This window comes from Pseudoduganella plicata, assembly GCF_004421005.1.
GTDB classification, from domain to species: Bacteria; Pseudomonadota; Gammaproteobacteria; order Burkholderiales; family Burkholderiaceae_D; genus Rugamonas; species Rugamonas plicata.
The window spans coordinates 1,495,309-1,609,792 of record NZ_CP038026.1; the positions used below are offsets into that span (position 1 = coordinate 1,495,309).

Here is a 114,484-nt window from a genome sequence, read left to right on the forward strand (position 1 = left end):
TGTCCTTCGGCGTATCCAGCACCGGGTCGCGCTTCTCCTCCAGCCACTCCAGCAATTGCCCCCAGCTGCCCACGCGCGGGCCCGCCAGCCGGTCGCGCGCCGCCGCGACCTGGCGTGCGAACGCGGCGTCCCCCAGGATGCGGGCCGCCTGCGCCGTGTTGTCGAACACGTCCCACACCAGCTGCTGGTCGTACCCGACGCCATCCTCGACGGGGCCATGTTCGGGCGACCAGCCGTTCGGCGCGACCAGCCGGCCGTCCGGCAGCCGTTTCAGGTAGTCCAGCCAGAACTGACTGACCTCCTTCATCAGCGGGTATGCCGTCGCTGCCAGGTACGCCCGGTCCTGCGTGAACGCGTAATGCTCCCAGAAGTGCAGCGCGTACCAGGCGTTGGCCGTCTTGTTCCAGCGAAAGCCCGTGTAGCCGAACGGGTTCGATTCCGTGCGCACCGTCCAGCCGCGCACCGGTTTGCCGTCCGCACGGCGGAACGTTTCGACCGGCTCCGCTTCCGCCTTCTGGCTGGCGTCGCCCGCGTTGGACGGCGGCGGCCCGTGCTGCGCGCTGTGCGCCACGAGGCGGCGGTAAGCCGGCACCATCGCCTGCACGAAGCCCAGCAGCGGCTCGGCCAGTTCCGACAGGTTGGCCGTCTCGGCCGGCCAGTAGTTCATCTGGATATTGATGTTGGTGTGATAGTCCGCGTTCCACGGCGGCGTCAGGCTGTTGTTCCACAGGCCCTGCAGATTGGCCGGCAACGGCCCGCGCGAGCTGGCGATCAGCAGGTAGCGGCCGAACTGGAAGAACTGTGCTTCCAGTTCCGGGTCCTGCCCCTCTCGCGTGTACGCTTCCAGACGGCGGTCCGTCGTCAGCGCCCGGCGCTCCGGCGCGGCCGTGCCCACGTCCAGGACCACGCGCCCGAACAGTGCGGCGTAGTCGCGTTCATGGTCGGCCTGCAGCGCGGACCATGAACGCGCCGCGGCCGCCGTCACCTGGGCCGTCACGCGCGCCAGCGGATGGGCGCCCTGGAACGCGGCTTTCGGATCGCGGACATAGCTGGTGCCGGCGCCCAGCACCAGGGTGACGCTGTCGCAGTCCTGGAACCGCACGGTGTCGCCTGCCATCGTCACGCTGCCGCCTTCGTGCAGCACCTGCACCTGACTGGCGTACGTCATGGTGTTGGCCGATGGCGGCAGGTTTGCCGGCGTCCACTGGTTGCCCCGCTCGGGGGTAAGGACAAAGCCGGCCAGCGAGCCGGTGGCGTAGATGCGGTTGCCGTTGGCGGCGATGTGCGCGCCATGCATGTCGGTCAGGCGCACGGTGCCGCTGTGCGCACCCGCCCTGTCGGCGCTCAGGCGCACGACGATGACGTCGGACGGATGGCTGGCCAGCACTTCGCGGGTGTAGCGCACGCCGGCATGGGTGTAGCTGACGGTGTGCAGCGCCCGCGCCAGATCCAGCGTGCGGCGGTAGTCCGTCGCCTTGTCATGGCCCGGCAGGTCGACGGTCAGGTCGCCGAACGGCTGGAAGGCGCCCATGGTTTTTTCGTCGCCCGTCCACAGCGTGATGTCGTTGAAGGACAGATGTTCGCGGCCCGGCTGGCCGAACACCATGGCGCCGATGCGGCCGTTCCCGACCGGCAGCGCCTCGCGCTCCCAGCCCTCGGCCGTTTCGGCGGCGGGCCGGTCGTAGCGCAACGTCAGGTCGGGCGCCGCCCACGCCTGTCCCGCCGCCAGCACGGCGGCAAACACCAGCCGGCGCGCCGTCACGGCGCGCCCACCGGTTCGCCGTAGACGATGCCGCGGCCAGCGGTACTCATGTAGACGCGGCCGAAGACATTCAGGTCGCCGACGACGAAGCCGCCGTCGCCCGGCCCGCCGTACTGGTGCGCGTCGTCGTTGATCCTGGCCCAGGTGGCGCCGGCATCGAGCGAGCGGTAGACGCCGCGCTGGCCTTTCACGGTGCCCCAGAGGTAGACGGCGGGGTCCGGCGCGCCCGGCGCGGCCTTGCCGAAGCCGACGGCGCCGCCATAGCTCACGCCCGGCAGCAGGCGGAACGTCGCGCCACCGTCGACCGAACGAGCCAGACCGCTGTCCTTCAGCGGCACCCAGACGTCGCCGGTGCGGCCCGGCATGGCGACGACGACGTTCGAGCCGCCGGCCGGCAAGCGCGCGGTGGCCGCGAAGGTCTTGCCTCCATCGGCGCTGGCGACGAATGCCCCGTCCTGGTAGGCATAGAAACGCAGCGGATCGGCCGGATCGGCGACGGGGCGCGCCTTGGCGCGCAGCCCCGCTACTTCCGTCCAGCGTTTGCCGGCATCGGTCGTGCGCCACGTAACGGCGGACCCCGCGGGGCTGTGCAGCAGCACCGCGCCATCGGCCGACAGCGCCAGCTGCCCGTTCTTGCCCTTGACGACGGGTGCGGCCTGCCAGCTCGCGCCGCCATCGGTACTCATATACACCTGGGCGCCCGCGCGTGCCAGCACGGCTGGCCGGCTGCCCGCAACCGCCAGGCCGAACGTGGTGCCCATGCGCGGCTGGTGCGTGGGGCTGTACTGCTTCGGGTCGCGGTGGACGAAGCCGTCCACGTCGCCGACCACCGAGATCATCGGGCCGCCAGGCACGCTCACCATATTCAGCGGCACCGTCTCCTCCATGCCCTGCACGGCAAAACGCCACGTCGTCGGCGTGGCGTTCAAGTCGGCGGTATGAAACACGCCATTGCCGGACGTGACCCATGCCGCTCGCCCGTCGAACGGATCGAAGGCGATCGAGCCGGTCCAGTGGATGCCGTGGCCGCGGATCCAGTCGATGCCGGCCGTGTCTTTCGCAAAGCCGCGTGCAATGACGTCAGTCCAGCTGGCGCCACCGTCCTGCGACAGGTAGATGCGGTCGCCTTTCGTGCGCTCGGCCGGATCGGCGGCGTTGGACTGGGGCACGAACGTGTTGATCGTCGATACCAGCACGCGGCGCGGATCGTTGCGGTCCACGGAAACACCGGAAAAAGCCGTGCGCAGGCCGCTTGGCGTAACGTCCGCCCACGCGCGCGCCGCGATGGCGTATTTCCACACGCCGCCCCGATTGACCGGCTCCTTGCCGGCCTGGTCGGGATGAGGACCGGCGCCGTTGGCGAACGTGACATACAGGTTGCCCTGCCCGTCCAGCGCCGCGCGGTGCGGCATTAGGTCGCGCGGCGCGCCGGCGACCGGCGCGAAGGAGGCGCCGCCATCGTCGCTGCGGTACAGGTTCGGCCCCACGCTGCCGTAGCGCGAGACGCCGACGTAAAGCCGGCGCTGCGCGTCCGGCACCACGAAGACGATGCCCGCGCCGTTCGGCGTCGTCGTCACGTCCAGGCCCGTCATGCGCTGCCACGTGGCGCCGGCGTCGCGGCTCTGAAACAGGCCGTTGGCGCGCGTACCGACGTACAGCACATTGGGGTCGGTCGGATCGACCGCGAGGCGCTCGCCGTTCTGGCGGCCCATGCCGTTGCCGTGCGTCCTGAACTGGGCCGTCACGTCGGTCACCGCAAAGGTCCTGCCATAGTCGTTCGAGCGCAGGATGGCCGTACGCCCGCCGTTCAGGTATTCGATGCCGGCCAGCAGATAGACCTTGCCGGCGTTGTTCGGATCCACGGCCAGCGAGTCCACACCCAGCAATCCCGTCCGTTCCTCGCCGACCCAGTCCTGCAGCGCGTGCCAGTGCGCCGTCTTGCCGTCCCACCGGTAGGCGCCGCCCACGTCCGTGCGGGCGTACGCGACGCCCCGTTCGGACGGACTGGGAATCACCGCCGTGACGAAGCCGCCGCCGCCGATGGCGACGCTGTTCCACTCGTACCCGGTCAGGAGCTTTTGCAGCACGGGCTCCATCGCTTCAGCCCACAGCGCGTAGCCGCGCGCGTTCGGGTGCAGCAGGTCCGGCATCACGTCCGTCGGCAGGCCGCCGTTCGCATCGAGGAAGGCGTTCGAGATGTCGTGATAGAACACCTTGTCGTTGTCGGCAAACGTCGCCAGGATGGCGTTGACGCCATCATTGATCCGGCGCTGCTTCGAATCCGGCATGGCGTCGCGCGGGAAGATGCCCAGCACGAGGATCTTCGCACGCGGCAGGCGCCCGCGCAGTTCGTCGACGATCAGTTTCATCGCCGCCGCCGTCGTGCGCGGGTCTTCCTGGCGGTGGCCCGTGTTGTTCGTTCCCGCCATCAGCACGACGACCTTCGGATCGAGGCCGTCCACTTCGCCATGCCGCAGGCGCCACAGGATGTTTTCCGTGCGGTCGCCGCTGTAGCCCAGGTTCAGCGCGTTGTAGCGCGCGTAGCGCCGGGCCCACTCGTCCTTGCCCTCCTTCTCCCACCCTTGCGTGATCGAGTCGCCGATGAACACGACTTCGGGGAGCGCGCCGGCCGCCTTGCGCTCGGCGATTTCCTTCAGTTTCTGCTCGTGGCGCGGCATCCACCAGTCCAGCGACCATGGCTCGTTCAGCGGTGCCGGGGTGACGGACACGCTGCGATAGTCCGGGCACTGCGCGTTGGGCTTGCCGTGCGCCTTGAAGCGCACGTTCGCCACCGCCACCTCGCCCGAGCCGTTGGCTTCGATGGAGAACGGCCTGGCGATGGCGGAAAAATCGTCGCCTTCGCGCAGGAAGCAGCGCATGGAAAATTCCAGGTGACGCCAGCCCTTGCCGGCGGCCGCGCGCGATTGCACCACGTACGGCACCTTGCGCTCGCAGTCCTTGCCGCAGCCCAGCTGGAAGTAGATGCCGCCCTTGCTCATCTCGCGCACGTCCAGGTCGAACGCCAGCACGCCGTCCGGCGCATACGGACCGAGGTCGCGCCTGCCGGCTTCCGCTCCCTCATCGCCTTCGATGCGAAGGCTGGCGTACCAGGTATCTTTGAACTTCAGGACGAGTGCGTCGCGCTTGCCCGCCTTGACGGCATCGGCGCGCACGACGGCTTCCGGCTGCTTTGCGTTGGTCGGCACGGTGGCGGAACGGCCCGCCAGCCTGGCCTGGCCTTCCGAGTGGGCGACGGTGACGTGCCAGCCCGGGGCGGGACGGGCATCGTAGACCTTGAGGTCAGGCGTGGCGGCCTGGGTGTACAGGGTCGTCGCGGCTGCGACGACGCCTGCCAGCGCGCGCAGGAGCGGCACGGCGATTGATTTCTGCATCGTTGTCTCGGTTGTGTCAGGGGACGGCGGTGGCGGACCCGCGGAGTGCGCCACCTCCCTTGCGAACAGGGGTTCAGTGCGTGTCCGAATGCCGGACCGGTCCCGCAGTCTATTTGCCTGCCAGCTGGGCGTTCGTGTAGAAGCCATCCTTGACCAGCACGTCGATATTGTCCCTGGTCAGCGGCGTGGGTTTCAGCAGCAGCGTACTGACCTTCTTGAAACCGTTGTCATATTGCGAGTTAAAAGAGGGCTTCTCGTTGCGCACCAGCTGCACCGACAGCTTCGCCGCTTCGCTGGCAATAGCCTTCAGCGGTTTGTACACAGTCATCGCCTGCGTGCCGGCGACCACGCGGCGCACGGCCGCCAGGTCGGCATCCTGGCCCGACACCGGCACCTTGCCGGCCAGCTTCTGCGCACCCAGCGCCTGGATGGCGCCGCCCGCGGTGGCATCGTTTGACGCGACCACCGCGTCGATCTTGTTGTTGTTCGCCGTCAGCGCGTTTTCCACGATCGCCAGCGCCTCGCTCGGGCTCCAGTCCTTGACCCATTGCTTGCCGACGATCTTGATGGCGCCCTTGTCCACCAGCGGCTGCAGCACGGCCATCTGTCCCTCGCGCAGGATCTTCGCGTTGTTGTCGGTTGGCGCGCCGCCCAGCAGGTAGTAATTACCCTTCGGAACCCGATCGACGAGCGCCTTGGCCTGCATCTCGCCCACGGCCTTGTTATCGAACGAGATGTAGGCATCGAGGTCGGCGTTCAGCGTCAGGCGGTCGTACGAGATCACCTTGATGCCGGCCTTCTTCGCTTCCTTGATCGCATTGCCCAGCACCGTGGCGTTGTACGGCACGACGACGATGGCGTCCACGCCGCGCGCGATCAGGTTCTCGATTTGCGAGATCTGTTTCTGCTCGTTGCCGTCCGCGGACTGCACGAACACCTTGGCGCCCAGCTGCGTGGCCGCGGCGACGAAGTAGTCGCGGTCGCGCGCCCAGCGCTCGAGCCGCAGGTCGTCGATCGAGAAGCCGATCTTCGGATTTTTCGCGTCGGCGCTGGCCTGGCCGGCGGTCAGCAACAGCAGCGATGCGGCGATGGCCGCGCTCAGAACCTTCTTCATGTTGGTCTCCTTGTGAGTTGTAATCAGCACTGCAATGACAGCCGGTACACCGTGGTTTGCCGGTACACCTGGCCGGGACGCAGGATCACGGCCGCCGCGTGCTGGCCATTGAGCTGGTCGGGAAAGGCGCCCGCCTCCAGACAGAATCCGTCGTGCCGGGAATACGGCTGGCGGCTGCGGCCCTGCACGCCCTCCAGGCAGTTCCCGCTGTAGAACTGCAGCCCCGCTTCCGTGGTCGCCACCTGCAACTGGCGGCCCGACCCCGGGTCGTACACCCGCGCGACGGTACGCAGGGCGCTGGCGTTGCCCATCGCGTCGTCGGACAGGCAGTAGCAGTGATCGAAGCCGCCGGCCAGACGGATCTGCGCGTCGGGCCAGCGCAGGCGCGGACCGATGGCGGCCGGCTGGCGGAAGTCGAACGGCGTGCCGCCCACGCCGGCGCGCCCGACGGGAATGCCGGCCGGGTCGATCTGCAGGTAGTAATCGGCATCGATCTGCAGCATATGGTCGCCCACGTCGCCCGCGCCGCCGTTCAGGTTGAAGTACGGGTGCGACGTCAGGTTGATCGGGGTAGGCGCGTCCGACGTGGCCTGGTATTCGATCGACAGGCAGCCGTCGTCGTCGAGCTGGTAGAACACCTGTACTTCGACGTTGCCGGGGAAGCCGCCCTCGCCGTCCGGCGACACATGGCGCAAGGTCAGGCCGCCGTGTGCCATCACGCCGCGCCAGTGGGCGCAGTGGAAGCCATCGGCACCGCCGTGCAGGTGGTTGCCGCGGTCGTTGACGTCCGCCTGCACCGGGCGCCCGTCGAGCATGAAGCGGCCGGCGGCGATGCGGTTGGCCCAGCGCCCGATGATGGCGCCGAAATATGAGGGATTGCCGCGGTACTGCGCATCGCTCGGGTAGCCGAGCAGGACGTCGGCCATGCGGCCGTAACGGTCCGGGGCCCACCACGACACGAGCGCGGCACCCCGTTCGCTGACGGTGACCCGCATGCCATAGGCGTTGCGCAGCGTGAACAGCTGGGCATCAACGCATGCCACGGGAAGAGTCGGTGCTGATTTGAAGTTCATGACCTGGGCTTTCAGGCGTGTAGATCGGGGATGCCCAGCGTGGGCATCCCCAGAGCGGGCGCACTGCTGCGCGCGCGTTCCTGGTAGGCGCGCGGCGTACAGCCAAGTTCGCGCTTGAAGACGGAATGCATGTACTGGCTGGACGTGAAGCCGCACTTGATGGCGACGTCCGTCAGGTTGCAGTCGCCCCGGTCCAGATAGGCGATGGCCGCGTCCAGACGCAGGCGCAGGATCTCGTCATGCACGCTGCAGCCCAGCTCCTGGCGGAAGTAGCACTCCAGCGTGGAACGCGAGATGCCGACGTAATCGGCCACCTGGTCCGTCTTGATGCCCTGGCACGCGTACTGGCGGATGAAATGGCGCGCCCGCATGACATGCGGATGCTTGGCGCGTTCGTGCTTGCTCGACGCCAGCACGTTGATGCCGGCCGGCGGCACGAGAATGCGCGTGTCGGCCAGCCGCACGCCGTGCAGCATCTGGTCCAGCAAGTGGGCCGCCGTGCGGCCCATCTCCTCGGCGCCCTGGATCACGGAACTCATCGGGATGCGCGTCAGCATGCGTGCCAGCGGATCGTTGTCGATGCCGATCAGCGCCACCTGTTCCGGCACCTCGATGCCGGCCAGCGCGCAGGCCTGCAGCAGCTGGCGCGCGCGCGCATCCGTCACGGCGATGATGCCGACCGGCTTCGGCAGGCTGTGCAGCCAGGCGATCTGCTGCTCCACCGCCTCGTTCCACAGCGGCGCGCTGGTGCACTGGCCGCGGTAGATTTCCGGCTCCAGCTTGTCGCGGCGCATCAGGCTGCAGAACGCCTTCTCGCGCTCCTGCGCCCAGCGATTTTCCTGCGCTTCGGGAAGGCTGAACAGGGCCAGGTTACGCAGCCCCGCCTCGATCAGATGTTCATAAGCCAGTTTGATCAGCTTGAAGTTATCCGTCGCCACGTAAGGCACCGCGGCCGGATAGTCGGCCGGGCTTTCGTACGAGCCGCCGACGGCGACCACAGGCACGCGGCACGATGCCAGCGCGCCGGCGACCGCCGGATTGTCGAAGTCGGCGATGATGCCGTCGCCCTGCCACTGGTCGATGCCGGACAGGCGGGCGCGGAAATCCTCTTCGAGGAACAGGTCCCAGGCCGTACGCGTGCTGGCGAGGTAGCCGGCGATTCCCGTGATGACCTCACGATCGAATATTTTATTGGCGTTGAAAAGCAGCGCAATGCGGTGCGTTCTCAGCATAGTTGTCTCCCCTCACTCCGAGTTGCACCATTGTAAAGTTATGTAAGTTTATATTTCGGTGTCGAGCGAGCTGTGTTGCATTTTGCTTACACCAATGCAGCGATTCAATTGCGAAATCCAACGATGGCGATTGCGATTCTTGCCACCAGGTTACTGTCCAGAATGCGTAAATTCCATTCTGCAAGTCAGTCGGGGTGGCCGCTTGGCCGCGGCCCGCAGCGATGCTACCCTTGAGCCGCAGAACATTCATATAAATAAGCAGGAGACACCATGCAGTCCCAACTCAGTTACGTTCACGGCGCGCACGACGTGCCATTGATCGGCCAGACCATCGGCAAGCACCTGGCGGCCATTGCCGCAGCCCACGGCGACAACGAAGCCCTCGTCGTGCCCCACCAGGGTGTGCGCCTGACCTATCGTGAATTCGACGCCCGCGTCACCGCGCTGGCCGCGGGCCTGCTGGGCCTCGGCCTGCAGCCGGGCGAGCGCATCGGCATCTGGTCGCAGAACTGCGCGGAATGGGTGCTGACGCAGTTCGCCACGGCGCGCGCCGGCCTGGTCCTCGTCAACATCAACCCGGCCTATCGCCGCTCCGAGCTGGAATACGTGCTTGAAAAAGTCGGGTGCAGCGCACTGATCCTGGCACCCAGCTTCAAGTCGAGCGACTACCTGGCCATCGTGCGCGACGTGGTCCCGGAACTGGCCACAAGCCGCGACGACCTCGTACGCTCGGCGCGCCTGCCGGCGCTGCGGCACGTGATCCGGCTGGGCGGCGGGCGCACGGCCGGCATGCGCAACTTCGACAGCCTGCTTGCGCCGCCCGACACGGCGCAGCTGGAGCGCCTGCGCGCACTGGAAGACGAGCTGCAGTTCGACGACGCCGTCAATATCCAGTTCACGTCCGGCACGACCGGGGCGCCGAAAGGCGCCACGCTGACGCACCACAATATCCTCAACAACGGGTTTTTCGTCGGCGAGGCGATGCGCCTCACCAGCGCCGACCGGCTGTGCATTCCCGTGCCGCTGTATCACTGCTTCGGCATGGTGCTGGGGAACCTGGCGTGCGTGACGCACGGCGCGACGATGGTCTTCCCGGGCGAAGGGTTCGACCCGAAAGCCGTGCTGGAGACGGTGCAGGCCGAGCGCTGCACGGGCCTGCACGGCGTGCCGACGATGTTCATTGCGCTGCTCGACCATCCCGACTTCGCCGGATACGACCTGTCCACGCTGCGCACGGGGATCATGGCGGGCTCGCCCTGCCCGGCCGAAGTGATGAGCCGCGTGATCGAACGCATGCACATGGGCGAGATCACGATCGCGTATGGCATGACGGAGACGTCGCCGGTCAGCTTCCAGAGTTCCGTGGACGACCCGGTGCCGCTGCGCGTGACCACGATCGGGCGCGTCCATCCGCATCTGGAAGTGAAGATCGTCGATGCGTCCGGCCGCATCGTCCCGCGCGGCCAGACGGGCGAGCTGCTGACGCGCGGCTACTCCGTCATGCTGGGCTATTGGGGCGACGAGGAAAAGACCCGCGAAGCCATCGATGCCGCCGGCTGGATGCACACGGGCGACCTGGCCGTCATCGACAACGACGGCTTCGCCACCATCGTCGGCCGCTCGAAAGACATGGTGATCCGCGGCGGCGAAAACATCTACCCGCGCGAGGTGGAGGAATACCTGTACCGCCACCCGAAGGTGCTGGACGTGCAGTGCGTGGGCGTGCCGGACGAGCGCTATGGCGAGGAGCTGTGCGCCTGCATCGTCGTGCGCCCCGGCGAGACGGTCGACGAAGCGGACATCCGCGCGTTCTGCAGCGGCCAGATCGCCCACTACAAGATCCCGCGCTACATCCGCTTTGTCGAGGCGTTCCCGATGACCGTCACCGGCAAGATCCAGAAGTATCTGCTGCGCCAGCAGATCGCGGCGGAGCTGGGGCTGGGCCGGCGCCAGGGCTGACGGCGTCGGGTAAGCTGCCGGCTGCACCAGGCGGCCCGTGACTTCCGGCACACGCGCCCGGCGCGCCATCCGTCATACAATGCGCGTCCCGCCACTGTCCCTGTACGCCATGACGCCAGCCCTGCCCGCCCGCCGGCCGCTCCAGATCACGCCGTGCTCCATCGCTGTCGGCACATGCGCGCTGTTCGCGTTCCTGCACGTCGCCGCGATCCTGGCGGCCGGACCAGGCGAAACGCCGCTGCATAATCCGGTTGGCCTGGCCGTGCTGGCGGTCTTCATGCCATTGACGACCGGCGCGACGGAGGCGGCGCGCATGCTGCCGCTATTCCAGGCCTATGCCGCTGCGAAGCTGCTGGTCGTGCTGGCGATGACGGCTGCCGTGGCGGGCACATGCCGGCCGCCGGCCCGGCACCGGCCGCCGCTGCTGGCCGCGCAACTGCTGTGCGTGACGATCCTGGACGCGCTGCCGTTCCACCTGCTGCTGGCCGTGCAGCTGGCGATGCTGCTGCCCTGGCGGCGTGGCCTGGCATGGCTGGCGGCGCAGTATCTGCTGGGTATCGCGATGGACGTGTATCTCGTGCTGGATCTGGCGCAGCGCATGGCGCAGCCGCCGCAGTGGCCGCTGCTGGCCTATCTGTCGGCAGAACGGCTCGTGCTGGCGGCGGGATTCCTGTTCGGGCACCTGGTGCAGCGCGAGCACCGCATGCGCCATGCCCTCGCCAGCGCGCATGGACAGCTGCTGGCCACGCAGTCGCTGCTGACGGAAACGGTGCGCGGAGCCGAACGCCTGCGCATCGCGCGCGACCTGCACGACGTGCTGGGCCATCACCTGACGGCGCTGAACCTGCACCTGGACCTGGCCGCACGCCAGGCCGGTGCTGCGGCGCCGGCGGCGCTGCAGACGGCGCGCGACGTCAGCGTCGATCTGCTGGCACAGGTGCGCGGCGTCGTCACGCACCACCGCCATGACCAGACGATCGACGTGGCCGAAGCGCTGCGCGTGCTGTGCGCAGGCGTGCCGTCGCCTCACCCGGAGCTGCACATCGACGCGGACGCCGCCCGCCTGCCGGCGCCGGTCGCCCACGCCCTGTTTTGCAGCATCCAGGAAGCCATCACCAACGCGTTGCGCCACGCGCGGGCCAGCCGCCTGACGGTGCACCTGTCCGTCCGCGGCGGCATGACGGTGGCCCGCGTCGCCGACGACGGCGTCGGCATGGGCGATGCGGCCGAAGGCAACGGCCTGCGCGGCATGCGCGAACGGCTCACGGACTTGCAAGGAGACGTACGCCTCGAACGCGGCATACGCGGCACAGTGGTGGAGCTGTCGGTGCCCGGGAGCCCGGCATGATCCGGGTCGCGCTGGTGGACGACCAGACGCTGGTGCGCAGCGGCATCCGCGGCCTGCTGGACCTGACGGAAGATATCCGCGTCGTGGCCGAAGGCGCGGACGGTCACGAGGCCGGGCGCCTGCTGGCGACGCACGCCGTGGACGTGCTGCTGCTGGATGCGCGCATGCCGGGATGCGGCGGCATCGAGCTGTTGCGTAACCCGCCGGCGCTGCTGCCGCCGACGATCGTCCTGACCACGTTCGACGACGACGACGCGCTGTTCGACGCCATGCACGCCGGCGCACGGGGCTTCCTGCTGAAGGACATTTCGCTGGAGCGGCTGGCCGACGGCATCCGCTCCGTCGCGGCAGGCGGCACGCTGTTCCGCCCTGCGCTGACGGAACGCACCCGCGCCTCGTTCCGCCGCAACGTCGCCTGCGACAATGCGGGCTATGCCACGCTGACGCCGCGCGAGACGGAGATCCTCGCCCTGATGGCCGGCGGCCTGTCGAACGGCGAGATCGCCGCGCACCTGGGATCGAGCGAAGGCACCGTCAAGAACCACGTGTCGAGCATCCTCGCGAAGCTGGGCGTACGCGACCGCGTACGCGCCGTGCTGCGCGGGATCGAGCTCGAACTGATCTAGTTGATCAAAAGTCGAAGCGCAGGCCGAGCTGCACCGTCGTGTGCGTGACCTGCGCGTTGCGCGTCTTCACCCTGCCGTAGCCGACGACTTCGGCGGTGGCAGCTACGTTGGGCGTGAAGCGGTAGTCCATGCCCAGTGCGGCCATCGGCCGCACCTTGTGCGCCTTCTCGACGCTGCCGCCCGGCTGTTCGATGCGCAACGTGTTGCGCGCCACGCCCGCCTTGACGTACCAGCCCAGCGTATCGGTAATGGCCCAGCGCTGGCGCGCGGCCACATAGGCGGCGCTCGACTCGGCAAACGTGGTGCCGGCGGCGGTGGCGTATTCGCTGTCCGTCAGGCGCGCATAGCCCGCCTCCACTGCCCACCTGTCATCGATGCGGTAACCGCCGTAGCCGACGATCGGCCACTCGCGCTCCGCCGGCGACAGGTCGAGGCCCGTCGCCGGGTCGCGCCAGTGCTGCGTGCCGCGGCTGCCGATGGCGATGCCGCCGTAAGCCTGGGCAAAGGCTGAAGACACGTGCAGTGCCGCTGCGAGAATGACGAGATGGGAGTATTTCATGGATGTCCTTTCATGGCGCCCGCAGCCGGACCATCCGGGCCGCCAGGCTGCGCCAGTGTAGGGACGCGGCAGGCGCTGCACATGTGCCATTCGTCATGGATACCGCCCTGGACCGGCGCAATATCCCGGCCGTCAACCGTGCGCCCCGCGCCGGGCGACCGCGGGCACACTGCCATTTCAGACCACGTACGAGAAAGGATTCACGGTGAACCAGCGCTATCAACCGATCACGCGCCTGGGCCTGGGCGGCACCGGGCTGGGCGACATGTACCACACGACGCGGGACGAAGCCGCCAGGGCGACTGTCGATGCGGCGTGGGAGGCGGGCATCCGCTATTTCGATACGGCGCCTCACTACGGCGCCGGCCTGTCCGAGCACCGCTTCGGCCAGGCCCTGCGCAACCGGCCGCGCGACGAATACACGCTGTCGACCAAGGTCGGGCGGCTGCTGGCGCCGGCGTGGCCCGGCGAGATCGCCAGCCCGTTCGTCAATGCGCTGCCGTTCCGGCGTGTGATCGACTACACGGCCGACGGTGTGCGCCGTTCGGTCGAGGACAGCCTGCAGCGCCTCGCACTCGGCCACATCGACATCGCCTATGTACACGACCTGTCACCCGACCAGTTCGGCAACGAGTTCGAGCATTACTACCGCATCGCGGCCGGCCCCGGTGGCGCGTTCGAAGGCATGGTGCGGCTGCGCAAGGAAGGAATCATCAAGGCCTGGGGCCTGGGCGTGAATACCGTCGAGCCGTGCCTGCGGGCGCTGCGCCACTCCGACCCGGACATTTTCCTGCTGGCCGGACGCTACACGCTGATGGAAACCACCCCACTGGCCGAGCTGTTCCCGCTGTGCGCCGAGCGGGGCGCGCACGTGGTCATCGGCGGCCCGTTCAATTCAGGCTTCCTGGCCGGTGGCGATCACTATGACTACGCGCCGGCGAAGCCCGGGCAGCACCAGCACCGCGAGCGCCTGCGCCAGGTGTCGGCGCGCCATGGAGTCGACCTGGCGGCGGCAGCGCTGCAGTTCGGCGCGGCCCATCCCGTGGTGGCAGCAACGATACCCGGGGCCAGCAGCCCGAGCACCTGCGCCGCAACGCCACCCTCATGGCTGTCGCCATCCCGCCGCAGTTCTGGCAGGCGCTGCGTGACGAAGGGCTTGTGCCGCCGGAGGCGCCGCTGCCGGGCGAGGCGACAGTCCCGGCATGAACGCCCGGATGCGCGGCGGCGTTATTGCACGTTCAGCGGCACGGGCAGCCGCACGAGAATGAACTCGCCGTCGTCCGGCCGCTTGGGCGAACGGGAACCCGCGCCACCCGGGTAGTTGCTGTCGTTCACCAGCATCAAGGTGGAACGGTCGACGATGCGTACCGCCTCCACGCACTCCATCGGGAAGGTGAAGATGCCGTCGATCGTGGCGGCGCCGCCCAGCTTGCGCGGGTCCGCGATCTTCATCAGGTCGACGACTTCTTCCTTGACCAGGTAGCCGTTCGCATCGACCTTGTTCAGGTCGATCCTGTAGACCTTTTTTACCCGCGCGGCCACGCGGTCCGCGCCTGTCGCCGGGAAGCCGGCACGGGCATCGCCCGCGCCGCGGTCCTTTTCCACCACGAGGAATTCGTGGTCGTTAATGGCCGTCATGTCATTGACGCTGAAGATTTCGGGCACGGTGGCGCCGGCCGCGTTGACATAGCTGCCGCTGCCCACGCGGTACGAATAGGCCGTCGGCAGATAGGCGCCCGTCCTGATGTCGAAGACGTTCAGGATGCGGCGCTGCGGGTCGGTGTCCGTCGTTAGGTCCTTCTCCATCAGCGTGTAGATGCGCGTGCGGGACGGGTTGATCGTCATGCTTTCGAAACCGCCGGAATTGGGCAGGTTGGCCGTGGCCGTGCCCAGGTTCGGATTGCTGGGCGACTGGACCAGCGGATTGCTGCCCAGCTTCAAGGTATTCGGCAGCGGGATTTCCCTGGCCAGCACCTTGCCGGTGCGGTCCGTCTTGACCAGGAACGGGCCGAACTCGTCGCCGAACCAGAGATTGCCGTCGGCATCGACGACCATCGATTCCAGATCCAGGTCGCCGCCCGTCAGCAGGCGTCCCGATTTGATCAGCGGATCGACGGGCTGGGTCGCGCCGGACTGCGTGGTGCCGGGATAGTTGGTGCCGTCGGCAACGATGGCATACGACAGCTTGCGGTCCGGATCGCGCAGGCGCATGTAGCTGTTGGCGTCAAAACCGGACAGCGTGTCGCAGGTGGCGAAGTTGGCGGGCGTGACCTTGCCTGACACCCAGTCCGGCTTCATCGCATACACGTGCAGCAGCGCGCTCGGCGACGTGGCCTTGCTGCCGAATCCATTGTCCTGCATGACGTAGAAGCAGCCGGCCGCCGGACCGTTGGCCAGCGCCGAGAAGCCCTGCATCGGCTGCTTGTTCACGAACGGCAGCTGGTAGCCGTAGTTGGCGGTGGCGCTGGTGTAGTCGGCGCCGCTGATGAACTGCCCCGTCGTGGGACCGGCCACGTAGGTGTCGGCCGGCAGACTGGCGAAGCCGATCAGCGTCGGAACGGAGACGGCTTCGGAGCCTGCGGGGCCATCGCCGCCGCAGCCGGCAAGCGTCATGGCGAAAACGGCGGCAAGGAGGGTCGACTGTGTGCGGAGGGTAAGCTGTTGCATGGTCGCTGTGGGTTGTTCACGGACCGTGCAGTCTAGGGCGCAGGCATGACGGCGTGATGACAGCACGAGGTTGCGACCCGTGCCGGGCGCCGGTCTTGCCTCGCAACTCAGGATGGCGTCAGAACACCACGCCGGCAAACAGGATGATGTTCGCATATGGCGTGCATTCGCCCGTGCGCACCACGGCGCGTGCCCCGCGGTCAGGCGCTTGAAATCGGCGTGGGGCACGCTGCCGCGACCGGGCAGGTCCAGCGCGGCGATGGCGGCGGCGATGGGCAGGTTGCGGTCGGCCAGCTCGTCGGCCAGCACGTGGCGCTCGACCTGCATTTCCTCCAGCACGGTGGTCAGCGTCTGCATGAAGCGCGGCACGCCGTGCGTCAGCGCCAGGTCGATCACGGGCACGCCGGGCGGCACGGGCAGGCCGGCGTCGCCGATGACGACCATGTCGCCATGGCCCAGCGATGCGATCAGCTGCGACAGCGCGATATTGAGGACGGGGCCTTTTTTCATGAGGGTTCCAGTTCGTTCAGGTAGGGGATGGAAGTCTGGGCGCCGTGGCGCGTGACGCCGATGGCGGCGGCGCGCTGGCCCAGGTCGATGGCGCCGGCCGGATCCGCGCCGGCCGCCAACGCGGCGACAAGGCCGCCGATGAAGGTGTCGCCCGCAGCCGTCGTGTCGACCGCCTTGACGGCTCGCGCCGGGAAGTCGCGGCTGCCGTCCGCCAGCGCCGCGTGCACGCCCTTCGCGCCCAGCGTGACCAGTACATTGCGGCAGCCCTTGGCCTGCAGCGCGGCGGCGCTGCCCGCATAATCGTCCGCGTCGGCGTGGGCGCCCAGCAGCATGGCCGCCTCGATCTCGTTCGGTACCAGATAGTCCACCTGGGCCAGCACGCTTGCCGGCAGGGCGGCCGCGGGCGCGGGATTGAGCACCACCGTTTTGCCCATGCCGTGCGCCATGGCGATGGCATGGCGCACCGTGTCGGGCGGCGTTTCCAGTTGCACCACGACGATGGTGGCGCGCGCCATCAGCGGCAGCGCGGCGTCGATATGGGCCGGGGTGAGCTCGTCGTTGGCGCCGCCGGCGATGACGATGCTGTTCTGGCCGTCCTCGTCGACGAGGATCGACGCGATGCCGGTGGCCACGCCGGGCAACGCGGTGACGTGGCTGACGTCGATGCCGTCGGCCACGAGGGCCGCGCGCAAGGTCGTGCCGAAGGCGTCGTCGCCGACGCAGCCGACCATCGCCACCGGCGTGTGGCCAAGGCGGGCGCAGGCGACTGCCTGGTTGGCGCCCTTGCCGCCGGGGATGGTGCGGAACGCGCCGCCGGTCAGCGTTTCGCCGCGCAATGGCATGCGCGGCACGCGCAGCACGAGGTCCATATTGATGCTGCCGATGACGACGATCATGTGATGATTCCTGGTGAAATGTTGGATGGTGCGTGCCGAGCGACGCTGGAGCCGCGCACATTGAGGACGGGAGCAATGCGGCGCCGCTGCGGCGGACGGTCCGGCGCGGCGATGCGCTCGAGCAGGCAGGCCGCCGTGATATTGCCCAGCGCGCGCGTGCCCTGCGACACGCTGGTCAAAGGCGGGTGGACGAACTGGGCCAGGTCGATATCGTCGAAGCCGACCACTGCCAGCTCGCCCGGCACCCCGATACCCAGTTCGGCGGCGGCACGCAGCGCGCCGATCGCCATCATGTCGTTGCAGCAGAACAGCGCGTCGGGACGCTGCGACGCCGGCCGTGCCAGCAGGCGCAGCGCGGCCGCATAGCCGCCGGCGCTGCTGAAGTCGCCCGTTTCGAACAGCTTCTGGTCGAGTGCCCCGCCCAGCGCCCGGCGCATGCCGGCGATACGCTGCTCGGACACCTCCAGTTCGCGCGGACCGCCGATGCAGCCGATGCGGCGGCGTCCCAGCGCCAGCAGGTGCTGTCCGGCCAGCTCGCCGCCGGCCAGGTTGTCGATGCCGACGACATCGTACTCCAGCCCCTCCGGCGCGCGGTCGATAAAGACGGCCGGCACCTGCCGCCGGCGCAGCAGTTCGCCGTCGGTCTCGGCCAGTGCCGCCATGATGAGGCCGTCGCAACGCTTGGTCAGCAGGACGTTCAGGTAATCGCGCTGCTTGGCCGGATCGTCGTCGGAATTGCACAGGATGACGCTGTAGCCCGCCGCGTAGCACGTGTCCTCGATGCCGCGCGCGACTTCGGAAAAATACGGGTTGGTGTTGTTGGGGATGATCATGCCGATCGTGCCCGTGGTCTGGCTGCGCAGCGAGCGCGCCAGCGCACTGGGCACGTAATGCAGCGCGGCTGCCGCGGCCAGCACGCGCTCGCGCGCGGCCGGGCTGACGGGGCGCGTATCGTTGAGCACGTGCGAGACCGTGGTGTAGGACACCCCGGCCGCCTGCGCCACTTCCTTGATTGTTGCCATGCTGTTAACCGTGCGCGGTCAGGCGCGCTCGCCGCGGCGGCGGTAGGTGTCGAGCACCACGGCGGCCACGATCACAAGGCCCGTGACGATGCGCTTCATCGGCTCGCTGACGCCGATCTGCGCCAGCCCGGCCTCCAGCACGGAAATGATCAGCACGCCGATAAATGTGGCGTAGACGGAGCCGCGCCCGCCCATCAGGCTGGTGCCGCCGATGACGACGGCGGCGATCACCTGCAACTCCATGCCGACGCCGCCATTCGGATCGGCCGCTTCCAGGCGCGACACCTGGAACAGCGCGCCCAGGCCGGACAGCAGCCCCATCAGCACGAACACGAGCACCTTGGCCGGACGTGGATTGATGCCGGACAGGCGTACCGCCTCTTCGTTGGTGCCGATGCCGATCCACTGGCGGCCCAGCACCGTCTTGGTCAGTACCAGCTGGCCGATGACCGTCACGGCAATGGCCGTCAGGAAGGCCGGCGACATGCCGAGGAAGATCGGCGCGCTGATGCCATCGACGGCGCTGCCGATGTATTCGGTGCGTGAATCGGTGACCTGGTAGGCGGCACCGCGCGCCATTTCCAGCACGCCCAGCGAGACGATAAACGACGGAATGCGCCAGCCGACCGAGATCATGCCGGTGATCATCCCGCACAGCGCGCCCACCAGCAGGCCCAGCAGGCTGCCCAGGTAGACGGGCCAGCCCCAGCGCACCGTCGCCATCGACAGGAACGACGCCGCCAGCGCCATCACGGAGCCGACCGACAGGTCGATGCCGCCGACGATCAGGATGAACGTCATGCCGACCGCCATCACGACCAGCGTCGGGATGTCGTTGGCCAGCGTGCTGAGCGTGGAGAGCGTGAAGAAGTTTTCGCTCAGGTACGAGAACAGGCAGCACATCAGCACCAGCGCGCCGATCAGACCGGCATAATTCTTCAGGTCGGCCATGCCGCGTTTCAGATAGGTAGTAGGCATAAATATTTCCCCTCGGCGTATCAGGCCGCGGCTGTGGAGTGATCGGAAGAGGCGATGTCCTGCGTCAGGTAGCCGCTGAAGGCGGCTTCCAGCAACGCGTCCTGGCTCCAGGCGCCGCGCTCGAAGGTGTTGGCGATGCGGCCGGCGCTCATCACGGCGATGCGGTCGCAGATCAGCATCAGTTCGCGCAGGTCGCTCGAGACGATGATCAGTCCCTTGCCCTGGCGCGCCAGGTCGGCCAGCACGGTGTAGATATCGAACTTGGCGCCGATGTCGATGCCGCGGGTGGGCTCGTCGAACAGCATCACGGGGCAATCGCGGTGCAGCCAGCGGGCGATGACCACTTTCTGCTGGTTGCCGCCGGACAGTTCGCCAACGGGCTGCTGGCCGTCGCGCGAGCGCACGCCCAGTTTGCGGATGTAGTCGCCGGCCAGCGCATGTTCGGCGCCATGGTCGATCCAGCCGGCGGTGCTGACGGCGCCCAGCCTGGCCAGCGAGGTATTCACGGCGATCGACTGCCGCAGCAGCAGCCCCTGCCCCTTGCGGTCTTCCGTCACCATGGCGATGCCGGCCTTGACGGCGGCCTTGGGAGAATCGATGGCGGCCGCGTCGCGCCCCTCGCCGATGAACACATGGCCGGCATCGGCCCGGTCGGCGCCGAAGATCAGGCGCAGCAGCTCGGTGCGGCCCGACCCGATCAGCCCGGCAATGCCGAGGATCTCGCCGGCACGCAGGTCGAACGACGTCGGCTGCACGGCACCGGTACGGCCCAGCCCGCGCACGCGCAGCAGCGGCGCACCCAGCGTGCGCCCCGACAGGTCGATCTCCGCATCGGCGGCGCGGCCCACCATCAGCCGCACCAGGTCGGTGCTGCTGTAGCCGTCGATCGCGTCATCGCAGACCAGGTCGCCATCGCGCAGCACGGCGATGCGGTCGGCGACGCGCTTCAATTCCTCCAGACGGTGCGAGATGTAGACGATCGCCACGCCGTTCGCCTTCAGGCGCGCCACCTGTTCGAACAGCAGCTCGACTTCGCGATGGGTCAGCATCGCGGTCGGCTCGTCGAGAATCAGCAGACGGCATTCGCCGATCAGGTTACGGGCGATCTCGATCATCTGCTGGTGCCCGATGCCCAGTTCGCCGACGGGCTTCCACGGGTCGATGTCGGTCAGGCCGACCCTGGCCATCTGGGCACGCGCATCGCGCTCCAGCCGGCCTCGGTCGATCCAGCCGAAGCGGTGCGGCAACTGGTTCAGATACAGGTTTTCCGCGACGGACAGGGTCGGAATCAGGTTCAGCTCCTGCATCACCATCCGGATGCCAAGCGTTTCCGCTTCGGTTCGCGACGCCGGCCGGTACGGCTGGCCGTCCAGCAGCATGGCGCCGTCCGTGGCCGGCTCCAGGCCGCAGATGATCTTCGACAGCGTGCTCTTGCCGGCGCCGTTCTCGCCGGTCAGCGCCAGCACTTCGCCGCCGCGCACGGCCAGCGACACGTTGCGCAGCACCGGCTCGACATAGGTCTTGCCGATGCCGGACAGCGTCAGCAGCGCGGCGCTCGCATTGGGCTCATGGGTCATACGGAACTTTCGCAATGGGGCTGGAAGGTATGGGGACGCACCGGCGCAGGGTGGACGGCGCGGCGGCCGTCCACCCTGCCCGGGCGGGCTGCGTATGGACCGCTTTATTTGCTGTCTTTGGTGACCAGCGCAACCTTGGTTTCCACCATGCCGCCCAGCGTGGCCTGGGTCTTCTTCTCGGCCAGCGCCTTCAGCACGGCTTCGATGCCGAACACGGCCTGCTGCGAGCCGAACTGGTCGACGGTCGCCAGCACGCGGCCGTCGGCCAGCATCGGCTTGATGGCATTGATGTTGTCGTAGCCGATCACTTTCACCTTGCCCAGCTTGCCGGCCGCCTTGATGGCGGAGACGGCGCCGATGGCCATATTGTCGTTACCGCACAGGAATGCGGTGATATTCGGGTTGGCGTTCAGCATCGCGGCAGCGACGGTGTTGCCCGGCGCAATTTCCCACTGGCCGGACTGCACGCCGACCACCTTGGCGCCGGCCGCCTTCATGGCGTCCTGGAAGCCCAGGGTGCGCTGCTGCGCGTTGTACGTCGTCGAGACGCCCTCGATGATGCCGACCTGGTCGCCCGCCTTGATCTGCTTGGCCAGGAAATCGCCGGCAAGCTTGGCGCCCTTGCGGTTGTCGGGACCGACGAACGGCACCGTGATGCCCTTTTCCTTCAGCGCCGCATCGTCCAGCTTGTTGTCGATGTTGACGACGATGATGCCGGCGTTGACCGCCTTCTTGAGTACCGGCACCAGTGCCTTCGAATCGGCCGGCGCGATCACCAGCGCATTCACCTTCGAGACGATCATCTGTTCGACCAGCTTGATCTGGGCCGACGTATCGGTCTCGTCCTTGATGCCGTTGGCCAGCAGGTCGTACTTGGCGGCGTTGGCTTTCTGGTGGGCCTTTGCGCCGTTTTCCATGGTCAGGAAGAACTCGTTGGCCAACGACTTCATCACCAGCGCGACCTTCGGCTTGGCGGCGGTCTGCGCCATGGCCGGCACGGCGGGCAGCGCGCACACGAGGGCGGCGGCGGCGATCAGTTTCAGGCGGGTACGGGCGGTGTTCAAGGTCGGTCTCCTTCAAGTGCAAGCACGTCTATGGGGTGCTTATCGGGAATTTATCGGAAAAACAGGCGCGCAAACGTTTGCGGATTGAATAATAGATCACGCCTGGACAATTGAAAAGGGATTTTCGGTGGAAAACCGCAGGCGCTGCCATACGCGCGGAGAGGCGTCAGGCGGCGTCGAAGATGGACCGCCGCAGGGTAGACAGAGGCGGCGGATCAATCAGCGTCGATCGTTTGGCAGGCGGCAGACGCTGCGGTCCGCACCGGATTGCCGGCATCCGCACTCCACTCGAACCACCCCCCGTCGTAGACGCCGATCCGTGGCCAGCCCAGCAGCCAGGCGTAGTAAAAGGCCAGCGACGCGCGCCAGCCTGTGCCGCAATAGAACGCCGTCTCCAGGCCGGCATGAATGCCCTGCTCGCGCCACATGGCTTCGATGACGGCGGCCGGCAACATGCAACCGGCGGCGTCGTGGTAGTCGCTCATGCTGTTGACGTCGCCGTCGCGCCCCGCCCTGCCCCAGCGTGCGCCCGGGATGTCGCCGCGTGCGCTGATGTAGCTGTAGCCGGACGTGGCGCCCGTGTGCTCGCTCCACGTGCGGACGCTGGCAAGCACGGCGTCATCGCGCGCCAGCAGTCGCCTGGCCTGTGCCATGTCGATCAGGAAGTCCGGGCGGCCAGGGAATGGCGCGCCGAATGCGCTTACAGGGACCGGCGCCTCGCCGGGACCGGCGGTCACCGGATGACCGTCGGCACACCAGCGCGCAAAGCCGCCGTCGAGCAGGCGCACGTCGGTCACGCCCGCGTACAGCATCAGGTGGGCCGCGCGGGCCGCGGCCAGCGTGTTGCGGCCGTACAGGATGACGGTGGTGTCGTGCCGGATGCCGAGGCGCAGCAGCACCGCCAGCAGGGCCTCGTCGGATACCTTGTTGAACAGTGGCGGCGCTTCGAGCTCGCGCGTGTCGAGGTGGATCGCTGTTGGAATATGGGCGGCGAGGTATTGTGCGCGACCGTCGCATCCTACTTCGATGATGCGCGCGTCCGCCCCCTGCCGCGCCAGACACGCAGGCGCCACCAGCTGGTGCGGCCGGGTCAGGCGCGAAGGCGGGGATGCGGGCATGCGGCGCTTTCGATAAGGAATCAAAATGCAAAAAGGGCAGCCACATCGGCTGCCCTTTTTCAATACTGGAGCGGGAGAAGAGTCTCGAACTCTCGACCTCAACCTTGGCAAGGTTGCGCTCTACCAACTGAGCTACTCCCGCATGGAGCTTTTACTGCTGCTTTTACTGCGATAACCTTGGAGGCGAGGACGGGAGTCGAACCCGTCTAGACGGCTTTGCAGGCCGCTGCATAACCGCTTTGCTACCTCGCCTGAGGAAACTTTTACTACGCAAGCCCCAGCGCGGTTAACCGCTGCGACCTTCTCAATTCTGGAGCGGGAGAAGAGTCTCGAACTCTCGACCTCAACCTTGGCAAGGTTGCGCTCTACCAACTGAGCTACTCCCGCTTGGAGTGGTATTACTTTTTTGCTGCCCCGGTCTTTCGACTGGAGCGGGAGAAGAGTCTCGAACTCTCGACCTCAACCTTGGCAAGGTTGCGCTCTACCAACTGAGCTACTCCCGCATTTCAGGAACCGCATTATCGCAGAATCATCATCAGATGCCCAGCGAATTGTTGACACTTTGCTCGCAAAAACTGGAGCGGGAGAAGAGTCTCGAACTCTCGACCTCAACCTTGGCAAGGTTGCGCTCTACCAACTGAGCTACTCCCGCATTACTTTCGACTACCGTTTTTTGCTGCGTTGTCATCAACAACAGGCCAGCATTATAGAGCATGGAATCGCACTGTCAAGGGCAACATTGCATTCAGTTCAGCTCAGTTCAGCGTCCCCGCCTTTTCCTTGATCAGCGGCCACGCCTTCTTCAGGTAGTACAGCATCGACCAGACCGTCAGCACGCTTGCCAGCCACAGCAGCTTCTCGCCCCAGTAGCGCGTGTCGATCGCGCCCAGCACGACGTCGTAATACAGCAGCGCGGGAATGGCCGTCATCTGCGCTGCCGTCTTGATCTTGCCGATGGAGTTGACGGCCACGGACTTCGACGCGCCCAGCTGCGCCATCCATTCGCGCAGCGCGGAAATCGTGATCTCGCGGCCGATGATGATAAAGGCGAGGATGGCATTGCAGCGGTCCAGCTGCACCAGCACGAGCAGCGCACCGGCTACCATCAGCTTGTCCGCGACGGGATCGAGGAAGGCGCCGAACGCCGACGTCTGGTTCCAGCGGCGGGCCAGGAAGCCGTCGAACCAGTCCGTTATGGCGGCAACAATGAACACGAGGGTGGCCGCCAGGTTGCGGTCCTCCAGCGGGAGCCAGCCGGGCGGGAGATAGAACACACCCACGACCAGGGGAATGAGCGCGACGCGCAACCAGGTCAGCAGGATCGGGATATTGAAGGGCATAGAGGCGGCGGGCTTGTGAAATTTTAATAATGCGCCGCTAGTCTACCCTGTGGCTGCCCCTAATGCCAGCAAGCACGATTCGTTAGAGCTATTAAAATGCTCAGTGCAGCCGCCGGTAGATCTCTTCGGCCAGCTTGCCGGAGATGCCCTCCACCGACATCAGGTCCTCGACGCTGGCATTGACAACGCCACGCAGCCCGCCAAAACGCGCCAGCAGGCGCTGGCGGCGCTTGGCGCCGATGCCTTCGATCTCTTCCAGCTGTGACGTCTGGCGCGCCTTGGCCCGCTTGGCGCGCATGCCCGTGATGGCGAAGCGGTGCGCCTCGTCGCGGATCATCGCCACCAGCATCAGCGCGGCCGATTCCTTGCCCAGCTCCTGCGGCGCGCGGCCATCCACGAAGATCAGCGTCTCCAGGCCCACGCGGCGGCCCTCGCCCTTCGCCACGCCGACGATCAGGCCGATGTCCAGCCCGAGCTCGACGAACACCTGGCGCGCCATCTCGACCTGCCCCTTGCCGCCGTCGATCAGCACGATGTCCGGCATGACGCCGTCGCCGTTCGCCACCTTTTCGTAGCGGCGCATCAGCACCTGGCGCATGGCGGCGTAATCGTCGCCAGGCGTGATGTCGTTGATGTTGTAGCGGCGGTACTCGCCGTTCTGCATCGCGTGGTGGTGGAACACGACGCAGGATGCCTGGGTCGCCTCGCCCATTGTGTGGCTGATGTCGAAGCACTCGACCCGCAACGCGTCCATGTCCTCGCACTCGATGCCCAGCGCATCGACCAGCGCGCGCGTGCGCGACTGCTGCGAGCCCTGCTCCGACAGCAGGCGGGCCAGCGAGATCTCCGCGCCCTTCTGCGCCAGCTCCAGCCACTGGCGGCGCTGCCCCTGCGGCTGGAACAGCAGGTTGATGCGGTGGCCGCACTGCTCCTGCAGCGCGATCATCAGCTCCGGCTGGTCGAATTCGATGTTCAGGATCAGCACGCCGGGGATCGTCTTCTCCGTGTAATGCTGGACGAGGAAGGCGGCCAGCACTTCGACCTCGATGGCCCGCTCGGCCACGCTCTCCGCATCGGTCACATGGGTCGGGAAGTAGGCGCGGTCGCCCAGGTGGCGGCCACCCCGTACCATTGCCAGGTTGACGCACGCGCGCCCGCCCTGCACCACCACGGCGATGATGTCGACGTCGGCGTCGCCCGTGGTTTCCATGCTTTGCTGGTGCAGCACCTTCGACAGCGCCTGGATCTGGTTGCGCACGCCGGCGGCCTGCTCGAACTTCAGGTCCATCGCGAAGCCGTGCATCTTCTGCTCCAGCTCCTCCATGACCTCGTTGGTGCGGCCGCGCAGAAAGCGCGCGGCGTTGTTCACGTCCGTGCGGTACTCGTCGACGCCGATGGCATCCACGCACGGGGCGCTGCAGCGGCCGATCTGGTTCAGGAGGCACGGACGCGTGCGGTTCTGATAGACGCTATCCTCGCACGTGCGCAGGCGGAAGACGCGCTGCAGGATCTGCATCGATTCCTTGACGGCCCACGCCGACGGGAACGGACCGAAATACTGGTTCTTCTTGTCCACCGCGCCGCGGTAGTACGCCATGCGCGGAAACTCGTCGCCCGTCAACTTCAGGTACGGATACGATTTATCGTCGCGGAACAGGATATTGAAGCGCGGCTGCAGCGACTTGATCAGGTTGTTTTCCAGGATCAGCGCTTCGGCCTCGCTGTGCGTGACCGTCGTCTCCAGGCGGGCGATGCGCTCCACCATCATGGCGATGCGCGGGCTGGAATGGTTCTTCTGGAAGTAGCTGGAGACCCGCTTTTTGAGGTCGCGCGCCTTGCCGACGTAGAGGACCTTGTCCTCGGCGTCGAAGTAGCGGTACACGCCCGGCAGGTTCGGGAGCTTCGCCACGGTGGCGAGCACCTGCTCGCGTGCCGTGACGGTCGGTTGCATCGGTTCTGTCATTCGCTTTGCCGTTCCACGATCGCGAACGCGACCGCGTAATCCTCTTCATCGCTGACGGAGACCTGGGCCGTCAGCCGGTTCGCTTCCATATAATCCCTCAACGCCCCGTCCCAGACAAACGCGGGCTTGCCATTGTCGGCATTGAGCAGCTGGGCCGCCGGCCATGTCATCGGCGCGCGCAGGCCGATGCCCAGGGCTTTCGACAGCGCCTCCTTGGCCGCGAAGCGCGTCGCCACGTAGCGCACCCCGCGCTGCGGATGCCCCTCGCAACGGGCGCGATACACCTCCATCTCGCGCGGCCCCAGGATCTTCTGCGCGAAGCGTTCGCCGTGCCGCCCCAGCGCCTGCGCGATGCGGCCGATCTTGCAGATGTCCGTGCCGACGCCGTGGATCATCGCGCTCCGAGCCGCGTCGCCACCATGATGGCCTTCATTTCACGCACGGCATTCTCCCAGCCGACGAACACGGCATGGCCGACGATGGCGTGGCCGATGTTGAGCTCCGCGATGTCGGGAATCGCCGCGATGGCCTGCACGTTCGTGTAGTGCAGGCCGTGGCCGGCGTTCACCTTCAGCCCGTGCTGCACGCCCCAGCGCACGCCGCGTTTGACGCGCTCCAGTTCTTCCAGCTGCACGTCGCCTGCGGCATCGGCATAGGCGCCCGTGTGCAGTTCGATGACGGGCGCGCCCACGTCGGCCGCGGCGGCGATCTGCGCCTCGTCGGCATCGATGAACAGGCTGACGCGAATGCCTTCGCCCTGCAACTGCTTCACCGCCTTCGAGACCTCGGCATGGAAGCGCACGACGTCGAGCCCCCCTTCCGTCGTGATCTCCGTGCGCTTCTCCGGCACCAGGCAGACATCGGCCGGGCGGATGCGGCAGGCGAAATCGATCATCTCCTGCGTCACGGCCGCTTCCAGGTTCATGCGCGTCATCAGCTGGGGCGCGAGCGCAATCACGTCGGCATCCTTGATGTGGCGGCGGTCTTCGCGCAGGTGCAGCGTGATGCAGTCCGCGCCGGCCTGCTCGGCCAGCAGCGCGGCGCGGATCGGGTCGGGATAGGCCGTGCCGCGCGCATTGCGCAAGGTGGCGACGTGGTCGATGTTGACGCCCAGGTCGATGACGGGGCCGGCGGGATGGAGGAAGCTCATATTGTTGTTTTCTACAGTTGCATGAGGTCGATGAGAATCTGGCGGGTGTTCAGCGGCGCACCGTTCAGGTGGTGCGCCAGCAGGTAGCGCATCAGCTGCTTGCTCTGGGCCTGCGTGGCGGGGTCCTGGTAATCCTCGCGCTCCATGTCGAGCAGCGTCTTGCCGGACACGCGTGGCGCCGTGTCGTCCGCCAGCACGGGGCGCGGCCCCCGCTCGGGCTCCACCACGTACTGTACATCGGCCAGCACTTTCGCGCGCGTCGTCGTGCACCGCGTCAGGTCGGCAGCGACGCCTGTCTCCCTAAGTAAGGCCGTTTCGAATTTGCGCAAGACGATGGGGGGCGATTCGTTGTGCGCCAGCTGGTTCAGCGTTGCCACGTAATGGTTGAACAGCGCGGGATGGGCATCGTCGCGCGCCAGCAGTTTGACGAGCAGCTCGTTCAGGTAGAAGCCGCACAGCAGCGCCGTCTTCTCCAGCGGCAGCATGCCGCCGACCCAGTCGGCATCGGTCAGTGTGCGCAGCTCGTTCTTGCCGGTCCATCCGGCGGACAGCGGCTGGAACGTCTGCAGCACGCCGCGCAACTGCGAGTGCGGCCGCTTGGCGCCCTTGGCGATCAGCGCCACGCGGCCGAAGTCGCGCGTCATCAGTTCGACGATGAGGCTGGTTTCCTTGTACGGGTAGCTGTGCAGCACGAAGGCCGGCTGGCCATGCACGCGGGTGCCAACGGTGCGGGGTGGCGGGCGCTTGCGAATGGCCGGTGGCGGCGCTACGGCCGGGGCCGTGACAACCTCGGGGGCGACTTCGGGGTTTCGGGGAGCATCGCTCCTCGCCAAGGTCGCGGGCAATGGCATGAATGCCATGCCCTGCCCAGGCACGAAAACTGTCACGGGCTGGGCCGTGACAGCGTAAGGTACCGACTGCTCGCGCACCCCGAGTGCTGAGCTCGTGCTTACAACAGGGTCAGACCCCGACACGGACACAAGCTCAGTAACGGCCGTTCCTTCTTTAGTCGAGCCCGTGACAGTTTTCGTGCCTGACCCCGATGTTGTCACGGACTCGGCAGTGGCGGCCGGTGGGCGGCGTTTCGCCATGGGTTTATTCGTAGCCGTATGCGCGCAGGCCGGCTTCGTTGTCGGCCCAGCCGGATTTGACCTTGACCCAGATCTCCAGGTAGACGGGACCGCCGAACAGGCGCTCCATGTCGAGGCGGGACTGGCTGGAGATTTCCTTCAGGCGGGCGCCCTTGTTGCCGATGATCATGGCCTTATGGCCGTCGCGTTCGACCAGGATCGCCGCAAACACGCGGCGCAGGTTGCCCTCCTGCTCGAACTGTTCGATCAGTACCGTGCTGCTGTATGGCAGCTCGTCGCCGACGAAGCGGAACAGCTTTTCGCGCACGATCTCGGAAGCGAGGAATTTCTCGCTGCGATCCGTGATGTCGTCCTCGCCGAAGATCGGATCGTTTTCCGGCAGTAGGCGCTTGATTTCGTTCTGCAGCCCGTCCAGCTGGAAGCGCAGCTTGGCTGAGACAGGCACGACGGCGGCGAAGTCGAACCTGGCTGCCACCTGCTGCGCGAACGGCAGCAGCACGGCCTTGTCCTTCATGCGGTCCGACTTGTTAATGACGAGAATGACGGGCACGTTTTTCGGCAGCAGATCGACGACTTGCTGGTCGGCCGGGCCGAACGTGCCCGCTTCCACCAGGTACAGGATGACGTCGGACGAATCCAGCGTGTTGGTAACGGTCTTGTTCAGCGTCTTGTTCAACGCATTCGAATGACGCGTCTGGAAGCCGGGCGTGTCGACGTAGATGAACTGGGCGTCGGCAACCGTCTGGATGCCGGTAATGCGGTGGCGCGTTGTCTGCGCCTTGCGCGACGTGATGCTGACCTTGGCGCCGATGAGCGTGTTCATCAATGTCGACTTGCCCACGTTGGGGCGGCCGACGATGGCGATATAGCCGCAACGGAATGCGGTGGCGGGTGCGTCTGTCATGATTGAATCTCGGTTATTTGTTGGCGAGCTTGGTTTCCGCCGGGTCGTTCTGGACCGTGGCGATGCCCGCCAGCTTCAACTGGGCGGCGCGGGGCTTGGTCTTGCGTGGCGTGGCGGCGGGCGCTCGCAGCAGCGCCTGCTCGGCCACTTCCAGCGCCAGCTTGGCTGCGGCCTGTTCGCCGGCACGGCGGCTGCCGCCCCGGCCGTAGACCTGGATGCCCAGCTTGGGCACCAGGCATTCGATTTCGAACTCCTGGCTGTGCGCCGCGCCATGGGTGGCAACGACGTTGTACAGCGGGAGGGAAATTTTTTTGCTTTGCAGGAATTCCTGCAACAAGGTCTTGGCATCCTTGCCCAACGTCCGCGGATCGACCGAGTCCAGGATGGGGATGTAGAACGAGCGCACCACCTTGGCCGCCGCATCGAAGCCGGCATCGAGGAAGATCGCGCCCAGCAGTGCTTCCAGCGTATCGGCCAGGATCGACGGCCGGCGGAACCCCCCGACTTCAGCTCGCCCTCGCCCAGCCGCAGGAACTGCGACAGCTCGAGCTTCTGGGCGATCTCGAACAGCGACTGTTGCTTGACGAGGTTGGCGCGCAGGCGCGACAAATCGCCTTCGTCGATGGTGTTGTACCGTTCGTACAGGATCGATGCCACGGCGCAGTTCAGGATCGAGTCGCCGAGGAATTCCAGGCGTTCGTTATGCAGACTGCTGTGGCTGCGATGCGTCAAGGCCTGCTGGAGCAATCCCGCATCCTGGAACGAGTGGCCTAGCCGAGTCTGCAATAACTGTAAATTCATCGTTGAGTTGTTTCCTGTCATTCCGCCCGCGCCGCGGGTACGTTCCTGGCGGTCGAGCCGCTGTATTCCAGCAGCAGGCTGGCCGGGCCGACCAGGTGGATCTTGCGGTCATACGCAAACGATACCTGCTGTTCGCCGTCAATGCGCTCGACCGTCAGGTCGCGGCCCGCGATGGACGTGATGTAGTTGGCCTCCGCGCTGCGATCGAACGACGCGCGGACTTCCTGTGGCGTGCTGCCCGCCGCTTTCGCCTTGACGATGGCGCTGGAGACGGCCCGATACTCCGCATATGCCGGCAGGATACGCATCGCCAGCAGGCCGGCGATGCCAAGGACCACCAGCGCCGCGATCAGTCCCGTCAGCGAGATGCCACGCTGCCTGTTGCGAAGGATCGGCATCGCCACTCCTTATTGAATGCCGCCGATGCGGCGCGGGTTCGACAGGTTCATCCACACTGCGACCGCCTTGCCGACGATATTCTTGTCGGGCACGAAACCCCAGTAGCGGCTGTCCGCGCTGTTGTCGCGGTTGTCGCCCATCATGAAATAATTGCCGGCCGGAACCGTGCAGGTAAAGCCTTCGTTCGTGTACGTGCAGGCTTCCTTGTTCGGGAACTCGCGCACGTCGCCCAGGTTCAGCGTGGGCGCGCGGTCGTCGTTCAGGATGCGGTGCTCGACACCCGTCAGGTTTTCCTTGAACTGCTTCTTGTAGACGAGGCTCTCGTCGTCCAGGTAATCGTCCTGCTGGGCGTAGCTGACAGGCTTGCCGTTCACGGTCAGTTTCTTGCCTTCGTAGGTGATCTTATCACCAGGCACGCCGACGACGCGCTTGATGTAGTCCTGGCTGGTGTCCATCGGGTACTTGAACACCATCACGTCGCCCCGTTGCGGGTCGTTGAGCTGGACGATCTTCTGGTTGATGATGGGCAGGCGGATACCGTACGTGAACTTGTTCACGAGGATCAGGTCGCCCACCAGCAACGTCGGCACCATCGACGACGACGGAATCTTGAACGGCTCGAACAGGAACGAGCGCAGCACGAAGACCAGGGCGATGACGGGGAAGAAGCTGCCCGAGTATTCGATCCAGGTCGGCTGGCGCAGGTGTTCCGCTTCCAGCTTCTCGCGCGCGTTCTGCTGCGTGTCCAGGCGGATGCCGTCGGCCGTCAGCTTGGCCGTGCGGGCGTCATACTCGGCCAGCGCACGGTCGGCAGCCGCCCGGCGCTGTTTCGACAGCACGAACACGTCCAGGACCCAGATGATCCCCGTGACGACCATCAGCACGAACAGGATCAGCGCGAAATTGCCCAGGATACTTTGCATCGTCATTTTTCGTCCACCGTAAGGATTGCCAGGAATGCCTCTTGCGGGATCTCGACGGAGCCCACCTGCTTCATGCGCTTCTTGCCGGCCTTCTGCTTCTCCAGCAGCTTCTTCTTACGGGAGATGTCGCCGCCATAGCACTTGGCCAGCACGTTCTTGCGCAGCGCCTTGACGTTCTCGCGCGAGATGATATTCGAACCGATCGCGGCCTGGATCGCCACGTCAAACATCTGGCGCGGGATCAGTTCGCGCATTTTCGCGGCCACGGCACGGCCGCGGTACGGCGCATTGGCGCGGTGCACGATGATGGCCAGCGCGTCGACCTTTTCGCTGTTGATCAGCATGTCGACCTTGACGACGTCGGCCGCCCGGTATTCCTTGAACTCGTAGTCCATCGACGCATAGCCGCGCGACGTGGATTTGAGCTTGTCGAAGAAGTCCAGCACGATCTCGGCCATCGGCATTTCATAGATCAGCTTGACCTGGCGGCCGTGGTAGGCCATGTCCATCTGGATGCCGCGCTTGGCGATACACAGCGTGATGACGGAACCCACGTACTCCTGCGGCATGTACAGGTTGACGGTGACGATCGGCTCGCGCACTTCCGTGATGTGCGACGGGTCCGGCATGCGCGACGGGTTGTCGACGTTCATGACGGTGCCGTCGCGGCGCTCGACTTCGTACACGACGGTCGGCGCCGTCGTGATCAGGTCCATGTCGAACTCGCGCTCGAGACGCTCCTGCACGATTTCCATGTGCAACAGGCCCAGGAAGCCGCAGCGGAAGCCGAAGCCCAGCGCCTGCGACACCTCCGGCTCGTACATCAGCGCGGCGTCGTTCAGTTTCAGTTTTTCCAGCGAGTCGCGCAGCGCGTCGTACTGGTTCGCCTCCACCGGGAACAGACCGGCGAACACCTGCGGCTGGACTTCCTTGAAGCCTGGCAGCGGCGCGTCGGCCGGCTTGACGGCGGACGTGATCGTGTCGCCCACGCGGGCCACTTTCAGTTCCTTGATGCCGGCGATGACGAAGCCCACCTGGCCTGCCGACAGCGCCGGCAGCGACACGGAACGGGGCGAGAAGATGCCGATGTCCTCGACCAGCTGCACGGAGTCGGTCGCCATCAGGCGGATCTTTTCCTTCGGCTTCATGGTGCCGTTCACAACGCGCACCAGCATGACGACGCCCACGTACGGGTCGTACCACGAGTCGATGATCAGCGCCTGCAGCGGCGCTTCCGGATCGCCCTTCGGCGGTGGCACCTTGGCGATGATCGATTCCAGCACGTCCTCGACGCCGAAGCCGGTCTTGGCCGAGCAATGCACGGCGTCGCCGGCCTCGATGCCGATGACGTCCTCGATTTCCGAAATCGCGTTCGGCGGATCGGCGTTCGGCAGGTCGATCTTGTTCAGTACGGGCACGACTTCGACGCCCAGGTCCAGCGCCGTGTAGCAGTTCGCCACGGTCTGCGCTTCCACCCCCTGGGAGGCGTCGACGACCAGCAGGGCGCCCTCGCAGGCGGACAGCGAGCGGCTCACTTCATACGAGAAGTCGACGTGGCCCGGCGTATCGATCAGGTTCAGGTTGTAGATCTGGCCGTCGCGCGCCTTGTATTTCAGCGCCGCCGTCTGGGCCTTGATGGTGATGCCGCGCTCGCGTTCCAGATCCATCGAATCGAGCACCTGCGATTCCATCTCGCGGTCCGACAGGCCGCCACAAAGCTGGATGATGCGGTCCGCCAGCGTGGACTTGCCGTGGTCGATGTGGGCGATGATGGAAAAATTGCGAATGTTGTTCATTAAATTAAAAACGTATCAGACGACAGCAATACAAAAAGCGCTCTGGGGCCGGGGGCCCTGGCGAGCGCTTTGAGAAACCTCGAACACCGGTGCGGCGGCTGTGCCGCGCACGCATGGAAACGAAAGCTAGGAGAACCCTCCGCATTTTACCGGATTTCAGAGGGGAAAGCCCGATTTCTGACGTGCCGGGCACGAAAAAGATGCAACTCTGCAAATAGTCAGCCCTGCAGGACTGCCCTCACCTTCTCTTCGTCGAGGAAGTAATGGCACAGCTCGGGGCCGTCCAGGTCGGCATACAGCACCGGCACCAGCTCGTCGAAGCGCTCGACCAGCCGGTCGTCGGCGTCCACGTCGATGACGTCGACCGTGAACGGATGCTCCGGCGTTTGCAGCGCATTGAGGGCATCCAGCATGTCCTGGCAGAGGTGGCAGTAGGTGCGGGAATACAGCGTGAATCGAAGCGTGGTTCGGTGCATCGGTTGAAAGGCGGGCAGGCCGCGGCAACGGCGCCGCGCCCTGCCCTGCCTGCCTCAGCGTGCGCTCGGACGCAGCGCCACGAACTGCGACACGTCGCCGCGGCGCACCAGCACGACCGAAGGCTTCTTCGGATCGAGCTTGGCCACCAGCGCGGCAAACTGCTTCGCATCGACGATGGCCACGTTGTTCAGCTGCAGCAGCACATCGCCCTGGCGCAGGCCGGCACCGGCCGCCACGCCTTCGGTGGCATCGACCTTGACGCCGCCGGCAACGCCCAGCTCCTTCTTCTCCGCGGCCGACAGGTCGCTCACCTTGAAGCCCAGCGCGTTGGCGGCGCCTTCCGCTTTCGGCTTGCTGCGCTCGCCGCCCTTGCCGCCCACGGTGGGCTGGTCGGATTCGCGCTCGGCCACGACGATCGGCAGGTCCACCAGCGAGCCGGTACGCCAGACGGTGATCGTTGCCTTCGTGTTCGGCGCCGTATTGCCCACCAGGCGGGGCAGGTCGGATGACTTGGCGATTTCGGTGCCGTTGAACTTGACGATGATGTCGCCCGGCTTCAGCCCTGCCTTCGCGGCCGGCGCGCCCGGCTCGACCTGCGACACCTCGGCGCCGCGCGCACCTTTCAGGCCCAGCGATTCCGCCACTTCACGGCTGACTTCGCCCACGGAGACGCCGATACGGCCGCGCGTCACCTTGCCGGATTTCTTCAGCTGGTCGGCCACGCGCATGGCCTCGTCGATCGGCACGGCAAACGAGATGCCGTTATAGCCGCCCGACAAGGTGGCGATCTGCGAGTTGATGCCGATGACTTCGCCACGCATATTGATCAGCGGGCCGCCCGAGTTGCCCGGGTTGACGGCCACGTCGCTCTGGATCAGCGGCAGGTATTCGCCCGTGTCGCGCGACTTGGCGGAAATGATGCCGGCCGTAACGGTGTTCTCCAGGTTGAACGGCGAGCCGATCGCGATGACCCATTCGCCCACGCGGATCTTGCCCGGGTCGCCCATCGTCAGCGCGGGCAGCTTGCCGCCGTCGATTTTCAGCAGCGCCACGTCCGTGCTCACGTCCGAACCCAGCACCTTGGCCTTGAATTCGCGCTTGTCCGTCAGCGTTACATAGACTTCGTCCGCGCCGGCCACCACGTGGGCATTGGTCAGCACGTAGCCATCGGTGGAAATGATGAAGCCGGAGCCGACCCCGCGCTGCACTTCCTGCTCCTGCGGCACGGGGCGGCGGTTGCCGCGCGGCGCCTGCTGGCCGCGTGGCACCGGCATCTGGCCGCCGAAGAAGCGGCGGAAGAATTCCTGCATTTCATCCTGGTCCGGACCGTCCTGGTCGCGCATGCGCAGGCGTTCCGTGGTGCGGATATTGACGACGGCCGGACCGACCTTGTCGACCATGTCGCTGAAGTCCGGCAGGCCGGACACCGCGGATGCGGCCGCCTGGACCGGTGCCAGGCCGACAGTTGCGGGAGCGAACAGGATACCCGCGCTGACCATCAGCGCCGACAAGGTTTTACTACCAGCAGAGAAATTGGTTTTCATAAGAATAGTATGTTTTTTTCGGGTGGGTCGATGCCTGGCAAATCGCGCAGCTTCCACATGGTAAGCGAAATCGAGCGTTGCAGCACACACAAGATGTTGCAGGAAGTTAGGAATTTCAAGAGGGGAAAACGGCGAATTCACGCGGACGCAACCGGCGGCGTCGATTCCTCGCAGCACCTTGCGAGCTACCTGCGCTGAGGCAAACCGGATTGTCGGGACAACGGCTGGTGGCGTCGGCATGTTCTGACCGCGACCGGCGTGGCGATGCCGCCAGGCGCCCGGATTGACGCGTGATCCGGTTGCGGCCGTCAGCGCGTCCCGACCGCGGCCGGTGCAGTGGTGTCGCCAGGCGCTCCGGACGGGGAAGGTGGCGACGAGGATGACCGCGCTGCCTGCGGTGGCGGCTGGGCCTGCAAGGGCGATGACGTGCCGGCCTGTGCCTGCGGGGTCGGTGCGCCGCCGTCCGGCTGCGCGGGGAACGCCTCCTGCGCAAGCCTTGCCGTCAGACGCGCGCCAAACGCGCTACTCAGGCCGGCCGCGGCCGCGTCGGCACGCAGCACGTCGCCGATCAGCTGGTAGGTGTGCCACCTGGCGCGCCCGTCCGCACCGGCCAGCGCAGCCATGGTCAACTCGACGTCGCAGGCAGGCAGCTCGCCATCGACCATTGCCGAGATGTTCTCCTGCAGTCGCGTCGCGTCCATATTGCCGCCATTGTAATCGGAAGTTACAAATCAATAACGAAGGTTCAGTGTCGACCGGCTACCAGCGCTTGTCAACCGGCACGTCCAGCAGCGGACGCAGCTTTTCCGCAATGACTTCGCGGGCCCGGAAGATCCGGCTGCGCACGGTGCCGATGGGACAGGACATGATGTCGGAAATCTCCTCGTAGCTCAATCCTTCGATCTCGCGCAGCAGGATGGCCGTGCGCAGGTCGACGGGCAGCGCATCCATGGCCGCGTTGACTGTTTCGGCAATCTGCCTGGTGGCCAGCATGGACTCGGGCGTGTTGATATCGCGCAGGGCGTCGTCCTCGGCCAGGGCTTCGGGCGCCCTGGCATCGGCCAGGGTCGACGGCGTGCGGCGGTTTTGCGTGACCAGAGTGTTCTTCGCCGTGTTGATGCCGATCCTGTACAGCCACGTATAGAACGCGGAGTCGCCGCGGAAATGGCGCAGGGCGCGGAACGCCTTGATGAACGTTTCCTGCACCACGTCCTCCGCTTCGGCCGGGTCGTGCACGATGCGCCCCACTAGGCGCAACAACCGGCGCTGATACTTCGACACCAGCAGGTCGAATGCCTGCCGCTCACCTGCCTGGACTCGTTCGACCAGCAGCTGATCGCTCTCACGGTCTGTCGTCACCTTCTGCCCTCGGTGGCCTGCAGCGCGGGCGCTCATATTGCTATGAGCTCCCCTCCTGCAATTGGTTCAGGGGTTGCACGGATTTTTTTTCACGGCATCCGCCGCGCCTGGCACTAACGACGGTGCGCGGCTCAGGCCGCAGGCGGCCCCAGTGCCGCGATGGCCCGCATCGCCAGCGCCACGCGCCGCAATACGTCGGGCGCCACGGTATCAGGCAGCACGGGCAGCCAGAACACCGTGCCGTCGCTGCTGCGCAGGCGCAGCAGCAACAGCGACGGCCACAACGTGGAGCCGGGCATCAGCCACACCTCCCGTCCCGCATCGACGTCGCCGGCACCGGCCGGGACGGTCGCCTGCGCCGGCGGATCGGCGTTCGTGCGCAGCGTCGCTTCCGCCGGCGCGCACAATGGCGCTGTCGCCCCTGTTCCTGCCTGCGCTGCTGTCTGCGCTTCCATTCGCGCGGACATCTGCGCGTTCATCTGGGCTTGTATCTGGTATACCGCGACCCGAATCCCGCCGACACCTGAAATATCAAGCCGCACGCCATTGACACCGCGACGCCTGCGGCTGGCACTAACAAAGACCGCGGCCACCATGACGCAGCGCGGCACAGGCTGGCGAAAGGCGCCGGCGCCGGCCAGGAGAAGCACGCACAGCAGCGCGTGCAGCCAGCGCAACTGGCGCGACGGACGGATCACGGCGGACAAGGCAATGGACATCTGCACCTCCGGTTTCATCCCGCCGCACGTTGCACGTGCGCACCGGCGACGCTCACCGAAGGCGTACCCGGCGGACATCGGCTGGCCGCCATGCAGCAGTACTTGCGGACGCGCGGTCCGATTACCCGCGCGGCATCGGGCCAGGCATTCGCGCAGCCACCCGAACGCATATGGGTGCGGATGCGCACGCGCCACGCATGTGAGCGCAACCTGCGACATCGACAATCAAGGGAATACAAGCGAAGCGCCGGCCAGTTGCCGGGCGGCCGGTCAAAGCGAACGCTTCAAATGACCGACGCAGAAACGACAAGGCGCGACATCTCTGTCGCGCCCGGTACCGATCTCGCGGCGCTCACTCCCGTAAGACCGGAGTGAGGCGCGAAAAGTTCAGACAAATTACAAGGCGATGTGACTGCCGCCTCAGACCTTGCCGAACACAAGGCTGCCGTTCGTTCCGCCGAAGCCGAACGAGTTCTTGACGGCATACTGGATGTGCATCGGACGTGCGACATTGGCGCAGAAGTCCAGGTCGCATGCAGGGTCCTGATTGGACAGGTTGATCGTTGGCGGTGCCACCTGGTGGTGGATCGCCAGCACGGTCAACACGGCTTCCAGGCCGCCCGCGCCACCCAGCAGGTGGCCCGTCATCGACTTGGTGGAGCTGACCACCATGTTTTTCGCGTGCTCGCCGAACGTGCGCTTGATGCCCACGACTTCAGCCACGTCGCCCTGCGGCGTCGAGGTGCCGTGCGCGTTCAGGTACTGCACTTCGTCCGGATTGATGCCGGCGTTCTTCAGCGCGGCAACGGTGGCCTTGCTGCCGCCGCTGCCATCTTCCAGCGGCGACGTCATGTGATACGCATCAGCGCTCATGCCGAAGCCGTGCAGCTCGGCGTAGATCGTCGCGCCGCGCGCTTTCGCGTGCTCGTACTCTTCCAGCACCATGACGCCGGCGCCCTCGCCCAGCACGAAGCCGTCGCGGTCGTTGTCCCATGGACGGGACGCGGCCGCCGGATCGTCGTTGCGCGACGACAATGCACGGGCCGTGGCGAAACCGCCCAGGCCCAGTGGCGACACGGTGGCTTCGGCGCCGCCGGCCACCATGGCGTCGGCATCGCCGTACTCGATCAGGCGGGCCGCCGCGCCGATGCTGTGCAGACCGGTGGTGCAGGCCGTGACGATGGCCAGGTTCGGGCCACGCATGCCGTATTTGATCGAGAGATTACCGGAGATCATGTTGATGATCGAGGCCGGAACGAAGAACGGGGAGATACGGCGCGGGCCGCGCTTGTCGTAGTCTTCCTTCTGTTGTTCGATCATCGGCAGGCCGCCGATGCCGGAGCCGATGATGACGCCGATGCGGTCGGCGTTCTCTTCGGTGACGACCAGACCGGAATCCTGGATCGCCTGGATGCCCGCTGCCATGCCGTAATGGATGAAGGTATCCATATGGCGGGCTTCCTTGGCGTCGAGATATGCTTCGACGTTGAAGTTCTTGACCTCGCCGGCAAAGCGGGTCGAGAACGCGGTGGCATCAAACTTGGTGATGTTGGCGATACCGGACTTACCCTCGGTAATTGCGCTCCACGTTTCGGCAATCGTATTGCCGACCGGGGACACGCAACCGAGGCCGGTTACCACCACACGACGGTTTTTGGAACTCAAGCGATTCTCCTGGAGTCGATCGGGTACAGCGTGCTGCTTAGGCCTTGACGTGCGCGGTCGCGTAGTCGATGGCTTGCTGCACGGTGGTGATCTTTTCAGCCTGTTCGTCAGGGATTTCCATTTCGAACTCGTCTTCCAGTGCCATTACCAGCTCAACGGTGTCGAGGGAATCGGCGCCCAGGTCATCGACGAAGGACGATTCGTTCTTGATGTCTGCTTCGGCGACGCCCAGTTGTTCGGCGACGATCTTCTTAACGCGTTGTTCGATATCGGACATGTTATGGCTCCATTGTGTATGTTACGGAAAGCGCGCATTTTATCAGGTTTGCGCGCTGAAAAACTAATTTCGGCTTCTGAACTCAGCTTTACCGAAATCACCGGTAAAAGACAGGATCGTGCCGCCAAATGCGCCGCGCGAGCCCATCAATTCTTGCTCAGGATACCGCTTTATTGCAGAGACCTCGGGACAATACGCCACAGCCTCTGCACGTCGCGGCAACTCCTGTTATCCCATGTACATGCCGCCATTCACGTGCAGCGTCGTGCCGGTAATATAGTTCGCCGCCGGCGAGGCCAGGAAGGCCACCGCCGCGGCGATGTCTTCCGGTTTGCCCAGGCGACCCAGCGGGATCTGCGTCAGCAGCGCGGCGTGCTGGTCTTCCCCCAGCACCTTCGTCATGTCGGTATCGATAAAGCCCGGTGCGATGCAGTTGACGGTGATGTTGCGGCTGCCGATCTCGCGCGCCAGCGCGCGGCTCATGCCTTCCACGCCGGCCTTGGCGGCCGCGTAGTTCATCTGGCCCGGGTTGCCCGACGATGCCACCACCGACGTGATGTTGACGATGCGGCCGGCCTTGGCCTTCATCATGCCGCGCAGCACGGCGCGCGACAGGCGGCCGACGGCGGACAGGTTGGTCAGGATGACCTTGTCCCATTCCTCGTCCTTCATGCGCATGGCCAGCTGGTCGGCCGTGATGCCCGCGTTGTTGACGAGAATGCTGACGGCGCCGTATTCCTTGCCGATCTCGTCGATGACGGCGGCGCAGCGCTCCGCGTCCGTGACGTTCAGCACAATGCCCTTGCCCGCCTCGGCACCGATCTCGGCCAGGTACGCGGAGATCGCCTGCGCACCGGCCTCGGTGGTAGCGGTGCCGACCACGCGCGCACCCTGGCGCGCCAGTTCCGTGGCAATGGCCTTGCCGATGCCGCGCGACGCGCCCGTGACGAGGGCGACTTGATTGGACAGGTTCATATTCTTGTATCCCTTCTGGGTGGAGTGTTGGACTTCTCCGGCATTGCCGGGGAAGGCGACGCGGACGTTTGCCTGGCTTATCCTGCGCTTACTTCAGCGCGGCCAGCACGCGTTCCAGCGAGGCCTGGTCGACGATCGCATCGCCAACGAGGTTCGCGTCGATCCGCTTGGCCAGGCCCATCAGCACCTTGCCGGGGCCGCATTCGATTACCTGCGTGATGCCCTGGCCTGCGACCTGCTGCATCGTCTCGACCCAGCGCACGGGGCTGGCGGCCTGGCGCACCAGCGCGTCCTTGATGCTGGCGGGGTCCGTCAGCACGGCCACGTCGACGTTGTTGATCAGTTCGATCTGCGGCGCGTTGAAATGAATGTTCGCCATGTACTCGCGCAGGCGGTCCGATGCCGGCTTGAGCAGCGACGAGTGGAACGGCGCGGATACGGGCAGCTTCATGGCGCGCTTGGCACCCTTGGCCTTGGCGATCTCGCAGGCCTTCTCGACGGCGGCGGTGTGACCGGCGATCACGACCTGGGCAGGCGCGTTGAAATTGACGGCCTCGACCACCTGGCCCGGCACGGCGGCCAGCGCCTCGGCGCAGGCCGCGCGCACGTCGTCGTCCGACAGGCCCAGCACGACAGCCATCGTGCCCTCGCCCACCGGCACGGCTTCCTGCATGGCCTGGGCGCGGAAGCGCACCAGCGGCACCGCGTCCTTGAACGGGATCACGCCGGCGGCGACCAGCGCGGAATATTCACCCAGGCTGTGCCCGGCCACGACGGAGGGCACCGGGCCGCCCGCGGCAATCCACGCGCGGTAGGTTGCCACGGCCGCCGTCAGCATGGCCGGTTGCGTGTTGGTGGTCAGGTCCAGGTCTTCCTTCGGCCCCTCTGCGATCAGCTTGCCCAGGTCGAACTGCAGCGCGTCGGACGCTTCGGCCACGGTCTGCTCGACCACCGGGTTGCCGGCAAAGCCCGCCAGCATCGCAACGGCCTGCGAACCCTGGCCGGGGAATACAAATGCAAATTTCGTCATATCGTTCTCGTTGTATTGTTGGCACGGGTTTGCGCAGCGCCAGCCTGCCGGCGTCGCCGCCGCGCGCGCACCGCTTGTAGAGCACTAATTCTAAATCGGCGCGCATTGTACACCGCCGCCGGCGGCCGTTACATTCTGGCGAGCACGGCGCCCCACGTAAAGCCGCCGCCCACGCCTTCCATCATGACGACGTCGCCCGCCTTGACGCGGCCGTCGCGCACGGCGGCATCGAGCGCCAGCGGAATCGACGCGGCCGACGTGTTGCCATGCTGGTCGACGGTGACGACCATCTTTTCCACCGGCAGACCCAGCTTCTTGGCCGTGCCTTTCATGATGCGGATATTGGCCTGGTGCGGAATCAGCCAGTCGATCTGGTCGGACGTCATGCCGGCCTGCTCCAGCGCCTCGTTGGCCACCTGCTCCAGCACGGTAACGGCCAGCTTGAAGACAGCCTGGCCGTCCATGTACAGGAACGCGCTGCCGGCGACCGCGCCGCCGGCCACGTTGCCGGGCACGGACAGGATGTCGGAATGGCGGCCGTCCGCATGCAGCTTGCAGGCCAGGATGCCAGGCTCCTGCGCAGCCGTCATGACGATGGCGCCGGCGCCGTCGCCGAACAGCACGCACGTGGTGCGGTCTTCGAAATTGAGGATGCGGGAGAACACTTCCGTGCCGATCACCAGCACGTTCTTGTGCATGCCCGACTTGATGAAGCTGTCGGCCGACGCGACGGCGTAGACGAAGCCGCTGCAGACGGCCTGTACGTCGACGGCGGCGCTGGTGTTGGTCATGCCCAGCTTGCGCTGCACGATGCAGGCCGTGCTGGGGAAGCTGCCGAAGAAATCGGGGGTGGAGCTGGCGACGATGATCAGGTCGATATCGTCCGGCGCCAGGCCGGCCATCTCCAGCGCGCGCTGGGCCGCGGCCACGCCCAGGTCGGACGACACCTGTTCCGGCGCCGCGTAGTGGCGCGCCTTGATGCCGCTGCGGGACGAGATCCACTCGTCCGACGTCTCGATACCCTTGGCCGCCAGCTGCGCCGTCAGGTCGTCGTTGGTGACGCGCCGTTCAGGCAGGTAGCTGCCGGTACCGATTATTTTGCTGTACAAAGTCATGCAGTCTCATCCGATATTCGTTGCGTTCGGTTGTGGTTCGCGCGGCATCAGCTCGGCGATCATGTCGGCCAGCTGCTGTTGCACGTCGTTTTTGGCAGCATCATACGCCCTCCGGATGGCCCACTCGAAAGCTTCGACATCGGCGCTGCCATGGCTCTTGAAGACCAGTCCGCGCAGGCCCAGCAGGCTGGCGCCGTTGTAGCGGGCGGGGTTGAGGCGTTTGCCGATGCGCTTCAGGGCGCTGCGGGCGATCAGCGCGCCCAGCATCGTCAGCGGCGTGCGCTTGAATTCGGCCGTCAGCACCATCTTGAAATAGCGCGCCAGGCCTTCGATGGCCTTGAGCGTGACGTTACCGACAAAGCCGTCGCAGACGACAACGTCGGTGGTGCCCTTGAAGATATCGTTGCCTTCCACATTGCCGTAAAAGTTCAGCTTGCCGCGCTCATGGTCGTCGCGCAGCAGTTGCGACGTGGCCTTCACCACCTCGTTGCCCTTGATGTCCTCCGTGCCCACGTTGAGCAGGCCGATGGTGGGACGGGCGATGCCCTCCATCGCATGCACCAGTACGGAACCCATGATGGCGAACTGGTGCAGGTGATGCGGTTCGCAGTCGACGTTGGCGCCCAGGTCCATCACATAGGTGGGGCCATCGTTCTGGTTCGGCATGATGGTGCAGATGGCAGGACGGTCGACGCCGGCCATCGTCTTGAGCACGTAGCGTGACACGGCCATCAGCGCACCCGTATTGCCGGCCGAGACGCAGGCGTGCGCCTTGCCGTCCTTGACCTGCTCGATGGCCACGCGCATCGACGAGTCCTTCTTGCGGCGCAGTGCCACTTCAAGCGGGTCGTCCATCGTCACCTGTTCGGACGCATGCAGCACGGACAGGCGCGGATGCGCCTCGGCGTGGTGCCGCTTCAGTTCGGCACGCAGCACGTCCTCGAGACCGACAAGCGTCAGCTCGGCATCGGTTTCGCGTTTGAGGAAAGAGATTGCGGCAGGAATGGTGACAGACGGGCCGTGGTCTCCGCCCATGCAGTCGATTGAAATTTTGATTGTCATTGCGGGCAAGAAGCAATTCCGGCGCATGCGCCGGAGCCTGCGGTATTCAGTTGCAAGACGTCGTCAATCCTGCCGCGCTTCGCATGCGTGGCCCGCAATCGCCGCCGTATCGATATACGACCGCATCGCCCGGGCACCGCTGCCGCAGCTCGCGACGGTTGTCCGACATCCTGTTACATGCCGCCGCACCAAGCAGCGGAGGAAAAGAAAAAGCGGCGCCACGTCAGATACTCTGCGTTGCACCGCTTTTGGTCTTTCGCCAGACTAAAAACGAAATTACTCGTCGTTTTTGGTCTTCAGCACTTTGCGACCACGATAGAAGCCGTTCGGGCTGATGTGGTGACGCAGGTGGGTTTCGCCCGTGGTTGGCTCGACGGCCAGGTTAGGGGCAACCAGGAAATCGTGCGAACGGTGCATACCGCGCTTCGAAGGGGATTTTTTATTCTGCTGAACTGCCATGATGACTCCTAATACTTGAACTTAAGTTCTAAAATTTTAACACAACCGACCCGCAAATACATGCAAATCGAGTATCCCAGCGGCAATCGCTTGCCGTACCGTGACTGCCTGCTGCTCAACTACAAAATGCCAATACTGCAGCGCGCTTGGCACGTACTTCACTGCCTGCCGCAACTGCACGGAGGCGGTACTGCAAAACTATGATTTTTTCAGCTCTTTCAGAGCGTCGAATGGCGATTTCTTCTCGCTTTTCACCGCATCGAGCAGCGCCGTATCGGGGCAGACATCGTGCTTCGGTGCTTGCGGCAAGGCCAGCAGGGCCTCGTCTTCAATCAGGTCCATCAGGTTCATGGAACGGGTGCCGACGATGACGTCGATCGTTTCGTCGTCGACGATCTCTTCGATCTCGTCGGCGTGGGCATCGCTCTCGCCCAGCATCAGCGTCGTCGCGGAGTCGATCTCGTACGCGAACGGCTGCAGGCAGCGCTGGCAGACCAGCTGCACGGTACCGGCAACGGCCATGCGCATCTGCGGGTAGCCCTGCTTGCTCGTGCTGCCGACGGCGCGCCAGGTAATGGCGCCGGACGTATCGGCACAGTCGCGCACCAGGCGCGTCATTTCAGCCACCGGCGTCACGCCTTCACGCGTGCTGCTGGTCCGACAGAACTCGAAGGCGTCGATCATCACAGCGGCAGGAGCGGCAGGGGCGGTCATTGGCTAAAATTTCCCTTGAAAACCTGCGATAATAACAGGGTTTTCGGGGCCACGTCAAAGGCTCCGGGCCAATTTCGGGCGATTCCGGGGATAATTCACCGGCCGCATGCTCTGGCGTTGCGAAAGCGCCGCGGTTACACTGCGACCGCACCGCATCCGGTTGCCGTGCCCACAAAAACACGGCGCACAGAGCATATAACAATTCGTGCCCCGTCGCCAGAAAAACTTTCCATGAACCCAACGCCTGCGTCCTCCACTCCCCTGATCCTGGCCAGCAGCTCCGCCTACCGGCGCGAACTGCTGGGCCGCCTGCACCTGCCGTTTACCGTGGACGTGCCCGATATCGACGAAACGCCCCTGCCCGGCGAAACGCCGGCCGCCACGGCATCGCGGCTGGCCCGCGCCAAGGCCGCGGCCGTGGCCGCGCGCCATCCTGGCAGTCTCGTCATCGGCTCCGACCAGGTCGCGACGCTGGACGACGCCCAGATCGGCAAGCCCGGTACCCACGCGGCGGCGCTGGCGCAGTTGCAGACGATGCGCGGCCGCGAGGTCGTCTTCCACACGGCGCTGTGCCTGTACGACGGGCGCAATGGCAGCTCGCAACTGGAAGACATCTGGACGATCGTGAAGTTCCGCGACCTGCCGGATGCCGAACTGGATGCCTACCTGCGCATCGAGCAGCCCTACGACTGCGCCGGCAGCGCCAAGAACGAAGGGCTCGGCATCGCCATCCTGGAACGCATCGACTCGACCGACCCGACCGCGCTGACGGGCCTGCCGCTGATCGCGCTGACGGGGATGCTGCGCCGGGCCGGCGTCACCTTTTTCAATCTGTAAGAAAGAACAACAACAATATGCCAGGCACGCTTTACCTGATTCCCAACACGCTGGGCGAGACCGTCTCGCTCGATCACGTCATCCCCACCCACGTCCAGGCCACAACGGCGGGGCTGACGCACTTCGTTGCCGAGAACGCCAAGACGGCGCGGGCGTTCCTGAAACTGATCAATGCCGCGCACCCGCTGGCCGCGCCGCTGCAGGAGATCGCCATCGCGGAACTGAACGTCAATACAAGGGCGGAAGCGCTGGCCGGGCTGCTGGCGCCGCTGCGTGACGGACACGACGTGGGTCTGCTGTCCGAAGCGGGCGTGCCGGCCGTGGCCGACCCCGGTGCCGACCTCGTGCGCCTGGCGCACAAGGAAGGCATCCCCGTACGTCCACTGGTGGGGCCGTCGTCGCTGCTGCTGGCCGTCATGGCAAGCGGCCTGAACGGCCAGAGCTTCGCCTTCAACGGCTACCTGCCCACGGACGCGGCGGCGCGCACCAAGCGCATCCGCGAGCTGGAAACACGCTCGCGCCAGGAAAAGCAGACGCAGCTGTTTATCGAGACACCCTACCGCAACGGCCAGATGCTGGAAGCCCTCGTGGCCGCCTGCCAGCCGGGCACGCTGATCTGCGTGGCGACCGACATCAGCCTGGCAAGCGAAACCATCCACACGCAGACGGCGGCGCAGTGGAAGAGCGCGACCGCGCCGGATTTCCACAAGAAACCCACGGTGTTCCTGCTGCTGGCACAGTAAGCCAATCACTGCCGAGCCCGTGCCTACGATGGGACGCACCCCGCCAAGGACACGGGCCGGCCATGGGCTTAGCGCTGCGGCTCTTCGTTGACACCCAGCCGATACTCGTTGACCCACTCGAACGCCGCCAGCTGGCACGCATACAGCTCCTTTGGCGTCAGCCTGAGCTTGTGCAGCAGCGCCGTCAGCTCCGGCCCGTCCTGGGCGCGTTCGATCATTTCAATCAGCCGCAAGGTGTCGCCATACTGGCCGCCGCGGTGCAGCAGTGCGTCGCGCACTTCATCGAGCACATTGACGCTGCCGAGGATTTCGGCCATGCCGACGGAAAACAGTGTATCCATCAGCGACATGATGCCAACCGTAAAACCGATGTCCGCGCTGATGCGCTCGCTCGGTTGCAGCCTCTCCAGCAGCAGCTCCATTGTCTTGCCGCGCGTGGTGGCCAGTTGCAGCAGCGGCGTGTCGTACTGCTGGCCTTTCACGTACAGCAGGATCTGCAGCCAGCGCTGCAGTTGCCGGCGGCCCAGCACGATCAGCGCGTGCGCCACCGAGTTGATGCGAAAGCGCGCGCCGACGGCGGGCGTGTTCACCAGGCGCAGCAGGTTCAGCGTGATCAGCGGGTCGAGCTTGACGCTGCGCTCGATGTCGCGCTGTTCCGCGTCGCCCGACAGCAGGTCCAGCAGGTGCATGATCGCCAGCTGCGACGGCGCGATCTTCTTGCCGGACAGGATGACGGGACGGGCAAAATAGTAGCCCTGGAAGTATTCGAACCCCAGCTCCATGCAGTGCTGGAATTCCTCGTGCGTCTCGACCTTTTCGGCCAGCAGCTTCTGGTTGGGGCTCTTCAGCGAGCGCGTCAGCGTGGCCAGCGTCTCGCGCGACATCTGCTTGATGTCGATCTTGATGACATCCATCAGCGGCTGCAGCTTGCGCAGGCTTTCCGACGAACCGGCCACGTCGTCCAGCGCGAACTTGAAGCCGGCCTGGCGCAGTTCGGCCAGCCGGGCCAGCACGTCCGGCGTTGCTTCCACCGTCTCCAGCACTTCCAGGATGACCTTGTTGTTCGGCAGGAAGCGGATGAAGTCGCTCATCAGCCCTTGCGTGTCGACATTGACATAGGCCAGCTGGTCGCCCACGACCTGCTCCATCCCCAGCTCGGACGCATGGGCGATGACGGCGGCCGTCGCGGCCATGCCATTCGTGATCTCCGCGCCGTCGCATTCCGCGTTCCGGTACAGCAGCTCGTAGGCGACCAGCCGTTGATTGCGGTTGAGGATAGGCTGCCGCGCCAGGAAGAAGTTATTGGCGAACGGCATGGGAACGGTGGACTCCGGGCGTGCTGCCAAGGTCATGAGGCTTACCTGCTAAGAAACAATCCTGTAGCGTACCGCGCCGTGGCAATCCTGGCAACGTCTTTATGGCTTCTTCCCGCCTGGCGTGCGGCTGCCAGGCCCGCGGGCAGGCCCGGCTCCGCCGGCCGTCGGTCGGCCGCTGGCCGGGCGCGCCACGGAGGCACGGGCGATCGGCGGACGGCGCCCTGGCAGTCCGAGCGAGCCGCCGACAGGCGCGGTACGCGGTTCCGTCGTGCGCGCCGCCGGCTTGCGCGGTGTGGCGGCATCGCCACTTTCCAGCGTAAACGCCGCGCCCTTGTCGCGCCCCAGCACCTGCACCAGATACGGCATGACTTCCTTCAGCACGGGCTCCAGCGTGTAGGGCGGATTCAGAATGAACATGCCGCTGCTGTGCAGGCCGAAGCCGTCCGGGCCTGGGGTGGACACGGTCAGCGTGACGTTCAGCCAGCTGGCCGCCGGCAGGTTCTTCAGTTTTTCGCCGAAGTTGCGCGCCTCGATGCGCTGCAGCACGGGATACCAGATGGCGTAGATGCCCGACGGGAAGCGCTTCAGCGCATCGCCCAGCATGTCCGCGACCTTCTTGTAGTCCTGTTTGTCCTCGTACGGCGGATCGCACAGCACCAGCGCGCGGCGCGACGGCGGCGGCAGCAAGGCGCGCACGCCCAGGAAGCCGTCGGCCTTGTTGACGATGACGCGCTTGCCGCGCGTCGTGGGACGGTGGCCCTGCGCCGCCTGGTGCGCTTCCAGCTTGCGGAAGTTTTCGTCCAGCAGGCGCACGTCGGCCGGATGCAGCTCGAACAGCCGGATGCGGTCCATCTCGCGCGCCACCTGCTCGGCGACGTACGGCGAGCCGGGGTAGTAGCGCATCTTGCCGCTGGGGTTCATCGCCTTGACCAGGTTCACGTATTCCGCCAGCGCGGGCGGCAGGTCGGTGCGCTCCCACAGCGGGCCGATGCCGGTATCGAACTCGGAGTTCTTGGTGGCCTGCGCGCTGTCGAGCGAATACACGCCGGCACCGGCATGGGTGTCGATATAGCTGTAAGCGACGTCCTTCTGATTCAGGTATTGCAGCAGCTGGATCTGCACGAAGTGCTTGAGGACATCGGCGTGATTGCCGGCATGGAAGGCGTGGCGGTAACTGAACATGGTCTGCTTTTCGGTGATTCGAGGCGCCATTATCCCAGAAACAAGCCCGGGACCGAAAACGAAGCTGGAGAGCCATAAAAAAGCCGCGGCTTGTGGCCGCGGCTCGGGAGGCGGCCGCGATCCGGCCGCCGGTGCATGAACGTTGAATGGCTTACGCGACTTTCTTCGAATCGAAGAACTGTTCGTCCTCGGTGGAGCCGTGCAGCGCCGTCGTGGAGCTCTGGCCCTGCTGGATGGTCTGCGTCACCGCGTCGAAGTAGCCCGTGCCCACTTCGCGCTGGTGCTTGACGGCCGTGAAGCCCTTGTCGGCCGCGGCGAATTCCGCCTCCTGCAGCTCGACGAAGGCCGACATCTGGCGGCGCGCATAGCCGTGCGCCAGGTTGAACATGCCGTAGTTCAGCGCGTGGAAACCGGCCAGCGTGATGAACTGGAACTTGTAGCCCATCGCGCCCAGTTCTTTCTGGAACTTGGCGATCGTCGCGTCGTCCAGGTTCTTCTTCCAGTTGAACGATGGCGAGCAGTTATAGGCCAGCATCTTGCCGGGGAATTTCGCGTGGACGGCGTCGGCGAACTGGCGGGCGAACGCCAGGTCCGGCTTGCCCGTCTCGCACCACACCAGATCCGCGTACGGTGCGTAGGCCAGCGCGCGGGAGATTGCCTGGTCGATGCCCGGACGGACTTTATAGAAGCCTTCCACGGTGCGCTCGCCCGTGCAGAATTCACGGTCGTTGTCGTCCACGTCGGACGTCAGCAGGTCGGCCGCTTCCGCGTCGGTGCGGGCGATCACCAGCGTCGGGGTGCCCATCACGTCGGCCGCCAGGCGCGCAGCCTGCAGTTTTTCCACGGCTTCACGGGTCGGCACCAGCACCTTGCCGCCCATGTGGCCGCACTTCTTGACGGAAGCCAGCTGGTCTTCGAAGTGCACGCCGGCCGCGCCGGCGTCGATCATCGACTTCATCAGCTCGAACGCGTTCAGCACGCCGCCGAAACCTGCTTCCGCATCCGCCACGATGGGCGCGAAGTAATCGATGTCGTCCTTGCCCTCGGACCACTGGATCTGGTCGGCGCGCTGGAACGTGTTGTTGATGCGCTTGACGACCATCGGCACGGAATTGGCCGGGTACAGCGACTGGTCCGGGTACATTTCACCGGCCAGGTTGGCGTCGCCGGCGACCTGCCAGCCGGACAGGTAGATGGCTTTCAGGCCAGCCTTCACCTGCTGCATGGCCTGGTTGCCCGTCAGGGCGCCCAGCGCGTTGACGAACGGTTCGTTGTTGACAAGGTCCCACAGCTTTTCGGCGCCGCGCTTGGCCAGCGTATGCTCGATCTGGAGGGAACCGCGCAGACGCACGACGTCTTCTGCCGTGTAGGTGCGGGTAACGCCCTTCCAGCGCGGGTTGGTATCCCAATCCTGTTGCAGGGCTGCGATTTGCTGTTCACGAGTTGCCATGATGTTCTCCTGTTTGTAGGCCGAATGTAGACCGAAAAGTTTCAGACGAAATGCGATTCCGTTAGACACATCATAAGCCTCGTTGCGCACTGCAGCACAGGTCTTATATAAGACATAGGAGCACTTTTTTATCGTTACGCATCAATTACTTGCATCTTACTTTTCATGATACGGCACGAAATTTCTCCTTTTGAAAAAGGTGGACAGCGTAAAATTGCGGCGCATTCCAGATAGTGAAACGTCCATCCCGCAGCATGAAATCGGCGCAAAAAAAATAATGCCCCACCAGGCGGGGCATTGGATTGCGCAAGCGCAGCAGTTCTCCAGAGCACTACGTCAGACGGCGCTTGCAGACCAGGATACCGTCGGCATCCGCATACACCCAGTCACCCGGGGCCACGGTCACGCCGGCAATCTGGACGCGGATGTCGCGCTCGCCCGCCCCGGTGCGGGCGCTGCGCCGCGGCATCGCGGCCAGGGCGCGGATGCCGACATCGCACGCATCCAGCTCTTCGGTGTCGCGCACGCAGCCATCGACGACGATGCCGGCCCAGCCATTGTTCTGCGCCAGCAGCGCCAGCTGGCCGCCCACCAGCGCGCGGCGCAGGCTGCCGCCGCCGTCAATGACGAGCACACGGCCCTCGCCCGGCGTTTCCAGTGTGGCGCGTACGAGGGCGTTGTCCTCGAACACTTTCAGCGTGACGGCCGCACCGGCGAACCGGACCCGCAGGCCAAAATGACGGAACACGGGCGGCAGCACGGCCAGGCTGCCATCCTCCAGCAGGTCCGGGTGATCGTCGCACAGGTCCGTTGTCGCAAAAGCGCTCATGGTCTTCTTTCGATGGTTGGGATGCCGGCGATTCTATGCACTTTTCAGCGCCACCGCGCGATTGTTGCCGCCCACGCCCATGGCCGTGCCGATCGCCAGCAGCTGGAACAGCGCCACGCCCATGAACAGCCAGCCCGGGTGGCCCGCATCCATTACGGCACCGAACAGCAGCGGTCCCACCGACAGGCCCGTATCGAGACCGGAATAGACGACGCCGTAGACGCGTCCCGTGGCGCCCTGCGGCGCGGCAGCGCGGATCATCAGGTCGCGCGACGGACCGGCCACGCCGGAACAGAAGCCGATCAGCGCCATCAGCGGCAGCGCCGTCCAGCCCGGCAGGAACGCCCCGCCCAGGATGACGGCGAGCAGCGCGGCGACAGCGAACGACAGCGCGATGATGCGGTCGTGGTGCGTCGACCCGGCGCCCAGGAAGCCGCCAACGACCATCCCGCCGGCCGACGCCAGCATGTACGCCGTGTACGAACTGGTGGCCAGCTGGTGCGTGATGTCGTACAGCTGCACCAGTCCGATGGCGGCAAACGCCTGGATGCCGCCCAGCGCCACGGCTGTCAGGAAGAAGAACGCAAAGCACATCCAGACGGTAGGCAAGCGCAGGAAGCCGAACGTGCCGCCGCCCTGCCCGCCCGTCGTCGCCGCGACGGCGGGCGGGTTGGCGTACAAGGCGGCGCGGTTGACGAACAGCACCGCCAGCACCGTGAACGGCAGCACGGCCGCGCAAGCGAGCGCGGTGCGCCAGTCGGCCAGGGCCGCGACGGTGGTCATGAACACGGGCGCGGCGGCCCAGCCGAGATTGCCGCTGATGCCGTGCACGGAAAAGCCGTGCGCCAGCCTGGCCCGCGATACGCGCTGATTGAGCAGCGTGTAGTCGGCCGGATGGAAAATGCTGTTGCCGACGCCGGCGATCAGCGCGCCGCCCAGCAGCGCAGGGTAGCTGCCGGCAACGGACAGGATCAGCGCGGAGACGCCCAGCATCGTGATGCCGAAGAACAGCACGCGCAGCGCGCCGACGCGGTCGACAACGAAGCCGGCCAGTGCCTGACCGATGCCCGAGACGACGAAAAACAGCGTCATCAGGAGGCCCAGCTGGGCGTAGCTGAGGCCGAAATCGTCCTTCAGCCACGGGAACAGGGCAGCCAGGATCAGGTGATAGAAGTGCGAGGTGCCGTGGGCCATGCCGACCAGACCGATGACGCGGGCATCCTGGCGCAGCGTGCCGGCCGGTGTGCCGGGGGAAATGCTCATTGACGTTTCCTTTGCAAAACGCCAGTGTAGTCAAACCTGCCGCGTCTGTTTTAAGATGGCATGACAACTATTGTCGAATTTACGCCAACCCATGACCGTGACGATCGTCCGCCATACCCGGCCGCTGGCCGACGGCAACACCCCGACCGAGCGCCTGCCGGTGACGATGTGCGCGCGCGACCTCGTCGCCACGCAGAACCTGGCGCCGCACCGCCATCCGTGGGGCCAGCTGACCTATGCGCTGGACGGTGTGCTGCGCGTGACGGCGGCCGACAGCACGTGGATCGTGCCGCAGTCGCGCGCCATCTGGATCGCGCCCGGCGTCGAGCATGCGGTGACGGTGCTGGAGCAGGCCCGCCTGCGCCCGCTGCGCATCCTGGCCGCGCGCAATCCCTTCCCCGGCGCCGATTGCCGCGTGCTGGAGGTATCCGGGCTGCTGCGCGAACTGCTGGCGGCGCTGGAACAGCTGCCGCCCGGCGCGACGGAAGCGCGGGCCGACCTGGTGGCCAACCTGATTCTGGACGAGATGAGCCGCTGCGCCACCCGCCCGATCCGCGTGCCGCTGCCGCGCGACAAGCGGCTGGCGGCCCTGTGCGCCGCGCTGATCGACGACCCCGCCGCGCCGCACACGCTGGCCCAGTGGGCCGGCCGCGTGGGCGCTTCCGAACGCACGCTGGCGCGGCTGTTCGAACGCGAGCTGGGCATGCGCTTCGGCCAGTGGCGCCAGCAGGTACGCCTGGCCCATGCCGCGCCTCTGATTGCCCGCGGCATGCCGCTGGGCCATGTCGCCGAGCAGCTGGGCTATGCCAGCCAGTCGGCGTTTTCGCAGATGTTCAGGAAGACGTTCGGCAGCTCGCCCTCGGCATTCTTTGCCGGCCGGTAAACGGCCGGGCCCCACGCTCTCTACTGCGCCAGCTCCCAGGCCAGCGCGGCGCGCGCCGCGCCGGGCTCCTCCCCGCTGGCCTGCAGCTTTTCCAGCGCGTAGCTGCGGGTCGTGCGCAGCAGGCGGTACTGGACGGTGGCGTGCGCCGGCTCGATGCCGATCAGCGACTTCGCCGTCAGGTTGGCGATCCGCTCGGCCACAGCCGCCGCCGGCAAGTCCGTCCCCTGGCCGACGGCCACGGCCGCCTCCAGCGTAAAACCGCCGCCGAACACAGCGAGCCGGCGTAACACGGCCTGCTCGCTGTGCGTCAACAGGTCGTAACTCCAGTCCAGCGTGGCGCGCAGCGTCTGGTGGCGCGGCAGCGCCGTGCGGCGCCCGCGCGTCAGCACGGCAAAGCAGTCCGACAGGCGCAGCGCCAGTTCGTGCACGCCGAAAAAGGCGGCGCGGCCGGCGGCCAGCTCCAGCGCCAGCGGGATGCCGTCCAGCCGGCGGCAGATGTCGGCCACGGCGGCGGCGTTACCCGCATCGATAGCAAAAGCGCCGCCGTCGGCCCCGGCGCGCTCGGCAAACAGCTGTACGGAAGGGTAAGCGGCCAGTTGCGCCGGTACCGGCACGTCGTCGGCCGGCGGCAGCGCCAGCGGCGCCAGGCGATACACCCATTCGCCTTCGGCCCGCAACGGTTCGCGGCTGGTCGCCAGGATGTGTACCCGCGGCGCTTCCAGCAGGAGGCGCTCTGCCAGCGCCGCCACCGCGTCCACCAGGTGTTCGCAGCCGTCCAGCACGAGCAGCGCGCGGTGCGGCCGCAGCCAGTGTCCCGGATTCGCGTCGGCGGCAAGGCCCAGCAGCCTGGCCACCGTTGCCGACAGCTGCGCCGGCGCCATCACGCCGGCCAGGTCGGCGCAATATACGGCGCCATCGAAGACTGCCGCCACGCGGGCCGCCACCGCCAGCGCGACGACGCTCTTGCCCATGCCGCCGGGGCCGACGATCGTCAGCAGCCGCTGTGCCGGCACCTGCGCGGCCAGTTGCGCCAGCACGGCATCGCGGCCGGTCAGGCGCTGGAGCGGCAGGGCCGCCGCCAGGTCCGTGAGGGGCTGCGCCACGGCGGGCATGCGCAGCGGCGCGACAAAGCAGTAGCCGCGCCCTACGACGTTCTCGACATACGGCTGGTCGTCCCCCAGCGCCTTGCGCAGCGCGCCCACGTGCACGCGCAGGTTGCCTTCTTCGACCACCGTGTGCGGCCAGACGCGGGCAATCAGCTCGTCCTTGCCGACGACCGCGCCGGCCCTCTCCACCAGCGCCAGCAACAGGTCGAACGCACGGCCGCTGAGGCGCACTGGCCGGTCCTGCCGGTACAGCGTGCGCGCCTGGGGCACCAGGCGGAACTCACCGAACACGACCTCGGCTCCCGCCGCCGGCATGCCTGTCCCGCCTCCTGCCGCTGCCTCACCGTCCCTCTGCCGCATTGCCTGGTTACCTCGAAAACCATATTGATTTTCCGACCAGCAGATTCTAACGTAACGGCAGCGGGAATTAACCACTATTTACAGTAGCCGGCTGACTGCCTGAAAGGGGTAATGAACTCTACAACGTGTAACCGGCTCCCGGACGGCGCGGCAGCTCCGCGCGCGGCTGCCGCTGCCGCGCTGCCGTTCGCCCAGGCCAGCCACGGCCGGCGCGCGGGCCTGATCGATGCCATCGGCGGCGCACTGGATGGGGTGCGCCCGCACCTGCCGGGCCTCGTCGCGGCGGATGCGGGCATCGGCACCGACGCGGCCTTGCGCCAGCACGACACCTTGCGCAACTGGCTGCGCATGCTGTCCGACGCCCTGCGCCGCGCCGAAGTGGCGGCACTGGCCCCATCGGCCGACGCGGTGCGCACCGTGCCCCTCGGCCCCGTCGCGGCCGTGGGCACGCATGCCACGGCTTACGGCCTGACAGGTGTGCACGTGATGGCGGCACTTGCCGCCGGCTGCCCCGTGCTCGCCGCCAGCAGCACGGTGGGCCACAGCGGCGTCGTGCTGGCGGGCCTGGTCGACGGCGCGCTGGCATCGTGCGGCCTGCCGAAGGCTGCGTTTACGCTGGTGCCAGGCAACGCCGCGGCCGCCACCACCCTGCTGGGCCACCACGCGCTGCGCGCCGCCATCAGCCGTGACGGCCGCATCCCGGCCAGCGAGCGTGGCCGGCTGCCGCTGCTGGACGAAACGGATGCACGCGAGGCTGCGTTCATCTTGCCGGGGGCGCTGAACGGCCGGGCCGAGCACCTCGGCGCGCTGCTGCTGGCACACGGCGGGCCGGGCATGCTGGTGGCTGCCGTGAACGGCAACGGCTTCGTCGACCTGCGCGAAATTTTGGCCGACGCGGGCCGGTTCGACGAGATCGCCGCCAGCGCCGTCATCGGCCAGCCAGGCCGCGCGCGGTACAACGGGGCCGGCCTGCTGGTGCGCTGCGCCAACTGCGCCGAGCTGCCGGCGCTGGCCGGCGTGCTCGAACCGGTGTCGTGCGCCAGCCTGCACCTGGCGCCGGCGGACGCCGCGCTGGCCGCCGGGCTGCTGCCGGCCGTGGAGCTGATGGCGCGCCACGTGCACATCAACCGCTTCGGCGGGGCGCTGCTGCCTACGCCCGCCGGCGCCATCGACGCCATCGGCCGCTTCCGGCGCCCGGTGTTCCATCACGCCGCAGGGTGCCACTGGTGCTGAGCTCCTGTGCTGTCTGCGCCGTTGCTACGTTTACAACGCTTAACAACGATTTATTCGCAAGCGACGCCACCCACTCACTACAATCATGCCACCCGCTACCACCAAGAGCCGCCGATGACCCAGACCCCGTCACAGCGCCGCGCCGAAAAGGTCGGTGTCGCCCAGATCCGCATCCGCCAGCAGGCCGCCAGCAGCACGGCGGTGCTGGGTTCCTTCATTGCCGCCGACAAGCTGCTCAAGGCCTGGGCCAGCGACATGCGCGACTACTTCGAATGCGAATTCGAGATCCGCTACCTCGACGGCAGCCGCCTCTCCGGCCTGTATCCGATGTGGCAGAAGTCCACCACGCGCCAGTCGCTGGGCGCCTACGTGCGCCGCGTGGTCGAGGAGGTAAACGGCCTGTCCGCCTTCCGCTTCGCCGCCGAGACGGGGCCCGACCGCTTCCTGGAGCGCTATGAAGTGGAGGACTTCGCGGAAGCCTGACGGCCATCTGTCAGATTGCCGTAATAATCGTTTGCTAACATCGGGCCTCGCCATGACGAGACCTCTATGACACTGCCAGCCAACGAGTGGGCGGATTCCTGCGTCTGTTTCGGCCCGTTCCGCCTGTATCCCCAGCAGCGCGTGCTGCTCGAACACGGCCAGCCCGTGCGACTGGGCTCGCGCGCCTTCGACATCCTGGCCACGCTGATCGCACACGCGGGCACCACGGTGGCCAAGTCCGACCTGCTGGCGCGCGTCTGGCCCGACACGGTGGTCGAGGAAGCCAACCTGCGCGTGCACGTGGCCGCGCTGCGCAAGGCTCTGCGCGATGGCGCCGGCCGGCGCTATATCGACAGCGTGGCCGGCCGCGGCTATACCTTCGTCGCGCCCGTCACCGACGGCACGCCCGCCGAACCGGCTGCCACCTCGTCCACCACCTCGTGCTCCACTCTGCCAGGTTGCCCGGCGCCGCCTGCCGGTCCCCTGATCGGCCGCGCCGACGATGTCGCCGCCGTTGTGCGGCAGCTGACCACACACCGATTGGTGACACTGGTCGGCACCGGCGGGGTCGGCAAGACGGCGCTGGCGCTGACGGCGGCCCGTCAGGTGGCCGCGTGGATGCCCTGCTGCTGCGCCGACCTGGCGACGGCGGCCGATCCGGGCGCCGTGACCGCCGCGCTGGCGGCGGCCCTGGGACTGCCGCCCAGTCCGGAGCCGCTGGCGCCGCTGCTGGCCCGGCTGCGCGCGCATCCGCTGCTGCTGTTGCTGGACAATTGCGAACACGTCGTCGAGGCCGTCGCCGCGCTCGCCGAACGGCTGCTGCAGGAGGCGCCGCGGCTGAGCATCCTGGCCACCAGCCGCGAAGCGCTGCGTGCGGCGGACGAGCGCGTGATGCCGCTCGCGCCGCTCGACTGCCCGGGGCCGGAAACAAGCGGGGCCGCCCTCCTGGCCGCGCCGGCCGTGGCATTGTTCCTGTACCGGGCCGGCATCGACGCCGACGTCCTGAACGACGCGGACGCTGCCGCCGTCGCGCAGATCTGCCGCCGCGTGGACGGCATTCCGCTGGCGCTGGAACTGGCGGCGGGCCGCCTCGACCTGTTTCACGTGCGCGAACTGGCCGCGCGTCTGGACGACCCGCTTCATCTGCTCAAGGGGGACGCCGCACGGCACCGCCGCGGCACCGCTCATGGCGCGCGTCGCTGGCGTGGAGCTGGGCCACGCTGACGCCGGTCGAAGAAACGGTGTTGCGCCGCCTGGCCACGTTGCGTGGCGAGTTCGGACTGGCCGCCGCCAGCCGGCTCGCGGCGGACGGCATGGTGGATGCCGCCGATGTGGACGATGCCGTCGCCGCGCTGCACGCGAAATCGCTGCTGGCGGCCCGGCATACGGAAGCGGGCCTGCGCTGCCGGCTCGTGGCCGGCGCGCGCGAGTATGCGCTGGCGCTGGCGGGATGCGCCAGCGACGGGGGGCCCGTGCGCTGCGCGGTGGCACGGCCGGGACTGCCGATTCCGGCACGCGCGCCGCTGCCGCGCGGCGGCAAGCGGATTACAACGAGAACAGCTTGACGCGCAAACGGGTCAGCAGACCCGTGATATCGGGGTGCGTCAGCAGCGGCGTCGGCTCGGACCGGGCGCGCACGCCGCTGCGTTCGAACAGGGCGGCGGCAAACGCCGTGTTCATCTGTTTGCTGACATAGCGGATGCCGTCCGCTTCCGGCACCTGCGCGTGGATCGCACCGCTGAGCAGCTGCGTGTGCGCGTAGTCGTCCTGGGCGCTGACATCGTTGTTCAGGCCCAGGCTTTTCAGCGAGATACCCGTCAGGTCGACCAGCCGCAGCTGCGTCCTGGTCGGATGCACGTAATGGACCACGGAGCGCCGTTCGACCGAGCTGCGGTCGATCCACCACTCGCCGTTCCGGTAGTCGCCCACTTCGTGCAGGATGGTTTCGCACAACGCGACATCGAGCGTACCCGCCACATACGTGACACCGAAACCATGTGCGGGGTCGTCGAAGCGATAGCGCCCCGTCGTGCCCCACCATGGCTCCATCCCCGGCCGCAGGCTCAGTCGCAGCAGTGCGCGGATATCGACGTGGCAAAAGCACAGCTCACCGGCTGCAAGCAGGCCGGCGAAATCGGGGATGTGAGTATGGATCAAATGCGTTCCCAGCCGGCAGCCAGGCGCAGGATATCGGTCAGCCGATCAGCCGATTCCGCTACGGTTTTCCCGCCCAGACTGCCATGTTTGCGATTGAAGAAGATCAGTTTCGTGCCCGCCGCAATATCGGGATGAAACGACCGGTTGATGCTTTCAAAGTCGCGCCGCAGGAAACTCAGCGCCGCGACGGGATAATAGTGTTGACGCCCCATCCTGACAGAGAACAGCTCACCCCGCTCCCGGGCCTTGTCCAGCGCCTGCCGGGTGATGCCCCAGGCGCTGGCCAGCGTTTCGCCGTTGATCAGGCTGCCCTGGCGCACCATCGATGCGATCAGCGCTTCGCCACGCTGCAGGGCGGCGCCCGTCCCCGTGACGGATGTCGACGGCTGCTCTTCCACCGTACGGGCGTCCAGTTCGAAGCGTTCCGCTTCCAGGTCGTCGTCGTCGGCATCCAGGACCAGTGCCGGCATCGGCGTCACCAGCGTGACGCGGCCATCGCGTGCCACCGGCGACACGCGCGCGGTAATGCCGAGCGTGCGCAGCGCCTCATACAACTGTTCGAGCACATCGGATTGGGGCACTGCGTCCTCCACTTCGATCAGATAGGCTTGCGACGTTGCCGCGCCGAACTCGTCATCCGCGTCCCGCTCCGGCAGTTCGGCAATGCCGGCAGCGAAAACTTTCAGGTCTGTGGTTGAACTCATCTTGATTACTCCCGGATCATGGCAATGAGTCCATTCTACGCGGCGACCGCCTATTAAGCAACTTCAGCAACCAGCGCAACTCGCGCAACTCGTCTAAAGGTTGCGGGAATCGGTTTCCTTACTGTGTATTTATACAGTAGTCCGGTGGCGTCCGCCACCTGCTTTTGTTGACAGGTGACGCTGGGCCGAAGTTTCAGGAAGCACGTACGGTGCATAAAAAAGGCCCGCACGCAGCGGGCCTCCCGGGCGGTGGAACGACCGTTACAGCCGGACCACCTCCTCCTTGCCATCGGCACCGAACACCAGCGCGCCGTCGCGCGCATCGATATGAATCGTGTCCTTTGGCCCGAAGCGTCCCTCCAGGATGAGCTTCGACAGCGGATTTTCGATCTGCTGCTGGATCGCGCGCTTCAGCGGACGGGCACCGTAGACCGGGTCGTACCCTGCTTCCGCGATCTTGTGCAGCGCGCTGTCCGTTACCTGCAGGTGCATTTCCATCCGTTTCAGGCGATCCTCCAGGATCTTCAGCTGGATCTTGGCGATCGAACCGATGTTCTTCTCGTCCAGGCCATGGAACACGACGATCTCGTCGATCCGGTTGACGAACTCGGGACGGAAGTGCGCGCGCACCTCGGCCATCACGGCCAGCTTCACTACCGCCGGGTCCGACTCCTCCATCGACTGGATCTTGTGCGACCCCAGGTTCGACGTCATGATGACCACCGTGTTCTTGAAGTCCACCGTGCGGCCCTGGCCATCGGTCATGCGGCCGTCGTCGAGCACCTGCAGCAGCACGTTGAACACGTCGTGATGCGCTTTCTCCACCTCGTCCAGCAGGATCACGCTGTATGGCTTGCGGCGCACGGCTTCCGTCAAGTAGCCGCCTTCGTCATAGCCCACGTAGCCCGGCGGCGCGCCGATCAGGCGGGCGACCGAATGCTTCTCCATGAATTCGCTCATGTCGATGCGGATCAGCGCATCCTCGCTGTCGAACAGGAACGACGCCAGCGCCTTGGTCAGCTCGGTCTTGCCAACGCCGGTCGGGCCCAGGAACAGGAACGAGCCGTACGGCCGGTTCGGGTCGGCCAGGCCCGCGCGGGATCGGCGGATCGCGTCGGCCACGGCACTGATCGCCTCGTCCTGGCCCACCACGCGCTCGTGCAGCTTTTCCTCGATGTGCAGCAGCTTGTCGCGCTCGCCCTGCATCATGCGCGACACGGGAATGCCCGTCGCGCGCGACACCACTTCGGCAATCTCCTCGGCCCCCACCTGCGTTCGCAGCAGCTTCGGCTTGTCGTTGTCCGCGGCGGCGCCGGCCGATTCGGCCTGTTTCAGCTGCGCCTCCAGTTCCGGCAGGCGGCCGTACTGCAGCTCGGAGACGCGCTGCCAGTTCGAGGCGCGGGTGGCTTCCTCCATCTGCTGGCGGATCCGCTCGATCTCCTCCTTGATGTGCGTGGTGCCCTGCACATTGGCCTTTTCGGCCTTCAGGATTTCCTCGTAGTCGTTGTACTCGCGCTGCAGCTTGGCGATTTCCTCGTCGATCAGGTCGAGCCGGCGGCGCGACCCTTCGTCCTTCTCGCGTTTCACCGCCTCCTTCTCGATCTTCAGCTGGATCAGGCGACGCTCCAGCTTGTCCATCACCTCGGGCTTGGAATCGATCTCGATCTTGATCTTCGACGCCGCCTCGTCGATGAGATCGATGGCCTTGTCGGGCAGGAAGCGGTCCGTGATGTAGCGGTGCGACAGCTCGGCCGCCGCGATGATGGCCGGGTCCGTGATCTCGACCTTGTGGTGCAGCTCGTATTTGTCCTGCAGGCCGCGCAGGATGGCAATCGTCGCCTCCACCGTCGGCTCGTCCACGAGGATCTTCTGGAAGCGGCGCTCCAGCGCGGCATCCTTTTCGATGTATTTGCGGTATTCGTCGAGCGTGGTCGCGCCGACGCAATGCAGCTCGCCCCGCGCCAGCGCGGGTTTGAGCATATTGCCGGCGTCCATGGCGCCTTCGGCCTTGCCGGCGCCGACCATCGTGTGCAGCTCGTCGATGAAGACGATCGTCTGCCCTTCATCCTTGGCCAGTTCGTTCAGCACCGATTTCAGCCGCTCCTCGAACTCGCCGCGGAACTTGGCGCCCGCCAGCAGCGCGGCCATGTCCAGCGACAGCACACGTTTGCCGCGCAGCGAATCGGGCACCTCGTTGTTGACGATGCGCTGCGCCAGCCCCTCGACGATGGCCGTCTTGCCGACGCCGGGTTCGCCGATCAGCACGGGGTTGTTCTTGGTCCGGCGCTGCAGCACCTGGATGGCGCGGCGGATTTCGTCGTCACGGCCGATCACGGGGTCGAGCTTGCCCTGGCGCGCCCGCTCCGTCAGGTCCATCGTGTATTTTTTGAGCGCCTCGCGCTGGCCTTCCGCTTCCTGCGAATCGACCTTGCCGCCGCCGCGCACGGTGTCGATGGCCGCCTCCAGCGACTTGCGCGTCAGGCCGTTGTCGCGCGCCTGGCGGCCCGCGTCGGATTTGTCTTCCGTCAGCGCCAGCAGCACCATTTCGCTGGAGACGAACTGGTCGCCGCGCTTCTGTGCTTCCTTGTCCGCCAGGTTCAGCACGGCGACGAATTCGCGGCTGACCTGCACGTTGCCGCCGGTGCCGGACACCTTCGGCAGGCTTTCCAGGCTCGACTTCAACGCTCTCGTCAGGCCGCCGACATTGACGCCGGCACGCTGCAGCAGCGAGCGGGCAGCGCCGTCGTCCTGGTTCAGCAGGGCCGTCAGCAGGTGGGCGGGTTCGATATAGGGATTGTCGTTGCCGACGGCCAGGCTCTGGGCATCGGCGAGTGCTTCCTGCAGCTTGGTGGTTAATTTGTCTTGACGCATTTTGCGCACACTCCAAAGTTTTATCTGGGAGATAAATGTGGCTGTACAGACCCTTTTTCAAGCAGGGTTTTCAGCTTGCGTCAATTGGCGACATCACGCCCGGGCAATTGCGTGGACCCGCTCCGTGCCGTGACGCCGGGCATCCGCAGCCTTACACAATCCGATGGCGGTTGCCCGTGGCGGCATAACCCGGGGAACCGTATACAAGCGTATGGCGGGGCTTTCGAAACGAGCTGAAGCGCCGGTATGACGGACAAATTACGACGTCCGAACTGCAGGATGCCCACAGCATTTTGACGGGGACTCCGTGCGACAGTGCCGTGAACAGGATGGCGCGCATGGCGCGGCACTATCGCGCGCCGGCCACCTCGACGCGCCACTTGTCCAGTGCCACGTCGTCGCTGACGCGCGCATCGACCCAGCGCGAACCTTCCGGTGTCTGTTCCTTCTTCCAGAACGGCGCCTCCGTTTTCAGGTAGTCGATGATGAACTCGCAGGCCGCAAACGCCTCGCCCCGGTGCGACGACGTGACGGCCACCAGCACGATCTGGTCCTTCGGCAGCAGCGGCCCTACCCGGTGGATCACCAGCGCGTCGAAGATGGGCCAGCGCGCCAGCGCCTGGTCGATGATGGCGTCGATCGACGCTTCCGTCATGCCGGGATAATGCTCCAGCTCCATTGCCGCCACCGGCGCACCCTCGTTGAGGTCGCGTACCGTGCCGACAAACGTGACCACACCGCCCACCTTCGGGTTCGTGTCGCGCAGCCGCGCCACCTCCTGCGACAGGTCGAAGTCTTCCGTCTGTATCCGAACCCTGCTCATCAGCCCCCCGCGCCGACCCGGCGGAACAGCTGCTCGATGCGGCTGGCCGTGCGGTCGTCCACGGACGCCGGCAGCGCGCACAGGGCCTGGAACTGGGCCGCCTGGCTGGCCGGCTTCTGGCCCGACTTTAGTGAGCTCTGCAGGACTTCCACTTGCATTTTGAGGCGGTCGCGGGCAAACTCGGCGCCGCTGTCGATGCCGGCCAGGATTTCCAGCCGCAGCACTTCGGACAGCACGCGGGCGCGGTTCGCCTCCAGCGTCGCGGCATACGCGCTGCGCGCGGACGGATCGGCGGACGCTTTCAACGCCGCGTCGAAACGGGCGCGCAGGATCCGTTCGTAGTCGGCCGGCAGTGGCGGCAATGCCGCCCAGCGCGACGACCAATCGTCAGCGTCGATGCCCCCGTCGACGCCAGCGCTCCCTCCAGCGCCTGCACCAGCCGCAACTTGTCGCGCATGGCGTTGGCCTGGGCCGTGCCGGCGCGCTTGCGGATGGCGTCGGCCTGACTCTGCAGGTGCCCCACCGCGGCCCGATAACGCGCTTCGATGCGCTGCTCCGCCGCACGTGGGACGGCGCCGGTCGCATGCCACGCCGCGGCCGCATCTTTAAGCGTCTTGGCGATGGCAGCCAGTTGCACTTTGTCATCGCCTTCGAACGTGGCACCTTCCAGCCCGGCGCAGATGGCTTCGCGCGCATGCAGGTGCGCCTTGCGCTCGTGGTCGGCGGCATGCGCCGATTCCTTGCGCTTGGCGAAGATCGTGTCGCACGCGGTGCGGAACTTCTGCCAAAGCGCCTGCTCCTGCTTGCGTTCCAGCGGCAGCGCCTTGGCGTGGCCCTGCCAGCTTTCCTGCAGCCCGCGCAAGGTGTCGACCGTGTGGCGGTCGGCCGGATCGAGTTTGTACACTTCCTCGATCAGCTGTTCGCGCCGCGCCACCTCGATCCGGCGCTGCTCTTCCAGCGGGGCCATCAACGTTTCCATGGCCTTGCCGAAGGCACTGTCGAGCTTTTTCTTGTCCTTGCGGTCGATCGTTCCCAGCCGGCTCCACGCCTGGCGCAAGCGCTGCGACACGGAGGCCAGCGCACGCCAGTCCTCGCGCGCAGCGGGCGAATCGGCAATCAGCGCGTGCACTTCGTCCACCATCGCCTGGGCCTTGGCCGCATTGGCGTGGCGCTCGTCGGCCAGATGCTTGAAGTGGGCGGCGGCGGGCGCGTAAGCGGCAGTGCACGCGGCGTCGAACTTTTCCCACAGGCTTTTCGGCGCCGGGCCGGAGACGCTGTCAAGCGCCTTCCAGCGTTCACGCATCGTGCTGACTTTCTTGGCCAGCTCGCTCATCGGCAGCGACTGTGCCGGCAATTCCTCGACGGCGTGCACCATCTCCTCGCGCGATACATTGCCGCCCCAGCGCGCCCATGCGGACAGCCGCTTCAACTCGGCCCGGATATGGGCCAGCCGTTCCGACTGTTGCGGGGTCAGCCGGCCCGTCTTCGTTTCTTTCAGCGTCTTGTCGTGTTCGCCCGCCGTATGCAACTGCCCCTGCTCCAGGGCCGCTTCCATGGCATCGACCAGTGCCATGAAGCGGGCGTTGGCTTCCTTGTCCGCGGGGGTCGGCTTGTGCTTTTCGCGCGGCGGCCGGGCCGGCGCGGCGTCCCCTTCCGCAGCGCTCCGGTCGGCAGGAACCGCCACCGCCGCGCCACCCTGTCCGACTTCGGCCCCGTCAGCCGAAGGCTCCCCGTCCGGGGCAGACTCGGTCTGCCCGGCCTGCGCCCCGGAAGCCGACGCTGCGGGGGCGTCCGGCGCGGGGGCCGTTGCCGGCGCCGCCGGTGACGCCGCTGCAACCCGCTGTGCGTGCGCTGCCAGCGCAGCGCCTGCCTGGGCCAGCGCGGCGTCGAAATCGTTCAGCAGATGACGGGGCAAGGTGGCGTGCTCGGGTGCGGCGCGGTGTTGCGCATGCTCGGCGCTCAGGCGCTCCAGTTCGACGGCGCCATCGTCCCCGGGCTCGGCCGCAAGGCGGCGCACGGCGGCGAGCGCGTCGATGACGGTGCGCTGCAGCGTTACCTGAGCTTCCAGCCGCGCGCCGAGTGCATTGCGCAGCTCGGCGAACTGTGCCGCCAGCTCATCGGGGGCCGCGATGACTTTCCACAGCCGGTCGAGATCGGCTACCTGGTTCGGCGTCAGTTTCTCATCGGCCAACAGGCGCTGAGCAGTAGCAATACTCAGCTCGGCCTGGCGCTGCTCGCCCTGGCGATGCCGGATCGCATCGAGCCGGCCCTGCATCAGCTTGGCGACGCGGCGGTCCGTGTTGCGCACCGCCGTTTGCACGCGCTCCAGCATCGGCTGCGATACCACGTGCTCGGCTGCTGCAAGGCGCACATCGGCGAATTCACTTTGCAGGATCAGCTCGACAGCAGCGGCCTCGTTGCCCGCCAGTCCCCGTGCCGCTTCCACTTGCGCCGCACGGCGGGCCGCGGCGTCGGCCTGCGCGTCCACCCCGCCAGCGCCCGCCGGCGCACCCTGGTCGGCCCCACCCGCCTGCGGATCGGCCCCCTTGTCGCCGGGCCGTCGGAAAAGGAATTCAAACATGATGTGCTATCGATGGATCAAAACCACCATCATAGCGCAGCGCCGGCTTTCGCGCGGCGATCCGCAACCGTCGCGGCCAACGGACCGGCGCGCCCGCCTACTCCTTATTTGCACGCACCCGCGCGCTGCACCGTGCCCCGCATCGGCTTGCGCGGCACGGCATGGTGCGCCGTCTGCCCGGGGATGAGAATGTCGAGCTCCGTCACCGCGCCCGCCGGCGGCGCCTGCCGCGGCACGATGGCGATCGGCGCCGCGTCGGCCATCACGCTGTCGCTGCCGCTGCGCCTCGCTTCGGCCACCTTGGCGTCGTGCGCCAGCAGCTTGTTGGCGAGGGCGAACCAGGCGTCGCCGCAGATGGCGCTGCGGGCGATGGCGAACAGTTCCTTCTCTTCCTTCTCCAGCCGCTGCAGCAGCGCACTGCAGAAATTGTCGATCGATTCGCGCACGGCGTGGGCTGCGCCGTCGTCCTGCACACCCTGTTCCAGGTTGTGCTTCAGGCGCCGCACGACGGCCAGCGCGGACGCGTTCAGACGGCTCAGTTCGTCAAGCAGCTGGTCGGCCCGTTCCGTGGCCTGGCGCAGCGCGGGAATCAGGTACAGCTCGACCTTGCGCCAGTGGCACGCCTGGTACAGGCGCTCGAGCGTCTCGCATGCGTATTCAAGTTGCGACAGCGTCAGGCTGTGCTGACTGTTGAGCGTCGATGCAACGTACTTCTGAAATGAAAGCAAACTCAGGCGGATGTGGGCCTGCTCGACGGACAAGGCAACCAGCGTATATGTGGCCGTTAACATTCTTGCTCCCAGGGCTGGATGGAGAGACAAGTGTAAAGTGGGCCGACATGACGACCTTGAGCCAGCGCAAATGCGGCGCGAGGTTTTTTCCGATTCCGCTAGGAAGACCTGGCATGCAAGTCGACCGCCAGCTGGACGGTACCGGGCTCGTCGCCAGGCAGCACGCGCCCGCCGAACCGCCTGACGAGGTGTTGCACGCCCAGGTTTTCCGCCAGCGCGTCGCCCGTCAGCGTGCCCAGGCCCTGGCTGCGGAAATAGTCGACCAGCTTGCGGAACAGAATCACGCCCAGTCCCTTTCCCTTCAGGTCGGAGCGGATCATGATGGCGAACTCGGCGCGGCTGTTGTCGGGATCGGCGACAGCCCGTACCACGCCCAGCGTCTCCGGTTCGCCGTCGCCGACGGTGCGTGTGGCAATGAACGCCATGGCGCGGTCGTAGTCGATCTGCGTCAGGCGGGCCAGCTGGGCCGGCGGCAGCTCGCGCAACGTTGTAAAGAAACGCATACGGATATCGTCCGGATCGAGCGCGGCAAAGAAGCGCACGTGCGCTGCGGCGTCCTCCGGGCGGATCGGCCGCAGCAACAGTTGCGTGCCCTGCCACGGCACCAGCTCCTCCAGTGCCTGAGGATACGGCCGGATCGCCATGGCCGCCTCCGGCCGTGGCGGTCCCACCGCGATGACCGCACGCTGCACCCGCAGTCCGCCGTCGCCCAGCCGCACCGGGTCCAGGCTGAGCGACGCCACTTCGTCCAGGTCGGCCACCAGCTGCGCCACCGCCACCAGGGCGTTGCACACACTGTCGCAGCGCTCGCGCAACGCCCGCCCCGCCTTGCTGCGCTCGACGATGTCGCGCGCCAGCACAAGGTTCAGCGGCGGCAGGCCGACGGCGCGGTCGTCCGCCACGCTGCCTGCCGCGCCACCCAGGCCGAAAGCGATGGCCGGACCGAATACCGGGTCGACGTGCATGGCGATGCGCAACAGCGCGCTGTCGTCGGCGCACGGCGTGTCCGTCAATTGCAGATCGTAAGCCGCCAGCACCACGCGGCACTGGTCCGGCGTCAGCGCTGTCTGGCCGGCTGCCCGCGCGGCGGCCACCAGCTCGCGCGCTGCCGTGCGCAGCGCATGCGCTTCCGGCTGCTCCACCGCGCCTTGCCCCGGCACTTCGATCAGCAGCGCCTGGTTGCGCTGGTACTGCACGATCTGGCGGAATGCGCGCACGGCTTTTTCCGGCGTGTCGTACGTCGGCAGGTTGGCCTCGGCGAAGACCTTGCGCGCTTGCGCCACGCCCTCGCCGCCGATCCAGCAGGACAGCACGGCGCGGTGCGCCTCGCGGATCAGCGGCGCCAGCGCCTGCGCCACTTCCGTGCTGCCGGCGGCCGACGTGGGCGCATGGATCAGCAGCAGCGCATCGACCTGCGGCTCGCGCAGCATCTCCGCCAGTGCCGCCGCGTGGCGTGCCGTGTCGGCGCGCACGCCGATATCGAGCGGGTTGGCCGGCACCATTCTGTCCGGCACGTGAGGCCGCAGACGCCGCACCGTTTCCGGCGACAGCGTGGCCAGCTGGCCACCGATCCACTGCAGCGCATCGGCGGCCAGCAGCCCAAGGCTGGTGCCGTTGCTGATGACGCCCAGCCGTCCGCCGCTCAGCGGCCGCGCCCGCGCCACCGTCTCCACCGCATCGAACAGATCGGCCGACGACTGCACCCGCAGCATGCCGGCGCGGCGGATGGCCGCATCGACGACGCGGTCGTCGCCCTCGCGCCCGGACTTGAGAACGACGACCGGCTTGCCGCGCGCGGCGATGCGGGCGGCGGACATGAACTTGCGCGCATTGCCGATGGTCTCCAGGTGCAGCACGATGGCGTTCGTGTCGGGATCGCCGGCGAGGAAGTCGAGCAGGTCGCCCACGTCGATATCGACGCTTTCGCCCAGCGACACGACGCGCGAGAAACCGATGCTCTGCTGCCGTGCCCAGTCCAGCACCGCCGTCATCAGCATGCCGGACTGCGATACGAACGCGATGCGTCCCGGCCTGGCGCCGACGTGGGCCACGCTGGCGTTCAGTCCCGCCGCCGGCGCGACGACGCCGATGCCGCCCGGCCCCAGGATGCGCAGCCGGTGCGGCCGCGCCGCCTTCAGCATGGATTGCCGCGTGGCGGGCGGCAGTGGCGTGAGCACGATGACGGCGCGGGTGCCGCGCGCCCCGAGCTCGCCGATCAGGCCCGGCACCGTGTCCGCCGGCGTACAGATGACGGCCAGGTCCGGCCCGCCGCCGGGTGTCTTCGGCAGCGCGCCGATGCGCGCATAGCAGGGAATCCCCAGCAGTTCGTCATACTTCGGGTTGACGGGCCACAGCGCGCCGGCAAAGCCGCTTTCGGCCATGTTCGCCAGCACCGTCGTGCCGATCCGGCCTGCGCGCTGCGATGCACCGACGATCGCCACGGTGCGGGGTTCGAACATCCGGTCCAGGTTACGCAGGCTCATGCTGTCCTCTATCGTTGTTTACCAGCGTGCGAAGTGATCTTCCGTTACGCCGGGCAGGCGGTCGATGGCACGTTTCGGCGCATCCGGTGCGCTGCGCACCCAGCCCGTGAACGTGCCCAGCGGCTGCACGTAGCGGCTGGCGGCAATGCGCAGGTTGCGCGTTTCGCGCCGGGCGGCTTCCGGCGTGAAGATCACGTCCAGGCAGTCGTCTTCCGTAAAAATGTGCCAGGGCTGCATGATGTCCTTGCGGTCGACGATGAAGCGCGCGGCCCCCAGCGGATGGACGGCGCCGTCGAGCCAGACCGCGTTTTCGCACGCGCCGAAATAGCCCGCCTGCAGATTGAAGCCGGCGTCGAGCGAGTGCGCCGACGCCCAGCGCCAGCCCGTTTCGCGCGGCAGCAGGCCGTTCGAATGGTCGAAGCTGGCGACGCCGCCGTCCAGCGAATATTCGTCGCGCCAGGTGCGCACTTCACCCGTCAACGGCAGCCCGCCCGACTTCTGCGTGGCGTGCACGGACCCGCCCCGCACCAGACCCGTCGCCAGCAAGAACGGAGCCGGTATGGCGCCGAAGCGAGCGCCGATTTCCACCCATGGGCAGTGCACCGTCAATTCCCAGCCGCCGGCAGCAATGGGCACGATGCCGATGTGCGTGTCGCGCCGGGCGAAGCGGCTGGCGCCACCCGCGTCGTTGGCCATCGTGGCGGACCAGCGGCCCGGCAGGCCGTCCTGTGAAAAGTTCGCCATCATGTCGCCGTCGCTGCGGTCGAACGCATAGCCGAAGCACGTGGTCATCCAGCCCAGGTCGACGATGGCCACGGCGCAGAAGATCTCCTCCGTGACCAGCGCCACGTAATGCCAGCGCTTGTGGTGCAGCCGGCGCCACAGCGCGTTGCGGGCGTACGGCGGCGCCAGGCGTGCCCAGTCCAACCCCTGCGCGGGACCGGCAAAACGCCCCAGCAGCGGGATGCCGTCCGGCCCCACGATGGCCGGCGGCGCGGGTGGCAGCGCTGCCGCGTTCACGGTTGCGGCGCCGTTCATGCCGCCTCCGCTGCATGTGTCACGTGCGCCAGCGCATCGTCCAGCGCCGCGGCGAAGGACGGCGGCGTGGTCCGCCCGACCGTCACGCGCGGGCAGCCATGCCACCCGGCGCAGCGGCGCAACGCGCCGGCCATGTCGCGCACGAAGCGTTCGCCGATTCGCGCGCCGGGCTCCAGCGCCAGCGCCTTGAGTTCAAAGATGCCGTCGCGCCGGTGCGCCTTCGCGTCCACCCGCCCCACCAGTGCGCCACGGCGCAGCAACGGCAAGGTGAAGTAACCGTGCACCCGCTTGTGCGCTGGCGTATAGCACTCGAGCCGGTAGTCGAAATCGAACAGCTCCAGCACGCGGCGGCGGTCCCAGACGACGGGATCGAACGGCGACAGCACCGTCGTCAGCGTCGGCGTCAGCGCACCGGCCGCGGCCTGCTGCGCCAGCGCGGCGTGGTCGGCATGGACGTACACGGGGTCGCGCCAGCCTTCCACGGAAGCACGCAGCAGCGCGCCCTCTTCCGCCAGGGCCTCCAGGTCGATGCGCGCACCGCGCGTGCGGTAATAATCGGGTACCCATGCGGCCCTGGCCAGGCCCAGCGCCCGCACCGTCTTCAGCGCCAGCTCGCGCCGCGCCTGTTCCAGCGGCGGCAATGCCGAGTCGCTCCAGCCCGGCAGCACGCGTTCGGCCACGTCGTACACGCGCTGGAAGTGATGGCGCCGCGCGATCATCAAGGCACCAGCGGTGAACAGCACTTCCAGCGCGCGCTTTTCCGGCTTCCACGCCCACCAGCCGCCGGCCTTGCCGTCGGTGCGTTCGAAGTCAAGCGCCCGCACGGGTCCATGGGCACGCACGTGCGCCAGGACCGCATCGACTTCGGCGCGGTGTTCGGCCAGCCAGCGGGCGGCGTATTTCCAGCCCATCGCCAGCGGATCGAGCATGCGGTGCCGCAGCAGCCGGTAGTCCTCGATGGGGACGAAACATGCTTCGTGTGCCCAGTATTCGAACAGTGCGCCCTCGGCCAGCAGTTCGTCCAGCCACTTCTGCGGATAGTCGCCCAGCCGGCTCCACAGCACCAGGTACGGGCTGCGCGCGACGACGTGAATCGTGTCGATCTGCAGCACCCCCATGCGGCGGATTTCGGCCAGCACGTCCGGCCTGGCGGCGCGGCGCCGGCGCGTTCGCAGCAGCCCCTGCGCGGCCAGATGCAGTGCGCGCGCCGCGGCGGGGCTGAAGGTGGGTGAAGCGGATGACGGCAACTCGGGTTCTCCTCGGTGGTGGCGTGGCTATTCTAATGAACTTTGCCGGGTCGGCCGCGCTATTTGCGCGCCGTCGCGACTTTTTTACCCGCCAGGCTGAACAGCGCGCCGATCGCGTGCAGGATAGTGCTTCGACACTCAACCGGCGAGCGCCCATGAGCGGGCCCGCCCTGCCCCCGGGTATCGGTCGCTGCTCCTGCCATCGTTCGCGCCGATGGCCTGCCCGCCACCCCGATGCTGCCGCGCCTGCATCTGCCGCTGGCGCACGTCGGGCGAACACGGACGGCGCCGATACGCTACTATTGCGCTTTCCCGGCCACCGCCGCCGCACACACCGCCGTACATCCCATGCGCCTGCTGCACACCTCCGACTGGCACCTCGGCCAGTCGTTACACAATTTCGACCGCCATTACGAGCACCAGTGCTTCCTGGACTGGCTGCTGGAGACCATCGTGGCCGAACAGGCCGACGCGCTGCTGATCGCCGGCGACGTGTTCGACAACGCCAACCCGTCGGCCGTATCGCAACGCCAGCTGTACCGCTTCCTGCAGCAGGCGCGCGAGCGCGTGCCGGGGCTGGACATCGTCGTCACGGCCGGCAATCACGATTCGCCGGGGCGGATCGAGGCGCCGGGACCACTGCTGGAGGCGCACGGCACGCGCGTGATCGGCCACGTGCTGCGCGACGACAACGGCAATATCGACGTGGGCCGGATGGTGCTCCCCCTGACGAACCGCGCCGGCCACGTGGCTGCCTGGTGCCTGGCCGTGCCGTTCCTGCGCCCGGCCGACGTGCCGCGCGGCGGGCAGGATGAAACGGTGGACGGCTACCTGGCCGGTATCGCCGCGCTGTACGCCCAGGCGCAGGAACACGCCCTGAGCCTGCGCCAGCCGGGCCAGGCCGTCGTGGCGATGGGCCACTGCCATATGGTGGATGGCCAGATGTCGGCCGACTCGGAGCGCCGCATCGTCATCGGCGGCACGGAAATGCTGCCGGCCGGGATGTTCGGGCCGGAAGTCGCCTACGCTGCGCTGGGCCACCTGCACCTGGCGCAGCAGATCGGCCGCCACGCGCACATCCGCTATTGCGGCAGCCCGATCCCGCTGTCGTTCTCCGAGGTGCACTACCAGCACCAGGTGTTGCGCATCGACCTCGATGGCGGCGCCCTGCAGGAAACCGTCGCCATACCGATTCCGCGCGCGGTGCACCTGCTGCGCGTGCCGTCGCGCCCCGCCCCGCTGGCGCAGGTCCTGGACGAGCTGGAGGCGCTGGACTTCCCCGCCGCGCCGCCGTACGCGCAGCCGTTCCTGGAAGTGCGCGTGCTGCTGGACGCGCCCGAGCCGGGCCTGCGCTCGCGCATCGAGGCGGCGCTGGAGGGCAAGCATGTGCGTCTGGCGAAGATCGACACGGCCAGCAGCGCGCGCGGGCCGTCGCTGGTGGATGCCGCCGTCTCGCTGGACCAGCTGGCGCAGTTGCAGCCCGATGAAGTGTTCGCGCGCCTGTACCGGCAAAAATACGGCAATGACGCCCCGGACGACCAGGTGGCCGCGTTTGCCGAACTGCTGCTGGCGGGTGTCTGATGCGGATCCTGCGTATCGGCGGCAAGAACCTGGCTTCGCTGGCGGACGAATTCTCCGTCGATTTCGGCAGCGAACCGCTGGCCTCGTCCGGCCTGTTCGCCATCAGCGGCCCGACCGGCGCCGGCAAGAGCACGCTGCTCGATGCCCTGTGCCTGGCGCTGTACGACCGCACGCCGCGCCTCGTGCACGCGCGCGGCAAGACGCCGGACGTGGGCGACCCGATCTCGTCGGACGACCCGCGCACGCTGCTGCGGCGCGGCACGCCGGAAGGCTACGCGGAAGTGGACTTCGTCGGCAACGACGGCCACGCTTACCGCGCGCGCTGGAGCGTGCGCCGGGCGCGCACCAAGGCCGCCGGTGCGCTGCAGCCCACCGCGATGACATTGCACACGCTGCCGCAACTGCAGCCGGTGGGTGCCACCAAGACGGAAGTGAAGGTCGAGATCGAGGAACGCATCGGCCTGAACTTCGAACAGTTCACGCGCGCCGTGCTGCTGGCGCAGAACGAATTCGCCACGTTCCTGAAATCGCAGGACGACGAACGGGGCATGCTGCTGGAAACGCTGACCGGCAGCACCGTCTACAGCGATATCTCGAAGCGGGCCCACGAACGCCAGAAGCTGGAGATGCAAAAGCTGCAGCAGTTGCAGGCCCGCCTGGCCGACCAGAAGCCGCTGTCCTTCGACGAGCGCCAGGAGATCGAACGGCTGGCGCGCGAATCCGAAGCGGCGCTGGCGGCACTGGACGTGCGCCGCGGCCTGCTGGAAGGGGACCTGCGCTGGCACGAACAGGCAGTGCGGCTGGCGCAGGGCGTGGACGAAGCGCGCGCCGCGTTGGCGCAGCGAGGCGAGGATGTGGCGGCGGCGTCACCACGGCGCGCGGCGCTGATGCGCATCGAGGCGGTGCAGGAAGCGCGTCCGCTCAACGACGAGATCGCGCGCCTCGCCGCCGAGGGCGCGCAGGCGCGTGCCTCCGCCGAGCGCTGCACGCAGGAGGCGGAAGCTGCCCGGCTGGCGCAGGAAGCGGCCAGCACGGCGATGGCGGCGTTGCAGGTGGAGCTGGTGACGGCGGAAAACGCGCAGACGGCAGCCGCGCCGCAGCTGGATCTGGCCAAGGCGCTGGATGCGCGCATCGAAGCGATGCAACCGGCCCATACGGCGGCACGGGCCGCCCGCGATACGGCCGTGGCGGCCGTCACGGCCGCGGCGGCAGCGCTGACCGACAAGCGCACCGACCGGCGCAAGCTTCAGGAGGCGCAGCAGTTCGACCAGGACTGGCTGACGCAGCACCGCCACTGGGCAGTGCTGGGCCAGCAGTGGCCGCGCTGGGAAGGGCTGTTCGCGCAGGCCGGCCGCGCGCTGGACCAGTCGACAATGTTTGCAACCAAGCTCGAAGGCACCCGCGCGCTGATCAACCAGCAGCGCGATGCGGAAACGGCGGCGCGCGACCAGCTGGCCGCGTCGGCCGGCAAGGTCCAGGCACTGCTGGCCCAGCGCGACGCGGCGGCGCAGGCGCTCGCCGCGTTCGACGGCGAAGCGCTGCAGGGGCGGCGCACGGCGCTGGAACGCCGGCGCACCGCGCTGGCCGACGGCGAAAAAGTATGGCTCGACCTGGCGGCGAAAACGGCGCGTGCGGCAACGCTGGACGAGAACGCGACGCGCCTGCACGCCACGCTGGCCCAGGCACAGGCGCAGCTGGCCCAGGCGCAGCAGGATCATGGCCTGCGCAAGGCAGCGCTGGCGCAGGCCGAACGGGCGCTGGCGGTGGCCGAAGCGGCGTGCGGCGACAGCGTCGAGGCGCTGCGCGATACGCTGGAGGACGGCGTGCCTTGCCCCGTCTGCGGCGCCGGGGATCATCCGTATCACGGCAACCAGGGCAACGAAAAGCTGCGCGCGATGCTGGCGCAGTTCCGCCGCGAGGTGGCCGAAGGCCGCGCCGCGCTGGAAGCGCTGATCGGCCACGGTGCCACGCAACGCGCGCTGGTGGACACCAGCACCGCGCAGCTGGCGCAGGTGGAGGCGGAACGCACCGCGCTGGCGACGGCGCTGGAAGCCGTCGGCGCGCGCTGGCGCATGGCGGTCGAGGCCATCGATACTGCGGGCGATACCGTGCCGGCAGCGGACGTGGAGCCATGGCTGGCGGAGCGGCTGGCCGATACGGCGGCCGGGTTGCGCGCGCTGGAAGGCGACGAGGCCGCGTGGCGCCGCGCCACCGCCGCGCGCGACGCCGTGCAGCACTCGTACGACGAGGCCATTGCCGCCCAGGGCAAGTGGCAGGCCGCGGCGGCGAACGCGGCGACGGCGCTGGCACAGACGGCCGCGCAGCTGGACGCGCTGCAATCGCAGCATCTGGACGCCGTGGCGCGGCTGGACGCACTGCTGGACGAACTGGAACCGGCGTTTGCCGACCTGGAACAGCCGGACGAGGACTGGAAGCAGGCGTGGCGCGTCAATCCGGACCACTTCAAGTCGCTGCGCCAGGTGGAAGGCCGCCAGTGGCTGGCGAAGCACGGCGCCATCGACAAGCGCACGGCAGACCTGGCGGCGCTGGAAGTGGAGCTGAACGCGCTGCAGGAGGCGCACGCCAAGGCGGCGGCGGACGAGCAGGTGGCGCGCACGGCGTTTGTCGCCGCCGACGACGCCTTGCAGCACGCCCGCTCGCAGCGCCTGGCGCTGTGGAACGGCGCGCCGGTGCGCGAAGTGGAAGCGCGCCTGCGCGCCGCCTGCGACACCGCGCGCGCGCGCCTGACGGCGCAGCAGGAGGCGGCGCAGGAGGCGGCGCAGCGCCGCACCCGCTGCGACGAAGCGCTGGCGCAAGGCCGGCGCCGCATTGCGGAACTGGACGAAGCCGGTGTCGCCGCCACGGCGCGGCTGGCAGCGTGGCTGGACGAGTTCCGGCAGGCGCGCACGGAGCCGGATCTGTTCACGCCTGCCCCGGACATCGGCATCGCCTCGCTGGCGGAGCTGCGCGAACTGCTGGCCTATCCGCTGGACGCCATCCGCGCCGAGCGGCAGGCATTGCAGGCGCTGGACCAGGCGGTGGCGCAGGCGCGCACCGTGCTGCAGGAACGGGAGGCGCAGTGCGCCCGTCACCGCGAGTCCGCGCCCGGCAATGGCGGGCAGACGATGGACACGCTGCGCGAAGCGCTGGCCGCACTGGCCACGGAACGGCAGACAGCGCACGAGGGGGCGACGGGCTGCCGTCTCACACTGGCGCATGACGACGAACGGCGCCGCCGCGCCAGCGACGTGCTAGCGGAGCTGGAAGGCCAGGAAGCCGTGGAGCGCAAATGGGCGCGCCTGAGTGAACTGATCGGCTCAGCGGACGGCAAGAAATTCCGCAACTACGCCCAGCAGTTCACCCTGGACGTCCTGCTCGGCTACGCCAATGCCCACCTGGGCCAGCTGGCGCCGCGCTACCAGCTGCAGCGGGTCGACAACCCCACGCAACCGTCGCTCGGCCTGCTGGTACGCGACCTGCACATGGGCGACGACATGCGCTCGGTGCACTCGCTGTCCGGCGGCGAATCGTTCCTCGTTTCGCTCGCACTGGCGCTCGGCCTGGCTTCGCTGTCGTCCAACCGCGTGCGGGTGGAATCGCTGTTCATCGACGAGGGCTTCGGCAGCCTGGATGCGGAAACCCTGCGCGTGGCGATGGACGCGCTGGACAACCTGCAATCGATGGGCAGGAAGGTGGGCGTCATCTCGCACGTGCAGGAAATGACGGAGCGGATCGCCACGCGCATCCTGGTGCAGCCGGGGGCCGGCGGGCGCAGTGCAGTCAGCGTCTACTGAAGCCCGGGGACAGGCCGCGCGGCCTGTCCCCGACGTTAAGTATATATAGCGCCTTGATTGAAAGAGGACCGCATGACCTGCAGCCGATCTGCAAAAACATGGCAAATCGTACTCTGCATTGGTTACGCGCTGCTGCACCAGCCGGCCACTGGCGCGCCGAACGCCGCGGATCGTGCAGCGGTGCTGGCCGCGGTCGCGACGATCCGGAACGTCATGCGCGAGCCAGACAGTTTTGCGTCGCTTCTCAACCGCCAGCTCCGGCTGAGCAGCTGCTACCCGCTGACGAGCGGCCCGCAGGCATGTTCCTACTGGGCGGCGGAGCTGAACGAAGACTGGCCCGTCGCGCTGACGTCGCTGTATATCCACTCGATGCGACGGTTCGGCGACAGCGGCGGCACGGCGTTCTGGCAGGTGCGGCCGGGACTGTGCGTCACCACCGGGGAGATCGAGCTCCCGGCCGGCGTCCGGCGCGACCTCGAAGCACCGCTGATAGACTTGTTCGCAGGCTCCGAGGAGGACACCGCGGTGGTGCGCAGGTTTGCGCTGCAAAACCTGAACCCCGGCTGGGGCAAGGTCGAACTGACGGTGCAGACCCGCGACAACTGCGTCAGCACTTTGACGCTGGAACTGGCCCGGTCGCGCAACTGACCGGCGCTCCGTGCAAGGCGTTCCTGCTAGAATCAGTCCCTGTCCCGCCATATCAGAAGAACCGTACCATGTTGAAAGCCCCCCGCACCCTGACCTTCAAATGCGCCAAATGCGCCAAGGCCGTCCAGGTATCGCTGCAAAAAGTCTCCGCCTGCTCGCACATCACGCCCTATTCCGGCGTCTGCTCGTGCGGCGAGGTGAAACTGCATGCGATCGGCCAGCCGGAAGCCGTCCAGGCCTACCTGGCGTCGAACGGCCTGTGGACGCACCACCACTGATGACCTAAAGTTATCCGCGGCGCAGCCGTTGTCCTTCAGCAGACACTCTCATAGAGGCTCATCATGACTTCGATTTCGCCGTTCGGTAACCGTTACAACACCCAGCTGACGGGGTCCGGCCAGCAGCCGGCCCGCGCCGACACGGACAAGCGGGCTGCCCCCGTCAAGGTACCCGACAGCGGCAATGTCGCCTTGTCCAGCAGCGGGCTCGATTTGCAGCAGCGCGTGGCGGGCCTGGGCAATGCCACCATCGACCTGGCGCAGAACCTGCTCGGCAATTTTGCCGGGAAGCTCTTCGGCGACGCGATGAAGGGCGCGACGATCGATTTCGATTCGGTCAGCCTGGAATCCACGTCCACGTTCGCGGCCGGCGCGATGCATGCCGAAGGCGCCAACGGCGTCGCGGATGCGGCAGCATTCAGCCTGACGGACAGCGCGCACTTTCTCGGCAAGGGCACGATCACGCTGGCCGATGGCCAGAAATACGACTTCGAAGTCGAGGTACAGTACGAGGCGTCATTGACGGCCGGCGCCGCGACCCGCAGCGAGAAGGCGCCGGACGACAAGCGCGCCGCCGCGCTGCCAATGGTCGAATTCCCCGAGATCGACTGGGCCGGCGGCCTGTCCGACCTGTTCAAACTGATGGACAAGCATATCTCGGCCAACATCAAACGCAACGACACGCAGGACACGCTCGGCACCCTGTCCGCGCGGCTGTTCAAGCTGGTCAACAGCGAGAAGTCGGCCGACACCTACGCCCCGCCCACCGCGACACAGGTCAAAAATGCCGCCAGTGCCTATGGCGCCGGCGCGCCGGTGAAGGATGGCCCCGTGCGCGCCGCGGGGCCCGACCCGGTGGTCGACACGCAGACCACTGCGGATGCGAAAGGACCGATGCGCGCGCCGGCCCCGGACCCGGTCGTCGACACGCAGACGCAGCCCGTGAAGAGCGGCGGCGATATTCCCCTGACGATTTCCACCACGCCGCCAGCGGGCGACGCGGCCTGACAACGGAAGCGATAACCAACAACGCCGGCCCGCTATAATGGCAGACCACACGAAACCGCCTGTGCAGGCGGTTTCGCCATTTTTACCGTCCTCGAACCGAAAGCATCATGCAACCAGCCGCCACCACCCCACTCATCCACTGGACCGAACAGGGAGAGGAGCGCAGCGCGCGCTGGCATTCGGAAGCGGGCATGCCGCCGCCGAAAAAAGTCATCGTTGCCGACGACACCACGAGTGCCGACACGGCCTACCGCCTCGCCTGCGAAGGCACGGCGCTGCTGTGGCGCGGCGACTTTCATAACGCGCGCCAGCTGCTGCAGGCGCTCGCGCGCCGCGCGGACCATAAGCATGGCAAGGGCAAGAAGAAGGCACCCAAAGTGCCCGCCACGCCGGCCGAAGCATTCCACCTGCACCGCCAGGCGCAATCGCAGCGCGCCCGCACGCTGGCGATGCTGCTGATTCCGTTCGAGCCGGGCTACGAAATCCCGCTGCGCCGCGCGCCGGACGTCAAGCTGGCCTGCAACGAGGCGTACGGCCGCGGCGAAGATGCCTTCGTCATCTCGCTGCGCGAGCTGCAAGGGCTGATCGGCGCGCACGAATGGCGCAAGACGGGTGTCGAGATCCCGGCGCTGGGCGCGCGCATCCACCCGCACTATGGCGTGTTTTCGCCCGTGCGCGGCGAATACGTGCAGCTGGTGGCCGATACGCCGCTGCCGCGTGCTGCAAAGGCGCTGGCGTTCGATATCGGCGCCGGCACCGGCGTGCTGTCGGCCGTGCTGGCCCAGCGCGGCGTCGAGCACGTGATCGCGACGGACATGGATCGCCGCGCCCTGTCCTGCGCCCGCGACAATATCGTGCGCCTGGAACTGGACGAACAGGTCGAGCTGCTGGAAACGGACCTGTTCCCACCCGGCCGCGCCGCGCTGGTCGTCTGTAACCCGCCGTGGGTGCCCGCGCGCCCGTCGTCGTCCATCGAAGCGGCCGTCTTCGATCCGGACAGCCGCATGCTGAAGGGCTTCCTGGCCGGGCTGAAGGACCACCTGACGGAAGGCGGCGAAGGCTGGCTGATCCTGTCGGACCTGGCCGAGCACCTGGGCCTGCGCCCGCGCGCGCAACTGCTCGAGTGGATCGCCGGCGCGGGGCTGCAGGTGCTGGGCCGCCAGGACGTGCGACCGATCCACCCGCGCGCCACGGACGAAAGCGACCCGCTGCACGCCGCCCGCTCTGCCGAGCTGACGTCGCTGTGGCGCCTGGGCGCCGCCTGACCCCACACCGAGCAGATTCGTCCTTGCATAAATAAACTACCCGGTATATAATTCTTGCCTCAGACGCGGGGTGGAGCAGTCTGGCAGCTCGTCGGGCTCATAACCCGAAGGTCACAGGTTCAAATCCTGTCCCCGCAACCAGATTCAAGAAAGCCGCTGATTCTTTACAGGATCAGCGGCTTTTTCATTGGCGGCGCACCGTTCGATGCGTGACAGTGGGGACCGAACTGTGATCCGGTCGTATCACGGCTTGCTGAACAGCTCTCCGTCCCAGCCTTCCAGATATTTCGGCAATGCGTCGTCGATGTCGATCACGCGGGTCCCGTAGTACAAATGCAAGGTGGGCGCCAGGCCGGCTGGCAACCTGCCGCCATGGGCGCGCGACGTCAGGCTGTTTGGCACGACCCGCATGCCCAGCCGGTTGGTGCCGAACAGCGTGTCGCCACAGTTGGCACAAAAGGTGCGGGCAAGATGCCGGTCGGGATGACGGTACGTCACCAGTGAGTCGCCGGTCACCGTTACGGCGTCGGCCGGCCATGCGGTGGCGGACAGCATCGCCGTGCCGTAGGTGTCGCGGCAAATACCGCAGTGACAGTGGGCGCGTGCGGCAGGCTCGCCATGCAGGCGCAACTCGGCGGCGCCGCACAGGCAGGCGGCGGTGATGCGGGCAGGCGTCATCGATGCACCTCTCTGTCGGAAAGACGACGATTGTCGCGCAACGATGGCAGCGTGACAACCCTCCGATGCCTTTGCCAGCCTTTAGCGCGGTGCTACACTCGGCGGTTTCAACGACCTTAGCCGAGGAGCCGCGCGTGTCGGACCATAACGATCTCCCATCCAATCCGGCGCGCCGCCGGCTGCTGCAGGCCGCCACCGCCGCCGGCGTCGTTGGCGCCATTCCCACCGCCGCCGCGCCCGCGCAGGCGAAAACGACAATCGTCAAGGGCTCGCTCGATGCGAAGCTGAAGGCGCACGTGAAGAACGTCGTCGTCATCTACCTGGAGAACCGCAGCTTCAACAACCTGTTTGCCAACTACCCTGGCCTGGCATCGCCGCTGGCGGAGGTGCCGGCCGAGCAGTGCCGCCAGCGCGACGTGGATGGCAGCGTGCTGCCGGAACTGCCGAAGGTCTGGGGCGGCGCCGTGCCCGTGCCGCAGGATATCGCCGGCGTGCGCTACGAGCTGAAGGAGGACGCTATCCAGGGCCTGGCGAACGCACCGTTCGCGTTGAAGGATGCCGCCGGCAAGCCGCTGCCGGAGGCCGTCATCACGCGCGACCTGCAGCACCGCTTCTACCAGAACCAGATGCAGATCAATGGCGGCAGGAACGACGGCTTTGCCGCCTGGTCCGATGCGGGCGGCCTGGTGATGGGCTACTACGGCGAGACGGAACATAACCTGGGCCTGTGGCAGGTGGCGCGCCAGTTCACGTTGTGCGACAACTTCTTCATGGCGGCCTTTGGCGGCTCCTACCTGAACCACCAGTTCCTGATCTCGGGCCGCACGCCGGAATACTTCCATGCCGCCGAGACGAAGGCGAAGAAAAAGATCGCCGCCACGGCCGATGGCGTCCGCGGCACGCGCCTGGCGATTGCAGCGGATTCGCCGAAGTCCGCGCTGCTGGGCCGCGTGAAGTTCGTCAACGACGGCGCCATCACGCCGGACGGCTATGCCGTCAACACGATGTCGCCACCGTACCAGCCCAGCTACGTGCGCCCTGCCCCGGGCGGCGATCCGCTGCTGGCCGACCCCGGGGACGCCAGCACGCTGCCGCCGCAGACGTACGACACCATCGGCGACCTGCTGTCGCGCAAGGGCGTATCGTGGGCGTGGTATGGCGGCGCATGGCAGGCGGCGCTCGACGCCAAGGGCGGCGGTTCGAAACCGAACTTCCAGGCCCACCACCAGCCGTTCAATTACTTCGCCAACTATGCGCCCGGCACCGACGCGCGCGCACGCCACCTGCGCGATGGCGGCCTGGGCGACAGCCCGATCTCGAACCGTTTCCTGGCCGACGTCGTTGCCGGCAAGCTGCCGGCCGTCAGCTTCTACAAGCCGCAGGGGAACCTGAACCTGCATGCCGGCTACTCGGACATCGAGTCGGGCGACCAGCACATCGTCAACGTGCTGCAGCACCTGCGCCACTCGCCGCAGTGGCAGAACATGGTGGTGGTGGTGACGTTCGACGAGAACGGCGGCTGGTGGGACCACGTGGCGCCGCCGCAGGGCGACCGCTGGGGCCCGGGCTCGCGCGTGCCCGCGCTGGTCGTGTCGCCGTTCGCCAGGCAGGGCGCCGTCGATCACAGCTTCTACGACACCACGTCGATCCTGCGCTTCATCACGCGCCTGCACGGCCTGCCATTGCTGGAAGGCCTGCTGGAGCGCAACCGGGCGTTTGCCGCGCGCGGCGCGCAGCCGCCGGGCGACCTGACGGGCGCGCTGGCGTTCCGCTGATGTAAAGTGCTCACTGCGTGCCCTGCGACACGGCCCGTTGTGTTACACTGCGGGCCGCTTTACATTGAGAGCCCGACTGTCACAGCCGGGCTTTTGTTTTTCGGGGCGCTTCAGCCGCCCCCATGACGGACCATGAGAGACAAAAAAGATAACGCGACGTTCGACCTGCCCGGCTTCGGCCCGGCGGAGCCGATGGAGCCGGAGCCGAAGCGTCCGCCGCCGCCCCGTCCACGTCGCACTGCGCTGAAGCAGGAACAGATGGAACTGCTGGAACCGACCGATGCCACGGGCCTGCCCGTATGGCAGCGCGACGCCAGCCTCGACCTGACGGGGCTGCCCGTCTGGGGCGCCGGCGATGACCGCCGCCACGGCGACTGATACACCCTGCGCCGGTTCGCCGTGACGCGGACCACCCGGTCAATTTGCTAGACTATTCATTCAATCCCACCGCCCGCCGCCGCCATGACCTCCGACTCCTTTGCCAGCCTGCCCCTGACCGACTCCTTCCTCGCGAACCTCGATTCGCTGGGCTATAAGACCATGACCCCGATCCAGGCACAGAGCCTGCCGTCAGTGCTGGAAGGGCGCGACCTGATTGCCCAGGCCAAGACGGGCAGCGGCAAGACGGCGGCCTTCGGCATCGGCCTGCTGCACAAGATCAACCCGGCGTGGTTCGCCACCCAGGCACTGGTGCTGTGCCCGACGCGCGAGCTGGCCGACCAGGTGGCCAACGAGCTGCGGCGCCTGGCGCGCAGCGTCGGCAACGTCAAGATCCTCGTGCTGACAGGCGGCGCGCCGATGCGCCCGCAGATCGCGTCGCTCGAACACGGCGCACACGTCGTCGTCGGCACGCCGGGCCGCATCCGCGACCATATCGGCCGCAAGACGATCGACCTGTCGACCGTGCAGACGCTGGTGCTGGACGAAGCGGACCGCATGACGGACATGGGCTTCTACGACGAGATCGCAGGCATCGTCAGCGCCTGCCCGAAACGGCGCCAGACGTTGCTGTTCTCGGCCACCTACCCCGACGACATCCGCGTGGCGACGGAAGCTTTCCTGGCCGACCCGGTCGAGGTGACCGTCGAGGCGCAGCATGACAGCGGCAAGATCGTGCAGCGCTTCTACGAGATCGGCTTCGACGAGCGCGACGCCGCTGTCGGCAAGCTGCTGAAGCACTACCAGCCCGCATCGGCCATCGTGTTCTGCAACACGAAAGTGCACTGCCGCGAACTGGTGGACGAACTGCGCGCGCAAGGCTTCTCGGCGCTGGCCCTGTACGGCGAACTGGAACAGCGCGAGCGCGACGAGATTCTCGTGCTGTTCGCCAACCGCAGCTGCTCGATCCTCATCGCCACCGACGTGGCCGCCCGCGGGCTGGATATCCAGAACCTGGAAGCGGTCATCAATGCGGACGTGTCGAAGGACACGGAAGTGCACATCCACCGCATCGGCCGCACCGGCCGCGGCGACGAGAAGGGCCTGTCGCTGACGCTGTGCGCGCCGAACGAGAAGAAATGGGTCAAGCTGATCGAGGAGTACCAGGGTGCCCCCGTCGAGTGGTATTCGATCAAGGACCTGTCGGTCGACGAATACGCCCAGGGCGACGCGGCGCCGATGATGACCTTGTGCATCTCGGGCGGCAAGAAGGACAAGCTGCGTCCGGGCGACGTGCTGGGCGCGCTGACGGGCGACGCGGGCCTGTCCAAGGAACAGGTGGGCAAGATCAACGTGACCGAATTCCAGACCTACGTGGCCATCGACCGGCGCGTGGCCTACGATGCGTTCGCAAAGCTGAATGCCGCCAGCCGCCAGGGCGGCGACTTCGGCAGCTTCAAGGGCCGCAACTTCAAGATGCGGTTCATCGAGGTCTGATGGACTGATGGGCGCCTGCGCTGCCGGGAACTGGCTTGCCGGATCCGGTGGCGGCTAACCGCGCGCCGTCACATTGACCGTGGCCGGAAACGTCGGCGCCCGCCGCAGCAGCGTCGCCTGCTCGTACGCATACGCCATCCCGATCAGCGCCGCATCGCTGTAGGCGGCGCCGACAAACGACAGGCCCACGGGCAGCCCGCGTACCTGGCCTGCCGGCACGGTGACGTGCGGGTAGCCCGCCACGGCGGCCGGCGACGAGAAACTGCCGCCGTAATGGTCGCCGTTGACGAAGTCCGTCAGCCACGCCGGTCCGCCGGTCGGCGCCACCAGCGCATCGAGCCGGTACTCGCGCATCACCTTATCGATTCCCTCCTCGCGCGCGTAGCGGCGGCACGTCGCCAGCGCCTCCAGGTATTGCTTGCTGTCCAGGCCACCCTTGCTTTCGGCATTTTCCAGGTGCTGCTGGCCGAACCAGCGCAGCTCGCGGTCGGCGTGCTTGCGGTTGAACGCGATCACGTCGGCCATCGTGGCGATGCGCGCGCCGGGCGCATACCGGCGCAGGTAATCCGCCAGCCCTGGCTTAAATTCGTACAGCAGCACCTGCGTTTCCAGGTTGCCGTATTTGTCCGTGTTCGGCACCTGCACGTCCACCAACTCGGCGCCCTGCGCCTTCAGCACGGCCAGCGCCGCCTCGATACGGGCATCGACGTCGTCATTGAGACCGAAGAAATTGCGGGCGATGCCGAGGCGCTTGCCGCGCAGGGCGTCGCGCTGCAGCGCCCTGGTGTAATCGGTGGCCCTGCCCGCCGCGTCGCGCGTGGCGTCATCGTCCGGATCGGTGCCGGCGAGCGCGTTCAGCAGCAGCGCCGCGTCCGCCACCGTGCGCGTCATCGGGCCGGCCGTATCCTGCGACGCGGCGATGGGAATGATGCCGCTGCGGCTGACGAGGCCCAGCGTCGGCTTGATGCCAACCAGCCCGCAGATCGACGCGGGCGAGACGATCGATCCGTCCGTCTCCGTGCCGACTGCCAGCGTGGCCAGACCCGCGGCGATCGCCGCCGCCGAACCCGAGCTGGACCCGCTGCAGTTGCGGTCGAGCGCGTACGGATTGCGCGTCAGGCCACCGCGGGCGCTCCAGCCGCTGACGGATTGCGTCGAGCGCATATTGGCCCATTCGCTGAGATTGGTCTTGCCCAGGATAACGGCACCGGCGGCACGCAGCCGCGCCGTCACGTGCGCATCGCGGGCGGCGCGCACGCCGTCCAGCGCCAGCGATCCGGCCGTTGTGCTCATGCGGTCCGCCGTCGCGATATTGTCTTTCAACAGGACGGGTATGCCGTGCAGCGGCCCGCGCACCTTGCGTGCCTGCCGCTCCCTGTCCATGTCCCGCGCGATCTGCAGCGCTTGCGGGTTGAGCTCGATAATGGCATTGATGCGGGGCCCGGCCTTGTCGATCCGCGCGATGCGGGCCAGGTATCGGGAGGCCAGCGCGTGCGCCGTCAGCCTGTTGGCGGCCATCATCGCCTGCTGCTGCAGCACGCCGGCATCGAGGATACCTGCCGGCCCGGACGCGGCTGCGCCATGCGCCCCCGGCAGCGCTGCGGTGCCACTGATTGCCAGTCCCAACTGTACAAACCGCCTGCGCTCCATCCTCTTCCTCCATTGTCGGGAATCGGACAAGGATAGCAGTGGCTGCGTCGCTGTTGGGGAATCGTTTGTACGGAGGGGTCTGCCTTTACTGCGGCATGCAAGGTTTATAACCTGCCACCTCCACCCGCCCGGGCGGCGCGCGGGCTGTTCACGAAAAAAAACCTCAAAAAAAAACGCTGCCCAAGGCAGCGTTTTTTCAGCAAGAGCGGATCTTAGTTACGGATCACGCGCTTGTATTCGTTGGTACGGGTGTCGATCTCGATCATGTCGTCCTGGCTGACGAACAGCGGCACCTGCACGGTGTGCTGCTTCGATTCGATCGCGTTCTCGATGCGCGCTTCTTTCAGCACGTTACCGGAGGTGTTGCCCTTGACGGCTGGCTCCGAGTACACGATCTGACGGGTGATCGTCGTCGGCAGTTCGACCGAGATTGCCTTGCCGTCATAGAAGACGGCTTCGCATTCCATGCCGTCTTTCAGGTAGTTCAGCGCATCGCCCAGGTTTTCTTCTTCGATTTCGTACTGGTTGTATTCTTCGTCCATGAAGACGTACAGCGGATCGGCGAAGTACGAGTAGGTCACCGGCTTCTTGTCCAGAACCACCACGTCGAACTTGTCGTCGCCGCGGAAGACGTTCTCCAGCGGTGCGTTCGTCAGAAGATTCTTCATCTTCCACTTGTAGGTGAAGCCCGTGCGGCTCGAACCGTTGACGTCGGAACGCAGCACGATGAATGGCTTGGCGTCAACCATGATGATGTTGCCAACACGAATTTCTTTTGCGGGTTTCATAGGAGAGTGTCTACACTAAAAATGGGTTGCAGTAACCGCCCATCATAACATGTTCTATTGGCCGCGCCTACCGCAGCGACCGCGCGAAGTCGAGCAGACTGGCGGCAAGGTCGCCGTTTTCCAACATGCGCTTCTCCCAATGGACAGCACGGCGTGCCAATAACGCCATATCGCCCTGTAATGCCATCCAACATTCGGCGAGGCTGGCGTTTTCGTTATTATCTGGCGCGCCATTCCAGCGCAGCGAGAAATCGGCCAGGCTGCCGATATCGGGACAATAACGGCCCAGAAATGCCCGCAGTTTTTTATGGTGCAGGTTTTCGTCCTGCGGATAGATATGCCAGACGAACGGTTTATGCGCCCACTGCGCGCGCACGAAGGAATCCTCGCCGCGCACGAAGTTGATATCGCAGGACCACAGCAGGCGGTCATAATCGGGCTGCGGCACGAACGGCAACACGCGCACCGTCAGCGCACCCCGGGTGGCGGCGCTGCCGGCGGCGCCGGGACCGCCAAGAAACGCCTCGACCGCCTTCGCCGCCACGCCTTCGGGCACGAGGCACGCAACCTGCGCCGCGCCGTCACGCCATGCATCGAACAGCGCGGAAACGGGCGCATGCTGGTAGCAGAACAGCGACACCTTCAACGCCGCCTGCTCGGCCGGCGTTACGCCCAGGCCGGAGAGAAACGCGGCGGACGCGTCCCTGTCGAACGCGCGGCGCCGTTCAGGCAGGTCGCCCTCACGCAACAGCCCTCCCGTATTCTCCGTAAAGCCGGGAAAATAAAAGTGCTTCGTCAGCGGCAGCCGCGGATGCATCGACGGCAACCGGTGGCAGCCTTCGACCCACTCTTCCGCCGTCAACCCTTCCAGATTGAGCCAGACCGGCTTCGGATCGCACCCTGCCATGGCGTCAATATAGCCAGGCGGAATATCCACGGCAAAGAACTCGATGACGATATCGGCCACGTCGGCCGGCGTGAACACGCCTTCCTGGCCGGCCCAGTGGCGCACGAACACGCCTTCGACCTGCTGGGACGGTGCCGCGGTATCGAGCTGCGGACAGATGCGCTGGAAGCTGTGCAGGTCGTCGACCCACAAGGTGACCACGACCCCGTGTTCGCGCGCCAGCTGGCGCGACAGGCGCCAGCAGATGCCGATATCGCCGAAGTTGTCGACAACCTTGCAGAAGATGGCAAGGCGGGGAGGAGATGGCAATGGCATGGGCTGGAAAGGTGTGGCTGAAATACAAAAAAGCCGCGCTGGAACCCAGGCGGCTTGCTTGATAATCTGTGGCGTCCCCACGGGGATTCGAACCCCGGTACTCACCGTGAAAGGGTGATGTCCTAGGCCTCTAGACGATGGGGACCCTGGACTCTTCTACTGACTGCGTTGCCCCCGCTGCATGGGCTCGAAACACTTCAAGCACTGCGGTGGCAAACCTGGCGTCCCCACGGGGATTCGAACCCCGGTACTCACCGTGAAAGGGTGATGTCCTAGGCCTCTAGACGATGGGGACGTCGTAAAAGCGTGCGCGAATTATAGCACCGCGCCTCCCGCCGTTGCAAGGGCGAAACGTGTGCCGCTCTGCAATACGTCTTGCGCCGCGGTTGCCTGGGCAAGGCCGCGCCCCCCCCTGCTGGCTTAAGGAATTACCGCGTGCGGTCGGCGAAAACGTAATCGGATTCCAGCCGCGGCGTGCGCCACGGGCCGTGCCCATGGCCGTGGCGAAAATCAGTTCGAGCAGCATCGGGATGCCGCCGCCGGTGTGCACCACCGCTTGCGCACCGCCGGTGCGCCGCCGACATGCGTGACATGGTCCGCATGCGATTCATCCTGGAGTACTGCTCGCAATCCGCGACGTACCAGCCGTGAATCGATCGAAGGCGAAGGAATTTGTTCCATTGCGGCGGCAAGACAATGCGCCGGATGCGGACAACAAAAAAGCCGCTCATGGGCGGCTTCGTCATCGACTGCTTGCTGCTGCTTTTTCTCTGCCGGCGCATCGCGCCCTGGCGTCCCCACGGGGATTCGAACCCCGGTACTCACCGTGAAAGGGTGATGTCCTAGGCCTCTAGACGATGGGGACCTTGGAACTTCGCTTACTTCAGACTTTACTGCCCTGTCCGCACTATGGTGGAGGTAAGCGGGATCGAACCGCTGACCTCTTGCATGCCATGCAAGCGCTCTCCCAGCTGAGCTATACCCCCTCTGGTGCAGACCTTTACAACCTTGCCAAACCTGGCGTCCCCACGGGGATTCGAACCCCGGTACTCACCGTGAAAGGGTGATGTCCTAGGCCTCTAGACGATGGGGACCTGGAACTACCGCACAACCTGTCTGCACCGATGGTGGAGGTAAGCGGGATCGAACCGCTGACCTCTTGCATGCCATGCAAGCGCTCTCCCAGCTGAGCTATACCCCCGCTGGCACAGACAAAATAAAAGCCGCTCATCGCGACTTTTGTTACCACTTGCTGCCTGGCTAGGACAGCGAGCTACAACAAAACATCACTTGCTACTTCTACTGCCAAACTCTTGGCGTCCCCACGGGGATTCGAACCCCGGTACTCACCGTGAAAGGGTGATGTCCTAGGCCTCTAGACGATGGGGACCCTGGAACTACCGTACTGCTTTTCTTCGCCAAACTGGTGGAGGTAAGCGGGATCGAACCGCTGACCTCTTGCATGCCATGCAAGCGCTCTCCCAGCTGAGCTATACCCCCGTTTGCGAAGAGACAGAAGTATAGCAGCCGTTACGGAAAACGCAAATACCCGTTTGAAATATTTTCCTCCGGATTTACAGATATTTCGCCAGGCGTGCGGCCACCGTGTCGCGGCCGAACAGCTGCAGCACCGCGTCGATGGCAGGTGTCTGCAACTGGCCCGTCACGATCAGGCGCAGCGGCATGGCGATCTGCGGCATTTTGAGGCCGTTGGCGGCCAGGACTTCCTTGATCATCGCGGCGATGGCTTCCTTGGTCCACTCGACCGTCGCGATGCGCTCGGCGAACTGCGCCAGCGCCGGCTTGACGGCATCCGTGAAGTGCTGCGTCATCAGCGCCGCATCCGGCTGCGGCTGGCGATAGAACAGCATTGCTGCATCGGCCAGTTCGTTGACGGTGTTGGCGCGCTCCTTGAACAGCGCCAGCACGGTGGACAACTCGGGCGCGCCGTCGAACTGTGCCCCCGCTTCCAGCATGCGCGGCTTCGCCAGGCCGGCCAGGCGGGCGTTGTCGGCCTGCTTGATCCAGTGGTTGTTCAGCCACGCCAGCTTCTCGTTGTTGAACTGCGCGGCCGATGCCGTCAGGTGCTCCAGGTTGAACCACTCGCAGAACTGCGCCATCGAGAACACTTCGTCGTCGCCGTGGCTCCAGCCCAGGCGCGCCAGGTAGTTCAGCATCGCCTCGGGCAGGAAGCCCTGCGCCGGGTATTCCATCACGCTGACGGCGCCATGCCGCTTCGACAGCTTCTGGCCGTCCGAGCCCAGGATCATCGGCAGGTGGCCGTATTCCGGCAGCGGTGCGCCGATGGCGCGCAGGATATTGATCTGGCGCGGCGTGTTGTTGACGTGGTCGTCGCCACGCAGCACGTGGGTGATGCGCATGTCCCAGTCATCCACGGCGACGCAGAAGTTGTACGTCGGCGTGCCGTCAGTGCGCGCGATCACGAGATCGTCCAGCTCCTTGTTGGAGATGGTGATCGGGCCCTTGACCACGTCGTTCCACGTGACGTCGCCATCGAGCGGATTCTTGAAGCGCACGACAGGCTTGCGGCCTTCCGGAATGGCCGGCAGCGTCTTGCCTTCTTCCGGACGCCAGGTGCCGTCGTAGCGCGGCTTTTCGCCCGCGGCGCGGAAGCGCTCGCGCATCGCTTCCACTTCCTCCGGCGTGGAGTAGCAATGGTAGGCGGTACCGGCCGCGAGCATCTGGCCGATCACTTCGCGATAGCGGTCCATGCGCTGCATCTGGTAGAACGGACCTTCGTCATGGTCGAGGCCCAGCCACTGCATGCCGTCGATGATGGCCTGCACGGCTTCCGGCGTCGAGCGTTCCACGTCGGTATCCTCGATGCGCAGCACGAACGTGCCGCCGAAGTGGCGTGCGTAGGCCCAGGAATACAGCGCCGTACGGGCGCCGCCCAGGTGGAGGAAGCCGGTCGGGCTGGGGGCGAACCGGGTGCGGACGGGAGTGGCTGGTGCAGTGGTCATCTCGGTATGAAGCGATAGGTATAAAGGGCTTATTTTACCCGCAACTGGCTTATACTCGAATCGACAACAATAAAGGAGCCACGCCTTGTCCAACCGCCCTGCCCTGCCTCTTGCCCTCCCCCTCGCCCTCCCGCTGCTGTTCTGCGCACTGCCCGCCTTCGGCGCCGACGACCCCGCGCTGGCGGGGCGCGTCGCCGCCGTCGAACGGGGCCTGCTGCCCGCCGTCGCCCTGGAAGGCGCGCCACCCGTGAAACGCACGCTGGCTGCCGAAATGGCGCGCCTGGGCGTGCCCGGCGTCAGTATCGCCGTCATCCACGCAGGGGAAGTCGAATGGGCGCGCGGCTATGGCGTCGCCACGCCCGGCGGCGCCCCCGTCACGCCGTCGACGCTGTTCCAGGCCGCGTCCATCAGCAAGCCCGTGACGGCGATGGCGGCACTGAAGATGGTGGAGTCGGGCCAGCTGGCGCTCGATCGCGACATCAACGGCTACACGTCGCTGTGGAAGCTGCCGAAAGACATGGACAACTCGCCCGTCACCCTGCGTCAGCTGCTGTCGCACACGGCCGGCACCACGGTGCACGGCTTTGCCGGCTATGCGGCCGGGGCGCCCGTGCCGACACTGACGCAGCTGCTCAATGGCGCGAAGCCGGCCAACTCGCGCGGCGTGCACGTGGCGGCGCGGCCCGGCACGAAATGGCGCTATTCGGGCGGCGGCTACGAGGTGGTGGAATACGTCATGACGGAGCGGGCGAAGCTGCCGTTCCCGCAGCTGCTGCAACAGACCGTCCTCAAGCCGTTGGGCATGGCGGACAGCAGCTTCGCCCAGCCGCTGCCGGCCATGCAGCTGGCGCGCGCCGCGCTCCCGCACGACAGTACCGGCAAGCCGGTACCCGGCGGCCCGCACACGTATCCGGAACTGGCTGCGGCGGGGTTGTGGACGACGCCCTCGGACCTGGCGAAATTCGCCATCGAAGTGAAACGTTCGGCGGCGGGCCAGTCGAACAAGGTGCTGTCGCAATCGATGACGCAGCTGATGCTCACGCCCGTGCTGGAGAACTTCGGCCTGGGCTGGCGCCTCGACGGCAATGGCCAGACGCAAAGCTTCAGCCACGGCGGCGCCAACGCCGGTTACCAGAACAAGCTGGTCGCCTATACGGAACGGGGCGACGGCGTGATTGTCATGACGAACGCGGACCGTGGCGGCGAGCTGGCGGACCAGCTGGTGCGGGCCGTGGCCGCCGAATACAACTGGCCTACGCAGCGCCCGCGCGTGCGTGCCGCCACGCAGCCCTCGCCCGCCGCGCTGGACACGCTGCCAGGCAAGTACACCATCGCGGGCCTGGGCGACTTCACCATCGCGCGCGCGGGCCAGGGCCTGACGGTGGCGCTGAAAGGCACCGCGATGGAGCCGTTGCACGCGGCGCCCGACGGCAGCTGGTTCGTGACGTCGATGGACGCTGAACTGAAGTTCGAGGGCCGCGATGGCGGCGGGCGGCTCAAGGCGGCGGGGATGGACGTGCCCTTCGCGCGGGCGAAATAGAACGCCTCGCCATCAGGCCGGACACGATGCCCCCTGCGCAGGCTGTCGCCGGGCCGTTGTCGCTATTTCACCGTGACGGTGATGCTCCTGCTGAGCCGGGCCTGCACCGCGCCGGCCAGCAGCAATGCCGCGGCAAGCGCGGAGGCCTTGACGGTCTGCATTTTCACCGCCAAAGGTTCATTTGCTCAGGCGCGGTCCGGTGTACTTCATGATGAGCCCTTTCGACCCCACCGCCCAGCCCACCGTGGGTGAGGCAAAACCCACCGTGTTGACGGGGCGCCGGTCCAGCACCTTCCACGTGCGCCCCGCATCGAGCGAGTAGCCGGAACCGGCCAGCCCTGCCGCGACAAACGAATCGGGCGCACCGGCGACCGGCACGACGACCGACATATACCCGGCCGGCAGCACCGGCGCGGGCGTCCACGTGGCGCCGCCATCGTCGCTGCGGGCGCCGTTCAGCGTGGCCAGGTAACGGTCGGAATAATCGCCGCCCACGGCCAGGCCCACCGAGCTGTCGCGGAAAGCAACGGAGAACACACCTTTGGCCGGCGCACCCGCGGGAATCGGCGTGACGGCCGCCTGCCATGTGCGTCCGCGGTCGGACGAGTGGAACACGCGCGCCTGTGCCCCGCCGCCGGTGGCGAACCACGCGTCATCAAGGCCAGCGACGGACAGGCACGTGCCGCTGGCGGCAAATGCGGCCTCGTTCGGCAAGGCTTTCAGGCCGGCCGCATCGGCGCTCGGCTGCCATGTGGCACCGCCGTCGCCCGTGGTGAGGATCTGATAAGAGCCGTCGACGGGATCGCCGAAGACGATGCCGTTGTCGCGGTCCCAGAAGGCGATGCAGTCCCAGAAACCGCTGGCATCCGGGTTGGTGGCCTGCAGCTGCCAGGTCGCGCCGCCGTCGGCCGTACGGTAGATTCGGGACGAGTCGCCCGGCCCGATGCTGAGCGCAAAGGCCGTATCGGCGTCGAAGGCGTGAATGTCGCGCAGGTCCAGCGCTTCCGCGCCCGCCACGACGAACTTCTGCCAGGTCCTGCCGTCCACGGTGCGCAACACGGTGCCATTCTGGCCGCTGGCCCACGCGACCGTCGCGCTCACGACCGACAGGCCGCGTAGCTGCGCCTGCGTGCCGCTGGGAACAGGCTGCCATACCCGCTGCTTGACCACCGCGTTGGCCGGGTCGGGGGTGGCCCCGATGCTGCTGAACGAAACCGCCAGCAAGGCGGTCAGGGTGATGGCCTTGAAGGCCGAACGTCTCTGCATCATCGCGGCGGGCATGGCACTCCTTTTAGTCGTTTTTGATCACAATCGAAGGGAATTTGCTGCTCATATCCTTGGCCTTCTCGGCCACCTTGATCGCCACCTTGCGGGCGATTTCCTTGTACAGCGTGGCGACCTGGCCGTCCGGATCGGCGACCACCGTCGGCTTGCCGGAATCGGTCTGCTCGCGGATCGCCATCTTGAGCGGCAGCTTGCCGAGGAAGTCCACGCCGAAGTCCGCGCACATCTTCTCCCCGCCGCCGGCACCGAAGATTTCCTCCGTGTGGCCGCAGTTCGAGCAAATATGGGTGCTCATGTTTTCCACCACGCCCAAGATCGGGATGCCGACCTTCTCGAACATCTTGAGGCCCTTGCGCGCGTCCAGCAGCGCGATGTCCTGCGGCGTCGTGACGATGACGGCGCCCGTGACCGGCACCTTCTGCGACAGGGTCAGCTGGATGTCGCCGGTGCCCGGCGGCATGTCGACGACCAGGTAATCCAGTTCACGCCAGTTGGTCTGGTCCAGCAGCTGCTGCAGCGCCTGCGTGACCATCGGGCCGCGCCAGACCATCGGCTCGTCCGGATCGATCAGGAAGCCGATCGACGACACCTGGATGCCGTGGCCTTCCATCGGTTCCATCGTCTTGCCGTCGTTCGACATCGGGCGGCCGGAGACGCCCAGCATCATGGGCTGCGAAGGGCCGTAGATGTCCGCATCGAGCACGCCGACGGTGGCGCCTTCGGCAGCCAGCGCCAGCGCCAGGTTGACGGCCGTCGTCGATTTGCCGACGCCGCCCTTGCCGGAAGCGACGGCGATGATGTTCTTCACGTTCGGCAGGGGCTTGAGGCCGCGCTGCACGGTGTGGGCGATGATCTTGCTGGTGACGTTCAGGGCAATGCCCAGGCCGAACGGCTGCAGCGCGGCCAGGATGCCGGCGCGGATGCCTTCGATCTGGCTGCGGGCCGGGTAGCCCAGTTCGATGTCCAGGGCGATGGCGCCGTTCTCGACCTTCAGGTTGCGGACCGACTTCGTCGTGACAAAGTCCTTGCCGGTGTTCGGATCGATAACCCTGGACAGGGCGGCCTTGACGTCTTCTACTGTGATGCTCATGTATTTCTCCGTTGGTGATGCCGCAGTCTAGCGCAAAACGACGTGGAATACATGCCGCCCGCCTGCCGGCCCGGCGCCGAACGCTGCGCAGCCCGGCCGGTCGCTGTTAAAATGCCTGTTTTCCCTATCTTTTTCGCGCTGACCATGACCCGCAAGCTGTTCGTCACCACTGCCCTGCCCTACGCCAACGCTGCCTTCCACATCGGCCACATGATGGAGTACATCCAGGCCGACATCTGGGTCCGGTACCAGCGCATGCAGGAGCGCGAGGTGCATTTCGTCGGCGCGGACGACACGCACGGCACGCCGATCATGATCGCGGCGGAAAAGGAAGGCATCACGCCGCAGGAATTCGTGGCAAAAATCGCTGCCGGCCGCGCCCAGTACCTGGACGGCTTTCATATCGCTTTCGACAACTGGTACTCCACCGATTCGCCGGAAAACGTCGAGCTGTCGCAGGGCATCTACCGCCGCCTGCGCGACGTGGGCCTGATCCAGACGAAAACGGTCGACCGCTTCTTCGACCCCGTCAAGGGCATGTTCCTGGCCGACCGCAATATCAAGGGCGAATGCCCGAAATGCGGCGCCAGGGACCAGTATGGCGATAATTGCGAGGTATGCGGCGCCGCCTACCAGCCGACGGATCTGGTCAACCCATATTCCGTGTTCACCAACGCCACGCCGGTTCTGAAACCTTCTGAACAGTATTTCTTCAAGCTGTCCGACCCGCGCTGCTTCGAATTCCTGCGCGACTGGCTGAACACGCCGGGCCGCCTGCAGCCGGAAATGGTCAATAAAGTCTCCGAATGGCTGGGAGAATCCGGCGAGAAGCTGGCGGACTGGGATATCTCGCGCGACGCGCCGTATTTCGGTATTCCAATTCCCGATGCACCGGGCAAGTTCTTCTACGTCTGGCTGGACGCGCCTGTGGGCTACCTGGCGTCGCTGAAAAACTACTTCAGCAAGAAAGGCATCGATTTCGACGCGTTCCTCAACGACCCGGACGCGGAGCAGATCCACTTCATCGGCAAGGATATCGTCTCGTTCCACCTGCTGTTCTGGCCTGCGATGCTGAAATTCGCAGGCCATCCCGTGATCGACAAGCTGAAGGTCAACGTGCACGGCCACCTGACCGTCAACAATGAAAAGATGTCCAAGTCGCGCGGCACGGGTATTTCGCCGCTGCGCTACCTGAACCTGGGCATGAATCCTGAGTGGCTGCGTTATTACATCGCCTTCAAGCTGAACTCGAAGGTGGAAGACCTCGACTTCACGGGCGAAGATTTCGTCGCCCGCGTCAATTCGGATCTGATCGGCAAATACGTCAATATCGCCAGCCGCTGCGCCGGCTTCATCGCCAAGAAATTCGACGGCAAGCTGGCAGATCGTCTGTCCGAGACTTCGCTCGACTGGATCAAGCGGGCCCTGACGAACGCCGAAGGCGCCGAGCGCCAGGTCGCCATCGCCGAAAGCTACGAACACCGCGAATTCGGCCGCGCGCTGCGCGAGATCATGGAAATCGCGGACGTGACGAATCAGTACGTCGACGAAAACAAGCCATGGGTGCTTGCCAAGGATGACAGCAAGCTGGCCGAACTGCACGAAGTGTGCACGACGGCACTGATCCTGTTCCGCCAGCTGACGATCCTGCTGTCGCCGGTACTGCCGGGCGTGGCCGCCAACGTGCGCACGTTCCTGAACGACGAGCGCCACACGTGGGCCGACGCGACGCTGGCCGCTGCCGGCACGTCGATGCTGGGCCGCACCATCGGCGCCTACAGCCACCTGATGACGCGCGTCGATGCCAGGATGATCGAAGAGCTGTTCGATGCGCCGAAACCAGCGGCCGCTCCTGCCCCCGCGGCCGCACCGGCCATCGCCGTCTCCGCCAAGCCGGAAGGCATCGAGGAGCTGGCGCCGGAAATCAAGATCGACGACTTCATGAAGATCGACCTGCGCATCGCGCAGATCGTCAACTGCGAACACGTCGAAGGGTCCGACAAATTGCTGCGCCTGACGCTGGACGTGGGCGAAGGCCGCCACCGCAATGTGTTTTCCGGCATCAAGTCGATGTACCAGCCGGAAGACCTGGTCGGCAAGCTGACGGTGATGGTGGCCAATCTGGCGCCGCGCAAGATGAAGTTCGGCATTTCGGAAGGAATGGTATTGGCGGCGTCGAGCGCGGACGAGAAAACCAATCCGGGCATTTATATTCTCAATCCGTGGCCGGGTGCGCAGCCGGGCATGCGGATCCGTTGAAGAAAATACGACGAGGAGACTATGACGAGGCGAATATGCTGAGTGCCTGTACGGTCCGCCCTGCCGACGACGACGACGCCGCATTAATTGCCGGGCTCACGCGCAAAGCGTGGGCCGGCAAGGTCAGCGTCACATCGAGCGGCCACCGTGAAACCGCCGTCCTGGTTGCAGAACATCTGCGCCAGGGCGGCGGTTTTGTTTTGATGGACGAAGAAACCGCTATCGGCTCGGTTCGCTGGCTGCCGCACGATACGGAACCGGGAGTATGGGAAATTCTCAGGATGGGCGTATTGCCCGAATACCGCGGATCCAATATCTCCCAGCATTTGCTGGAGGCCGTGATTCATCACGGCCTGGAGTCCGGGATCGACGAATTGCGCCTGGCCGTGCGGGCCGACCAACCCAAGCTGATCGACTTCTATTCTGCCTTTGCATTCGAGCTGGCACCCGAGCTGGAATACTCTCACGCCAATCCACTGGAGCCGACGCCGCTGGTAATGCGGCGCTTCCTGCGCGATTGATTCCATGCGCTATTGATTTTCATGCGCAATTGATTATCATGCGCGACTGATTCCTCTAAACGATTGATTCCCTCGAACGTTTGATTCTCTTGAACGATTGATCTTCCATGCGATCGCGTCGGCCGGCCTTCAAGAGGATGCAAGCCTATCGGCAATCCGCACGAAAAAACCAGATGGACTTCGGCAGAGGGTGGTCAACCCTGAGTCAAGCCAGAAACAAGCCCAAACGCGCCAATGGCTGGCATGCAGCTCGCGCAAAAGCACCGTACGACGCCCGACGAGGCTATCGTCCAGCGGTCGTGGCAATCGGCTTAGGGGGCTTGTTGGGTGCGTTATCGCAGCCGGCGAGCAGGAACCCGGCGGTAATAAGCACAAGCATTAATCTCTGCATGGACTGCCCTCCGGCTTTGGGGTAGGCCTTACGCTAGCAGAACGCGGCGGCGGACGTCGCACGGATTATGACGGCCGTCGCGACGACACGATAATCCCGCCGACAATCAGCAGGAATGCAATGCCATGATAAACATGCGGCAGTTCGCCTAGAAACGCGGACGACAGCAGCGCGGCAAACAAGGGCGTCAGGTTGCTGAAGAAGGCCGCAATGGCGGGGCCGGCACGGCGCACGCCTTCGCCCCAGCAGCGAAATGCAATCACGGCCGGGCCGATGGCGACGTACGCCAGCACCAGGATTAATGTCCAGTTCCAGTGCACGGTCGCATCGGATAAAGTCCATTCCCCTGCCGCGAATAACCCCGACCACAGGACACCGAATCCCACCTGGGCGAGCAGATAGCCGGCCCAATCGGCGCGCAGGGAAACGGGCTCCGTCGTGCGCGTGAGCAGCCAGCTGTATAACGACCAGGCGATCGTGGCAAGGATCATGAATAAATCGCCGGCAACGAGCCGCAATGCCAGCAAATGGGCCAGATCGCCGCGCGCCAGTACCAGCAATACGCCTGCAATCGACAGGACGGCACCGGCGACCTGGCGCCGGGTAACGCTGGCATTGAAGAACAGCCAGCCCGTCAGCATCATCCAGACGGGCATCCCTGCCGCCACCAGGGTGACATTGATGGGCGTGCTGCTTTGCAGCGCCAGATATTGCAGGGCGTTATATAACCCGACACCGAGCAGGCCCAGCAGCGCGAAGCGGCGCCAATGCCGCCACAGTTCGCTATCGCGGCGGAACACCGGTCCCGCCAGCGGCAGCAGGATGAGCAGCGCCAGCAGCCAGCGCAGGAAATTGAGCAGGATGGGCGGCACCATGTCGTGCACGACGCGGCCAGCGATGGCATTGCCTGCCCACAGCAAGGGCGGCAGGGTCAGCAGAAAGACGGTTTGCAGGTTCAGTCGCGCATTCATTGCTGAGAAGAATAACCCATCTGGCAACCCGTCGCAGGCGTACGACAGAAATTCCCTGTGGCATGCCGCAGCGCGGTAAAATAGGTGTCGGTTTTCTTTTTCACGCACTAACCTAGACACCAGACATGAAATTCCTGTTCAAGCAACACCGCGGTTACGAATCCGACCACACCCAGTTCATCAAGAGTCTGAAGGAAAAGAACCCGGCCATCGAAAAAGGTCAGCAGGAAGGCCGTTCGCTGCTGTGGGACAAGGCCCCGCTGTCGCTCGACGAGCGTGCACGCCAGCGCGATTCCGCCATCCAACAACAGGCTTACGTCTACCAGAACAAGCTGTAACCGGCTGACGCCACAGGACGGCACGCATGCAGCCTCACGACGCGGCAGACGAGACGGCAAACCTTGCCGCCAATGCCGCGCCACCGGCGGACGCCCGCGAGGGCACGCCGGCAGCACAGGGCGGCGGGCCGGATATCCAGGCTGGCGCCCTCCCGGAAGTGGACGGTGCCGGCTTCGCACGCCTCTATGGCGAACCGCTGCTGCACCTGCCGACCGACCTGTACATCCCGCCCGACGCGCTGGAAATCTTCCTTGACGCTTTCGAAGGTCCGCTGGACCTGCTGCTGTATCTGATCCGCCGCCAGAACTTCAATATCCTCGACATCCCGATGGCGCAGGTTACGCTGCAATATCTGAAGTACGTCGACCAGATCCGGCTGTCCAACCTGGAATTGGCCGCCGAGTATCTGCTGATGGCCGCCATGCTGATCGAGATCAAGTCGCGCATGCTGCTGCCGCAGCGCCAGCACGAGATCGAAGCGGAACTTGACGATCCCCGCGCCGAGCTGGTGCGCCGCCTGCTGGAGTATGAGCAGATCAAGCTGGCCGCCGTCGACATCAACCGGATTCCCCAGCTGGACCGGGATTTCGTGCGCACGCAGATCTTCATCGAGCAGAGCCTGATTCCCGTCTGGCCGGACGTGGCGCCGGAGGACCTGCAGGCTGCGTGGCGTGGCCTGCTGAAGCGGGCAACCCTGAAACAGCATCACAAGATTTCACGCGAAGAACTGTCCGTGCGCGAGCACATGACGATGATCCTTCGCCGGCTGCAGTCGCAGCGCTTCGTCGAGTTCGCCGACCTGTTCGACGTCGCCGGCGGCGTGCCCGTCCTGGTCGTGAACTTTGTCGCGATGCTGGAACTGGCCAAAGAAACCCTGATCGAAATTACCCAGGCCGAACCGTTTGCGCCCATCTATGTGCGCCTCGCGTACTCGCCTGTCTGACCCATCGGTAACCATAAAAGACCATGAAAATCATCTCGTCCATCGAAGAGCTGCGCGATCAACTGAGCGGCCAGCTGCGCACCGCGTTTGTCCCTACCATGGGCAACCTGCACGAAGGCCACCTGTCATTGATGCGCCTGGCGCGCCGGCACGGCGATCCTGTCGTCGCATCGATCTTCGTCAACCGGCTGCAGTTCGGCCCGAACGAAGACTTCGACAAATATCCGCGCACGTTCCAGGCAGACGTCGAAAAGCTGGAAAAGGAAGGCGTCTACGTGCTGTTCGCGCCGACCGAGAAGGATCTGTACCCCGAGCCGCAGGAGTACCGCGTGCAGCCGCCGGACGGCCTGGGCAATACGCTGGAAGGCGAGTTCCGTCCCGGCTTCTTCAACGGCGTCTGCACTGTCGTTACCAAACTGTTTTCGTGCGTGCAGCCACGCGTGGCCGTGTTCGGCAAGAAGGACTACCAGCAGCTGATGATCGTCCGCAACATGGCGCGCCAGTTCGCGCTGCCGACGGAAATCATCGGCGCGGAAACGTTCCGTGCCGAGGACGGCCTGGCGCTGTCGTCGCGCAATATGTACCTGTCGGCCAGCGAGCGCGCCGAAGCGCCGGCGCTGTACGAGTCGCTCAACTACGTGGCCAACGAAATGCGCGCCGGCCACCTGGACATCTTCCAGCTGGAACACAAGGCCATGGACGAGCTCGCCCAGCGCGGCTGGAATCCCGACTACATCAGCATCCGCAAGCGCAGCGACCTGCAACCGCCAAATGCGGGCGACCTCGCGCAAGGCGCGCCGCTCGTCGTGTTGGCCGCAGCCAAGCTGGGCACCACGCGCCTGATCGACAACCTGGAAATCTGAACACTACACTGAGCTCGTAACAACATCGGGGTCAGGCACGAATGTTGTCACGGCCCCGGCAGTGAAAGCGTCGTAAGACCGCCTACGGCTGTGCTCGCGACAGTTTTTGTGCCTGACCCCGATGTTGTCAGCGGGCTCAGGCGGTGACGTTCTGCGTCCACGCGAGCGCGGACAGGTGGGCTTTGTTGACGTCCGCCGGGGTGACGTTCAGGGTGGCAGCCAGCGACGATACGAGCGTCGAGTTCAGCTCGCACGCTTCGGCCAGCGCGAGATACGGGCCGTAGCGTCCGCCCCGCTCCAGCAGCGCTTCGACTACCTCGTCGGACAGCTGAATCGTTTCCAGCACCTCCTTCATCGGCAGTCCGAGCAATCGGTCCAGCAGCGAGAACATGCCGGCGACGAAGACGTTTTCCGCCTCCGCTCGGCCGAGTTTTTCCACGCTCAGCAGTTCGGCCAGGCGGCCGCGCACGACAGCCGTTTCCAGCAGCACGGGCGAATAGCCGGACGTGCTGGCCGTGGCCAGCAGTAACGTCAGCCAGCGGTACAGCGGCTGGTAGCCCAGCAGGGTGATAGCCTGTTTCAGCGACTGGATCTCGCGGCCGATACCGAAGCCGGCGGAGTTGATGTAGCGCAGCAGTTTGTATGACAGTGCCGCGTCGCGCTTGAGCACGCTCTCCAGTTTCGCCACGTCCGCATTCGCGTTCACCATCTGCATCAGCTGCAGGATGACGGTCTGGGCCGGGTTCAGCCCCTTCGTCTCCGTGCCGGGACGGGGCGTCAGGTGCAGCTTGCCGACAAACGCATCGATGCCCAGCGCGGCACAGGCGTCGAAGTCGGCCCAGGTTGCCACGGGCCGCCCCACCATCCGTACCGACGACTGCTTCAGCGCCGCATACGTACGGGCCTGGGATGCCACATCGGCGCCCGTGAAACGCACTTCCACATAGGAGCAGATCCCTGGCAGCCGGTTGCCGGCGCGGGCGATATCGCAGTTGCGCAGCAGGATGCCGACGTCGCCTGCCCGCAACGCGCGCACGGCGGCCAGCGTGTCGGGATTGGCCAGCTCGCGCGTGGCGATCGACAGCACGGTGTGTTGCGGCGGGAGGTTGTACAGCGCATCGGTCGAGAGCATCGCCGGCACCGCCTCGAGGAACAGGGTCTTGTCGCGCAACAGCCAGCCGCGCTCGGGATCGTTGACCTGCCCGGCGACAAAGCCGACCAGGTCCTCCAGCTCGGCCTGCGTGGGCGCGACACCGGCATTGTGCTGCCAGGTAAGCTCGTAGCCGACCACGCGCTGGTGCGGGTCCAGCAGCGGCTCACGCAGGAGGAAATGGGTCTGGTGCATTATGGATGTCGGTGAACCAGCGTGCGCGGCGCGGGGGCCGCGGCAAGGAGAGCGGGTGGCCAGCGGGGCCGTTGTCCCGCCCCGGTCAGAAGCCCAGGCTGTCCAGCAGGTCGTCGACCTGGCCCTGGTCGGCCACTACGCCTTCGGCACTTGCGTCGATCTGCGGACCGTTCAGCAAACCGGTATCGAGTTCCTTTTTCAGTTCCTCGGGCGCGAAATCGATCAGCGTCTGCACCAGCTGCTTTTCCAGGTTCTGGGCAATCGACGTGACGCGCTTGATCACCTGGCCCGTCAGGTCCTGGAAATCCTGCGCCATCATGATGTCCATCAGGTGGCCTTTCGTGACCACGGTAGCGTCCGATGCCGAATCCAGCGCCGCAATCGTGCGCTGCGCCAGTTCGCGCCAGTCGCCCTGGCTGCCCTGGCCGCCCTGGCCGTCCAGCAGTGCCTGCCAGGAAGCCGTCAGCGCCTTGGCGTCGCGATGGATCCCGTCCTGCAGCGGACCCGCCTCGTCCGTGGCATTCAACACCTTCTGCGCCGCGTCTTCGCTCAGGCGTGCCACGTAGTCGAGGCGGTCGCGTGCGTCGGGAATGTCGGACGCCGCTTTCTCGATCAGTTTGTCCAGGCCCAGGCCACGCAGGTTCTCGTGCAGCGCACGGGTCATGTGCCCGATGCGCGACAGGAACTCCTCGTTGGGATCCCCCACGGTCGCGCCCGCTAACGCTCCGACTGCTTGCTCGACCATGAAATCAGGCTCCGAGCTTTTCAAAGATCTTGTTCAGTTTTTCGTCCAGCGTCGCGGCCGTGAAAGGCTTGACGACGTAGCCGTTGGCGCCCGCCTGCGCGGCCGCGATGATGTTTTCCTTCTTCGCCTCGGCGGTCACCATCAGAACCGGCAGCTTGGCCAGCGCGGGATCGGCGCGAATATTCTGCAGCATCGTCAGGCCGTCCATGTTCGGCATGTTCCAGTCGGACACGACGAAGTCGAACTGCTCGGCACGCAGCTTCGCCAGCGCCATGACGCCGTCTTCCGCTTCGTCCACATTGGCATAACCCAGTTCTTTCAACAGATTCCGGACGATGCGGCGCATCGTCGAGAAGTCGTCAACAACTAAAAATTTCATCTTTGGATCAGCCATGAATTACTCCGTTGATTCTTTATAACGCGGTTGTTAAATTTTGCGCTGACGCATTGAACGCTGCGTCAGCGCCAAAAGGCTTTAATAAGGGTCTGGCTCGAGTGTCTGACTCAGGGTGCGCTTCCAGCACCCTGGCTCTGCAAATAATAGAAGGCACGGCTTTGAACCATCAGCAAGTTGTAGCATAGCATTATCGTTACCCGTAGGGAACACCACATCCTGTCACTGCCGGTAAAAAACCGAATACCGTATCAATCCCGCAAGGGAACGTATCGATCACGCGACGCTTGCGACCGCCTGCCCTGTACGGACTTGCTCTACCGTCAACAGACCCACATCCAAGACACGCTTCTCAAACACGCAATGCGCGCATGCCGTGCTGTGCCAAATGCCCGAGCACCATGCCTGGCAGCGCCTGCAGCGCGCCCACTTCATGCGTGGCCCCGACGGCGATGGCTTCGCGCGGCATGCCGAACACGACGCAACTGGCTTCATCCTGGGCAAAATTATACGCCCCGGCTGTCTTCATCTCCAGCATACCAGCAGCACCGTCCTTGCCCATGCCCGTCAGGATCACGCCTACCGCATTTTTACCCGCATGTTGCGCCGCCGAGCGGAACAGCACGTCCACGGACGGCCGGTGCCGGTTGACGGGCTCGCCCTGGTCGAGTTTCGTCATGTAGTTCGCGCCGGAGCGCGCCAGCAGCAGGTGCGAGTGGCCCGGCGCGATATACGCGTGGCCCGGCAGTACCCGCTCGTTGCCCGCCGCTTCCTGCACCGAGATCTTGCACAGCGAATCCAGGCGTTTTGCAAACGAGCGCGTGAACCCTTCCGGCATGTGCTGCGTGATCAGGATACCCGGGCAGTCGGACGGCATCTGCATCAGAAATTCCCGGATCGCTTCCGTACCGCCCGTGGAAGCGCCCACGATAATCAGTTTTTCAGAAGACATCAGCGGATTGCGTAATTGTGGCAGGGGTACGCTGCCTTCGGCGCCCGCTTGCGGCAGCGTACGGGCACGGATGCGCGCCTTCGACGCCGCGCGGATCTTGTCCGCGATCAGGTCCGTGTATTCGCGCATCCCCGTCTGGATCGAGATCTTCGGTTTCGTCACGAAATCGACGGCGCCCAGTTCCAGCGCGCGCATCGTGATTTCCGAACCCCGCTCCGTCAGCGACGATACCATGACGACGGGCATCGGCCGCAGCCGCATCAGTTTTTCCAGGAAGTCGAGGCCGTCCATCTTCGGCATCTCGACGTCGAGGGTCAGCACATCCGGATTGGTCTGCTTGATCAGCTCGCGCGCGACCAGCGGGTCGGGCGCGGTGCCGACCACCTTCATGTCCGGCTGGCTGTTGATAATTTCGGTCATGACGCTGCGGATCAGCGCGGAGTCGTCGACCACCAGTACTTTGATTGTCATCTGGGCCTCTTAGAACAGCTCGATCTCACCAGCCACCGGCTGGACCTTCAGGCGGCTCGCGTATTCGATTTCGCGCTTGGCCAGCGTGTCGTTATGGGTCTGCATCAGTTTCTTGACAAGTACCTTGCCGGTACGGGGGAAAAAATACACCTTGCGCGGATAGATGTCGTTCAGGTCTTCCGCGACGATGCGTATGCGTTCGTTCTTGAGAAACGTCTGGACGAAGGCGGCGTTGCGCTCGCCCACGTTCATGGCCGTGAAGCCCTTCAGCACCGCCCCGCCGCCGAAGACCTTGGCCTCCAGGTTCTCGCGCCGGGCGCCGGACTTCAGCAGGCTGTTGATCAGGATCTCCATGGCAAAGGTGCCGTAGCGCGCGGACGCGGAGACGGGGCTGTTGTTGTCCGCCCCGCCGTCGGGCAGCATGAAGTGGTTCATGCCGCCCAGGCCGGAGACCCGGTCGCGGATGCAGGCCGAGACGCACGAGCCCAGCACGGTGACGATCAGCATGTCCTTGGCGGTGTAATAGTATTCGCCAGGCAGGATCTTGGCCGCCTGGGTGTCGAACGTCCGGTCGTAGTAGACGTTGGTGGCGACGTGGTCGGTGTTCATGGTGTCCCGTTCTTATGCTCGTTGGGGCATCGCGCGGTTGGCGCCGGAGGAACGCTCGTCCAGCTCGTAGACGGTCTTGCCGCGCAGCTTGAGCGAATCCGACACGTACAGGAAGTTCTCGGAATGGCCCGCGAACAGCAGCGCATCCGGCTTCATCAGCGGCACGAAGCGCGAGAGGATCTTGCGCTGCGTGGCCTTGTCGAAGTAGATCATCACGTTGCGGCAGAAGATCACGTCGAACGGGCCGCGGATGTCCCACTTCTCGTCCAGCAGGTTGAGCTGGCGGTACGTGATCAGCTGGCGCAGTTCGGGGCGTGCCCGCACCATGCCGGCCTTATCGCCCTTCCCCTTCAGGAAGAACTTGCGCTGCTGTTCAGCCGTGAGCTTGTCGATGCGGTCGATCGGATAGACGCCGTTGGCAGCCGTGGCCAGCACGTTGGTGTCGATATCGGTGGCGATGATGTGCACCGGCGGCGTCAAGCTGTTGAATGCCTCGCACACCGTCATCGCGATGGAATACGGTTCTTCGCCGGTGGAGCTGGCGGAGCACCAGATGTTGAGCTGTTCGCCGCGGTGCTTCTTCACGTGCTCGGCGAGCAGCGGGAAATGGTGCGCTTCGCGGAAGAACGACGTCAGGTTGGTGGTGAGCGCGTTGGTGAACGACTCCCACTCGTTGCCCAGGCGACCCGCTTCGAGGTCGTCCAGGTATTTGACGAACGATGAAATGCCGGTGGCGCGCAGGCGGCGCGCCAGCCGGCTGTACACCATCTCCTGCTTGCTGTCGGCCAGCGCGATGCCGGCCCGTTTGTAGATCATGCCGCGCACTCTTTCGAAATCGCGGCTGTTGAACTCAAACTCCTTGACGGTGTCCTTGGACATTATCCTTATCCTTGCTTGACCGGGAGCTTACATAACACGCGGCCGCCTCCCGGAGGCGGCCGCGCCAGACATCAGAATTCTTCCCAGTCGTCGCCGGCAGGTGCCGTCGCCGCCTTGGCCGATGTCTTCGTCGCGCTCTTGGCTGCAGGCGCCGGTGCCGCCGGCGCGGCCGGATGCACCGTCACGGCACGGACCGCCGACTTGACAGCCGGTTTTGCAGCAGGCTTGGCCAGCTGCGCCTTCGCTGCCACCGGCACGCGTGCCACGGCCGCACCCGCGTCGCCCAGCTTGAAGATGCTGACCGCCTCGCCCAGCTGCTGCGCCTGCTGCTGCATGCTTTCCGCCGCTGCCGCCGCTTCTTCCACGAGCGCCGCGTTACGCTGGGTCATTTCGTCCATCGTCGTGATGGCCTGGTTGACTTCCTCGATGCCGTTGCTCTGTTCCTGCGTTGCCGCCGTGATCTCGCCCATGATGTCGGCGACCTGCTTGATCGACGTCACGATCTGCCCCATCGTCTGGCCGGCCTCGTCCACCAGCTTGCCGCCCGCATCGACCTTCGACACGGAGTCGTCGATCAGCGCCTTGATTTCCTTGGCGGCGCTGGCCGAACGCTGCGCCAGGTTGCGCACTTCCGATGCCACGACCGCGAAGCCGCGGCCCTGCTCGCCGGCACGCGCCGCTTCCACCGCGGCGTTCAGCGCTAGGATGTTGGTCTGGAACGCGATGCCGTCGATGACGCCGATGATGTCGACGATCTTGCCCGAGCTTTCCTTGATGGAGCCCATCGTATCGACCACTTGCGCCACCACGGTGCCGCCCTTGACGGCGACGGACGATGCCGTTGCCGCCAGCTGGTTGGCCTGGCGGGCGTTGTCGGCGTTCTGCCTGACCGTCGACGTCAGTTCTTCCATCGAGCTGGCCGTCTCTTCCAGCGAGCTGGCCTGCGCTTCCGTACGGGCCGACAGGTCGGCGTTGCCCGAAGCAATTTCATGGGACGCCTGGGTGATCGTCTCGGTGCCACTGCGCACCTTGCTGACGGTCGACACAAGGCTGTCGTTCATGTCCCTCAATGCCTGCAACAGTTCGCTTGTTTCATCCTTGCCTTCGACATGCACCTGCGATGTCAGTTCGCCGGCGGCGACGCGCTTGGCCACCTGCACGGCGCCGGCCAGCGGCACGACGATCGAACGGGTCGTGAACAGCGCGCAGACAATGCCGACCCCGACGCCGATCGCGCCCAGTACCAGCGTGATCATCATGACACGGTTGTCGGCCTGCACGGAGCGGTCCTGGAACGCCTGGGTGGCCTTGTGCTCGATGTCCACCAGGTTGTTCAGCGCCGTCAGCGTGCGGGTGTTCAGCGGGTCGATCTTGCCGGCGATGATCTTCGTCGCGCCTTCGGCGTTGAAGGCGAGTACCTGCGCCATCGCTTCCTTGAACGCCGTATCGACGTCCTTGTCCAGCGCGGCCAGTTCGCCCAGCACTTTCTTCTCGGCGTCGTCCAGGCCCAGCGATTCGAGCTTGCCACGGGCGGCTTCGTAGCGCTGGCGCTGCGCCTTGACCTTCTCTTCTTCCTTCTGCATCAGCTCGACGTCGGACTGCAGGCCGATATTGCGCATGGCGATGCCCGATTCCAGCATCGCGCTCTTCATCGCGCTGGCCTGCATGCTCTTGTTGCTGGTCAGTTCCAGCCCTTGCATCAGCTGCGCCTTGTTGCTCATGTTCATGCTGTTCGAAGACAGCACCAGCGCTACGAGGATCAGCAGAATGATGCCGAACCCGAAGCCGAGTCTTGTACCGATTTTGTAATTACGAACACTCATATCGCGTCCCTACCCTTTGATTGATGAAACACCGGCTCGCCTTCTGCGAGGCGATTGCCTCTGTTAATACAAAAATTGTCTTCGCTGCACCGCAATTTTTTGGGCGGGACGTCGGTTCATTCTGGCGTTGCGACGGCCCCCTGCGGGTGGCCGTCCCGTGCTCAGGCGGCCATTTGTTCGATCAGGCCCATCTCCGGACTGGACATCAGCTTGTTGATGTCCACCAGGATCAGCATGCGTTCGTCGATCGTGCCGAGTCCGATCATGTACTCGGTCGAGAACGCGGTGCCCATTTCCGGAGCCGGCCTGATCTGGTCCGGTTCCAGCGTCGTCACATCGGACACGCTGTCGACCACCATGCCGACCACGCGCCCGTTGATGTTCAGGATGATCACGACGGTGAACTGGTCGTACACCGGCTCGCCCAGGTTGAACTTGATGCGCATGTCCACCACGGGGATGATGATGCCGCGCAGGTTGATGACGCCCTTGATGAATTCCGGCGCGTTGGCGATCCGCGTGACGGCTTCGTAGCCGCGGATTTCCTGCACCTTCAGGATGTCGATGCCGTATTCCTCGGCGCCCAGCTTGAAGGCCAGGAACTCGTGTCCCGCGATGTCGGCGTTGGTGGTGACTTCTGCCATGGTGTTTCCTTGTCAGTTCAATGTATTCAGAATGGATTCGTCCGCCAGCTGGCGCGAGGAGCGGATCAGGGCGGCCACGTCCAGGATCAGCGAGACGCCACCGTCGCCCAGGATCGTCGCGCCGCTGATGCCGGCCACTTTCCGGTAGTTCGATTCCAGGTTCTTCACGACGACCTGCTGCTGGCCAACCAGTTCGTCGACGAACAGGCAGGCCTTGCGCCCTTCCGTTTCCAGGATCACGAGGATGCCCTCGGACGGATCGGTAAAGCGCGGCTCGATCTCGAACATCTGGTACAGCGGGATCAGGGGCAGGTATTCGCCGCGCACCTTGACCACGCGGCCCTTGCCCGTGATTTCCTTGACGTCCTCGCGCGCCGGCTGCATCGATTCGATGACGAAGCCCAGTGGCAGGATGTACACCTCCTCGCCCACCCGGATCGACATGCCGTCCAGGATCGCCAGCGTCAGCGGCAGCGAGATCGACATCGTCGTGCCGAACCCCTTGGCCGAACGGATGTCCACGGTGCCGCCCATCGCCGTGATGTTGCGCTTGACGACATCCATGCCGACGCCGCGGCCCGACACGTCCGTCACCTGCTCGGCCGTCGAGAAGCCAGGCGCGAAGATCAGCTGCCACACTTCCGCGTCGGGCATGCTGTCCGACACCGGCAGGCCGCTCTGCCTGGCCTTGGCGAGAATCTTCTCGCGGTTCAGGCCGGCGCCATCGTCCGACACCTCGATGATGATGTTGCCGCCCTGGTGCGTGGCCGACAGGAACAGCCGGCCCGCATCCGTCTTGCCCGCCGCGCGGCGCACTTCCGGCATCTCGATGCCATGGTCGATGCTGTTGCGCACCAGGTGCGTCAGCGGGTCGACGATGCGTTCGATCAGACCCTTGTCCAGTTCCGTCGCGGCGCCGTTGGTGATGAAATCGACCTTCTTGCCCAGCTTCGACGCCAGGTCGCGCACCATGCGCGGGAAGCGCGAGAACACGAAGTCCATCGGCATCATGCGGATCGACATCACCGCTTCCTGCAGATCGCGCGTATTGCGGGTCAGCTGGCCCACGGACGCCAGCAGGCGTTCGTGTACCATCGGATCGAGCGTTTCGACGCGCTGCTCGATCATCGCCTGCGTGATCACGAGCTCGCCCACCAGGTTGATCAGCTGGTCGACCTTCTCGATCGACACGCGGATCGACGACGACTCGGCGCCGTGCGCGGGAGCCTTCTCAACGTCCTTCTTCGCCGGCTTTTTCTCTTCCTCGACAGCCTTTTCGGCCGGCGGCGCATCCTGGATGCCCGCCGCTGCACGGATCTGTTCCACGGGCTGGAAGAAGCCGTAGCCGCGTGCCTCGTCCGCGCCTTCGCTCGCCTGCGCCCGGATTTCGTCGAGCGGCTGGAAGAAGCCGTAGCCCTGCCCTTCGGCCGCGCCGGCGGCCGTCTTGCCCGCTTCCGATTTCGGCAGCGGGTCGAAGAACCCATAACCCAGGTCGTTCTCGACCTTGTCGCGTTCGGCCTGTTCGCGCGCGGCCTGCTCCGGCGTCAGCACCGGCAGTTCCGCGATCGTCATCTCTTCCGTGTTCAGCACGAACGAGCAGATGGCGATGATGTCGTCCAGGCTTTCATGCGTGGTGACGACCATCGCGTTGCGCTCGTTGTCGAGCGGCGTGACGATGACGTGCGCCAGCAGGCCCAGTTCGGCGGCCAGCGCCGTCACTTCGCGATGCGCCATCTTCGGCAGTTCGAGACGATAGCGGCGCCCGCCGCTGTGATCGACCGTCTCGTCCTCGCCGGCGGTCTGGAACGCGGGCGCCACATGGGCGATCGCGGCCAGCGGCACGTCCTGTGCCAGGTGCTGCAGCATCATGCGCACGTCGCCGACGGCATCCTGGTCCACGGCCGTGCCGAGGCGGTGGCCGTCCAGCTGCATCTTCAGCGCGTCCTTGGCGGCCAGGAACGCATCCACGTGCTCGCCCGTGAGCGCCATCTCGCCCTTGCGGATCCGGTCCAGCAGCGTCTCGAGGATGTGCGTCACCTCCGTCATGTCGGACAGGCCGAACGTCCCCGCGCCCCCCTTGACGGAGTGCGCGGTGCGGAAGATCGCGTTCAGATCTTCTTCGTCCGGCGCGCCGACATCGACGGCAAGCAGCAGCCTTTCCATTTCAGCCAGCAGTTCCTCGGCCTCGTCGAAGAAGACCTGGAAGAACTGGCTTATATCGATGGTCATGGCGAGACTCCGTCAAATAAGCTCAGGGAGCACATGATCAGCCGATCACCTTTTTGACGACTTCGATCAGGCGCTGCGGGTCGAACGGCTTGACCAGCCAGCCATTGGCGCCGGCGGCGCGGCCCTTGGCCTTCATCTCGTCGGACGATTCCGTCGTCAGCATCAGGATCGGCGTCTTGGCGTACGACGGCAGTTCGCGCAGGTGCTTGATCAGCTGCAGGCCGTCCATCTTCGGCATGTTCTGGTCCGTCAGCACCAGGTCGACGTTCTGCAGCTTGGCCTTTTCCAGGCCGTCCTGGCCATCCACCGCTTCGACGACCTGGTAGCCGGCGGCCTTCAGGCTGAACGCCACCATCTGGCGCAGGGAGCTGGAGTCGTCGACTGCAAGAATTGTTTTAGCCATTTTTTTTATCTCACTAAAAAAAGAGTTCGGGCACTGTTGCCCCACGTGATTCGAATATATTGCCGGAGTCGAGTCGATATCAGAACAGCTCGATATCGCCGCTTTCCAGGTGCTTCTGGCTGACCGCCTTGCGCAGCACGCTGCGCAGTTCCAGGCTCTGGATCGCCAGCGCCATGCTGACCTTGCCCAGCAGGTCGACGATCGTGTCGTTGTCGCTGTCCGCTTCCATCTCGGCGCCATAGGTGCCGAGCGTGGCCAGGAACTCGCGCAGGCCCGTCACCCGTTTCAGGGTCCGGTCGATCAGCTGGCTCGTCATGTCCTGGAACTGCATGCTGGTAATTGCCGCGTTCACGTACGTGCTGACCTGTTCGCTCATCGCTTCGAGCTTGGCGCGCTCCTCGGGCGACGGCATGCCGCCATCGAGCAGCAGGCGGATCGTCGCGTCCTGCGCGCTGACCGCCTCGTGGATCGACATGAAGTTGCGCGACAGCTTCTCGATCGCTTCTTCCAGCAGCAGATTGGTCTGCAGCAGGTCGGTCTCCACCTCGGTCAGGTGATTCCTGCCGTGGTCCGACACGCCCGACAGCATGCGCTTGACGTGGGAGCCGAGGATTTTTTTTCTGTTCATAACAATCTCGTCTTGGGTGCTTTATTTGGGTGCCGCCACCGCGGCCGCCTGCGCCGCTTGCAGCGTCGCCGCCGTCGCCGTGCCCACTTCGAGCTTGCCGGCATCGCGCATCAGGTTCTCTTCCGTCTTCTTGTTCATCACAATGATGCTGATCCGCCGGTTGATGGGATTGAACGGGTCCTTGCGGTCCAGATGCGCCGCGTCGGCCAGCCCGACTACACGGATGATCTTGGCGTCCTGCATGCCGCCGTGCAGCAAAGCCCGGCGCGACGCATTGGCGCGATCCGCGGACAATTCCCAGTTACTGTAGCCCGTCTCGCTGAAATATGGCGTCGAATCCGTATGCCCCGTCAGACCGATGCGGTTCGGCACGTCGTTCAATACCGGTGCAATCTCTTCCAGGATTTCGCGCGTGTACGGCTGCAGCTCGGCCTTACCGCCCGGGAACATGGGCCGGTTCTGCTCGTCCACGATCTGGATGCGCAAGCCTTCGCTGGTGAAGTCCAGCAGCAGCTGGTCCCTGAATTTCTTCAGCGCCGGCGAATTCTCGATCTTGTCCTGGATGCGTTCCTTCAGCTGTTGCAGGCGCTGCGACTCTTCCTTCTCCAGCTGGGCTTTCGCGGCACTCAGGTTGAACGACTTCTTGGCCGTATCGACACCACCGGCATTGACCTGGCCGTCCTGCCGGGTCAGGTCCTTGCCGCCGCCCTTGATGATCGACGAGCTGTCGCCGCTGCCGGAGCCGCCCTGCATCGCCACCTTCAGTGGCGTCTTGAAGAATTCCGAAATACCGTTCAGGTCGCCTTTACTGGTCGAACCCAGCAGCCACATCAGCAGGAAGAACGCCATCATCGCCGTCACGAAGTCGGCATAGGCGATCTTCCACGCGCCGCCATGGTGGCCACCGGCTACCTTCTTGATGCGCTTGACGACAATCGCCTTACCGTCATCGGCCATGGTACTTCCCCCGGAACGCAGCCATTACTTCGACTTGGCCTTCTTGATGTGGTCTTCCAGCTCGGCAAACGTCGGGCGCTCGGTCGAGTACAGCACCTTGCGGCCGAACTCGACGGCCAGCGCCGGCGCGTAGCCGTTCAGGCTGGCCAGCAACGTCACCTTTACACATTGGAACATCTTGCTGGACTCGTCCAGCTTCTGCTCCAGCAGGCCGGACAGCGGACCGACGAAACCGTACGCCAGCAGAATGCCCAGGAACGTACCGACCAGCGCGTGCGCGATCAGCATGCCCAGTTCCGACGGCGGCAGGCCCACCGATTCCATCGTGTGGACCACGCCCATCACGGCCGCGACGATACCGAAGGCCGGCAGGCCATCGCCCAGCTTGGCAATCACGTGCACCGGCACGGCGCCCTCATGGTGGTGAGTTTCCAGCTCGTTGTCCATCAGGTTCTCGATCTGGAACGCATCCATATTGCCCGACACCATCAGGCGCAAGTAGTCCGTCATGAATTCGACGATGTGGTGGTCCTCGATCACGGAGGGGTATTTCGAGAACAGCGGGCTTTCCGCCGGCGATTCGATGTCGCCTTCGATCGACATCAGGCCTTCCTTGCGGACCTTGGACAGCACGTCGAACATCAACGACAGCAGCTCCATGTACAGCGTTTTCGTGTAGCGGGAGCCCTTCAGCAACGTCGGCAGCGCGGCCAGCGTGGCCTTGATCGCCTTGCCGTTGTTACCGACGAAGAACGCGCCCAGCGCGCCGCCGCCGATCATCAGCAATTCGAGGGGCTGGAACAGCGCCGCCAGATGGCCGCCAGCCATCGCAAAGCCGCCGAACACGCAGACCATCACGACAACGTAACCGATAATAACTAACAAACCAGCCCACCCTCAAAAAGATGCATCAGCGAAATAAATGCCACAGGGAACTACAATAGCGTGAGAACGCCTCCCGGGCAAGTGAAAGACGCCTAAAAACGCCAGAGATACAGAGGTGGCGTGCCCTCTGTGGTATGGATGGTCTTGTCGGGGATATAAGGCGGTATGGCGAATTCGTAACTTATTAACAAACTGCCACGGTGCATCTCGCGCCCGGCCTTTGCATATAATGCATTCATTACCGCCGGTGACAGGTACGCAAATACCGCGTCGTAATGACCGAACTGAATATTCTCATAATCGCCGCGGATAAAACGGGCACGGCTGCGGGTTATCTTCGCGCGCAGGAAAGAATATAACCACGGCAGCGGCGCCAGCTCGATGCCGGTGCATTCGATATCGGGCCGCAGCCGGGCCAGGTGCAAGGTCATGCCGCCCAACCCGCTGCCAACGTCGATGACGCGCAGGCCCGGCCGGTCCGGCAGCACGGCGGCCACCGCCTCCCATACGGGCTGGCTGGACGGAAAATACGGCACCTGCGTGCGAAACGTCGACCAATACCAGCCCAGCAGCACAATAAAGACGACGAGATAAAGAAGCGGTGGCAAGCCGAAGGCACTCGACACCAGCAGCGCCGGTGGAAACAGCAGCTGAATGACGCGCCACCACGGCGCCAGGCCGATTTTCCACGTGATGAGCATGGCCAGGATGCCCTGCAGGACCACGGCCTGCA

The 114,484-nt window shown here is 65.9% G+C and carries 100 protein-coding genes, 14 tRNA genes and 2 pseudogenes (2 of these 116 running past the window's edge); 27 read left to right on the plus strand and 89 right to left on the minus strand.

From position 1 onward, the window contains the following. The 5 genes from E1742_RS06435 to E1742_RS06455 form a co-directional block, all read right to left on the minus strand. Positions 1 to 1,762: the 5' portion of a glycoside hydrolase family 95 protein gene (locus tag E1742_RS06435; protein ID WP_134384072.1), read on the minus strand. The gene continues 614 nt to the left of window position 1, outside the view; only the first 1,762 of its 2,376 coding nucleotides appear in the window; its start codon is at positions 1,760 to 1,762; its stop codon lies off the left edge, out of view. Further along, positions 1,759 to 5,154, minus strand: coding sequence for a GDSL-type esterase/lipase family protein (locus tag E1742_RS06440; protein WP_134384073.1), 3,396 nt, complete (start codon positions 5,152 to 5,154; stop codon positions 1,759 to 1,761). The genes E1742_RS06435 and E1742_RS06440 overlap by 4 nt, the downstream gene beginning before the upstream one ends. A 109-nt stretch (positions 5,155 to 5,263) precedes the next feature. Continuing rightward, positions 5,264 to 6,268: a D-xylose ABC transporter substrate-binding protein gene (gene xylF, locus E1742_RS06445; RefSeq protein ID WP_134384074.1), complete on the minus strand. Its 1,005-nt coding sequence runs from the start codon at positions 6,266 to 6,268 to the stop codon at positions 5,264 to 5,266. Positions 6,269 to 6,291: 23 nt separating this feature from the next. Then, entirely contained in the window at positions 6,292 to 7,341 is a 1,050-nt protein-coding gene (locus tag E1742_RS06450; protein ID WP_134384075.1) for an aldose epimerase family protein, read from the minus strand. An 11-nt stretch (positions 7,342 to 7,352) separates the two neighbouring features. After that, a complete protein-coding gene (locus E1742_RS06455; protein ID WP_134384076.1) occupies positions 7,353 to 8,573 on the minus strand; it encodes a XylR family transcriptional regulator in 1,221 nt (406 codons plus the stop codon). A 270-nt stretch (positions 8,574 to 8,843) separates the two neighbouring features. Here E1742_RS06455 and E1742_RS06460 point away from each other — a divergent pair, with 270 nt between their 5' ends. Genes E1742_RS06460 through E1742_RS06470 form a run of 3 tightly spaced genes read left to right on the plus strand, consistent with a single transcriptional unit; the run spans position 8,844 to position 12,506 of the window. After that, positions 8,844 to 10,532, plus strand: coding sequence for an AMP-binding protein (locus E1742_RS06460; protein WP_134384077.1), 1,689 nt, complete (start codon positions 8,844 to 8,846; stop codon positions 10,530 to 10,532). A 37-nt stretch (positions 10,533 to 10,569) separates the two neighbouring features. Beyond that, positions 10,570 to 11,880: a sensor histidine kinase gene (locus E1742_RS06465; RefSeq protein ID WP_134384078.1), complete on the plus strand. Its 1,311-nt coding sequence runs from the start codon at positions 10,570 to 10,572 to the stop codon at positions 11,878 to 11,880. Next, positions 11,877 to 12,506 carry a response regulator gene (locus tag E1742_RS06470; protein ID WP_134384079.1) on the plus strand — a complete coding sequence of 210 codons (630 nt, stop codon included), beginning with the start codon at positions 11,877 to 11,879 and terminating at the stop codon, positions 12,504 to 12,506. Before E1742_RS06465 ends, E1742_RS06470 begins: the two co-directional genes overlap by 4 nt. A 4-nt stretch (positions 12,507 to 12,510) precedes the next feature. Here the strand turns inward: E1742_RS06470 and E1742_RS06475 are convergent, their stop codons facing one another. Next, a complete protein-coding gene (locus E1742_RS06475) occupies positions 12,511 to 13,065 on the minus strand; it encodes an outer membrane beta-barrel protein (protein ID WP_166793438.1) in 555 nt (184 codons plus the stop codon). Positions 13,066 to 13,270: 205 nt separating this feature from the next. Here E1742_RS06475 and E1742_RS06480 point away from each other — a divergent pair, with 205 nt between their 5' ends. Next, positions 13,271 to 14,386, plus strand: a complete 1,116-nt coding sequence (locus E1742_RS06480; protein WP_229466582.1) for an aldo/keto reductase — start codon at positions 13,271 to 13,273, stop codon at positions 14,384 to 14,386. On the opposite strand, the gene E1742_RS06485 is transcribed toward E1742_RS06480, so the two are convergent. From E1742_RS06485 to E1742_RS06660, 36 genes and pseudogenes are all read right to left on the minus strand, one after another. Further along, positions 14,293 to 15,888: an esterase-like activity of phytase family protein gene (locus E1742_RS06485; RefSeq protein WP_134384081.1), complete on the minus strand. Its 1,596-nt coding sequence runs from the start codon at positions 15,886 to 15,888 to the stop codon at positions 14,293 to 14,295. The genes E1742_RS06480 and E1742_RS06485 overlap by 94 nt on opposite strands. Next, positions 15,851 to 16,242, minus strand: a pseudogene (gene rbsD / locus E1742_RS06490) (D-ribose pyranase). The gene E1742_RS06485 and the pseudogene rbsD overlap by 38 nt, the downstream one beginning before the upstream one ends. Further along, positions 16,239 to 17,138, minus strand: a complete 900-nt coding sequence (gene rbsK / locus E1742_RS06495; RefSeq protein WP_134384082.1) for a ribokinase — start codon at positions 17,136 to 17,138, stop codon at positions 16,239 to 16,241. Before rbsK ends, rbsD begins: the two are co-directional and overlap by 4 nt. Next, positions 17,135 to 18,160: a LacI family DNA-binding transcriptional regulator gene (locus tag E1742_RS06500; RefSeq protein WP_134384083.1), complete on the minus strand. Its 1,026-nt coding sequence runs from the start codon at positions 18,158 to 18,160 to the stop codon at positions 17,135 to 17,137. The genes rbsK and E1742_RS06500 overlap by 4 nt, the downstream gene beginning before the upstream one ends. 18 nt (positions 18,161 to 18,178) lie before the next feature. Beyond that, the gene (locus E1742_RS06505) at positions 18,179 to 19,138 is read right to left on the minus strand and encodes an ABC transporter permease (protein WP_134384084.1); all 960 of its coding nucleotides are present in this window, start codon (positions 19,136 to 19,138) and stop codon (positions 18,179 to 18,181) included. Positions 19,139 to 19,158: 20 nt separating this feature from the next. Further along, positions 19,159 to 20,715, minus strand: a complete 1,557-nt coding sequence (locus E1742_RS06510; protein WP_134384085.1) for a sugar ABC transporter ATP-binding protein — start codon at positions 20,713 to 20,715, stop codon at positions 19,159 to 19,161. A 104-nt stretch (positions 20,716 to 20,819) separates the two neighbouring features. Next, positions 20,820 to 21,779, minus strand: coding sequence for a sugar ABC transporter substrate-binding protein (locus tag E1742_RS06515; RefSeq protein WP_371860210.1), 960 nt, complete (start codon positions 21,777 to 21,779; stop codon positions 20,820 to 20,822). 215 nt (positions 21,780 to 21,994) lie between these two features. Then, entirely contained in the window at positions 21,995 to 22,897 is a 903-nt protein-coding gene (locus E1742_RS06520; protein WP_134384086.1) for a sulfurtransferase, read from the minus strand. Between the two features lie 66 nt (positions 22,898 to 22,963). After that, a tRNA-Gly gene (locus E1742_RS06525) sits at positions 22,964 to 23,039 on the minus strand. A 36-nt stretch (positions 23,040 to 23,075) separates the two neighbouring features. Continuing rightward, a tRNA-Cys gene (locus E1742_RS06530) sits at positions 23,076 to 23,149 on the minus strand. 59 nt (positions 23,150 to 23,208) lie between these two features. After that, positions 23,209 to 23,284: transfer RNA gene (locus tag E1742_RS06535), tRNA-Gly, on the minus strand. A gap of 40 nt (positions 23,285 to 23,324) precedes the next feature. Beyond that, a tRNA-Gly gene (locus E1742_RS06540) sits at positions 23,325 to 23,400 on the minus strand. Positions 23,401 to 23,473: 73 nt separating this feature from the next. Further along, positions 23,474 to 23,549 (minus strand) — tRNA-Gly (locus tag E1742_RS06545). Positions 23,550 to 23,652: 103 nt separating this feature from the next. Next, a complete protein-coding gene (gene pgsA, locus E1742_RS06550; RefSeq protein ID WP_134384087.1) occupies positions 23,653 to 24,237 on the minus strand; it encodes a CDP-diacylglycerol--glycerol-3-phosphate 3-phosphatidyltransferase in 585 nt (194 codons plus the stop codon). Between the two features lie 100 nt (positions 24,238 to 24,337). Next, positions 24,338 to 26,188: an excinuclease ABC subunit UvrC gene (gene uvrC, locus E1742_RS06555; RefSeq protein WP_134388070.1), complete on the minus strand. Its 1,851-nt coding sequence runs from the start codon at positions 26,186 to 26,188 to the stop codon at positions 24,338 to 24,340. Between the two features lie 8 nt (positions 26,189 to 26,196). Next, positions 26,197 to 26,595, minus strand: coding sequence for a holo-ACP synthase (acpS, locus tag E1742_RS06560; protein ID WP_134384088.1), 399 nt, complete (start codon positions 26,593 to 26,595; stop codon positions 26,197 to 26,199). Continuing rightward, entirely contained in the window at positions 26,592 to 27,350 is a 759-nt protein-coding gene (gene pdxJ / locus E1742_RS06565) for a pyridoxine 5'-phosphate synthase (protein ID WP_134384089.1), read from the minus strand. The genes acpS and pdxJ overlap by 4 nt, the downstream gene beginning before the upstream one ends. 11 nt (positions 27,351 to 27,361) lie before the next feature. Next, positions 27,362 to 28,210, minus strand: coding sequence for a DNA repair protein RecO (recO, locus tag E1742_RS06570; RefSeq protein ID WP_371860211.1), 849 nt, complete (start codon positions 28,208 to 28,210; stop codon positions 27,362 to 27,364). A 235-nt stretch (positions 28,211 to 28,445) separates the two neighbouring features. Next, on the minus strand, positions 28,446 to 29,345 hold the full coding sequence (gene era / locus E1742_RS06575; RefSeq protein ID WP_134384090.1) for a GTPase Era: 900 nt from the start codon (positions 29,343 to 29,345) through the stop codon (positions 28,446 to 28,448). Positions 29,346 to 29,358: 13 nt separating this feature from the next. Next, a pseudogene (rnc, locus tag E1742_RS06580) lies at positions 29,359 to 30,146 on the minus strand (ribonuclease III). Between the two features lie 17 nt (positions 30,147 to 30,163). Next, positions 30,164 to 30,544, minus strand: a complete 381-nt coding sequence (locus tag E1742_RS06585; RefSeq protein ID WP_134384091.1) for a DUF4845 domain-containing protein — start codon at positions 30,542 to 30,544, stop codon at positions 30,164 to 30,166. Between the two features lie 9 nt (positions 30,545 to 30,553). After that, positions 30,554 to 31,474, minus strand: coding sequence for a signal peptidase I (lepB, locus tag E1742_RS06590; protein WP_134384092.1), 921 nt, complete (start codon positions 31,472 to 31,474; stop codon positions 30,554 to 30,556). Beyond that, the gene (gene lepA, locus E1742_RS06595) at positions 31,471 to 33,264 is read right to left on the minus strand and encodes a translation elongation factor 4 (protein WP_134384093.1); all 1,794 of its coding nucleotides are present in this window, start codon (positions 33,262 to 33,264) and stop codon (positions 31,471 to 31,473) included. Before lepA ends, lepB begins: the two co-directional genes overlap by 4 nt. A gap of 218 nt (positions 33,265 to 33,482) precedes the next feature. Then, a complete protein-coding gene (locus E1742_RS06600) occupies positions 33,483 to 33,740 on the minus strand; it encodes a glutaredoxin family protein (RefSeq protein ID WP_134384094.1) in 258 nt (85 codons plus the stop codon). Positions 33,741 to 33,794: 54 nt separating this feature from the next. Beyond that, entirely contained in the window at positions 33,795 to 35,285 is a 1,491-nt protein-coding gene (locus tag E1742_RS06605) for a DegQ family serine endoprotease (protein ID WP_134384095.1), read from the minus strand. Positions 35,286 to 35,593: 308 nt separating this feature from the next. Further along, on the minus strand, positions 35,594 to 35,986 hold the full coding sequence (locus E1742_RS06610) for a sigma-E factor negative regulatory protein (protein WP_134384096.1): 393 nt from the start codon (positions 35,984 to 35,986) through the stop codon (positions 35,594 to 35,596). 58 nt (positions 35,987 to 36,044) lie between these two features. Beyond that, the gene (rpoE, locus tag E1742_RS06615; protein ID WP_229466584.1) at positions 36,045 to 36,644 is read right to left on the minus strand and encodes an RNA polymerase sigma factor RpoE; all 600 of its coding nucleotides are present in this window, start codon (positions 36,642 to 36,644) and stop codon (positions 36,045 to 36,047) included. 131 nt (positions 36,645 to 36,775) lie between these two features. After that, positions 36,776 to 37,363 (minus strand): hypothetical protein, encoded by a 588-nt coding sequence (locus E1742_RS06620; RefSeq protein ID WP_134384098.1) that lies wholly within the window; start codon positions 37,361 to 37,363, stop codon positions 36,776 to 36,778. A 420-nt stretch (positions 37,364 to 37,783) separates the two neighbouring features. After that, complete coding sequence (fabF, locus tag E1742_RS06625; protein ID WP_134384099.1) at positions 37,784 to 39,028, minus strand: beta-ketoacyl-ACP synthase II; 1,245 nt, start codon at positions 39,026 to 39,028, stop codon at positions 37,784 to 37,786. 37 nt (positions 39,029 to 39,065) lie between these two features. Next, entirely contained in the window at positions 39,066 to 39,305 is a 240-nt protein-coding gene (gene acpP / locus E1742_RS06630) for an acyl carrier protein (RefSeq protein WP_028104092.1), read from the minus strand. A 228-nt stretch (positions 39,306 to 39,533) separates the two neighbouring features. Further along, complete coding sequence (gene fabG / locus E1742_RS06635) at positions 39,534 to 40,280, minus strand: 3-oxoacyl-ACP reductase FabG (RefSeq protein ID WP_134384100.1); 747 nt, start codon at positions 40,278 to 40,280, stop codon at positions 39,534 to 39,536. 88 nt (positions 40,281 to 40,368) lie between these two features. Further along, positions 40,369 to 41,310, minus strand: a complete 942-nt coding sequence (fabD, locus tag E1742_RS06640) for an ACP S-malonyltransferase (RefSeq protein WP_134384101.1) — start codon at positions 41,308 to 41,310, stop codon at positions 40,369 to 40,371. A 128-nt stretch (positions 41,311 to 41,438) separates the two neighbouring features. Continuing rightward, positions 41,439 to 42,425 (minus strand): beta-ketoacyl-ACP synthase III, encoded by a 987-nt coding sequence (locus tag E1742_RS06645; RefSeq protein ID WP_134384102.1) that lies wholly within the window; start codon positions 42,423 to 42,425, stop codon positions 41,439 to 41,441. A gap of 6 nt (positions 42,426 to 42,431) precedes the next feature. Continuing rightward, positions 42,432 to 43,487, minus strand: coding sequence for a phosphate acyltransferase PlsX (gene plsX / locus E1742_RS06650; RefSeq protein WP_134384103.1), 1,056 nt, complete (start codon positions 43,485 to 43,487; stop codon positions 42,432 to 42,434). Between the two features lie 276 nt (positions 43,488 to 43,763). Beyond that, positions 43,764 to 43,946: a 50S ribosomal protein L32 gene (gene rpmF, locus E1742_RS06655; RefSeq protein ID WP_028104096.1), complete on the minus strand. Its 183-nt coding sequence runs from the start codon at positions 43,944 to 43,946 to the stop codon at positions 43,764 to 43,766. 198 nt (positions 43,947 to 44,144) lie between these two features. Beyond that, positions 44,145 to 44,660, minus strand: a complete 516-nt coding sequence (locus E1742_RS06660; protein ID WP_229466586.1) for a YceD family protein — start codon at positions 44,658 to 44,660, stop codon at positions 44,145 to 44,147. Between the two features lie 231 nt (positions 44,661 to 44,891). Here E1742_RS06660 and E1742_RS06665 point away from each other — a divergent pair, with 231 nt between their 5' ends. Together E1742_RS06665 and E1742_RS06670 are read left to right on the plus strand one after the other, a co-directional pair. Next, positions 44,892 to 45,497 carry a Maf-like protein gene (locus tag E1742_RS06665; RefSeq protein WP_134384104.1) on the plus strand — a complete coding sequence of 202 codons (606 nt, stop codon included), beginning with the start codon at positions 44,892 to 44,894 and terminating at the stop codon, positions 45,495 to 45,497. A 17-nt stretch (positions 45,498 to 45,514) separates the two neighbouring features. Beyond that, positions 45,515 to 46,240, plus strand: coding sequence for an SAM-dependent methyltransferase (locus tag E1742_RS06670; RefSeq protein ID WP_134384105.1), 726 nt, complete (start codon positions 45,515 to 45,517; stop codon positions 46,238 to 46,240). Positions 46,241 to 46,308: 68 nt separating this feature from the next. Here the strand turns inward: E1742_RS06670 and E1742_RS06675 are convergent, their stop codons facing one another. The 5 genes from E1742_RS06675 to E1742_RS06695 form a co-directional block, all read right to left on the minus strand. After that, entirely contained in the window at positions 46,309 to 47,592 is a 1,284-nt protein-coding gene (locus E1742_RS06675; RefSeq protein WP_134384106.1) for an EAL and HDOD domain-containing protein, read from the minus strand. A 63-nt stretch (positions 47,593 to 47,655) separates the two neighbouring features. Beyond that, complete coding sequence (locus tag E1742_RS06680) at positions 47,656 to 48,738, minus strand: 23S rRNA (adenine(2030)-N(6))-methyltransferase RlmJ (RefSeq protein WP_134384107.1); 1,083 nt, start codon at positions 48,736 to 48,738, stop codon at positions 47,656 to 47,658. 151 nt (positions 48,739 to 48,889) lie between these two features. Continuing rightward, positions 48,890 to 50,188, minus strand: a complete 1,299-nt coding sequence (aceA, locus tag E1742_RS06685; protein WP_134384108.1) for an isocitrate lyase — start codon at positions 50,186 to 50,188, stop codon at positions 48,890 to 48,892. A gap of 331 nt (positions 50,189 to 50,519) precedes the next feature. Further along, the gene (gene rraA, locus E1742_RS06690; RefSeq protein WP_134384109.1) at positions 50,520 to 51,017 is read right to left on the minus strand and encodes a ribonuclease E activity regulator RraA; all 498 of its coding nucleotides are present in this window, start codon (positions 51,015 to 51,017) and stop codon (positions 50,520 to 50,522) included. Positions 51,018 to 51,050: 33 nt separating this feature from the next. Then, positions 51,051 to 52,280: an MFS transporter gene (locus E1742_RS06695; RefSeq protein ID WP_134384110.1), complete on the minus strand. Its 1,230-nt coding sequence runs from the start codon at positions 52,278 to 52,280 to the stop codon at positions 51,051 to 51,053. Positions 52,281 to 52,371: 91 nt separating this feature from the next. Here E1742_RS06695 and E1742_RS06700 point away from each other — a divergent pair, with 91 nt between their 5' ends. Further along, positions 52,372 to 53,163: an AraC family transcriptional regulator gene (locus E1742_RS06700; protein ID WP_134384111.1), complete on the plus strand. Its 792-nt coding sequence runs from the start codon at positions 52,372 to 52,374 to the stop codon at positions 53,161 to 53,163. Positions 53,164 to 53,183: 20 nt separating this feature from the next. On the opposite strand, the gene E1742_RS06705 is transcribed toward E1742_RS06700, so the two are convergent. Continuing rightward, entirely contained in the window at positions 53,184 to 54,584 is a 1,401-nt protein-coding gene (locus E1742_RS06705) for an ATP-binding protein (protein ID WP_166793440.1), read from the minus strand. 156 nt (positions 54,585 to 54,740) lie between these two features. On the opposite strand from E1742_RS06705, the gene E1742_RS06710 reads away from it, so the two are divergent. The 4 genes from E1742_RS06710 to E1742_RS06725 all read left to right on the plus strand — a co-directional run bounded on the left by E1742_RS06710 (position 54,741) and on the right by E1742_RS06725 (position 57,910). After that, the gene (locus tag E1742_RS06710) at positions 54,741 to 55,862 is read left to right on the plus strand and encodes an aldehyde dehydrogenase family protein (protein ID WP_134384113.1); all 1,122 of its coding nucleotides are present in this window, start codon (positions 54,741 to 54,743) and stop codon (positions 55,860 to 55,862) included. 114 nt (positions 55,863 to 55,976) lie between these two features. After that, positions 55,977 to 56,345: a hypothetical protein gene (locus E1742_RS06715; RefSeq protein WP_134384114.1), complete on the plus strand. Its 369-nt coding sequence runs from the start codon at positions 55,977 to 55,979 to the stop codon at positions 56,343 to 56,345. Positions 56,346 to 56,411: 66 nt separating this feature from the next. Continuing rightward, the gene (locus E1742_RS06720) at positions 56,412 to 57,569 is read left to right on the plus strand and encodes an ATP-binding protein (RefSeq protein WP_134384115.1); all 1,158 of its coding nucleotides are present in this window, start codon (positions 56,412 to 56,414) and stop codon (positions 57,567 to 57,569) included. Between the two features lie 17 nt (positions 57,570 to 57,586). Next, positions 57,587 to 57,910 (plus strand): hypothetical protein, encoded by a 324-nt coding sequence (locus E1742_RS06725; RefSeq protein WP_134384116.1) that lies wholly within the window; start codon positions 57,587 to 57,589, stop codon positions 57,908 to 57,910. Here the strand turns inward: E1742_RS06725 and E1742_RS06730 are convergent. The 10 genes from E1742_RS06730 to E1742_RS06770 all read right to left on the minus strand — a co-directional run bounded on the left by E1742_RS06730 (position 57,891) and on the right by E1742_RS06770 (position 71,040). Next, the gene (locus tag E1742_RS06730) at positions 57,891 to 58,502 is read right to left on the minus strand and encodes an RES family NAD+ phosphorylase (RefSeq protein ID WP_134384117.1); all 612 of its coding nucleotides are present in this window, start codon (positions 58,500 to 58,502) and stop codon (positions 57,891 to 57,893) included. The two genes, E1742_RS06725 and E1742_RS06730, sit on opposite strands and share 20 nt — an antisense overlap. After that, positions 58,499 to 59,206, minus strand: a complete 708-nt coding sequence (locus E1742_RS06735; protein WP_134384118.1) for a hypothetical protein — start codon at positions 59,204 to 59,206, stop codon at positions 58,499 to 58,501. Before E1742_RS06735 ends, E1742_RS06730 begins: the two co-directional genes overlap by 4 nt. Positions 59,207 to 59,467: 261 nt before the next feature. Beyond that, positions 59,468 to 62,077: an ATP-dependent chaperone ClpB gene (gene clpB, locus E1742_RS06740; protein WP_134384119.1), complete on the minus strand. Its 2,610-nt coding sequence runs from the start codon at positions 62,075 to 62,077 to the stop codon at positions 59,468 to 59,470. A 349-nt stretch (positions 62,078 to 62,426) separates the two neighbouring features. Beyond that, positions 62,427 to 62,900 carry a molybdopterin synthase catalytic subunit MoaE gene (gene moaE / locus E1742_RS06745; RefSeq protein ID WP_134384120.1) on the minus strand — a complete coding sequence of 158 codons (474 nt, stop codon included), beginning with the start codon at positions 62,898 to 62,900 and terminating at the stop codon, positions 62,427 to 62,429. Continuing rightward, a complete protein-coding gene (locus E1742_RS26650; protein WP_229466588.1) occupies positions 62,900 to 63,262 on the minus strand; it encodes a hypothetical protein in 363 nt (120 codons plus the stop codon). Before E1742_RS26650 ends, moaE begins: the two co-directional genes overlap by 1 nt. Further along, the gene (locus E1742_RS06750; RefSeq protein WP_229466590.1) at positions 63,202 to 65,481 is read right to left on the minus strand and encodes a DUF349 domain-containing protein; all 2,280 of its coding nucleotides are present in this window, start codon (positions 65,479 to 65,481) and stop codon (positions 63,202 to 63,204) included. Before E1742_RS06750 ends, E1742_RS26650 begins: the two co-directional genes overlap by 61 nt. Before the next feature lie 104 nt (positions 65,482 to 65,585). Beyond that, positions 65,586 to 66,272 carry a hemerythrin domain-containing protein gene (locus E1742_RS06755; RefSeq protein WP_134384121.1) on the minus strand — a complete coding sequence of 229 codons (687 nt, stop codon included), beginning with the start codon at positions 66,270 to 66,272 and terminating at the stop codon, positions 65,586 to 65,588. Between the two features lie 98 nt (positions 66,273 to 66,370). Beyond that, entirely contained in the window at positions 66,371 to 68,755 is a 2,385-nt protein-coding gene (locus E1742_RS06760; RefSeq protein ID WP_134384122.1) for a bifunctional acetate--CoA ligase family protein/GNAT family N-acetyltransferase, read from the minus strand. An 18-nt stretch (positions 68,756 to 68,773) separates the two neighbouring features. Continuing rightward, entirely contained in the window at positions 68,774 to 69,793 is a 1,020-nt protein-coding gene (locus E1742_RS06765) for a DUF2804 domain-containing protein (protein ID WP_134384123.1), read from the minus strand. After that, the gene (locus E1742_RS06770) at positions 69,790 to 71,040 is read right to left on the minus strand and encodes a winged helix-turn-helix domain-containing protein (RefSeq protein WP_134384124.1); all 1,251 of its coding nucleotides are present in this window, start codon (positions 71,038 to 71,040) and stop codon (positions 69,790 to 69,792) included. The genes E1742_RS06765 and E1742_RS06770 overlap by 4 nt, the downstream gene beginning before the upstream one ends. Before the next feature lie 348 nt (positions 71,041 to 71,388). Between E1742_RS06770 and E1742_RS06775 the strand changes: the two genes are divergently transcribed. The 7 genes from E1742_RS06775 (at position 71,389) to E1742_RS06805 (ending at position 79,755) form a co-directional block, all read left to right on the plus strand. Continuing rightward, positions 71,389 to 72,621, plus strand: coding sequence for an exonuclease SbcCD subunit D C-terminal domain-containing protein (locus E1742_RS06775; protein ID WP_134384125.1), 1,233 nt, complete (start codon positions 71,389 to 71,391; stop codon positions 72,619 to 72,621). Then, on the plus strand, positions 72,621 to 76,415 hold the full coding sequence (locus tag E1742_RS06780; protein WP_134384126.1) for an AAA family ATPase: 3,795 nt from the start codon (positions 72,621 to 72,623) through the stop codon (positions 76,413 to 76,415). The genes E1742_RS06775 and E1742_RS06780 overlap by 1 nt, the downstream gene beginning before the upstream one ends. 72 nt (positions 76,416 to 76,487) lie before the next feature. Next, positions 76,488 to 77,063 (plus strand): hypothetical protein, encoded by a 576-nt coding sequence (locus E1742_RS06785; RefSeq protein ID WP_134384127.1) that lies wholly within the window; start codon positions 76,488 to 76,490, stop codon positions 77,061 to 77,063. A gap of 68 nt (positions 77,064 to 77,131) precedes the next feature. Next, positions 77,132 to 77,341: a hypothetical protein gene (locus E1742_RS06790; protein ID WP_134384128.1), complete on the plus strand. Its 210-nt coding sequence runs from the start codon at positions 77,132 to 77,134 to the stop codon at positions 77,339 to 77,341. A 63-nt stretch (positions 77,342 to 77,404) separates the two neighbouring features. Then, positions 77,405 to 78,349 (plus strand): hypothetical protein, encoded by a 945-nt coding sequence (locus E1742_RS06795; RefSeq protein ID WP_134384129.1) that lies wholly within the window; start codon positions 77,405 to 77,407, stop codon positions 78,347 to 78,349. 107 nt (positions 78,350 to 78,456) lie between these two features. Beyond that, the gene (locus E1742_RS06800; protein ID WP_134384130.1) at positions 78,457 to 79,614 is read left to right on the plus strand and encodes a methyltransferase; all 1,158 of its coding nucleotides are present in this window, start codon (positions 78,457 to 78,459) and stop codon (positions 79,612 to 79,614) included. 64 nt (positions 79,615 to 79,678) lie between these two features. Further along, positions 79,679 to 79,755: transfer RNA gene (locus tag E1742_RS06805), tRNA-Met, on the plus strand. 102 nt (positions 79,756 to 79,857) lie between these two features. Here the strand turns inward: E1742_RS06805 and E1742_RS06810 are convergent. Further along, positions 79,858 to 80,292 (minus strand): GFA family protein, encoded by a 435-nt coding sequence (locus E1742_RS06810; RefSeq protein WP_134384131.1) that lies wholly within the window; start codon positions 80,290 to 80,292, stop codon positions 79,858 to 79,860. A gap of 134 nt (positions 80,293 to 80,426) precedes the next feature. On the opposite strand from E1742_RS06810, the gene E1742_RS06815 reads away from it, so the two are divergent. From E1742_RS06815 to dbpA, 3 genes are all read left to right on the plus strand, one after another. Next, entirely contained in the window at positions 80,427 to 82,067 is a 1,641-nt protein-coding gene (locus tag E1742_RS06815; protein WP_229466592.1) for an acid phosphatase, read from the plus strand. A 132-nt stretch (positions 82,068 to 82,199) separates the two neighbouring features. Beyond that, entirely contained in the window at positions 82,200 to 82,445 is a 246-nt protein-coding gene (locus tag E1742_RS06820) for a hypothetical protein (protein WP_134384133.1), read from the plus strand. Positions 82,446 to 82,529: 84 nt separating this feature from the next. Continuing rightward, positions 82,530 to 83,942: an ATP-dependent RNA helicase DbpA gene (dbpA, locus tag E1742_RS06825; protein WP_134384134.1), complete on the plus strand. Its 1,413-nt coding sequence runs from the start codon at positions 82,530 to 82,532 to the stop codon at positions 83,940 to 83,942. Positions 83,943 to 83,996: 54 nt separating this feature from the next. On the opposite strand, the gene E1742_RS06830 is transcribed toward dbpA, so the two are convergent. The 13 genes from E1742_RS06830 to gltX all read right to left on the minus strand — a co-directional run bounded on the left by E1742_RS06830 (position 83,997) and on the right by gltX (position 90,586). Further along, positions 83,997 to 85,592, minus strand: a complete 1,596-nt coding sequence (locus E1742_RS06830) for an amidase (RefSeq protein ID WP_134384135.1) — start codon at positions 85,590 to 85,592, stop codon at positions 83,997 to 83,999. 212 nt (positions 85,593 to 85,804) lie between these two features. Next, positions 85,805 to 86,380, minus strand: a complete 576-nt coding sequence (locus E1742_RS06835; protein WP_134384136.1) for an elongation factor P — start codon at positions 86,378 to 86,380, stop codon at positions 85,805 to 85,807. Between the two features lie 67 nt (positions 86,381 to 86,447). Next, positions 86,448 to 87,602, minus strand: a complete 1,155-nt coding sequence (gene earP, locus E1742_RS06840; RefSeq protein ID WP_134384137.1) for an elongation factor P maturation arginine rhamnosyltransferase EarP — start codon at positions 87,600 to 87,602, stop codon at positions 86,448 to 86,450. 69 nt (positions 87,603 to 87,671) lie between these two features. Then, positions 87,672 to 87,747: transfer RNA gene (locus E1742_RS06845), tRNA-Glu, on the minus strand. 74 nt (positions 87,748 to 87,821) lie between these two features. Continuing rightward, positions 87,822 to 87,897 (minus strand) — tRNA-Glu (locus tag E1742_RS06850). 133 nt (positions 87,898 to 88,030) lie between these two features. Next, a complete protein-coding gene (locus tag E1742_RS06855; RefSeq protein ID WP_134384138.1) occupies positions 88,031 to 88,348 on the minus strand; it encodes a hypothetical protein in 318 nt (105 codons plus the stop codon). Between the two features lie 43 nt (positions 88,349 to 88,391). Then, a tRNA-Glu gene (locus E1742_RS06860) sits at positions 88,392 to 88,467 on the minus strand. A 45-nt stretch (positions 88,468 to 88,512) separates the two neighbouring features. Next, positions 88,513 to 88,588 (minus strand) — tRNA-Ala (locus E1742_RS06865). Positions 88,589 to 88,620: 32 nt separating this feature from the next. Further along, positions 88,621 to 88,696: transfer RNA gene (locus tag E1742_RS06870), tRNA-Glu, on the minus strand. 31 nt (positions 88,697 to 88,727) lie between these two features. Continuing rightward, positions 88,728 to 88,803: transfer RNA gene (locus tag E1742_RS06875), tRNA-Ala, on the minus strand. Positions 88,804 to 88,916: 113 nt separating this feature from the next. Beyond that, positions 88,917 to 88,992 (minus strand) — tRNA-Glu (locus tag E1742_RS06880). A 34-nt stretch (positions 88,993 to 89,026) separates the two neighbouring features. After that, a tRNA-Ala gene (locus E1742_RS06885) sits at positions 89,027 to 89,102 on the minus strand. A gap of 74 nt (positions 89,103 to 89,176) precedes the next feature. Beyond that, positions 89,177 to 90,586, minus strand: coding sequence for a glutamate--tRNA ligase (gltX, locus tag E1742_RS06890; RefSeq protein WP_134384139.1), 1,410 nt, complete (start codon positions 90,584 to 90,586; stop codon positions 89,177 to 89,179). Positions 90,587 to 90,671: 85 nt separating this feature from the next. Here gltX and E1742_RS06895 point away from each other — a divergent pair, with 85 nt between their 5' ends. Further along, positions 90,672 to 92,126, plus strand: a complete 1,455-nt coding sequence (locus tag E1742_RS06895; protein ID WP_134384140.1) for a serine hydrolase domain-containing protein — start codon at positions 90,672 to 90,674, stop codon at positions 92,124 to 92,126. A 177-nt stretch (positions 92,127 to 92,303) separates the two neighbouring features. On the opposite strand, the gene E1742_RS06900 is transcribed toward E1742_RS06895, so the two are convergent. Continuing rightward, entirely contained in the window at positions 92,304 to 93,395 is a 1,092-nt protein-coding gene (locus E1742_RS06900; RefSeq protein WP_134384141.1) for a WD40/YVTN/BNR-like repeat-containing protein, read from the minus strand. Positions 93,396 to 93,417: 22 nt separating this feature from the next. Beyond that, a complete protein-coding gene (gene apbC / locus E1742_RS06905) occupies positions 93,418 to 94,500 on the minus strand; it encodes an iron-sulfur cluster carrier protein ApbC (RefSeq protein ID WP_134384142.1) in 1,083 nt (360 codons plus the stop codon). Between the two features lie 144 nt (positions 94,501 to 94,644). On the opposite strand from apbC, the gene metG reads away from it, so the two are divergent. Continuing rightward, complete coding sequence (metG, locus tag E1742_RS06910) at positions 94,645 to 96,759, plus strand: methionine--tRNA ligase (protein ID WP_134384143.1); 2,115 nt, start codon at positions 94,645 to 94,647, stop codon at positions 96,757 to 96,759. A gap of 35 nt (positions 96,760 to 96,794) precedes the next feature. Beyond that, positions 96,795 to 97,280 (plus strand): GNAT family N-acetyltransferase, encoded by a 486-nt coding sequence (locus E1742_RS06915; RefSeq protein WP_134384144.1) that lies wholly within the window; start codon positions 96,795 to 96,797, stop codon positions 97,278 to 97,280. Between the two features lie 456 nt (positions 97,281 to 97,736). Here E1742_RS06915 and E1742_RS06920 read toward each other — a convergent pair whose 3' ends face one another. Further along, complete coding sequence (locus E1742_RS06920; protein WP_134388073.1) at positions 97,737 to 98,642, minus strand: DMT family transporter; 906 nt, start codon at positions 98,640 to 98,642, stop codon at positions 97,737 to 97,739. A 125-nt stretch (positions 98,643 to 98,767) separates the two neighbouring features. Between E1742_RS06920 and E1742_RS06925 the strand changes: the two genes are divergently transcribed. Genes E1742_RS06925 through panC form a run of 3 tightly spaced genes read left to right on the plus strand, consistent with a single transcriptional unit; the run spans position 98,768 to position 100,787 of the window. Beyond that, positions 98,768 to 98,980, plus strand: coding sequence for a DUF3460 family protein (locus E1742_RS06925; protein ID WP_134384145.1), 213 nt, complete (start codon positions 98,768 to 98,770; stop codon positions 98,978 to 98,980). Positions 98,981 to 99,006: 26 nt separating this feature from the next. Next, positions 99,007 to 99,924 carry a segregation and condensation protein A gene (locus tag E1742_RS06930; protein WP_134384146.1) on the plus strand — a complete coding sequence of 306 codons (918 nt, stop codon included), beginning with the start codon at positions 99,007 to 99,009 and terminating at the stop codon, positions 99,922 to 99,924. A 23-nt stretch (positions 99,925 to 99,947) separates the two neighbouring features. Then, the gene (panC, locus tag E1742_RS06935) at positions 99,948 to 100,787 is read left to right on the plus strand and encodes a pantoate--beta-alanine ligase (protein WP_134384147.1); all 840 of its coding nucleotides are present in this window, start codon (positions 99,948 to 99,950) and stop codon (positions 100,785 to 100,787) included. A 136-nt stretch (positions 100,788 to 100,923) separates the two neighbouring features. Here the strand turns inward: panC and E1742_RS06940 are convergent, their stop codons facing one another. From E1742_RS06940 to E1742_RS07005, 14 genes are all read right to left on the minus strand, one after another. Then, the gene (locus tag E1742_RS06940; protein WP_134384148.1) at positions 100,924 to 102,132 is read right to left on the minus strand and encodes an EAL and HDOD domain-containing protein; all 1,209 of its coding nucleotides are present in this window, start codon (positions 102,130 to 102,132) and stop codon (positions 100,924 to 100,926) included. 85 nt (positions 102,133 to 102,217) lie between these two features. Continuing rightward, positions 102,218 to 102,877 (minus strand): protein phosphatase CheZ, encoded by a 660-nt coding sequence (gene cheZ, locus E1742_RS06945; RefSeq protein ID WP_134384149.1) that lies wholly within the window; start codon positions 102,875 to 102,877, stop codon positions 102,218 to 102,220. Positions 102,878 to 102,881: 4 nt separating this feature from the next. Then, a complete protein-coding gene (gene cheY, locus E1742_RS06950; protein WP_028104141.1) occupies positions 102,882 to 103,271 on the minus strand; it encodes a chemotaxis response regulator CheY in 390 nt (129 codons plus the stop codon). 352 nt (positions 103,272 to 103,623) lie between these two features. Then, positions 103,624 to 104,694 (minus strand): protein-glutamate methylesterase/protein-glutamine glutaminase, encoded by a 1,071-nt coding sequence (locus E1742_RS06955; protein WP_134384150.1) that lies wholly within the window; start codon positions 104,692 to 104,694, stop codon positions 103,624 to 103,626. A 9-nt stretch (positions 104,695 to 104,703) separates the two neighbouring features. After that, positions 104,704 to 105,303, minus strand: a complete 600-nt coding sequence (gene cheD, locus E1742_RS06960) for a chemoreceptor glutamine deamidase CheD (RefSeq protein WP_134384151.1) — start codon at positions 105,301 to 105,303, stop codon at positions 104,704 to 104,706. 12 nt (positions 105,304 to 105,315) lie between these two features. Then, positions 105,316 to 106,182, minus strand: coding sequence for a CheR family methyltransferase (locus E1742_RS06965; RefSeq protein ID WP_134384152.1), 867 nt, complete (start codon positions 106,180 to 106,182; stop codon positions 105,316 to 105,318). A gap of 71 nt (positions 106,183 to 106,253) precedes the next feature. Beyond that, positions 106,254 to 108,005, minus strand: a complete 1,752-nt coding sequence (locus tag E1742_RS06970) for a methyl-accepting chemotaxis protein (protein WP_134384153.1) — start codon at positions 108,003 to 108,005, stop codon at positions 106,254 to 106,256. A gap of 161 nt (positions 108,006 to 108,166) precedes the next feature. Continuing rightward, complete coding sequence (locus E1742_RS06975) at positions 108,167 to 108,649, minus strand: chemotaxis protein CheW (RefSeq protein ID WP_134384154.1); 483 nt, start codon at positions 108,647 to 108,649, stop codon at positions 108,167 to 108,169. 12 nt (positions 108,650 to 108,661) lie between these two features. Then, positions 108,662 to 110,878, minus strand: coding sequence for a chemotaxis protein CheA (gene cheA, locus E1742_RS06980; protein WP_134384155.1), 2,217 nt, complete (start codon positions 110,876 to 110,878; stop codon positions 108,662 to 108,664). Between the two features lie 37 nt (positions 110,879 to 110,915). Continuing rightward, a complete protein-coding gene (locus tag E1742_RS06985; protein ID WP_134384156.1) occupies positions 110,916 to 111,281 on the minus strand; it encodes a response regulator in 366 nt (121 codons plus the stop codon). Positions 111,282 to 111,360: 79 nt separating this feature from the next. Then, complete coding sequence (locus tag E1742_RS06990) at positions 111,361 to 111,909, minus strand: chemotaxis protein (RefSeq protein WP_134384157.1); 549 nt, start codon at positions 111,907 to 111,909, stop codon at positions 111,361 to 111,363. A gap of 21 nt (positions 111,910 to 111,930) precedes the next feature. Beyond that, positions 111,931 to 112,866 (minus strand): flagellar motor protein MotB, encoded by a 936-nt coding sequence (gene motB, locus E1742_RS06995; protein ID WP_134384158.1) that lies wholly within the window; start codon positions 112,864 to 112,866, stop codon positions 111,931 to 111,933. Between the two features lie 24 nt (positions 112,867 to 112,890). Next, the gene (motA, locus tag E1742_RS07000; protein WP_134384159.1) at positions 112,891 to 113,751 is read right to left on the minus strand and encodes a flagellar motor stator protein MotA; all 861 of its coding nucleotides are present in this window, start codon (positions 113,749 to 113,751) and stop codon (positions 112,891 to 112,893) included. Between the two features lie 92 nt (positions 113,752 to 113,843). Continuing rightward, positions 113,844 to 114,484, minus strand: partial view of an SAM-dependent methyltransferase gene (locus tag E1742_RS07005; RefSeq protein WP_229466594.1) — the 3' portion only. It continues 145 nt past the right edge of the window; only the last 641 of its 786 coding nucleotides appear in the window; its start codon lies beyond the right edge, outside the window — the gene reads right to left on this strand; the stop codon is at positions 113,844 to 113,846.

Excerpts from the sequence above, each read along its gene's own strand:
- fabG (WP_134384100.1), bottom strand. The coding sequence starts at position 40,280 with ATGAACCTGTCCAATCAAGTCGCCCTCGTCACGGGCGCGTCGCGCGGC.
- lepA (WP_134384093.1), bottom strand. The coding sequence starts at position 33,264 with ATGAACAACATTCGCAATTTTTCCATCATCGCCCACATCGACCACGGC.
- apbC (WP_134384142.1), bottom strand. The coding sequence starts at position 94,500 with ATGAGCATCACAGTAGAAGACGTCAAGGCCGCCCTGTCCAGGGTTATC.
- rpmF (WP_028104096.1), bottom strand. The coding sequence starts at position 43,946 with ATGGCAGTTCAGCAGAATAAAAAATCCCCTTCGAAGCGCGGTATGCAC.
- motB (WP_134384158.1), bottom strand. The coding sequence starts at position 112,866 with ATGGCCGATGACGGTAAGGCGATTGTCGTCAAGCGCATCAAGAAGGTA.
- aceA (WP_134384108.1), bottom strand. The coding sequence starts at position 50,188 with ATGGCAACTCGTGAACAGCAAATCGCAGCCCTGCAACAGGATTGGGAT.
- E1742_RS06720 (WP_134384115.1), top strand. The coding sequence starts at position 56,412 with ATGACACTGCCAGCCAACGAGTGGGCGGATTCCTGCGTCTGTTTCGGC.
- E1742_RS06930 (WP_134384146.1), top strand. The coding sequence starts at position 99,007 with ATGCAGCCTCACGACGCGGCAGACGAGACGGCAAACCTTGCCGCCAAT.
- E1742_RS06920 (WP_134388073.1), bottom strand. The coding sequence starts at position 98,642 with ATGAATGCGCGACTGAACCTGCAAACCGTCTTTCTGCTGACCCTGCCG.
- E1742_RS06715 (WP_134384114.1), top strand. The coding sequence starts at position 55,977 with ATGACCCAGACCCCGTCACAGCGCCGCGCCGAAAAGGTCGGTGTCGCC.
- E1742_RS06755 (WP_134384121.1), bottom strand. The coding sequence starts at position 66,272 with ATGTTAACGGCCACATATACGCTGGTTGCCTTGTCCGTCGAGCAGGCC.
- E1742_RS06900 (WP_134384141.1), bottom strand. The coding sequence starts at position 93,395 with ATGATGCAGAGACGTTCGGCCTTCAAGGCCATCACCCTGACCGCCTTG.
- E1742_RS06750 (WP_229466590.1), bottom strand. The coding sequence starts at position 65,481 with ATGTTTGAATTCCTTTTCCGACGGCCCGGCGACAAGGGGGCCGATCCG.
- clpB (WP_134384119.1), bottom strand. The coding sequence starts at position 62,077 with ATGCGTCAAGACAAATTAACCACCAAGCTGCAGGAAGCACTCGCCGAT.
- E1742_RS06795 (WP_134384129.1), top strand. The coding sequence starts at position 77,405 with ATGACTTCGATTTCGCCGTTCGGTAACCGTTACAACACCCAGCTGACG.
- E1742_RS06660 (WP_229466586.1), bottom strand. The coding sequence starts at position 44,660 with ATGACCGCCCCTGCCGCTCCTGCCGCTGTGATGATCGACGCCTTCGAG.
- E1742_RS06455 (WP_134384076.1), bottom strand. The coding sequence starts at position 8,573 with ATGCTGAGAACGCACCGCATTGCGCTGCTTTTCAACGCCAATAAAATA.
- E1742_RS06475 (WP_166793438.1), bottom strand. The coding sequence starts at position 13,065 with ATGAAATACTCCCATCTCGTCATTCTCGCAGCGGCACTGCACGTGTCT.
- E1742_RS06500 (WP_134384083.1), bottom strand. The coding sequence starts at position 18,160 with ATGGCAACAATCAAGGAAGTGGCGCAGGCGGCCGGGGTGTCCTACACC.
- E1742_RS06695 (WP_134384110.1), bottom strand. The coding sequence starts at position 52,280 with ATGAGCATTTCCCCCGGCACACCGGCCGGCACGCTGCGCCAGGATGCC.
- moaE (WP_134384120.1), bottom strand. The coding sequence starts at position 62,900 with ATGAGCAGGGTTCGGATACAGACGGAAGACTTCGACCTGTCGCAGGAG.
- E1742_RS06775 (WP_134384125.1), top strand. The coding sequence starts at position 71,389 with ATGCGCCTGCTGCACACCTCCGACTGGCACCTCGGCCAGTCGTTACAC.
- acpS (WP_134384088.1), bottom strand. The coding sequence starts at position 26,595 with ATGATCCACGGCGTCGGCACGGACATCTGCAAGATCGGCCGCATCGCG.
- E1742_RS06970 (WP_134384153.1), bottom strand. The coding sequence starts at position 108,005 with ATGAGTGTTCGTAATTACAAAATCGGTACAAGACTCGGCTTCGGGTTC.
- lepB (WP_134384092.1), bottom strand. The coding sequence starts at position 31,474 with ATGACGATGCAAAGTATCCTGGGCAATTTCGCGCTGATCCTGTTCGTG.
- dbpA (WP_134384134.1), top strand. The coding sequence starts at position 82,530 with ATGACCTCCGACTCCTTTGCCAGCCTGCCCCTGACCGACTCCTTCCTC.
- rraA (WP_134384109.1), bottom strand. The coding sequence starts at position 51,017 with ATGAGCGCTTTTGCGACAACGGACCTGTGCGACGATCACCCGGACCTG.
- E1742_RS06460 (WP_134384077.1), top strand. The coding sequence starts at position 8,844 with ATGCAGTCCCAACTCAGTTACGTTCACGGCGCGCACGACGTGCCATTG.
- E1742_RS06440 (WP_134384073.1), bottom strand. The coding sequence starts at position 5,154 with ATGCAGAAATCAATCGCCGTGCCGCTCCTGCGCGCGCTGGCAGGCGTC.
- E1742_RS06705 (WP_166793440.1), bottom strand. The coding sequence starts at position 54,584 with ATGCCGGCGGCGGGAGCCGAGGTCGTGTTCGGTGAGTTCCGCCTGGTG.
- E1742_RS06620 (WP_134384098.1), bottom strand. The coding sequence starts at position 37,363 with ATGTCCATTGCCTTGTCCGCCGTGATCCGTCCGTCGCGCCAGTTGCGC.
- E1742_RS06785 (WP_134384127.1), top strand. The coding sequence starts at position 76,488 with ATGACCTGCAGCCGATCTGCAAAAACATGGCAAATCGTACTCTGCATT.
- uvrC (WP_134388070.1), bottom strand. The coding sequence starts at position 26,188 with ATGCAACCGACCGTCACGGCACGCGAGCAGGTGCTCGCCACCGTGGCG.
- cheA (WP_134384155.1), bottom strand. The coding sequence starts at position 110,878 with ATGACCATCGATATAAGCCAGTTCTTCCAGGTCTTCTTCGACGAGGCC.
- E1742_RS06450 (WP_134384075.1), bottom strand. The coding sequence starts at position 7,341 with ATGAACTTCAAATCAGCACCGACTCTTCCCGTGGCATGCGTTGATGCC.
- panC (WP_134384147.1), top strand. The coding sequence starts at position 99,948 with ATGAAAATCATCTCGTCCATCGAAGAGCTGCGCGATCAACTGAGCGGC.
- earP (WP_134384137.1), bottom strand. The coding sequence starts at position 87,602 with ATGCCATTGCCATCTCCTCCCCGCCTTGCCATCTTCTGCAAGGTTGTC.
- E1742_RS06965 (WP_134384152.1), bottom strand. The coding sequence starts at position 106,182 with ATGTCCAAGGACACCGTCAAGGAGTTTGAGTTCAACAGCCGCGATTTC.
- E1742_RS06925 (WP_134384145.1), top strand. The coding sequence starts at position 98,768 with ATGAAATTCCTGTTCAAGCAACACCGCGGTTACGAATCCGACCACACC.
- E1742_RS06710 (WP_134384113.1), top strand. The coding sequence starts at position 54,741 with ATGAACTCTACAACGTGTAACCGGCTCCCGGACGGCGCGGCAGCTCCG.
- rbsK (WP_134384082.1), bottom strand. The coding sequence starts at position 17,138 with ATGATCGTCGTCATCGGCAGCATCAATATGGACCTCGTGCTGCGCGTG.
- E1742_RS06985 (WP_134384156.1), bottom strand. The coding sequence starts at position 111,281 with ATGGCTAAAACAATTCTTGCAGTCGACGACTCCAGCTCCCTGCGCCAG.
- E1742_RS06835 (WP_134384136.1), bottom strand. The coding sequence starts at position 86,380 with ATGAAACCCGCAAAAGAAATTCGTGTTGGCAACATCATCATGGTTGAC.
- E1742_RS06600 (WP_134384094.1), bottom strand. The coding sequence starts at position 33,740 with ATGCACCGAACCACGCTTCGATTCACGCTGTATTCCCGCACCTACTGC.
- cheZ (WP_134384149.1), bottom strand. The coding sequence starts at position 102,877 with ATGGTCGAGCAAGCAGTCGGAGCGTTAGCGGGCGCGACCGTGGGGGAT.
- xylF (WP_134384074.1), bottom strand. The coding sequence starts at position 6,268 with ATGAAGAAGGTTCTGAGCGCGGCCATCGCCGCATCGCTGCTGTTGCTG.
- E1742_RS06855 (WP_134384138.1), bottom strand. The coding sequence starts at position 88,348 with ATGACGAAGCCGCCCATGAGCGGCTTTTTTGTTGTCCGCATCCGGCGC.
- E1742_RS06735 (WP_134384118.1), bottom strand. The coding sequence starts at position 59,206 with ATGAGTTCAACCACAGACCTGAAAGTTTTCGCTGCCGGCATTGCCGAA.
- E1742_RS06915 (WP_134384144.1), top strand. The coding sequence starts at position 96,795 with ATGCTGAGTGCCTGTACGGTCCGCCCTGCCGACGACGACGACGCCGCA.
- era (WP_134384090.1), bottom strand. The coding sequence starts at position 29,345 with ATGACAGACGCACCCGCCACCGCATTCCGTTGCGGCTATATCGCCATC.
- metG (WP_134384143.1), top strand. The coding sequence starts at position 94,645 with ATGACCCGCAAGCTGTTCGTCACCACTGCCCTGCCCTACGCCAACGCT.
- E1742_RS06610 (WP_134384096.1), bottom strand. The coding sequence starts at position 35,986 with ATGGACGCGACGCGACTGCAGGAGAACATCTCGGCAATGGTCGATGGC.
- E1742_RS06780 (WP_134384126.1), top strand. The coding sequence starts at position 72,621 with ATGCGGATCCTGCGTATCGGCGGCAAGAACCTGGCTTCGCTGGCGGAC.
- E1742_RS06675 (WP_134384106.1), bottom strand. The coding sequence starts at position 47,592 with ATGACCTTGGCAGCACGCCCGGAGTCCACCGTTCCCATGCCGTTCGCC.
- gltX (WP_134384139.1), bottom strand. The coding sequence starts at position 90,586 with ATGACCACTGCACCAGCCACTCCCGTCCGCACCCGGTTCGCCCCCAGC.
- E1742_RS06940 (WP_134384148.1), bottom strand. The coding sequence starts at position 102,132 with ATGCACCAGACCCATTTCCTCCTGCGTGAGCCGCTGCTGGACCCGCAC.
- E1742_RS06510 (WP_134384085.1), bottom strand. The coding sequence starts at position 20,715 with ATGACCCATGAGCCCAATGCGAGCGCCGCGCTGCTGACGCTGTCCGGC.
- E1742_RS06485 (WP_134384081.1), bottom strand. The coding sequence starts at position 15,888 with ATGCGAACATCATCCTGTTTGCCGGCGTGGTGTTCTGACGCCATCCTG.
- acpP (WP_028104092.1), bottom strand. The coding sequence starts at position 39,305 with ATGTCCGATATCGAACAACGCGTTAAGAAGATCGTCGCCGAACAACTG.
- E1742_RS06800 (WP_134384130.1), top strand. The coding sequence starts at position 78,457 with ATGCAACCAGCCGCCACCACCCCACTCATCCACTGGACCGAACAGGGA.
- E1742_RS06820 (WP_134384133.1), top strand. The coding sequence starts at position 82,200 with ATGAGAGACAAAAAAGATAACGCGACGTTCGACCTGCCCGGCTTCGGC.
- fabD (WP_134384101.1), bottom strand. The coding sequence starts at position 41,310 with ATGACGAAATTTGCATTTGTATTCCCCGGCCAGGGTTCGCAGGCCGTT.
- E1742_RS06665 (WP_134384104.1), top strand. The coding sequence starts at position 44,892 with ATGAACCCAACGCCTGCGTCCTCCACTCCCCTGATCCTGGCCAGCAGC.
- cheD (WP_134384151.1), bottom strand. The coding sequence starts at position 105,303 with ATGAACACCGACCACGTCGCCACCAACGTCTACTACGACCGGACGTTC.
- E1742_RS06765 (WP_134384123.1), bottom strand. The coding sequence starts at position 69,793 with ATGAACGGCGCCGCAACCGTGAACGCGGCAGCGCTGCCACCCGCGCCG.
- pgsA (WP_134384087.1), bottom strand. The coding sequence starts at position 24,237 with ATGCCCTTCAATATCCCGATCCTGCTGACCTGGTTGCGCGTCGCGCTC.
- E1742_RS06830 (WP_134384135.1), bottom strand. The coding sequence starts at position 85,592 with ATGGAGCGCAGGCGGTTTGTACAGTTGGGACTGGCAATCAGTGGCACC.
- plsX (WP_134384103.1), bottom strand. The coding sequence starts at position 43,487 with ATGACAATCAAAATTTCAATCGACTGCATGGGCGGAGACCACGGCCCG.
- E1742_RS06810 (WP_134384131.1), bottom strand. The coding sequence starts at position 80,292 with ATGACGCCTGCCCGCATCACCGCCGCCTGCCTGTGCGGCGCCGCCGAG.
- E1742_RS06975 (WP_134384154.1), bottom strand. The coding sequence starts at position 108,649 with ATGGCAGAAGTCACCACCAACGCCGACATCGCGGGACACGAGTTCCTG.
- E1742_RS06645 (WP_134384102.1), bottom strand. The coding sequence starts at position 42,425 with ATGACTTTGTACAGCAAAATAATCGGTACCGGCAGCTACCTGCCTGAA.
- recO (WP_371860211.1), bottom strand. The coding sequence starts at position 28,210 with ATGGCATTCATGCCATTGCCCGCGACCTTGGCGAGGAGCGATGCTCCC.
- E1742_RS06505 (WP_134384084.1), bottom strand. The coding sequence starts at position 19,138 with ATGCCTACTACCTATCTGAAACGCGGCATGGCCGACCTGAAGAATTAT.
- E1742_RS06585 (WP_134384091.1), bottom strand. The coding sequence starts at position 30,544 with ATGCCGATCCTTCGCAACAGGCAGCGTGGCATCTCGCTGACGGGACTG.
- E1742_RS06990 (WP_134384157.1), bottom strand. The coding sequence starts at position 111,909 with ATGAACAGAAAAAAAATCCTCGGCTCCCACGTCAAGCGCATGCTGTCG.
- E1742_RS06680 (WP_134384107.1), bottom strand. The coding sequence starts at position 48,738 with ATGTTCAGTTACCGCCACGCCTTCCATGCCGGCAATCACGCCGATGTC.
- E1742_RS06790 (WP_134384128.1), top strand. The coding sequence starts at position 77,132 with ATGTTGAAAGCCCCCCGCACCCTGACCTTCAAATGCGCCAAATGCGCC.
- E1742_RS06955 (WP_134384150.1), bottom strand. The coding sequence starts at position 104,694 with ATGACAATCAAAGTACTGGTGGTCGACGACTCCGCGCTGATCCGCAGC.
- E1742_RS06700 (WP_134384111.1), top strand. The coding sequence starts at position 52,372 with ATGACCGTGACGATCGTCCGCCATACCCGGCCGCTGGCCGACGGCAAC.
- E1742_RS06760 (WP_134384122.1), bottom strand. The coding sequence starts at position 68,755 with ATGAGCCTGCGTAACCTGGACCGGATGTTCGAACCCCGCACCGTGGCG.
- E1742_RS06670 (WP_134384105.1), top strand. The coding sequence starts at position 45,515 with ATGCCAGGCACGCTTTACCTGATTCCCAACACGCTGGGCGAGACCGTC.
- E1742_RS06605 (WP_134384095.1), bottom strand. The coding sequence starts at position 35,285 with ATGAAAACCAATTTCTCTGCTGGTAGTAAAACCTTGTCGGCGCTGATG.
- pdxJ (WP_134384089.1), bottom strand. The coding sequence starts at position 27,350 with ATGAGCTTCCTCCATCCCGCCGGCCCCGTCATCGACCTGGGCGTCAAC.
- E1742_RS06520 (WP_134384086.1), bottom strand. The coding sequence starts at position 22,897 with ATGCCCGCATCCCCGCCTTCGCGCCTGACCCGGCCGCACCAGCTGGTG.
- E1742_RS06470 (WP_134384079.1), top strand. The coding sequence starts at position 11,877 with ATGATCCGGGTCGCGCTGGTGGACGACCAGACGCTGGTGCGCAGCGGC.
- cheY (WP_028104141.1), bottom strand. The coding sequence starts at position 103,271 with ATGGCTGATCCAAAGATGAAATTTTTAGTTGTTGACGACTTCTCGACG.